At 57.4% G+C, this 115,343-nt stretch carries 100 protein-coding genes and 1 tRNA gene (2 of these 101 cut by a window edge); 43 read left to right on the top strand and 58 right to left on the bottom strand.

Annotated elements, in window-relative coordinates; genetic code table 11:
• From AC5S3R_RS05815 to AC5S3R_RS05800, 4 genes are all read right to left on the bottom strand, one after another.
• A protein-coding gene (locus AC5S3R_RS05815) for a universal stress protein (RefSeq protein WP_494266067.1) crosses the window boundary here: on the bottom strand, positions 1–359 show its 5' end (the start). 757 nt of this gene lie to the left of the window's left edge; the window shows 359 of its 1,116 coding nt (coding positions 1–359); the start codon lies at positions 357–359; its stop codon lies off the left edge, out of view.
• Positions 360–1,733: a sensor histidine kinase gene (locus AC5S3R_RS05810; RefSeq protein WP_494266066.1), complete on the bottom strand. Its 1,374-nt coding sequence runs from the start codon at positions 1,731–1,733 to the stop codon at positions 360–362.
• A gap of 108 nt (positions 1,734–1,841) precedes the next feature.
• Complete coding sequence (locus tag AC5S3R_RS05805) at positions 1,842–2,828, bottom strand: UbiA family prenyltransferase (protein WP_494266065.1); 987 nt, start codon at positions 2,826–2,828, stop codon at positions 1,842–1,844.
• An 83-nt stretch (positions 2,829–2,911) separates the two neighbouring features.
• On the bottom strand, positions 2,912–4,312 hold the full coding sequence (locus tag AC5S3R_RS05800; RefSeq protein ID WP_494266064.1) for a hypothetical protein: 1,401 nt from the start codon (positions 4,310–4,312) through the stop codon (positions 2,912–2,914).
• Between the two features lie 282 nt (positions 4,313–4,594).
• Between AC5S3R_RS05800 and AC5S3R_RS05795 the strand changes: the two genes are divergently transcribed.
• The gene (locus tag AC5S3R_RS05795) at positions 4,595–5,335 is read left to right on the top strand and encodes a polyprenol monophosphomannose synthase (protein ID WP_494266063.1); all 741 of its coding nucleotides are present in this window, start codon (positions 4,595–4,597) and stop codon (positions 5,333–5,335) included.
• Between the two features lie 127 nt (positions 5,336–5,462).
• Here AC5S3R_RS05795 and AC5S3R_RS05790 read toward each other — a convergent pair whose 3' ends face one another.
• From AC5S3R_RS05790 to hpt, 5 genes are all read right to left on the bottom strand, one after another.
• A complete protein-coding gene (locus tag AC5S3R_RS05790) occupies positions 5,463–6,188 on the bottom strand; it encodes a ZIP family metal transporter (RefSeq protein WP_494266062.1) in 726 nt (241 codons plus the stop codon).
• Between the two features lie 97 nt (positions 6,189–6,285).
• Positions 6,286–6,777, bottom strand: coding sequence for a DUF4149 domain-containing protein (locus AC5S3R_RS05785; RefSeq protein ID WP_494266061.1), 492 nt, complete (start codon positions 6,775–6,777; stop codon positions 6,286–6,288).
• Positions 6,778–7,004: 227 nt separating this feature from the next.
• Positions 7,005–8,816 carry a GAF domain-containing protein gene (locus AC5S3R_RS05780; RefSeq protein ID WP_494266060.1) on the bottom strand — a complete coding sequence of 604 codons (1,812 nt, stop codon included), beginning with the start codon at positions 8,814–8,816 and terminating at the stop codon, positions 7,005–7,007.
• Positions 8,816–9,598 (bottom strand): deoxyribose-phosphate aldolase, encoded by a 783-nt coding sequence (gene deoC, locus AC5S3R_RS05775; RefSeq protein WP_494266059.1) that lies wholly within the window; start codon positions 9,596–9,598, stop codon positions 8,816–8,818. The genes AC5S3R_RS05780 and deoC overlap by 1 nt, the downstream gene beginning before the upstream one ends.
• Before the next feature lie 56 nt (positions 9,599–9,654).
• A complete protein-coding gene (gene hpt / locus AC5S3R_RS05770) occupies positions 9,655–10,212 on the bottom strand; it encodes a hypoxanthine phosphoribosyltransferase (protein WP_494266058.1) in 558 nt (185 codons plus the stop codon).
• Between the two features lie 107 nt (positions 10,213–10,319).
• On the opposite strand from hpt, the gene AC5S3R_RS05765 reads away from it, so the two are divergent.
• Positions 10,320–11,096: a prolipoprotein diacylglyceryl transferase gene (locus AC5S3R_RS05765; RefSeq protein WP_494266057.1), complete on the top strand. Its 777-nt coding sequence runs from the start codon at positions 10,320–10,322 to the stop codon at positions 11,094–11,096.
• 61 nt (positions 11,097–11,157) lie between these two features.
• Here the strand turns inward: AC5S3R_RS05765 and AC5S3R_RS05760 are convergent, their stop codons facing one another.
• The 5 genes from AC5S3R_RS05760 to AC5S3R_RS05740 form a co-directional block, all read right to left on the bottom strand.
• Complete coding sequence (locus tag AC5S3R_RS05760; RefSeq protein ID WP_494266056.1) at positions 11,158–11,739, bottom strand: DNA-3-methyladenine glycosylase I; 582 nt, start codon at positions 11,737–11,739, stop codon at positions 11,158–11,160.
• Between the two features lie 22 nt (positions 11,740–11,761).
• Positions 11,762–12,448 (bottom strand): SprT-like domain-containing protein, encoded by a 687-nt coding sequence (locus AC5S3R_RS05755; protein WP_494266055.1) that lies wholly within the window; start codon positions 12,446–12,448, stop codon positions 11,762–11,764.
• A gap of 119 nt (positions 12,449–12,567) precedes the next feature.
• Positions 12,568–13,104: a hypothetical protein gene (locus AC5S3R_RS05750; protein ID WP_494266054.1), complete on the bottom strand. Its 537-nt coding sequence runs from the start codon at positions 13,102–13,104 to the stop codon at positions 12,568–12,570.
• Between the two features lie 135 nt (positions 13,105–13,239).
• Positions 13,240–13,692, bottom strand: coding sequence for a hypothetical protein (locus AC5S3R_RS05745; RefSeq protein ID WP_494266053.1), 453 nt, complete (start codon positions 13,690–13,692; stop codon positions 13,240–13,242).
• A 149-nt stretch (positions 13,693–13,841) separates the two neighbouring features.
• Positions 13,842–15,116 (bottom strand): tetratricopeptide repeat protein, encoded by a 1,275-nt coding sequence (locus tag AC5S3R_RS05740; RefSeq protein WP_494266052.1) that lies wholly within the window; start codon positions 15,114–15,116, stop codon positions 13,842–13,844.
• A gap of 306 nt (positions 15,117–15,422) precedes the next feature.
• On the opposite strand from AC5S3R_RS05740, the gene AC5S3R_RS05735 reads away from it, so the two are divergent.
• Both AC5S3R_RS05735 and uvrA read left to right on the top strand, forming a co-directional pair.
• Positions 15,423–15,677, top strand: coding sequence for a hypothetical protein (locus AC5S3R_RS05735; RefSeq protein ID WP_494266051.1), 255 nt, complete (start codon positions 15,423–15,425; stop codon positions 15,675–15,677).
• Between the two features lie 201 nt (positions 15,678–15,878).
• Positions 15,879–18,782, top strand: coding sequence for an excinuclease ABC subunit UvrA (uvrA, locus tag AC5S3R_RS05730; protein WP_494266144.1), 2,904 nt, complete (start codon positions 15,879–15,881; stop codon positions 18,780–18,782).
• Between the two features lie 41 nt (positions 18,783–18,823).
• Here uvrA and AC5S3R_RS05725 read toward each other — a convergent pair whose 3' ends face one another.
• From AC5S3R_RS05725 to AC5S3R_RS05710, 4 genes are all read right to left on the bottom strand, one after another.
• A complete protein-coding gene (locus tag AC5S3R_RS05725; protein WP_494266050.1) occupies positions 18,824–19,417 on the bottom strand; it encodes a hypothetical protein in 594 nt (197 codons plus the stop codon).
• 9 nt (positions 19,418–19,426) lie between these two features.
• Positions 19,427–21,010: an aldehyde dehydrogenase (NADP(+)) gene (locus tag AC5S3R_RS05720; protein WP_494266049.1), complete on the bottom strand. Its 1,584-nt coding sequence runs from the start codon at positions 21,008–21,010 to the stop codon at positions 19,427–19,429.
• Between the two features lie 31 nt (positions 21,011–21,041).
• Complete coding sequence (locus tag AC5S3R_RS05715; protein ID WP_494266048.1) at positions 21,042–21,689, bottom strand: bifunctional 4-hydroxy-2-oxoglutarate aldolase/2-dehydro-3-deoxy-phosphogluconate aldolase; 648 nt, start codon at positions 21,687–21,689, stop codon at positions 21,042–21,044.
• A 104-nt stretch (positions 21,690–21,793) separates the two neighbouring features.
• Positions 21,794–22,888 (bottom strand): sugar kinase, encoded by a 1,095-nt coding sequence (locus AC5S3R_RS05710; RefSeq protein ID WP_494266047.1) that lies wholly within the window; start codon positions 22,886–22,888, stop codon positions 21,794–21,796.
• A gap of 134 nt (positions 22,889–23,022) precedes the next feature.
• Here AC5S3R_RS05710 and AC5S3R_RS05705 point away from each other — a divergent pair, with 134 nt between their 5' ends.
• The 5 genes from AC5S3R_RS05705 (at position 23,023) to hutH (ending at position 29,113) form a co-directional block, all read left to right on the top strand.
• Positions 23,023–23,799, top strand: a complete 777-nt coding sequence (locus tag AC5S3R_RS05705; RefSeq protein ID WP_494266046.1) for an SDR family NAD(P)-dependent oxidoreductase — start codon at positions 23,023–23,025, stop codon at positions 23,797–23,799.
• Positions 23,800–23,814: 15 nt separating this feature from the next.
• Positions 23,815–25,023, top strand: coding sequence for a D-mannonate dehydratase ManD (gene manD / locus AC5S3R_RS05700; protein WP_494266045.1), 1,209 nt, complete (start codon positions 23,815–23,817; stop codon positions 25,021–25,023).
• Between the two features lie 58 nt (positions 25,024–25,081).
• Positions 25,082–26,227: a Gfo/Idh/MocA family protein gene (locus AC5S3R_RS05695; RefSeq protein ID WP_494266044.1), complete on the top strand. Its 1,146-nt coding sequence runs from the start codon at positions 25,082–25,084 to the stop codon at positions 26,225–26,227.
• A gap of 288 nt (positions 26,228–26,515) precedes the next feature.
• Positions 26,516–27,565, top strand: coding sequence for a sugar phosphate isomerase/epimerase family protein (locus tag AC5S3R_RS05690; protein ID WP_494266043.1), 1,050 nt, complete (start codon positions 26,516–26,518; stop codon positions 27,563–27,565).
• Between the two features lie 21 nt (positions 27,566–27,586).
• The gene (hutH, locus tag AC5S3R_RS05685) at positions 27,587–29,113 is read left to right on the top strand and encodes a histidine ammonia-lyase (protein WP_494266042.1); all 1,527 of its coding nucleotides are present in this window, start codon (positions 27,587–27,589) and stop codon (positions 29,111–29,113) included.
• A gap of 50 nt (positions 29,114–29,163) precedes the next feature.
• Here the strand turns inward: hutH and AC5S3R_RS05680 are convergent, their stop codons facing one another.
• From AC5S3R_RS05680 to AC5S3R_RS05665, 4 genes are all read right to left on the bottom strand, one after another.
• Positions 29,164–30,129: an electron transfer flavoprotein subunit alpha/FixB family protein gene (locus AC5S3R_RS05680; protein WP_494266041.1), complete on the bottom strand. Its 966-nt coding sequence runs from the start codon at positions 30,127–30,129 to the stop codon at positions 29,164–29,166.
• Positions 30,126–30,896 (bottom strand): electron transfer flavoprotein subunit beta/FixA family protein, encoded by a 771-nt coding sequence (locus tag AC5S3R_RS05675; protein WP_494266040.1) that lies wholly within the window; start codon positions 30,894–30,896, stop codon positions 30,126–30,128. The genes AC5S3R_RS05680 and AC5S3R_RS05675 overlap by 4 nt, the downstream gene beginning before the upstream one ends.
• Before the next feature lie 13 nt (positions 30,897–30,909).
• Positions 30,910–32,808, bottom strand: a complete 1,899-nt coding sequence (locus tag AC5S3R_RS05670) for a (Fe-S)-binding protein (protein ID WP_494266039.1) — start codon at positions 32,806–32,808, stop codon at positions 30,910–30,912.
• 127 nt (positions 32,809–32,935) lie between these two features.
• Complete coding sequence (locus AC5S3R_RS05665; RefSeq protein ID WP_494266038.1) at positions 32,936–34,282, bottom strand: nucleotide sugar dehydrogenase; 1,347 nt, start codon at positions 34,280–34,282, stop codon at positions 32,936–32,938.
• Positions 34,283–34,425: 143 nt separating this feature from the next.
• On the opposite strand from AC5S3R_RS05665, the gene AC5S3R_RS05660 reads away from it, so the two are divergent.
• From AC5S3R_RS05660 to AC5S3R_RS05640, 5 genes are all read left to right on the top strand, one after another.
• Positions 34,426–35,373, top strand: coding sequence for an SDR family oxidoreductase (locus AC5S3R_RS05660; protein ID WP_494266037.1), 948 nt, complete (start codon positions 34,426–34,428; stop codon positions 35,371–35,373).
• A gap of 142 nt (positions 35,374–35,515) precedes the next feature.
• Complete coding sequence (locus tag AC5S3R_RS05655; RefSeq protein WP_494266036.1) at positions 35,516–38,044, top strand: polysaccharide biosynthesis/export family protein; 2,529 nt, start codon at positions 35,516–35,518, stop codon at positions 38,042–38,044.
• Between the two features lie 4 nt (positions 38,045–38,048).
• Positions 38,049–39,275, top strand: coding sequence for an O-antigen ligase family protein (locus AC5S3R_RS05650; protein ID WP_494266035.1), 1,227 nt, complete (start codon positions 38,049–38,051; stop codon positions 39,273–39,275).
• 109 nt (positions 39,276–39,384) lie between these two features.
• Complete coding sequence (murJ, locus tag AC5S3R_RS05645; RefSeq protein ID WP_494266034.1) at positions 39,385–40,677, top strand: murein biosynthesis integral membrane protein MurJ; 1,293 nt, start codon at positions 39,385–39,387, stop codon at positions 40,675–40,677.
• 2 nt (positions 40,678–40,679) lie between these two features.
• Positions 40,680–41,456, top strand: coding sequence for a DUF2334 domain-containing protein (locus tag AC5S3R_RS05640; RefSeq protein WP_494266033.1), 777 nt, complete (start codon positions 40,680–40,682; stop codon positions 41,454–41,456).
• A 22-nt stretch (positions 41,457–41,478) separates the two neighbouring features.
• Here the strand turns inward: AC5S3R_RS05640 and AC5S3R_RS05635 are convergent, their stop codons facing one another.
• Both AC5S3R_RS05635 and AC5S3R_RS05630 read right to left on the bottom strand, forming a co-directional pair.
• Positions 41,479–42,600, bottom strand: coding sequence for a glycosyltransferase (locus AC5S3R_RS05635; RefSeq protein WP_494266032.1), 1,122 nt, complete (start codon positions 42,598–42,600; stop codon positions 41,479–41,481).
• Positions 42,597–43,676 carry a glycosyltransferase gene (locus tag AC5S3R_RS05630; protein WP_494266031.1) on the bottom strand — a complete coding sequence of 360 codons (1,080 nt, stop codon included), beginning with the start codon at positions 43,674–43,676 and terminating at the stop codon, positions 42,597–42,599. The genes AC5S3R_RS05635 and AC5S3R_RS05630 overlap by 4 nt, the downstream gene beginning before the upstream one ends.
• A 147-nt stretch (positions 43,677–43,823) precedes the next feature.
• On the opposite strand from AC5S3R_RS05630, the gene AC5S3R_RS05625 reads away from it, so the two are divergent.
• Positions 43,824–45,086: a glycosyltransferase family 4 protein gene (locus tag AC5S3R_RS05625; RefSeq protein ID WP_494266030.1), complete on the top strand. Its 1,263-nt coding sequence runs from the start codon at positions 43,824–43,826 to the stop codon at positions 45,084–45,086.
• Here the strand turns inward: AC5S3R_RS05625 and AC5S3R_RS05620 are convergent.
• From AC5S3R_RS05620 to AC5S3R_RS05550, 15 genes are all read right to left on the bottom strand, one after another.
• A complete protein-coding gene (locus AC5S3R_RS05620) occupies positions 45,080–46,528 on the bottom strand; it encodes an NADH-quinone oxidoreductase subunit N (protein ID WP_494266029.1) in 1,449 nt (482 codons plus the stop codon). The two genes, AC5S3R_RS05625 and AC5S3R_RS05620, sit on opposite strands and share 7 nt — an antisense overlap.
• Positions 46,525–48,057, bottom strand: a complete 1,533-nt coding sequence (locus AC5S3R_RS05615) for a complex I subunit 4 family protein (protein ID WP_494266028.1) — start codon at positions 48,055–48,057, stop codon at positions 46,525–46,527. Before AC5S3R_RS05615 ends, AC5S3R_RS05620 begins: the two co-directional genes overlap by 4 nt.
• A 4-nt stretch (positions 48,058–48,061) precedes the next feature.
• Entirely contained in the window at positions 48,062–49,996 is a 1,935-nt protein-coding gene (gene nuoL, locus AC5S3R_RS05610) for an NADH-quinone oxidoreductase subunit L (protein WP_494266027.1), read from the bottom strand.
• Positions 49,993–50,295: an NADH-quinone oxidoreductase subunit NuoK gene (nuoK, locus tag AC5S3R_RS05605; RefSeq protein ID WP_494266026.1), complete on the bottom strand. Its 303-nt coding sequence runs from the start codon at positions 50,293–50,295 to the stop codon at positions 49,993–49,995. Before nuoK ends, nuoL begins: the two co-directional genes overlap by 4 nt.
• Complete coding sequence (locus AC5S3R_RS05600; protein WP_494266025.1) at positions 50,292–50,804, bottom strand: NADH-quinone oxidoreductase subunit J family protein; 513 nt, start codon at positions 50,802–50,804, stop codon at positions 50,292–50,294. The genes nuoK and AC5S3R_RS05600 overlap by 4 nt, the downstream gene beginning before the upstream one ends.
• 138 nt (positions 50,805–50,942) lie before the next feature.
• Positions 50,943–51,992 (bottom strand): NADH-quinone oxidoreductase subunit NuoH, encoded by a 1,050-nt coding sequence (nuoH, locus tag AC5S3R_RS05595; protein ID WP_494266024.1) that lies wholly within the window; start codon positions 51,990–51,992, stop codon positions 50,943–50,945.
• A 36-nt stretch (positions 51,993–52,028) separates the two neighbouring features.
• Complete coding sequence (nuoG, locus tag AC5S3R_RS05590; RefSeq protein ID WP_494266023.1) at positions 52,029–54,344, bottom strand: NADH-quinone oxidoreductase subunit NuoG; 2,316 nt, start codon at positions 54,342–54,344, stop codon at positions 52,029–52,031.
• A gap of 27 nt (positions 54,345–54,371) precedes the next feature.
• Positions 54,372–55,679 carry an NADH-quinone oxidoreductase subunit NuoF gene (gene nuoF / locus AC5S3R_RS05585; protein WP_494266022.1) on the bottom strand — a complete coding sequence of 436 codons (1,308 nt, stop codon included), beginning with the start codon at positions 55,677–55,679 and terminating at the stop codon, positions 54,372–54,374.
• Entirely contained in the window at positions 55,672–56,184 is a 513-nt protein-coding gene (locus AC5S3R_RS05580) for an NADH-quinone oxidoreductase subunit NuoE family protein (protein ID WP_494266021.1), read from the bottom strand. Before AC5S3R_RS05580 ends, nuoF begins: the two co-directional genes overlap by 8 nt.
• A complete protein-coding gene (locus AC5S3R_RS05575) occupies positions 56,181–56,501 on the bottom strand; it encodes a transcriptional regulator (RefSeq protein WP_494266020.1) in 321 nt (106 codons plus the stop codon). Before AC5S3R_RS05575 ends, AC5S3R_RS05580 begins: the two co-directional genes overlap by 4 nt.
• On the bottom strand, positions 56,501–57,724 hold the full coding sequence (gene nuoD, locus AC5S3R_RS05570) for an NADH dehydrogenase (quinone) subunit D (protein ID WP_494266019.1): 1,224 nt from the start codon (positions 57,722–57,724) through the stop codon (positions 56,501–56,503). Before nuoD ends, AC5S3R_RS05575 begins: the two co-directional genes overlap by 1 nt.
• Positions 57,724–58,215 (bottom strand): NADH-quinone oxidoreductase subunit C, encoded by a 492-nt coding sequence (locus tag AC5S3R_RS05565; protein WP_494266018.1) that lies wholly within the window; start codon positions 58,213–58,215, stop codon positions 57,724–57,726. The genes nuoD and AC5S3R_RS05565 overlap by 1 nt, the downstream gene beginning before the upstream one ends.
• A gap of 13 nt (positions 58,216–58,228) precedes the next feature.
• Positions 58,229–58,630 carry an NADH-quinone oxidoreductase subunit A gene (locus tag AC5S3R_RS05560; RefSeq protein WP_494266017.1) on the bottom strand — a complete coding sequence of 134 codons (402 nt, stop codon included), beginning with the start codon at positions 58,628–58,630 and terminating at the stop codon, positions 58,229–58,231.
• 745 nt (positions 58,631–59,375) lie between these two features.
• On the bottom strand, positions 59,376–60,140 hold the full coding sequence (locus AC5S3R_RS05555; RefSeq protein ID WP_494266016.1) for a cytochrome c oxidase subunit 3: 765 nt from the start codon (positions 60,138–60,140) through the stop codon (positions 59,376–59,378).
• A 107-nt stretch (positions 60,141–60,247) separates the two neighbouring features.
• Positions 60,248–60,727, bottom strand: coding sequence for a DUF6982 domain-containing protein (locus tag AC5S3R_RS05550; RefSeq protein ID WP_494266015.1), 480 nt, complete (start codon positions 60,725–60,727; stop codon positions 60,248–60,250).
• A gap of 23 nt (positions 60,728–60,750) precedes the next feature.
• Here AC5S3R_RS05550 and AC5S3R_RS05545 point away from each other — a divergent pair, with 23 nt between their 5' ends.
• Both AC5S3R_RS05545 and AC5S3R_RS05540 read left to right on the top strand, forming a co-directional pair.
• Positions 60,751–60,915, top strand: coding sequence for a hypothetical protein (locus tag AC5S3R_RS05545; protein ID WP_494266014.1), 165 nt, complete (start codon positions 60,751–60,753; stop codon positions 60,913–60,915).
• A 103-nt stretch (positions 60,916–61,018) separates the two neighbouring features.
• Complete coding sequence (locus tag AC5S3R_RS05540) at positions 61,019–62,959, top strand: tRNA nucleotidyltransferase/poly(A) polymerase family protein (protein ID WP_494266013.1); 1,941 nt, start codon at positions 61,019–61,021, stop codon at positions 62,957–62,959.
• Positions 62,960–63,156: 197 nt separating this feature from the next.
• Here the strand turns inward: AC5S3R_RS05540 and AC5S3R_RS05535 are convergent, their stop codons facing one another.
• Positions 63,157–63,486, bottom strand: a complete 330-nt coding sequence (locus AC5S3R_RS05535; protein ID WP_494266012.1) for a zinc-ribbon domain containing protein — start codon at positions 63,484–63,486, stop codon at positions 63,157–63,159.
• Between the two features lie 71 nt (positions 63,487–63,557).
• Here AC5S3R_RS05535 and AC5S3R_RS05530 point away from each other — a divergent pair, with 71 nt between their 5' ends.
• The gene (locus tag AC5S3R_RS05530; RefSeq protein WP_494266011.1) at positions 63,558–64,673 is read left to right on the top strand and encodes a glycosyltransferase; all 1,116 of its coding nucleotides are present in this window, start codon (positions 63,558–63,560) and stop codon (positions 64,671–64,673) included.
• A gap of 11 nt (positions 64,674–64,684) precedes the next feature.
• Here AC5S3R_RS05530 and AC5S3R_RS05525 read toward each other — a convergent pair whose 3' ends face one another.
• A complete protein-coding gene (locus tag AC5S3R_RS05525; RefSeq protein WP_494266010.1) occupies positions 64,685–65,050 on the bottom strand; it encodes a VOC family protein in 366 nt (121 codons plus the stop codon).
• Positions 65,051–65,505: 455 nt separating this feature from the next.
• Here AC5S3R_RS05525 and AC5S3R_RS05520 point away from each other — a divergent pair, with 455 nt between their 5' ends.
• The 11 genes from AC5S3R_RS05520 (at position 65,506) to hpnE (ending at position 77,732) form a co-directional block, all read left to right on the top strand.
• Entirely contained in the window at positions 65,506–66,534 is a 1,029-nt protein-coding gene (locus AC5S3R_RS05520; protein ID WP_494266009.1) for a 4-hydroxy-3-methylbut-2-enyl diphosphate reductase, read from the top strand.
• A 174-nt stretch (positions 66,535–66,708) separates the two neighbouring features.
• A complete protein-coding gene (shc, locus tag AC5S3R_RS05515; protein ID WP_494266008.1) occupies positions 66,709–68,724 on the top strand; it encodes a squalene--hopene cyclase in 2,016 nt (671 codons plus the stop codon).
• 100 nt (positions 68,725–68,824) lie between these two features.
• Complete coding sequence (hpnH, locus tag AC5S3R_RS05510; RefSeq protein WP_494266007.1) at positions 68,825–69,940, top strand: adenosyl-hopene transferase HpnH; 1,116 nt, start codon at positions 68,825–68,827, stop codon at positions 69,938–69,940.
• On the top strand, positions 69,937–70,365 hold the full coding sequence (locus AC5S3R_RS05505) for a hypothetical protein (protein WP_494266006.1): 429 nt from the start codon (positions 69,937–69,939) through the stop codon (positions 70,363–70,365). The genes hpnH and AC5S3R_RS05505 overlap by 4 nt, the downstream gene beginning before the upstream one ends.
• 132 nt (positions 70,366–70,497) lie before the next feature.
• Complete coding sequence (hpnA, locus tag AC5S3R_RS05500; RefSeq protein ID WP_494266005.1) at positions 70,498–71,514, top strand: hopanoid-associated sugar epimerase; 1,017 nt, start codon at positions 70,498–70,500, stop codon at positions 71,512–71,514.
• On the top strand, positions 71,511–72,203 hold the full coding sequence (locus AC5S3R_RS05495; RefSeq protein WP_494266004.1) for a phosphorylase family protein: 693 nt from the start codon (positions 71,511–71,513) through the stop codon (positions 72,201–72,203). The genes hpnA and AC5S3R_RS05495 overlap by 4 nt, the downstream gene beginning before the upstream one ends.
• A gap of 4 nt (positions 72,204–72,207) precedes the next feature.
• Positions 72,208–73,338, top strand: a complete 1,131-nt coding sequence (locus AC5S3R_RS05490) for a zinc-dependent dehydrogenase (protein WP_494266143.1) — start codon at positions 72,208–72,210, stop codon at positions 73,336–73,338.
• Positions 73,339–73,341: 3 nt separating this feature from the next.
• Positions 73,342–74,385 carry a zinc-dependent alcohol dehydrogenase gene (locus AC5S3R_RS05485; protein ID WP_494266003.1) on the top strand — a complete coding sequence of 348 codons (1,044 nt, stop codon included), beginning with the start codon at positions 73,342–73,344 and terminating at the stop codon, positions 74,383–74,385.
• Positions 74,386–74,394: 9 nt separating this feature from the next.
• Positions 74,395–75,372 (top strand): squalene synthase HpnC, encoded by a 978-nt coding sequence (gene hpnC / locus AC5S3R_RS05480; RefSeq protein WP_494266002.1) that lies wholly within the window; start codon positions 74,395–74,397, stop codon positions 75,370–75,372.
• 8 nt (positions 75,373–75,380) lie between these two features.
• On the top strand, positions 75,381–76,295 hold the full coding sequence (locus AC5S3R_RS05475; protein ID WP_494266001.1) for a phytoene/squalene synthase family protein: 915 nt from the start codon (positions 75,381–75,383) through the stop codon (positions 76,293–76,295).
• 3 nt (positions 76,296–76,298) lie between these two features.
• Complete coding sequence (gene hpnE / locus AC5S3R_RS05470) at positions 76,299–77,732, top strand: hydroxysqualene dehydroxylase HpnE (RefSeq protein ID WP_494266000.1); 1,434 nt, start codon at positions 76,299–76,301, stop codon at positions 77,730–77,732.
• Between the two features lie 17 nt (positions 77,733–77,749).
• On the opposite strand, the gene AC5S3R_RS05465 is transcribed toward hpnE, so the two are convergent.
• The 6 genes from AC5S3R_RS05465 to AC5S3R_RS05440 all read right to left on the bottom strand — a co-directional run bounded on the left by AC5S3R_RS05465 (position 77,750) and on the right by AC5S3R_RS05440 (position 83,805).
• A complete protein-coding gene (locus AC5S3R_RS05465) occupies positions 77,750–78,160 on the bottom strand; it encodes an EamA family transporter (protein ID WP_494265999.1) in 411 nt (136 codons plus the stop codon).
• Entirely contained in the window at positions 78,157–78,603 is a 447-nt protein-coding gene (locus AC5S3R_RS05460; protein ID WP_494265998.1) for an EamA family transporter, read from the bottom strand. Before AC5S3R_RS05460 ends, AC5S3R_RS05465 begins: the two co-directional genes overlap by 4 nt.
• Positions 78,604–78,711: 108 nt before the next feature.
• A complete protein-coding gene (hpnJ, locus tag AC5S3R_RS05455) occupies positions 78,712–80,190 on the bottom strand; it encodes a hopanoid biosynthesis associated radical SAM protein HpnJ (protein WP_494265997.1) in 1,479 nt (492 codons plus the stop codon).
• 74 nt (positions 80,191–80,264) lie between these two features.
• Positions 80,265–81,593: a TolC family protein gene (locus AC5S3R_RS05450; protein WP_494265996.1), complete on the bottom strand. Its 1,329-nt coding sequence runs from the start codon at positions 81,591–81,593 to the stop codon at positions 80,265–80,267.
• Between the two features lie 11 nt (positions 81,594–81,604).
• The gene (locus AC5S3R_RS05445; protein WP_494265995.1) at positions 81,605–82,570 is read right to left on the bottom strand and encodes a tetratricopeptide repeat protein; all 966 of its coding nucleotides are present in this window, start codon (positions 82,568–82,570) and stop codon (positions 81,605–81,607) included.
• Positions 82,567–83,805, bottom strand: coding sequence for an efflux RND transporter periplasmic adaptor subunit (locus tag AC5S3R_RS05440; protein WP_494265994.1), 1,239 nt, complete (start codon positions 83,803–83,805; stop codon positions 82,567–82,569). The genes AC5S3R_RS05445 and AC5S3R_RS05440 overlap by 4 nt, the downstream gene beginning before the upstream one ends.
• Positions 83,806–83,928: 123 nt before the next feature.
• On the opposite strand from AC5S3R_RS05440, the gene queF reads away from it, so the two are divergent.
• The 6 genes from queF (at position 83,929) to AC5S3R_RS05410 (ending at position 91,352) form a co-directional block, all read left to right on the top strand.
• Positions 83,929–84,321 (top strand): preQ(1) synthase, encoded by a 393-nt coding sequence (gene queF / locus AC5S3R_RS05435; protein WP_494265993.1) that lies wholly within the window; start codon positions 83,929–83,931, stop codon positions 84,319–84,321.
• Between the two features lie 75 nt (positions 84,322–84,396).
• Positions 84,397–85,455 (top strand): NAD(P)-dependent alcohol dehydrogenase, encoded by a 1,059-nt coding sequence (locus AC5S3R_RS05430; RefSeq protein ID WP_494265992.1) that lies wholly within the window; start codon positions 84,397–84,399, stop codon positions 85,453–85,455.
• A 136-nt stretch (positions 85,456–85,591) separates the two neighbouring features.
• Complete coding sequence (locus AC5S3R_RS05425; protein WP_494265990.1) at positions 85,592–86,635, top strand: AraC family transcriptional regulator; 1,044 nt, start codon at positions 85,592–85,594, stop codon at positions 86,633–86,635.
• A 118-nt stretch (positions 86,636–86,753) separates the two neighbouring features.
• A complete protein-coding gene (locus tag AC5S3R_RS05420; RefSeq protein ID WP_494265987.1) occupies positions 86,754–87,812 on the top strand; it encodes an NAD(P)-dependent alcohol dehydrogenase in 1,059 nt (352 codons plus the stop codon).
• Between the two features lie 173 nt (positions 87,813–87,985).
• On the top strand, positions 87,986–90,100 hold the full coding sequence (locus tag AC5S3R_RS05415; RefSeq protein ID WP_494265982.1) for a beta-N-acetylhexosaminidase: 2,115 nt from the start codon (positions 87,986–87,988) through the stop codon (positions 90,098–90,100).
• A gap of 7 nt (positions 90,101–90,107) precedes the next feature.
• Complete coding sequence (locus tag AC5S3R_RS05410; RefSeq protein ID WP_494265978.1) at positions 90,108–91,352, top strand: spinster family MFS transporter; 1,245 nt, start codon at positions 90,108–90,110, stop codon at positions 91,350–91,352.
• A 35-nt stretch (positions 91,353–91,387) separates the two neighbouring features.
• Here AC5S3R_RS05410 and AC5S3R_RS05405 read toward each other — a convergent pair whose 3' ends face one another.
• Both AC5S3R_RS05405 and ispG read right to left on the bottom strand, forming a co-directional pair.
• Positions 91,388–91,900, bottom strand: coding sequence for a hypothetical protein (locus AC5S3R_RS05405; protein WP_494265976.1), 513 nt, complete (start codon positions 91,898–91,900; stop codon positions 91,388–91,390).
• A gap of 121 nt (positions 91,901–92,021) precedes the next feature.
• Complete coding sequence (ispG, locus tag AC5S3R_RS05400) at positions 92,022–93,266, bottom strand: flavodoxin-dependent (E)-4-hydroxy-3-methylbut-2-enyl-diphosphate synthase (protein ID WP_494265974.1); 1,245 nt, start codon at positions 93,264–93,266, stop codon at positions 92,022–92,024.
• 93 nt (positions 93,267–93,359) lie between these two features.
• Between ispG and AC5S3R_RS05395 the strand changes: the two genes are divergently transcribed.
• The 6 genes from AC5S3R_RS05395 (at position 93,360) to AC5S3R_RS05370 (ending at position 101,408) form a co-directional block, all read left to right on the top strand.
• Complete coding sequence (locus tag AC5S3R_RS05395; RefSeq protein WP_494265972.1) at positions 93,360–93,635, top strand: MoaD/ThiS family protein; 276 nt, start codon at positions 93,360–93,362, stop codon at positions 93,633–93,635.
• Positions 93,636–93,664: 29 nt separating this feature from the next.
• Positions 93,665–93,741: transfer RNA gene (locus tag AC5S3R_RS05390), tRNA-Arg, on the top strand.
• Positions 93,742–93,838: 97 nt separating this feature from the next.
• The gene (locus tag AC5S3R_RS05385; protein ID WP_494265970.1) at positions 93,839–96,325 is read left to right on the top strand and encodes a TonB-dependent receptor; all 2,487 of its coding nucleotides are present in this window, start codon (positions 93,839–93,841) and stop codon (positions 96,323–96,325) included.
• Positions 96,326–96,686: 361 nt separating this feature from the next.
• The gene (locus tag AC5S3R_RS05380) at positions 96,687–97,163 is read left to right on the top strand and encodes a carboxypeptidase-like regulatory domain-containing protein (RefSeq protein ID WP_494265966.1); all 477 of its coding nucleotides are present in this window, start codon (positions 96,687–96,689) and stop codon (positions 97,161–97,163) included.
• Positions 97,164–97,277: 114 nt separating this feature from the next.
• Positions 97,278–100,898, top strand: a complete 3,621-nt coding sequence (locus tag AC5S3R_RS05375) for an outer membrane beta-barrel protein (protein ID WP_494265964.1) — start codon at positions 97,278–97,280, stop codon at positions 100,896–100,898.
• A 285-nt stretch (positions 100,899–101,183) separates the two neighbouring features.
• A complete protein-coding gene (locus AC5S3R_RS05370; RefSeq protein WP_494265962.1) occupies positions 101,184–101,408 on the top strand; it encodes a hypothetical protein in 225 nt (74 codons plus the stop codon).
• A 170-nt stretch (positions 101,409–101,578) separates the two neighbouring features.
• Here the strand turns inward: AC5S3R_RS05370 and groL are convergent, their stop codons facing one another.
• Positions 101,579–103,249, bottom strand: coding sequence for a chaperonin GroEL (groL, locus tag AC5S3R_RS05365; RefSeq protein WP_494265960.1), 1,671 nt, complete (start codon positions 103,247–103,249; stop codon positions 101,579–101,581).
• A 117-nt stretch (positions 103,250–103,366) separates the two neighbouring features.
• Entirely contained in the window at positions 103,367–103,675 is a 309-nt protein-coding gene (gene groES, locus AC5S3R_RS05360) for a co-chaperone GroES (protein WP_494265958.1), read from the bottom strand.
• An 859-nt stretch (positions 103,676–104,534) separates the two neighbouring features.
• On the opposite strand from groES, the gene AC5S3R_RS05355 reads away from it, so the two are divergent.
• Positions 104,535–105,014 (top strand): carboxypeptidase-like regulatory domain-containing protein, encoded by a 480-nt coding sequence (locus AC5S3R_RS05355; RefSeq protein WP_494265956.1) that lies wholly within the window; start codon positions 104,535–104,537, stop codon positions 105,012–105,014.
• Positions 105,015–105,222: 208 nt separating this feature from the next.
• Complete coding sequence (locus tag AC5S3R_RS05350) at positions 105,223–105,951, top strand: SDR family NAD(P)-dependent oxidoreductase (protein WP_494265954.1); 729 nt, start codon at positions 105,223–105,225, stop codon at positions 105,949–105,951.
• A 176-nt stretch (positions 105,952–106,127) separates the two neighbouring features.
• Here AC5S3R_RS05350 and AC5S3R_RS05345 read toward each other — a convergent pair whose 3' ends face one another.
• The 7 genes from AC5S3R_RS05345 to AC5S3R_RS05315 all read right to left on the bottom strand — a co-directional run.
• A complete protein-coding gene (locus AC5S3R_RS05345) occupies positions 106,128–107,042 on the bottom strand; it encodes a DsbA family protein (RefSeq protein ID WP_494265952.1) in 915 nt (304 codons plus the stop codon).
• A 52-nt stretch (positions 107,043–107,094) separates the two neighbouring features.
• Positions 107,095–107,790 carry a phosphoribosylformylglycinamidine synthase subunit PurQ gene (purQ, locus tag AC5S3R_RS05340; RefSeq protein ID WP_494265950.1) on the bottom strand — a complete coding sequence of 232 codons (696 nt, stop codon included), beginning with the start codon at positions 107,788–107,790 and terminating at the stop codon, positions 107,095–107,097.
• 12 nt (positions 107,791–107,802) lie between these two features.
• Positions 107,803–109,227, bottom strand: a complete 1,425-nt coding sequence (locus tag AC5S3R_RS05335) for an APC family permease (RefSeq protein ID WP_494265948.1) — start codon at positions 109,225–109,227, stop codon at positions 107,803–107,805.
• 39 nt (positions 109,228–109,266) lie between these two features.
• Positions 109,267–110,859 carry a phytoene desaturase family protein gene (locus tag AC5S3R_RS05330; RefSeq protein ID WP_494265945.1) on the bottom strand — a complete coding sequence of 531 codons (1,593 nt, stop codon included), beginning with the start codon at positions 110,857–110,859 and terminating at the stop codon, positions 109,267–109,269.
• Between the two features lie 47 nt (positions 110,860–110,906).
• Positions 110,907–112,613 carry an alpha/beta hydrolase gene (locus AC5S3R_RS05325; RefSeq protein WP_494265941.1) on the bottom strand — a complete coding sequence of 569 codons (1,707 nt, stop codon included), beginning with the start codon at positions 112,611–112,613 and terminating at the stop codon, positions 110,907–110,909.
• Between the two features lie 68 nt (positions 112,614–112,681).
• A complete protein-coding gene (locus tag AC5S3R_RS05320) occupies positions 112,682–114,292 on the bottom strand; it encodes a S10 family peptidase (RefSeq protein ID WP_494265939.1) in 1,611 nt (536 codons plus the stop codon).
• Between the two features lie 95 nt (positions 114,293–114,387).
• Positions 114,388–115,343, bottom strand: partial view of a dipeptidase gene (locus AC5S3R_RS05315; protein ID WP_494265937.1) — the 3' portion only. 391 nt of this gene lie beyond the right edge of the window; only the last 956 of its 1,347 coding nucleotides appear in the window; its start codon lies beyond the right edge, outside the window; the stop codon is at positions 114,388–114,390.

Genomic DNA, 115,343 nt, shown 5'->3' with positions numbered 1-115,343 from the left:
TCGACAACATCTTCGTAGCGCTTGCGGTTTTTGCTGCCGGGAACGTTGGTATGGGCCAGCTCGTCTACGACGACGGTGTGCGGATGGCGGGCGAGGATGGCTTCTACATCCATCTCCTCGAGGTTGACGCCGCGGTAGGGGATGACTTTACGCGGGATGATTTCGAGGTCGCGGATGCGCTCGATAGTTTCCGGGCGGCCATGGGGCTCGACGAGGCCGATGATTACGTCTGTGCCTTGCTGCTTGAGCTGCCAGGCGTCACCGAGCATGTCGTAGGTTTTGCCTACGCCGGGCGCTGCGCCGACATAGATGCGGAGCTTGCCCTGCTCGGGCTTGCGTTCGAGTTGGATTTCGCCCATTTAGCCTACCTCGACGGGATGACGAACAGCTTCTACGGCGGCGATGGGCAGGGTGAAGCGGAAGGTGGTGCCTTGCCCAAGGCGGCTTTCGACGGCGATTTGCCCGCCGAGGGATTGAACGAGGCGGCGGACGAGCGCAAGGCCCATGCCGGTTCCGCCTTCGGAGGATGCGTTGAAGCGGTCGAAGATGTTGGCGAGGCGTTCGGCTTCAATGCCACGGCCTGAGTCGCGCACAGCGAACTGCACGAAGTTCTTGCGCTCTTCTGCGGTGAGGAGGATTTCGCCTTCAGCCGGCGTGAAGCGCAGGGCATTGGTGAGCAGGTTGTCGAAGATGGAGCGCACGGCGCGGCGGTCGGCGTGGATGAAGGAGAGGTCGGCGTAGGCCTGGATTTCGATGCGGACGTGCTTTTGCGTGGCCTGATCGGAGTAGCGGTCTTCGGCTTCCTGCAGGAGCGCGATGGGGCGCAGGTTTTCGAGCTTCATTTCGCGCTTGCCGCTGTCGATTTCGGCTACTTCGATGAGGTCGCCCATGAGGTCGTCGAGAATCTGGGCTTCATGGCTGGATGAGGAGACTAGTTCCGATTGCAGGTTGTTGAGGTCGCCGGCGAAGCCCTGGCCGAGGGCGTAGAGGCCGCGGCGGAGCTGCAGGAGCGGGTCACGGAGCTTGCGGCTGGCGATGGCGATGAACTGCGATTTGAAGCGGTCGGTGTTTTGCACGCTGGTCACGTCTTCGAGCGTGGTGACTGCGCCGAGGAGATGGCCTTCGGAGTCGCGCATGGGGGTGGTGCGGAGGCGGTAGCTGCGGTCGTGCTGGCCGATGCGCATGGGGAGAACGGCGGCTTCGCCTTCGGCGGCGACGGGCTTCTGCATGGCTACGGCGTCGCGGATGGCGGAGAGGATTTTGTCGCCGCCGGGGGTGTTGACGAGCGCCATGCGGTCTGTCGAAGAGGGGCCGAGGAGTTCGGTTGCGGCCTGGTTGACTTTGAGGAGGTGGCCTTTGGCGTCGGTGACGATAATGGGCTCGAAGATGGATTGGAGGACAGCGTCGGAGAGCTGGAAGTCCATCTGCTTGCGGCCAGCTTCGGAGTCGCGGAGGTCGCGGATGCGGGCGGCGAGGCGGTTGAGCTCGGCGGCGATGACGCCGGAGCTGTCGCGGGCTATCCATGTAGAGCGGTGGTCGAGATTGCCGCCGGAGATTTTGCGGGCGTCGCGGGCAAGGGCTTTGAGGGGCGCGAGGACGAAGAAGACGGTTGCGACCGCGATAATGATGACCGCAATTGCCGCAAGCAGATTTTGCGCCGCGATAGCGGTCCAGAGCGCGAGCCCGGCAAGTGCGGCGCAGCCGAGGATTAGCCGTTGTGTGAGGTTGAGCATGGTGCGTCCCGGTCCAGAACAACTGGCGGTAGAAATTGCAATCAACCTATTTTGGACGATTGCCCCGGTTGGCGCAAAACAGGAATGGGACGCGGGTGCGTGGCGAGGCTAGGAGTGTGATTTTGGGAACCAGTCGTGCAGCCATGGGAGGTTTACGAAGAGCAGTGCTACGAAGGTGGCGATGCAGAGGAGAAGGACGAGCATGAGCTGTGGTTCACGGTAGAGTTTTTCGGGGTTTTGCACGGAGCTTTCGTGGCGGAAGGAGAGGCCGAAGTAGATGGCCATGAGCCAGGCGACGATGGGGAAGGTGAGGATGAGCTCCATGCGGTAGCGCATGATGAATGCGCCGAAGAAGAGCATGGCGGTAGAGGCGTAGAAGACGACGGAGTTGAGAAGGGATTCCGGCGTGTAGAAGCGGAAGGAGAGGCGGTAGTTGCCGGCGATGGTGCAGTCGTTGATCTGGCGGTATTCGCTGAAACGCTTGAGGGCCATGAAGTAGGCGCCGAGCATCCAGTAGGAGAAGAGGAGCGAAAGCGGCGGCGCGAGTGTAGATACCATGTACCAGCCGAGGAGGAAGCGCAGCGGGTTGTTGACGGATTCGCTGAGCACGTCAATGTAGGGAAGGTCTTTGGAGCGTATGGGCGGGATGTTATAGATGCAGCCCATGAACCAGAGGCCGAGAGCGCCGAAGAGGAAGTCGCGGGAGATGGTGGTGCCGATGGCGAGGCCGGCGAGCATGAGGGCTATCCACTGCGCGTAGCCGAGGCCGGGGTGGACGAATCCGCGGGCGGCGGGGCGCTTGCACTTGGTGGGGTGCATGCGGTCGTAGGGCGCGTCCAGCATTTCATTGAGCACGTAGTTGCTGCTGGAGATGAGCGTGGCGGCGATCATGCCGAGGAAGATGTGCGAGAGAAGAGGCAGGTCTATGCGGAGTTGTCCGAGGGCGATGCCGAGGATTACTCCGGGGAGGATGAATGCTTGCTTGATGCAGTGGTCGAGGCGGAGGATGCGGACGTGCGCACGCAATCGCTGCGCTAGAGGGAGCTTGACGGTGAGGATGCTTGCGGGCTGGGGGACGATTACGGGAATTGCCATATATGTTTGTTGGACGAGCAATTGCTCTTACTGCTATAGAGGGGGCTTCGTACTGTTTTCTACCTTTAGAAAAGATAAGTTCGTTAAGGGATCTGGCAGACTGAGAGCATATTGTTATGCCACTTGCAACTGAGTCCTGTGGCTTGCTTGTTCTGTACTAATATCCAGTTCACGCCGAACTCTACCTTTAGACGCTCAAAATCTGCAAGCTTAAAGTTTTGCCAATCCAATGTGGCGCTGACTTGCCTGGCCCATGCGGGGCCTAACTCCGGAGACTTGGTGACGATGGCGGTGTCTTTTATGTTGTCGGCGAGGACGCTGCGCTCGGCGAGGGCGCGGAAGCTGTGATTGTCATTGCCGGGGGCGTGCATGTAGTCCGGGTCGATGGCGAAGTAGGCGTTTTGCGGGGTGTTCTGGCTGATCCACTCAAATGCCTGTACCCAGGGGTTGTCCGAGGGTACGCTGGGGAGTTCGATATGTTCAGTAGCGGGGAAGATTTCGCGCTGTGCATAGGCCATGCCTCCGTTTGTCAGGAGGAGAAATGCAGTCCAGCGCCATAGGGTTGTATTGAGAAGATATTTGCCGATGTATGCGCCGAAGATGAGCACGAGGAAGACGTAGACGAGTTGCAGGTAGCGCATGGGCTCAAGCGTGGAGAAGGCGATGAGCTGCTTGGGGCCGAGAATGATGGTGGAGATGAGCTGGTGCGCAATTCCGTAGATGAGGACGGCGGTGGTGAAGAGCGCGAGGGACTGATTGCCCTGTTTACGGGCGATGCGTATGACGAGCCAGAGGATGGCGAGCGGGCCAAGGACGCCTAGCCATTCGTACCAGGTCCACTCAAAGAGAAAATAGCTGTGGCTTGTGCGTAGCGCATCCATATAGAAGGGCATGGGCTTTTTGAACAGCCATGCGAAGGGGAAGAATGCGGCTACGGGTGTTGCTACTTCTTCAGCTTGCGAGGTGAGGCGCGCGCGCAAGGACTGGAGCTGCGTACGGACGGCCTCAGAGAGCGTGAGGGCGAGCACGAAGCAGAAGGATGCGCCTAGTGCCGCCATGAGCGGGTGCAGCAGGAAGGCGAAGAGCAGAAGAGGGATGGCCTGCCAGCGGCGGCCTGCCTGGATTCTGGCGACGGCGAAGAGAATGAGCGCGGTGGCGGGGTTGCGCGGGTGCAGGTACTGGTCGGCGATGTAGAGGGCGGTGCCGGATACCGGGAGGGTGAGCATGGAGGCGAAGAATGCCACGCCACCCCAGCGCGCGGAACGCTCCGGGAAGAGCTGGGAGACGATTATCCAGCATGCCCAGACCATGAAGAAGACGGAGAGGAACTGGAGGGCGAACTCGGCGGTAGCTACAGAAACGCCGGTTGCGTGGACGAAGTGGGCCATCCAGTTATCGAAGACGCTGGTGCGCATCTGCAATTGGAAGAAGGAGGCGTCATGCGGATAGAGGGCGGGATTCAGGTCTGCCTTGATTGCGGACAAGTATACGGCGTCGTCTTCCGCACCGGGGTGGTATCCCATTGTGCAAAAGCCGATAACCGAAAAAAGCAGGGCAGGTAACAGGCCGGACCGCAAAACAACCCTATGCAAAACGCGTAAACTCCAATTTCTAAATATCGTCAGGACTGTATGCAGTCTATACGCATAGACGCAGGTGCAAAGAAGAAGTTTAAAGTGAGAAAGCTTAGGGTAGATACCTAGGGATTGGGTGTCTTTATGAGTAGATGGAAAGCTTGAGGAAAACCAGGTAGATTGTGAGTGTCAATGGTAAACAAAATTGCAGTGGTTATACCAGCCTTGCGCGAGGCGCAAAACCTTCGTTTTATGCTACCTCGGCTGGTTGTTGCACTTGATTCCTGCGGTGTTGCGTACGAGATCCTTGTCGTGGATGATGACAGCCGCGACGGGACGGCGGATGTGGTACGGAAGGCTGCTGGGAAGGACGCCCGTATCCGGTATTTGCTGCGCGAGGACGAACGAGGGCTTGCGGGGGCGATTTTGCATGGCTGGCAGCATACGGATGCGGAGATTCTTGGGGTGATGGATGCGGATTTGCAGCATCCGCCGGAGCTGCTGCCGAAGCTGATTGCCGAGATGCTGAAGGGGAATGATGTGGCGCTGGGCAGCCGTTATGTGAAGGGCGGCGATGTGGGCTTTTGGAATCCGCTGCGGAGGCTGTTTTCCGGGGCTGCGGTGTGGGCGACATGGCCGCTGCAGCGCGGGGAACTGCGTGTGCATGATCCTATGTCGGGTTATTTTCTTGTGCGGCGCAGGTGCGTGGAGCGGGTGATGTTTCAGCAGAGGGGCTTTAAGCTGCTGCTTGAGATTCTTGTGCGGGGGCATGTCGATTCGGTTTGCGAGGTTCCGTTTGCCTTTGGACGGCGCTGGGCGGGGGCAAGCAAGGCGGGGATGAAGGTGGCGTGGGAGTATCTGCAATTGCTTGTGCGGCTGTATGCGTTTCGATGGAGCGAGAAGCGAGCTGTGGAGATTGCGGCGGGGGATTAAGGGGTGTTTGATTGGTCTTAGCAGGCAGTAAAAAGCATCCCTCAGGGGCTGAAGCCCCACCCCAATTCGACTGGCAATTATGTACGGGCTAAAGCCCTTACCCTTCTACAACTTGTCAGACTATTGTCTAGAGGGCGGGCAGCAGGAGCCTGAGAAGCAGGAAGCCTGCTACGCCGAGGAAAAATACCAGTGCCATGCGGATGCCGGGTTCGCGGTTGACTTCCGGGACTAGGTCGCTTGCGCCTACATAAAGCGCTACGCCTGCAGAGACGGGCAGACCGTAGGGGAGCCATGTTGGTATCAACTCGATGACAAGAACACCCATCAACGTGGCGATGGCGAGGCCTACGGCGGCGTAGAAGGCCGCGGAGCGGCTGCGGCCACTGGCCAGCATGATGGAGGCCATGGTGAAGCCTTCCGGCATTTTGTGGAGCAGGATGGCGAGGAAGATGAGCCAGCCGAGCCAGTTGCTGACTACGAAGCCGGAGCCGATGGCTACTCCATCAAAGAGCGCGTGCACACTGAGGCCAGCGAGTACCGAGTAGCTGGTGTGCGTGGAGACGAACTCGTGTTCGTGAGTCTCTTCGCCGTAGTGGAAGTGGGCGTTGATGGTGTGTTCCAGCAGGTGCATCATGCAGTAGCCGGCCATGATGAGCACGGGACCCATTGTGGGGCTGAGATGCAGGCTTTCGGGCGTCATCTCGATGACGGCGGTTGCCATGAGGAAGCCCGCGCCGAGTGCGACGAAGTAACGCAGGTAGCGCTCGATGCCTTTTGCGCGTACGAGTACGAGGCCGCCAGCCACATCGGCGAGCGCGGCAAGCAGGCCGAGCAGTATGGAGGTTCTTAACATCTTTAAGAGGCAAGGAGCCTCTTCGATGATACCTGAGTGGGTGCGGGAGAACGGGAATATGCGGGTATCCGCACCTGGATAAGTGCGGTGAGTTGGGTTAGGCTCTTGTGGTTTCTGCGCGGGCGATGAGGACAACCGTGATGACGCCGAGGAGAAGGACGAACTCTTCCACGTATGTGCTGCGGTTGTGCAGCTTGTTGAAGTGGACGGTCTGCGGGCTGGTCTTGTCGTTGGTGTCGATGGCTCCGCCGGCGGCGATGCGGTCGCGCTCCATGGAGGGGATGATGCCGAATTGCGAGTAGGCTGTGCCGGCGATCATGAGCACGAGGAGAACCATGGGGGCGAGAACGGACTTCGACTTAAAGATGCCCCATGTGGGAGCGATGGCGAGAAGCAACAGGGCTACGCAGCCGGAGACCAGGCCTATGGAATGCAGGATGCGCAGCAACTGGCCGACGATAGAGCCGGCGATGTGCGTGTCCGGCTGGAGCGTGGTGAAGGTGACTGCGGCGATAACGGGGAAGAAGACCTCGGCGCCAAGCCATACGATGAGCGCGAGAGAAAGCAGGGTGCGGAGCAATGTCTTCATGAGGGACAGGATACATGGAAAGGCAGGGAACGAGGGAACAGGGAACGGGGGAACAAGTTTTTAGATAAAGGGCGAAAGCTGTAAAAGACAAAGGCTATAAAAGCTATCAATATCCCACCCGCGCGGCAAAAAACGCGGCGCGAATGGGGCACCCAATATCATCGGGACTGCATCGCAGCTTTGTCCCTTTGTCCCTTTGTCCCTTTGTCCCTTTGTCCCTGCTTTTATCACCTGACTCGCAGGACGATGATGGTTTCGTCGTCGAAGCGGTCGTGGCCGTCCTGGAAGCGGGTTACGTCGGCGAGGATGGCTTCTGCGATGGCTGCGGCGGAGCGCTTGCGCTGGGCGCAGAGAAGTGCACCGAGGCGTTCTTCGCCGTACATTTCGCCCTTGGCGTTTTCGGCGTCGGTGATGCCGTCGGAGACGAAGAGAAGCACGTCGCCGGGTTGCGTGGAGATGGTGAATTCTTCGTAGGTGACTGAGGGAAACATGCCGAGCGGGAAGCCTTCGGCGCGCACCTTGGATAGTTTTCCGCTGCGGCAGAAGAAGGGCTGCGTTGCGCCGGAGTTGGATACCTGGAGGGTGCGGTTTTCGTCGTTCCAGAGAGCGAAGAGCATGACGACGTACTGGGATTCGAGCTTGCGTTCCTGCAGGGCGTCGTTGAGCGTGGCGAGCATGTGGGCGGGGTCGGGCTGCAGGGAGGCTTCGGAGCGCATGATGCCGCTGACGAGCGCGGAGAAGAGCGCTGCGGGGGCAGCTTTGCCGCTTACGTCGCCGAGGATGATGGCGCTTTGGTCGGGGCTGTATTCGAGGAAGTCGTAGAGGTCTCCGCCGATGGTGCGGGCGGGGAGGAACTTTACGGCGATGTCGGCGTTGGCATGTGTGGGTGGCCTGGGCGGCAGGAGGCGGAGCTGGACTTCGCGGGCCATGCGGATGTCGCGTTCGAGTTGCTGCTCCTGGCGGCGCACGGCCTGGTAGAGGCGCGCGTTTTCAATGGCGATAGCGATTTGCGCGGCGAGCGTGGTGAGGATGCGCTCGTGCTCTTCATGGAAGAAGCCGGTGCGGGTGTGTTCGAGGTCGAGTACACCGATTACGCGGCCTTTGTGGAAGAGCGGGACGATCAGCTCGGCGCGCGTTTCGGGGTTCATTTCGAGATAGCGCGGGTCTTTGCGGACGTCTCGCACGTTGACTACGCGCCACTCGCGCACGGCTGCGCCGACGAGGCCGCTGGTGACGGGGATGCGGCGGTGTGGGGCTTCGACGGTTCCGAAGCGCCAGGCGTAACGCGTGATGAGGACTTCTCCTTTGTCGTCGAGCAGCATGATGCTGAACATCTGATAGTCGATGAGGCGGCGGAGAAGCTGGCCGATGCGCTCGAAGAGCGGGTCGATGTCGAGGATAGAGGTTAGCTCGGCGGCGATTTCATTGAGCACAGAAAGCTGTTGCGCCTGGCGCGAGACGCGGGTGTAGAGGCGGGCGTTTTCGATGGCCTGCGCGATGCGCGAGGCGGTGAGCACGAGGAGGTGCAGGTGCTCGTCACGGAAGTAGTTTGGCTGCGTGCTTTCGAGGTCGAGCACTCCGATGAGGCGATTTTTGGCGATGAGTGGGACGGCCACTTCGGAGCGCACGTCGGGATTGGCGCTGATGTACTCCGGCATGGTGGCGACGTCATTGAGCAGGATGGGCTTGCGGGTGAGCGCGACTTGTCCGGCTACGCCTTTGCCTATGGGGAAGCGCATGCGTTCGACTTCGGGTGTGTGGCCGATCTGGAAGCGGATGCGCAGATCCTGCGTGCGGTCGTTGAGCAGCAGGATGGCGAAGATGCGATAGGGGATGATGGTTCGCACCATTTCTGCGGTGCGTTCGAGGAGTGTTTGCAGGTCGAGCGTGGTGTTAAGGGCGTCTGCTAACTGGACTAAGTAGGCGAAATCCGTTGGCTCCACGCGAACATTCAAGGGGTCGATCGGCGTGGACTCCGCAGGGCGGTAGTCGCCTTCAAATTCGTGCATGGGTGCAGAGTGCTTGCGGGGTTCGTCCATCAGTATCCAGAGGATGATACCTGATTTTTATCTCCGGCAAGTTCGCGGACGATGGCTACGCTGGCGGAGGCTCCGATGCGGTTGGCTCCGGCTTCGAGCATGGCGCGCGCGTCGGCCAGTGTGCGGATGCCTCCGGAGGCTTTTACGCCGCTGCGGGAGCCGGCTACGCCGCGAAGCATGGCTACGTCGGCTACGGTGGCTCCGCCGGTGGAGAAGCCGGTGGAGGTCTTGAGGAAGTCTGCACCGGACTGGATGGCGATTTCGGCGGCGCGGAGTTTTTCTTCCACTGTGAGCAGGCTGGTTTCGAGGATGACTTTGAGGATGGCTCCGTTGTGGTGCGTGGCGGTGGCGATGGAGCGGATGGCGTGCTCGACGGCGGCGTGGTTGCCGCTTTTGAGTTGGCCGATGGGGAGCACCATGTCTAGCTCTTTGGCTCCCATGCGCGTGAGAGATGCGACTTCCTGGAGAAGCGTGGAGACGAGGGATGCGCCGAGAGGGAAGCCGATGACTACGCCGAGTGGGGTGCCGGTTCCGGCGAGTACGGACGTGGCGACGCCGGCCCAGATGGGGTTAATCATGGCGCAGGCGAAGCCGTATTCGACGGCTTCTTTGCAGGTTTTTTCTACCTGGTCGCGTGTGGCCTCGGGCTTGAGCAGCGTGTGGTCAATGACGGCGGCGAGTGCGCGCGGGTTGGAGAGAGCTTGCGCAGCGAATGCGGCGGAGTCAAAGGTGCCGTGATCGAACTCGATATCGCTGGGGGAAATGGAAGTGCCTGCTGCCATGTGGGTGCTCCTTTCGCGGGCTTATGCGCTCTGTGTGTGTTGCGATTATTCCGAGGTTATTCCGGATGGTCCGCGGTCATGAGGCGAATGTCGGGCAGATTGCGGTAGCGCTCTGCGTAATCCATACCGTAGCCGATGACGAAGAGGTTGGGGATGGAGAAGCCTACGTAATCGGCTTCGATTTTTTCGATGCGGCGCGAAGGCTTGTCGAGCAGGGCGGCGATGCGCAGGGTTTTGGGATGATGCTGCAGCATGAGCTTGCGCAGGTAAGAGAGCGTGAGGCCGGTGTCGAGGATGTCTTCCACGATGAGGACGTTTTTGCCTTCGATAGGATGGTCGAGGTCTTTGATGAGCTTGACGGCACCGGAGGAACGCTGGCCTTTGCCGTAGCTGGAGACGGCGATGAAGTCAAAGGTTACGTCGGCTTCGACGGCGCGGGCGAGGTCCGCGAGGAACGGCGCTGCGCCTTTGAGCACTCCGACCATGATGAGCTGCTCGCCGCCGAGGTCGCGGGTGATCTGCGCGCCGAGCTCGGTAACTCGGTCTGCGATTTGCTGGCGGGAGTAGAGAATTTCTGTACCTTCCTGTGGGTGTCCGGTGGCGGCGGTCGTCATAATCTCAGTATTGCGCGAAGGATGGGGAGCAGGGAAGTGGGAAGCGAAAAATGGTTTGGCGGGAGATGCAGCCGGAAGAAGCGCCGGCGCGTCTATACTGGTAACAGATGTTGCCTTTTCTCCATCTTGGACCGTTGAATGTGCCTACGTTTGGGCTGATGCTGTGGCTGGCCGCCGTAGTTGGCGGGCTGGTGCTGCAGCGCAACTTCAGCCGCTGGCTTATTCAGAGCGATGCCATTGGCATGGTGATGATTACCGTGGTCGCAGGCATTGTGGGCGCGAAGCTGTGGCATGTAGTGGATACGCCCTCGGAGTTTAGCGAGCAGGGTTGGCGCGTGTTGTATGACACGGCGGGCTTTGCGTGGTTTGGCGGACTCGTGGCCGGAATTCTGGCGCTGGTTGGGCAGGGAATCTGGGCTCGGATTGGCGCACTGCGCATGCTGGACCTGGCTGCTCCGGCGGCGGCGTTTGGATATGGCGTTGGACGCATAGGGTGTTTTCTTTCCGGCGACGGCTGTTATGGGTTGCCTACCAAGCTGCCGTGGGGCATGGCGTTTCCCAAGGGGATTGAGCCGGTGTTTGTGCCGGTGCATCCTACGCCGCTGTATGAGTTTGGCGACTCGGTGCTGATTGGCACGTGGTTGTGGTTCCGGGGAAAGAAGCAGCGGCCTACGGGAGCGATTCTTGGCGAGTACCTGATTTTGAGTGGTGCGGCGCGGTTCCTGGTGGAGTTTGTTCGGCGGAATCCCAAGGTGCTTTGGGGATTGTCGAATGCGCAACTGGCTAGCGCGGGCTGTGTGGCGGCGGGTGCGTTGTTGCTGGTTTGGGCTTATACACGGCGGCCTGTGCAGGAATCTGCGGCTACGGTTGAGAATCCGGCGTAGAAGCATGCCTCAGGGGCTAAAGCCCGTACCTTCCCAGATGATTTGTTTGCTAAGGCAGGGCTTAAAGCCCTGCCTTAGCTTTTTGTACGGCTTTGCGGCGGAAACAATCCGGGGTGTGGTCGTTGACCACGCCGATGGCCTGCATCCATGCGTAGACGATGGTTGGGCCGACGAATTTGAAGCCGCGCTTCTTTAGATCCTTGGAGATTTTTTCGGAGAGCGGCGATTGCGATGGCAGCGGGCCGGTGTTCTGGATGGGCTTTCCATCGACAAAACTCCAGACATATTGGGAGAAGTCTTCGTCGGCGGCCTGCATGGCGAGATAGATTTTTGCGCCCTGGATGGTGGCTTCAATCTTGGCGCGGGCGCGGACGATGCCGGGGTCGGCAAGCAGGCGTTCGATGTCGGCTTCGGTGAAGCGGGCTACTTTGGCGGGGTCGAAGTTTTTGAAGGCTTTGCGGAAGGATTCGCGCTTGCGGAGAATGACGATCCACGCGAGGCCGGCTTGAAAGCCTTCGAGCATGAGCGTTTCCCAGAGTGCGCGGCTGTCGTATTCGGGCACGCCCCATTCTTCATCGTGGTAAGCGAGGTAGAGCGGGTCGGAGCCGGGCCATTTGCAGCGGGTGAGTTCTTTGGGTGGCATGCGATTGTTCCTGATTTTGAATTTATAGCCGTTTGAGGAAGGCGAGGGCTTCTTTTAACTGGGGGAACTGGCGCTCGTCGGCTTTGAAGGCGGCGGAGTGGACGCAGCGGCGTGTGCCGTTCATTTTTACCGGGTGCTTGAGGTGCAGCATCTCGTGGTAGAGCAGGTATTCGATGGCGTAACGCGGGCTGCTGGGGCGGTCGAAGACGCGACTGACGACGATGGTGTTGTGCGCGGGGTCGTAGTGGCCGAGGAGACGCTTGGCCATGTTCTCGCTCCATGTGAGCTGGGGACGACCCATGAGGCCATGGAAGAAACGTTCGTTGAGGGAGTCGAAGACCTCTTCGAGGTTGTAGTAGTGGCCCTGCGGGCCGAGGTAGCGCTTGCTGCCACGGCTGCCGCGAATCAGTTCGGTCTGCTTCATGACCGCTGACGAGGTGGCGAAACGTTTGTAGCGGTGGTTTTGCGCGGCATCGATGGGCTTTTTGTAGAGCTTGGCCAGCAGGATGTGCGCGATGGCGTGCAGGACCGATTCCGGCGCGCCTTCGAGCAGGTCAGAGAGGCTGACGTGAATCTGGCCTTCACGGAGGCGGATGGTGGTGTTGAGGGAAACGAATTTGCGGAAACGGATGGTAAAGGGCGGCATCGGCGCGCGGGGACGCAGCGCGCGGTATTCCTGCTGGAAGATGGGGATTAAATCGGATGCCACCAATTTTAAGGCTAGCAGAGAAAGGCAGGGAGTAGGGAATAGAAGGCAACTGCAAAAGCCGAACCATTCGCGCTGAATAGCCTTTCAGTACTTTTGTTTTCTACTCCCTGAGCCCTGTTTTATTTCGGTTCTGCGCGCTGCTGGCCTTTGTCGTCTTTGTGCGTGAGGAAGTAGGCGGTTTGTTCGGTGAACAGGCGCTTGGCGTCGTCGGTCAGGTCTTCGCTGCTTTCGATGGCCTCTTTGCGGGAGATGTCGAAGGTGGGTTCGCCGGGGAGGGCCATCAGGATGGTGTGCCATTTGGGGCAGGCTTCGTTTAGATCCTTGAGTGACTTGCGCATGTCGGCTTTGCGCTCACTGTACTGGTCGAGGTTGGAGCCTAGCTCGTCCATTAGGGCTGTGAAGTCCTGCAACTCGTCGTCGATGCGCTTGGCGCGGGCTGTGGACTTGCCGCGGTTGGTCAGGCCCTTGATGATTTCGGCGCGCTCGTTGAGGAACCTGGTGTAGAGCGCGATGCGCTGGTCGGGGTCAATGCCGGCTTCGCGGATTTGCTCGATCTGGTTTTCGTTGAGTGGCTCGCGCTTGTCTTTTTGCGCGATAACGGGAGCGGCGCAGAGTGCGGCGATGAGCAGGCTTGAGAAGAAACGCGGGCGAGGCATACGCAAAACCTCCGACGCGGTTCATTATGTCAAAAGCAGCTATTAGCCGTTAGCTTTTAGCTCTTAGCTGGTTCGTTGCGGCAACAAGGATTTGTACTCAACGCCAACGTTTACTGCTGTGCAGTGGGCCAAAAGCTATTTTTTGAAGACGGCCAGCATGGTTTCGTTTTGTGCGGCGTTGAGCTGGGCCAGCGTTGCTGTCATCAGCGGCTTGTCTTCTTCATTGGAGGCGTGGATCAGCTCGTTGAGGCGGTAGGCTGTGTGGCGTAGGAGGATTTGCGCGTCCTTGAGCTTTTTGTCGTTTATGGCAACGGCGCTGTTAATTTTGTGCGTGAACTGCTCTGCCTGCTTGAGGAGCGCTGTGGCTTTCACGATTTCTCCGCCGGTGTATTGCCTGGCGCTGAACTCGACGAGCTCGTGCACGAGCTGCGCGTAGAGGAAGCACTGCTCGCGGGGCGAGGCCTGCGAGGCACGGGCTTCCAGCGCGTCGATGGATTGCTGGTCTATGGGCTTGTCGTCCGGCGACGCGGTGTAGGCTGGAAGCGAGACGGCAGTCAGCAGAATGAAAACGGCTGGGATCTTACGCATGACGAACCTCCGCGGGGGATTGCGGTATTCGATTCAAGTTTCCAACCTTGCCGGAACGGTTCCGGCAAAAAACTATCCTTGGCACGGACTATAGGCCGAATTGCACAAATGTGCAAGGTTCTATTTGTAACTTAATTGTCGTCTGCCAGCTACTTCTTTTCCAGCAATTGAAGGCGCTGGCGTGCCTGCCATTCCTGATCGGGGAAGCTGCCTTTGGCTGCGTCGAGAAAACGATGGTAGTAAGAAGCCGCGTTTGCGCGATCGTGCATTGCATCGTACGAGGTGGCCCACAGGAAATAGGTCGATGGGTTGTCGGGGACGAATTTTGCGCGGGCGGTAAGCGCTTGAATAACGACCGAGGGGCGGTTGGTTTTGGATGCGGCGAAGGCGAGGCCGCTCCATGCGTCGGGATTGGTTGGAGCGAGCTGGGTGGCTTTTGAGAAGGCCTGGAAGGCTTCGGCGTAGTGAAGCTGGCGGATGAGGTTCTGGCCGTGGCCGATGAGCAGGTCGGGGTCGCTGGGATTGGCGGCGATGAGCTGGGTGTAGAGCTGGTCAGAGTTTGCAATATCTCCCGCTTCGGAGAGGACTTCGGCAAGCATGCGCGTGATGGCCGTGTTGTCAGGGTGCGCGGTGTGGAGCTTCTGGAGAAGGGGAACGGCTTCGGCTTTGTTTTCGGCGGCTAGGACGGTGGCTAGCTGCGCGGTCAGCGTTGGGTCGTCCGGGGAGCTTTGCAGGGCGGTGCGGAGGAAGGTTTCCGCGTCGGTATATTTCTTTTGCGCGATGAGGGCGTGTGCCATGCCGGAGTTAGCTTCGGCGGATTTGGGGTCTTTGGCAAGCAAGCGCTTGTAGGCGGCTGTGGCGGAGTCGAAGTCGCCGGTCTGCTCGGCTAGTTCGGCGGCAAGGAGTGTGTCGTCAGTGGTTTCGGGGCTTATCTTCAAGGCTTCGATTAAGTCGTTGGAAGCGGCAGACGGGTCGGTGGTGCGGTCGATTTGTGCGAGGGCTCGCCAGGCGCGGGCTTTGAGTGTGGGTCCGGCCTCGCCGGGATCTAACTTAGTGGCGGCGGTGAGTTCGGTACGGGCTTCGTCGGACTTGTTCTGGCGGGCGAGCAGCAGGCCTAGCGAGAGATGCGCTTCAAAGGATGTGTTGTTCGCGTCTACGGCGCGGCGGTAGAGCGCGGCGGCTTCGTCGAGGTGATTCTGCGCATCGGCGGCGTAGCCTGCGTCGAAGAGGGCGCGTGCATCGTTGGGATGGGCGGTGAGATAGGCACTGAGCTTGTCGGAGGCTGCTTTCCAGTTGGATTGCGAGATGGCTGCTTCGGCGTCCTGCACTTCTGGAGCGAGCGTGTTGCCGGCGCTTGCGGGTTGTTGCGCGAGAAAGAGAGCAGGGGAAGCAAAAAGGACGAGCAGAGACGCGAAACGATGCACGAAATACCTCACCTATAAGTGTAAGCCGTTGTTCTGTTTTTGGACGTTTTGCAGAGGCGGGAGGGGAGTGCCAAAGAGGATCGAACTACAAAAAGATAACCATTAAGTGGTTACCTTACTGTAACGTTTGGCATGCAAAGCGCACAATTCTATAGCAGTTGCGCGGATTGTCGCAAGGATGGACAGACTAAAGGCATGTGGAGTTAAGCAACTTTGGCCTATATGCTCGCATCCATCTATATAGCAGCTAATCTGAGGAATTTAACTTTGGCTGTTTGTGTACAAGCCTAAAGAAGCAGGTGAACTATGCTTTCACTCATTATGAATAAACGCCACGATTATGACGAGCAGGAGTCGTATACGCTTTGTAGCGATCCGGTTCATATTCCGTTAGCGAATGCTTATTTGTGCCAGGACTGCAATAGCGTGGGCAATTGCTCCACGCAGTGCCCGGCTTGCGCATCGACTGTGCTGATGAATCTGTCTTCGGTTCTCAACCGCGAAGTGGATGCAGTTGTGAGCGAGATTGAGTACGAGTACATTCCTGAATTGGTCGCTTAAGGTTCTTTCGCGGATATCGTAAAGTTGGGGCGTGGCCCATGCGGGCTGCAAGAGAATGCGCCGGATTGGTTCCGGCGCTTCTTGTTTCCTGACGCGAATTTCGCACAATGTGCGGCGCTCTTATAATAAGAATGGGCCGTTCTGCACATTTGCTTGCGAGACGCACAGTGAGCGTACGGCCGATTTTTGGGCTGGTGCTTACTGTTGACCTCTGCGAATGAAGCAATCATAATCCGCGGCGCGCGGACGCATAATCTCAAGAACATCTCTTGCGAGATTCCGCATGGCAAGCTAACGGTGCTGAGCGGTGTGTCGGGCTCCGGCAAATCGTCGCTTGCCTTTGACACGATTTACGCGGAAGGGCAGCGGCGTTATGTGGAGTCGCTGTCGGCGTATGCGCGGCAGTTTCTGGAGCGCATCGAGAAGCCCGACGTGGACGAGATTGACGGGCTTGCTCCGGCGATTGCGATTAAGCAGAAAAATACTACGCGGAACCCGCGGTCTACGGTGGCTACGGCTACTGAGATCTATGACTACCTGCGCTTGTTGTATGCGCGCTGCGGGACGGTGCATTGCATTCACTGCGATGGACTGGTGCGGCGCGACAGCGTGGATGAGATTGCCGATGCGGTGATGGCGCTGGGTGAGGGAACGCGGCTGCAGGCGCTGTTTCCGGTGAAGACGGTTTCGATTGAGAAGGCGGAGGCTCCGCCTGCAAAGAAGACAAGAGCGAGTGCGAAAGCTGCGGCGAAGGCTGCTGAAGATGGTCCGCTGAATGATGGCATGAAGGCGCGGCTGATGGAGCTGCGCAGCGGCGGATTCAACCGGCTGTATCAGCTTGGGCGCATCTTTGAGTTCTCTACGCCGGAGTCGTTGCTGGAGATTGATTTTTCTCTGCCGGTGTTTGTGCTGGTGGACCGCATTGTTGTGGATGATGAGAATCGTGCGCGCATTGTGGATGCTGTCGAGATTGCATATCGCGAAGCTGGCGAGGTGATCTTTGAGACTGTTCCGCGTGAAGAGGGTGCGGAGCGGAAGCATTCTCGCTACTCTTCTGCATTTGAGTGTGTGGATTGCCACAGGCCGGGGCGTGAGCCGGAGCCGAGGCTGTTCAGCTTTAACAATCCCTTTGGCGCTTGCCCGCGATGCCAGGGATTTGGGAACACTGTCGATTTCGATTTGAATTTGATTGTTCCGGATAAGTCGCTGAGCCTGAATGATGGCGCGATTGATCCGTGGAACAGGCCGAAGTATCGTCCGTGGTTTACGGATTTCAAGAAGCATGCGCCGACGCTGGGAGTTCCGCTGAATGTGGCGTGGCGCGAGCTGACGGATGCGCAGCGCGAGGTGATTTTGCGCGGCAAGGGAAGCTATGCGGGTGTGTATGGCTTCTTTGCGCAGTTGGAAAAGAAGAAGTACAAGCTGCATGTTCGCGTGATGCTAAGCAAGTATCGCGGATATGCGGAGTGCCCGGAGTGCCGTGGGCAGCGGCTGCGGGCCGAAGCGCGCGCGGTGCGGTTGAATGGGCTGAATATCTGCCAGGCGGCAGCGCTGACGATTGCGAAGGCGAAGGATTTTTTTGCGGGGTTGAAGCTGACGCCGATGCAGGAAGAGATTGCCGGGTCGGTGCTGGGAGAGGTTCAGCAGCGGCTGCTGTTTTTGTATGCGGTGGGACTGGATTATCTGACGCTGGACAGGTTGGCATCAACCCTTTCTGGCGGTGAGGCGCAACGGATTCAGCTTGCTACTTCCTTGGGCTCACAGCTTGTGGGGGCGCTCTATGTGCTGGACGAGCCTTCGATTGGTTTGCATACGCGGGATACGGCGCGGTTGATTTCGATCCTGGAGAAGCTGCGCGACCTGGGCAACACGATTGTTGTGGTGGAGCATGATCCCGATGTGTTGCGTGCCGCGGACTACTTGCTGGACCTTGGTCCGGGTGCGGGCGAGTTTGGCGGCAAGCTGCTGGCGGAAGGGAATCTGGCGGAGATTGAGGCGAATCCGAATTCGCTGACGGGCAAGTATCTTTCGGGGCAGATTGCGATTCCTGTACCGACGCGGCGGCGTTTGCCGGGGCGCGAGAAGCTGGTGCTGCGCGGGGCGAATGCGAACAATCTGCGCAATGTGGATGTGGAGATTCCGCTGGGGATGCTGGTGGCGATTACGGGCGTTTCCGGATCGGGGAAATCGACGCTGGTGCATCATGTGCTGGCTCGCGCTGTTGCGCATGCGCTGGGGCAGACGGATTCCGGCGATCCTACGGGGTCGTATAAATCGTTGACAGGTGTGGAGCGGCTGAATGATGTGGTTCTGGTGGACCAGACGCCGATTGGCCGCACGCCGCGTTCGAATCCGGTGACGTACATCAAGGCGTTCGATTTGATTCGCGAGCTGTTTGCTTCACAGCCGGATGCGAAGCGTAAGGGACTTACGCCGGGGCATTTTTCGTTTAACGTGCCGGGCGGGCGGTGCAATACCTGCGAGGGCGATGGCACGGTTACGGTTGAGATGCAGTTTCTGGCGGACGTGGAACTGCCTTGTGAGGATTGCGGTGGCACGCGTTACCAGGCGCGCATTCTTGAGGTGCAGTACAAGGGTAAGAATATTCATGAAGTGCTGCAGATGACGGTGAAGGAGGCGCTGCGCTTCTTTACCGGGTTGAACAAGCTGCAGGAGAAGCTGACGGTTCTGGATGAGGTGGGGTTGGGGTATCTGCGGCTGGGGCAGTCGGCTACTACGCTCTCTGGTGGCGAGGCGCAGCGTGTGAAGCTGGCGGCGCATCTGGCGCAGGTTCGTTCGGCGAATGCGAATGCCAAGCCTTCGCAGGCCAGCCGGGTGCTTTACATCCTGGATGAGCCTACGACGGGGCTGCACTTTGATGATGTGTCGAAGCTGCTGACGGCGTTTAAGAAGCTGATTGACGGTGGCGGCTCGCTGGTGGTGATTGAGCACAATCTGGACATTATCAAGAGCGCCGATTGGGTGATTGATATGGGGCCGGAAGGCGGCGATGGTGGCGGACAGGTGGTTGCTGTGGGCACGCCGGAAGAGATTGCCGCAAATCTGCATTCTCATACGGGGAAGTGGCTGGGGAAAGTCCTGTGAAAAATTTAGAGGCGCAGGGTAAGTTACTTTTCTAAACCTGTTTACATGCTAAGTTTAGCGAATGTCTGTATCAGGTCTGTTTTGATTTCAGCAATAGGGCGTCCGCAATTCATATAATCCACGTCGAGCTCTTCGTTGAGGAAAAGGAGCGCATAGAGATCCTCAACTTCATGTTTCCAATCCCAATCGGTAATTTTGTCAAGTGCGAATGATGCTGCCCAAACATTTCGCTTCCCAGCAATTACTTCACGCGCAACTTGTCTGGTAACTGCTTCGCGCGCATTCTTTAGCGAGATTGGGTAATGCACTGACAGCTCATTGAATGTGCGGCTCACAAGCTTTTCAATGTCGTGGCGGCTGTGAACATTGATTTCACCAGCAAGACGTCTGAGCGAAGGCGAATCAAAGCCGTTGGTCAAAAGGTCCGCAGCTAGCGACGGCATATCTTCTGGTAGCAATAAGCCGCATGTCCATTGTGCAGCCAGCAGATATGGAGATAACGGTGCGTCTGGTACAGGAATATCGGGAAACTCCGCTGCATATGATTCCGGTGGCTCTTCATGCAAATGAGCCAATTCCTCCTGATTACGCGGAGGTCTATTCTCTTTGAAGCGGTCTAACAAGAGCTTCGACATAGGAATCAATTATGCATCGGAGCGTTCAGGCTTTCCATCGACAAGCCGTGTAATGCCGAGCGGATTGCTCGCCTGCAGTTCTGCGGGGAGCAGTGCGTCTGGGAAGTTCTGGAAGCAGACCGGCTTGGCAAAGCGGTAGATGGCTTGCGTGCCGACGGATGTGAAGCGCGGGTCGGAGGTGGAGGGGTATGGGCCGCCGTGGACCATGGCGTGGGTGACTTCTACGCCGGTGGGGAAGCCGTTGATGAGGATGCGGCCTGCTTTCTGTTCGAGAATCTGGACTAGCTCGTGGTGGGCTATGAGGTCGTCTTCGTCGCCGAGGATGGTGGCGGTGAGGTGGCCGTCGAGGGAGCGGGCGGCGCGGAAATAGTCCGTGGTGGAGTCGCAGGAGACGAGCAGCGTGTCGGGGCCGAAGATTTCTTCGGCGAGGTGGGGTTGCGCGAGAAGGGCGTCGAGGCCGACGGTGAAGAGCTTGGATTCGGCCTGATGGGCGGCTTCGGCGACGGTGCCTGAGGCGGCGAGGGGGATTTGGCCGGAGCGGATGAGGGTGGCGCGTCCGTATTCGCGGGCGATTCCGGCGGTGAGCAGTGTGTAGGGCTGCGATTGCTCGACTAATGCTTTGAGTTCGACCAGAAATTCGGTGCCTTCCGGTGTGTCGGGCATGAGGACGATGCCGGGCTTGGTGCAGAACTGGCCCGCGCCGAGGGTGAAGCTGCCGAAGAGGCTTTTGGCGAGCTCGATGGGGCCTTTGCGGAGGGCGCTGGGGAGGACGAAGACCGGGTTGCCGCTGGACATTTCTGTAAAGCAGGGGATGGGCTGCGGGCGGGCGGCGGCGAGGTCCATGAGGGCGCGGCCTGCGCGGAGCGAGCCGGTGAAGGCTATGGCTTTGATTTCAGGATGCTGGACGAGGGCTGTGCCGATTTGGATGCCGGAGTCGAAGAGCAGGGTGAAGACGCCGGGGTGGAGGGATTCGGCGGCTGCGGCCTCTGTGATGATGGCTGCGGCCAGCTCGCTGGCTCCGGGGTGGGCAGGATGCGCCTTGACGACTACCGGGCAGCCTGCGGCGAGGGCGGAGGCGGTGTCTCCGCCGGCGACGGAGAAGGCGAAGGGGAAGTTGCTGGCTCCGAAGACGGCAACGGGACCTAGCGGGCGCAGCATGGAGCGCAGGTCAGGGCGCGGCAGGGGCTTGCGGTCGGGCAGCGCAGGGTCGATGCGGGCGTTGACCCAGGAGCCTTCTTCTACGACGGAGGCGAAGAGGCGCAACTGGCCGGAGGTGCGAGCGACTTCTCCCAGCAGGCGCGGCGTGACGGGGAGCGCGGTTTCGAGGTTGGCACGTTCGGCGAGGGATTGGGCGTGCTTATCGAAGCCGTCGGCGATGCGGCGCAGGAAGGCGGCTTTGGCCTTGCCGGGGAGCTGGCTATAGCTGGGGAAGGCTTCGGCGGCTAGTTCTACGGCTGCGTTTAGCTCGGCTGTGGTTGCTGAGTGGTAAACGGGCGGAATAGCGGTGCCGGTTTGCGGGTTGACCGCTTCAAATGTCGAGTTGGCGTGCGAGCCGCGATGTGCGCCGAGAAAGGAAAGGCCTTTGAGTTCCATGACTAGGCCATTCTGACACACAGCGCGGCTGCTATGCTTTGCTGCGCGCTTTCGCCAGGACTTGCAGGTAGGCTTCCGCCGCGCCGGTAATGATTTCGGGTTTGCCTTCATCGATGGCGGCTAGGTTGACGAGGTCGCTGCCTACGCCGAGGGCTTTGGCTCCGGCTTCGAGGAAGCTGGCTGCTGTGTGCAGTGTTACGCCGCCGGTGGGGATTAGCTTGAGGAACGGGAATGGCGCGAGCAGGGACTTGAGATAGGGTGCGCCGCCCATCGCGGAGCAGGGGAAGATTTTTACGTAGTCCGCGCCGGCGCGGTAGGCGGTGAGGACTTCGGTTGGCGTGAGCGCGCCAGGGACGGAGAGCTTGCCGAGTGCCTTGGTGGCGACGATGACCTCTGTGTGCAGGCTGGGGCTTACGATGAATTCGGCTCCTGCGGCGATGGTGTCTTCGACCTCCTGCGCGGTGGTGACGGTGCCTGCGCCGAGGAGAACCGTGTCGCCGTACTCCTGCTTGAGGGTTTTGAGGAGATCGACTGCGCCGGGGACGGTCATGGTGACTTCTACGACTTTGACGCCGCCTTTCATCATGGCTTGTACGACGGCGTGGGCTTGTTTTTCGCTTTTGGCGCGGAGGACGGGGATGAGGCCTGCGGATTCGAGGAGCTCTGCGGTGGTGGACATTGCGCTTTCCCTCAGGGGCTAAAGCCCCTGTTATTGGTTAATGTGCTTTCTGTGCGGGCTAAAGCCCGTACCCTTCTGAACGAATCAGGCGTGCGCTCTTTTCTTTATCTCGCGATGCGGGCGCTGCCGCCTTTCATGGCGCGCTCGACTTCGGATAGGGTGGCCATGCTGGTGTCGCCGGGGGTAGTCATGGCGAGTGCTCCGTGGGCTACGCCGCATGCGACCGCCCACTCGGCTCCTTTACCTGCGAGGAGGCCGTAGAGCAGGCCTGAGGCAAAGCTGTCGCCGCCGCCTACGCGGTCGTAGATTTCGATATCGCGCTGGGGGACGTGGATGATTTTGTCTTCATAGAGTGCGATGGCTCCCCATGCGTTGACGGTGGCTGTTTTTGCGGTTCGTAGGGTGCTGGCTATGAGCTTCAGGTTGGGGTAGAGGCTGGCTACTTCGCGCAGCATCTCTTCGTAGGAGTGGACGGGGAGTTCGGCGAAGTCTTCGGAGACACCTTTGAGATGCACGCCGAGCATGGCGGAGAAGTCTTCTTCGTTACCGAGCAGGATGTCTACTTTTTTTACAAGATCTCGGTTCACTTCCTGTGCCTTGGCTTTGCCGCCGATGGCCTTCCAGAGGGAGTCGCGGTAGTTGAGATCGAAGGAGACGATGGTTCCGGCGGCCTGTGCCGCGGTCATGGCTTCGGCTGCGACCTCTGCCGTGGAGGCCGAGAGGGCGGCGAAGATTCCGCCGGTGTGAAAGGCGCGTGCGCCGTTTTCGGAGCCGAAGATTGTGGGCCAGTCGAAGTCTCCTGACTTGACCTGGCTGATGGCGGTGTGGCCGCGATCGGATGTTCCGGCGGCGGCGCGGATGCCGAAGCCGCGTTCGGTGAAGTTGAGGCCGTTGCGGACGGCGCGGCCTACGCCGTCGTAGGGGGTCCATTTGAGCAGGGAGGCATCGACGCCGCCTTGGAGGATAAAGTCTTCGACGAGGCGGCCTACGGAGTTTTCCGCGAGAGCGGTGGCGATGGCGGTGCGCAGTCCGAAGCAGCGGCGAAGGCCACGGGCTACGTTGTATTCGCCGCCGCCTTCCCAGGCTGTGAACTGGCGCGCGGTGTGCACGCGGACGGGGCCGGGGTCGAGGCGGAGCATGACTTCACCGAGGGAGAGTGCGTCCCAGCGGCGCTGGGCGGGGATTTGAATGGGGTCCATAAGAAAAGCCTTTTAGTGGTACGGGAACAATGTAACGCAGCGAGCGGCGGAACGTATACGACTTGAGACCTAGAGGAACGAGACCGCGGTGGGGCCTATCTTGTAAAGTTGCGGGTTAGAGGATGCGAGGCGCAATGACGAAGAGCCTGTTCGATTTGAGTGGCAGAACGGCTGTGGTGATTGGCGGAACGACCGGGTTGGGCTATGCGATTGCGATTGGGCTGGCAGAGGCCGGCGCGGACGTGGTGGCGACTTCGCGGCGCGCGGAGCAGGCGGCGCAGGTTACGGCCGAGATTGAGGCGCTGGGAAGGAAGACGCTGCCTGTTACGAGCGATGTGATGGACCGTGCGTCGCTTGTTGCGCTGCATGATGCGGTGATTGCGGCATTTGGCAAGGTGGATGTTTTGGTCAATGCGCAGGGCGTGACGCACAAGTCTCCTACGCTGGAGGAGAGCGAGGCGGAGTGGGCGCGTGTGATGGAAACGAATCTGACGGGTACGCTGCGGAGTTGCCAGGTGTTTGCGCCGGGCATGGTGAAGGCCGGCTATGGGCGGATTATCAATATTGCTTCGCTGAGTACGTTTGCGGGATTCAAGGAAGTGGCCGCTTATAGCGCGAGCAAGGCGGGGATTGGTTCGCTGACGCAGGTGCTGGCGATTGAACTGGCGAAGAGCGGCGTGAATGTGAATGCGATTGCTCCGGGGGGTTTTCCTACTCCGCTGAATAAGGCGATTGTGGAAGGTACAGCGCGAGGTGCGGAGCTGAAGATGCGTACGCCGATGGGGCGGTTTGGCGAGGCGCATGAGGTGGCGGGAACTGCGGTGTATCTTGCTTCCGATGCGGCTTCGTTTGTGACGGGGGAGATTATTGCGGTGGATGGCGGGTTTCTGGCTAGCGCTGTTAATCAGTAGTCAAGGATTCAACCGATGAAGATTACAAATGCGTATGTAAACATCACGTCGCCGGGGCGGAATTTTGTCACGCTTAAGGTGGAGACCGATGAGGGCATCTATGGGTTGGGCGATGGCACGCTCAACGGGCGTGAGTTGGCTGTGGCGAGTTATCTTACCGACCACGTGATTCCTTGCATCCTTGGGCGTGATCCGTTTCAGACGGAAGATATCTGGCAGTATCTCTATCGCGGGCCGTACTGGCGGCGCGGGCTGGTCACCATGTCGGCGATTGCGGCTGTGGATGTGGCGCTGTGGGATATCAAGGGTAAGGCGCTGAATACCCCGGTCTACAACCTGCTTGGCGGCAAGAGCCGCGATGGTGTGATGGTTTACTGTCATGCTTTTGGCAAGGATGTGGAGGCTGCGCTCGACGATGTTGCGAAGCACCAGGAGCAGGGATACAAGGCGATCCGCGTGCAGAGCGGTGTTGCGGGGCTGAAGAGCACGTATGGCGTGTCGAAAGGTGGAGGCCGCTATGAGCCTGCAGAGCGTGGTTTGCCTTCGGAGTATGAATGGGCTACGGAGCCTTATCTGCGCTCTACGCCGAAGCTCTTTGAAAAGGTGAGAGAGAAGTTTGGTGAGGAGTTGCACCTGTTGCATGATTGCCATCATCGCTTGACGCCGATTGAAGCGGCGCGGCTGGGCAAGGAGTTGGAGCCTTATCATCTTTTCTGGATGGAAGACCCTACGCCTGCGGAGTTGCAGGAGGGGTTCAAGGTGATTCGCGAGCACACGACCACTCCGATTGCTGTGGGTGAGGTTTTTAGCTCGTTGTGGGATGCGCATGACCTTATCCGCAACCAGTGGATTGATTACATTCGCGCAACGGTGGTGCATGCGGGCGGGCTGACGCATTTGAAGAAGCTTGCGGATTTTGCGGAGTTGTATCACGTGCGTACAGGGTGTCATGGGGCAACGGATCTTTCGCCTGTGACGATGGCGGCGGCACTGCATTTTGGGGTAGCGGTGCATAACTTCGGCATTCAGGAACACATGCCGCATTCGGAAGAGATGGAGTCGGTGTTTCCGCATGCGTATGCGTATGCGGATGGATACATGCACCCAGGGGAGAAGCCGGGTCTTGGTGTTGATCTTGATGAAGCGCTTGCGGCGAAGTATCCGTATCAGCGTGCATATCTGCCGGTGAATCGCAAATTGGATGGGACTTTAACGGACTGGTAAGGATTGGCCGTACATGCGGCGTTTAGAACAAACTTTCAGATAGTACGTGGAGAATGGAATGACTCAATCGCGCAAATTGCGTTATGCACTTATCGGGGGCGGTGCTGGTGCTTTTATCGGTCCTGTTCACAGAATTGCAGCGGAGCTTGATAGCCGCGCGGAAATTGTTGCCGGAGCTTTTTCGTCTTCGCCGGAGAAATCGCGTGCGGCTGCTGTTAGCTACAAGATCGATCCGGCACGCGCCTATGCGACGTGGCAGGAGCTTATTGCTGCGGAAAAGCAGAGGCCTGATGGTATTGACTTCCTTATTATTGCGACGCCGAACCATCTGCATTTGCCTGTTGCGAAAGCCGCGCTTGAAGCGGGGATTCCTGTTGTCAGCGATAAGCCTGCTACTGCTACTTATGACGAAGCGTTGGAACTTGAAAAGGTTGTTGCCAATGCGGGCTTGCCTTATGCGCTAACGCATACGTACGCAGGGTATGCGCTTATCCGCGAGGCGCGCGCTATTTGTGCTTCTGGTGTTCTCGGCAACATTCGCAAGGTTGCTGTTGATTATCTGCAGGGGTGGCTCAGCGGGGAGACCGAAGCGACCGGCAACAAGCAGGCCGAGTGGCGCGTGGATCCTGCAAAGAACGGTCCTGGTGGGTCGATTGGCGACATTGGAACACATGCTTTTCATCTTGTTGAATATGTCACTGGGCTTGAGTTCACGGCGCTGAATGCTACGCTGCGCAGCGTTATTCCTACGCGCAAGGTGGATGATGATTGCACGGCGCTCTTTAAGCTCAACAATGGGGCGCAGGGAACTCTTCTTGTTTCGCAGATTGCCACAGGGGAAGGTAATAATCCACGTTTGCGCGTCTATGGCGATAAGGCTAGCTTGCATTGGGAGCAGGAAGACCCAAACAACCTTATTCTTCGCACGCCGGGCCGGCCTGTGCAGACTTATCGTGCTTCTGAGGGGTATCTAAGTTCTGATGCTCTTGCTGCGGCTCGTACGCCTAGCGGGCATCCTGAAGGGTATCTTGAAGCCTTTGCGGTGTTGTATCGCGAGTTTGCTGACTGGTTGGAAGCGTGGAAGCTGGACAAGTCTGTGCAGTCTCCGCCTACTCTGCCGGGTATCAAGGCAGGCGTGCGTGGAATGCGATTTATTGAGCGGTGCATCACCAGCAATGCTAGCGGGACGTGGGTTGAGTTTTAAATTGCAGCGTTGGATTCGGACGGCATGAAATTCTCGAACATCTTGCGCCCATCTCTAGGTGTGATTGCCGTGCTGCTCACTTTTTGTTGTTGCGATGCGTTCATCGGTGTGTGGCTTACCCCTAAGGGGTGGTCCCACAGCTCAGTGACACGAGATTTGGTGTTTAATGTTGCCGTAGATATAGTGTGCATTGTTGCTGGAATAAGCTGCGTACGTCTTGCTAAAAGGTGCTTTGTCAGAAGAGATTCCAGCAAAGCACTTTAATAAGTTTTGTGGGAGATTTCTAGTATGAAGACGATTAAGGGGCCGGGAATTTTTCTTGCGCAGTTTGCTGGGGATGCTGCACCGTTCAATACGCTTGCTGATATCTCCACATGGGCTGCGAAGCTTGGCTTTGTTGGGGTGCAGATTCCTACGTGGGACAAGCGCTTTATCGACTTGCAGCGTGCCGCTGAAAGGCAGGACTATGCCGATGAGATTCTTGGCACGGTTCGTTCGGCAGGGCTGGAAGTTACGGAGCTATCGACGCATCTGCAAGGGCAGCTTGTGGCAACGCATCCGGCTTATGACACCATGTATGCGGACTTCGCTCCTGCGGGGCTCGATGCAAAGAGTCGCCAGTCATGGGCCGTGCAGCAGTTGCACTGGGCAGCCAAAGCCAGCTGGCGCATGGGGCTTACGGCGCATGCTACATTTTCCGGCGCGTTGGCTTGGCCGTTTTTTTATCCGTGGCCACAGCGGCCTGCTGGACTGGTAGAAGAGGCCTTTGCAGAACTGGGCCGCCGCTGGTTGCCGATTCTCAATGCGTTTGATGAAGTGGGTGTGGATGCCTGCTTTGAGCTGCATCCGGGGGAAGACCTGCATGATGGTGCTACGTTTGAGCGCTTTCTGGAAGAAGTGGAAGGACACAAGCGCGCGAATATTCTCTACGACCCTAGCCATTATGTGCTGCAGCAGGCGGATTATCTGGGATTCATCGATCTGTATCACGAGCGCATTCGTGCCTTCCATGTGAAGGACGCGGAGTATAACGCTACAGCGAAGTCGGGTGTTTATGGCAGCTATCTTCCGTGGATCAACAGACCGGGACGCTTTCGTTCACTGGGCGACGGGCAGGTTGATTTTGGCGGAATCTTTTCTAAGATGGCGCAGTATGACTATCCCGGCTGGGCGGTGATGGAGTGGGAGTGTGCGATCAAGCATCCTGAGCAGGGAGCTGCGGAAGGTGCGCCGTTTATCAAGAGGCACATTCTTCGCGTGACGGAGAAGGCCTTTGACGATTTTGTTGGCGCGGGCACTGACAGGGAAAGGAACCGCCGCATTCTCGGGCTCGATTGAAGAATTTAGAATTGAACCAATATGAACATTTTGCAGTTGGATGGTCAGCCGCTGAGTCTGGCGGAGATTGAAGAAGTTGCATCGGCTAACCGGCGTGTGGCAGTTGCAGATGCGGCGTTGGGGCGAATGAAAGCGGGCCGTGCACAGATTGAGCAGATTCTGGCAACGGGGCAGACGGTCTATGGCGTGAACACCGGCTTTGGCAAGCTGGCGGATGTACGCGTTGCGCCGGATAAGCTGGCGCAACTGCAAACGAACCTTGTGCGCAGCCATGCGGGTGGGGTGGGGAAGCCGCTGTCTGAGGCTGAGGTACGCGCTATGCTGCTGCTGCGTGCCAATGTGCTTGCGAAGGGGTTCAGTGGTAATAGGCCGGAAGTGGTGGAGCTGCTTGTCGGCATGCTGAATGCTGGCGTGCATCCGGTGGTGCCGGAACGCGGCTCTGTGGGCGCAAGTGGCGATCTGGCTCCGCTAGCGCATTTGGCGTTGGTTGTGATTGGTGAGGGCGAGGCTTTCTATCAATGCGAGCGGATTGCCGGCGCGGATGCAATGCAGCGTGCGGGGTTGAAGCCGATTGCGCTTGCGGCAAAAGAAGGTTTGGCCGTGCTGAATGGCACGCAGGCGATGACGGCTGTGGGTGCGCTGGCAGTGGCGCGTGCGCAGCGGTTGGTTCGGCTGGCGGATGTTGCTGGAGCGTTGTCACTGGAAGCGTTGATGGGAACTCCTGCGGCGTTTGATCCACGGATTCATGCGGCTCGCCCGCATGCGGGTCAGATTGCTTCAGCGAAGCATTTGCTGCAACTGCTGGAGGGGTCGGAAATTCGCGAATCGCATCGCGTGGGGGATACTCGCGTGCAGGATGCGTATTGTCTGCGCTGTATGCCGCAGGTGCATGGCGCGGTGCGTGGGGTGCTGGATCATGTTTCTGGAGTGCTGGAAACTGAGGCTGGTTCTGCAACTGACAATCCGTTGATTTTTCCGGATGGTTCGTCGCTGGAAGAGAGCATCATTTCTGGTGGCAACTTTCATGGTGCTCCGCTTTCGTATGCGTTTGATTATGCGGCGGCGGCGATTACGGATCTGGCGAGCATTACGGAGCGGCGCATTGACCGCTTGTTGAATCCGGATATCAATGAAGGCTTGCCTGCATTTCTTGCGCAGGACCCCGGTATCTCTTCCGGCTTTATGATGGCTCAGATTGTTTCCGCTGCGTTGATTAACGAGTGCCAGGTGCTTGCAGCGCCTTCGTCTACGGGAAGTATTCCGACGGATGGCGGCAAGGAAGACCATGTTTCGATGGGCATGACGGGTGCGCTGAAGCTGCGGCGCATTGTGGAGAATGCTGAGCGCGTGATTGGCGTTGAGTTGATGTGCGGTGCGCAGGCGCTTGAGTTCCGCAGGCCGCTTAAGTCCAGCGCGCCTGTGGAGGGTGCGTATGCGGCAGTGCGCGCTGTGGTGACGAGCCTGAAGGAAGACCGCGTGCTGTCTGGCGATATGGAAGCGATGGCGCTGGCTGTGCGCAATGGCGCGTTTGCGGAGTGGTCTGAGTAGATGTGCTCGTAAATTGAACGCCCCGCACCCAATCGAGATGCGGGGCGTTTTTATTTTGCGGCTTTGACTGCTTCGATGAGTGCGGGGACAACTTCAAATAAATCGCCGACGATGCCGTAGTCCGCGACTTCAAAGATAGGTGCGTCGGGGTCTTTGTTGATGGCTACGATGCACTGTGAGCCTTTCATTCCGACAAGGTGCTGGATGGCTCCGGAGATGCCGACGGCGAGGTAAAGCTTTGGTGCAACGGTCTGACCGCTTGAGCCAACCTGGCGCTCCATGGGAAGCCAGCCGTTGTCGCAGATGGGGCGTGAAGCTGCCAACTCTGCGCCGAGTGCTTGTGCCAGCTCTTCAACGATGGGCAGATTATCTGCTTCTTTGATGCCTCGGCCTACGCTGACGATGAGGGGAGCGGAGGACAGGTCTATTGTTTGTTCGGCGGCGCGAAAGGGTGTGCCGGGTTTGGTGCGGATTTGTGCAGCGTCAATGGTTGGCGTGAATGTGGTGACTTGTGCTGCACCGGATTCGAGGGCATCGGCACGGAAAGCGCCTGCCTGTACGGAGAGGAAGCATGGGCCTGAGCTGGTGTGCTTGTAGATGCCATTCAAGCGGCCCTGCATAAGTTGGCGAGTAAACGTGGGGCCATCGCTGATTGCTGTTACATCGCCGATGAGGACTTGATTCATGCGTGCGGCGAGTGCGGGGGCGTAGTCACGCACTTGATAGGTGTGCGGGAAGATGACGTATGCAGGCTGCTGCGAAGTTAGAAACTGGTGTAATGCAATCGTCCAGCCGTCTGGTGTGTATTGCGCCAGCAAGGGGTGCTCGATGCGTGTGGCGGCGACGACGGACTTTGTCGCTGCTTCGAAGGCAAGTGCTTCTGTTGCTGCTCCGAGCACAACTGCGTGTATGGTCAGCGAGGTTTGTGTGGCGAGCGAGTGCGCTGCGGCAAGTGCTTCCCGGCTTGCTCTGCTTATGTGAGTGTTGCTCTCTTCGAGGATTACAAAAATACTCATATCACTCGCACCTCGAATTTGAGTTTTTCTACGAGGGCTGCTGCGGCTTCTTGTGCGTTACCGGGCAGGATTTGTGTGGATCGTTGTTTGCTGGGTAATGCGATTTGTTCGAGCGTGACTGTTGGGGATGCAGCGGGTGCAAGCTCGGTGGCGTTGAGTACGCGCATCTCCCTGGTCTTGGCTTTTTTGATGCCCATGAGTGTGGCGTAGCGAAGTTTGTTGCCGCCGGATTGGATGGTGAGGACGGCGGGTATGGGTAGTTCGATTTCCTGGAACCAGCCAGATTCCAGTTCGCGTTTTACCTTGAGGCCCGCATCGGTTTTTTCTACGTGCAGGATGAGCGACGCATGCGGAAGGTTGAGCAGTTCGGCGAGGATTACGCCGGTTTGTCCGAGGCCAAGGTCTTCTGATTGCAGGCCAGTGAGGATGAGGTCGGGTGACTCGGGCTTGAGGGCTTCGGCGATGAGTCTGGCCACGCCGAGGGCATCGCGTTCTCCGAGGTTGTCGGCTGTGATGTGGATGGCACGGTCTGCGCCTTTGGCGAGCGCTTCGCGAATTGTGGTTCCGACGCGCTCAGGGCCAGCAGAGAGTACGATGACTTCGCCGCCATGAGATTCTTTCAGGCGCAGAGCTTCTTCCAGCGCATAGGCGTCGGGTTCGTTCATCGTCCACTGCAGATCGGATTCATCTATCCACTTGCCTGCGGCATCGATGTGCACGGGAGCATCGCGGTCTGGTACTTGTTTGATGGCCACTACGATCTTCATGCGGTATGGTTCCTCATGGATTATTTTGAACCGGCAGGGCGCGTGCGACTAACTGCGCTATGTCGAGTAATTGAGGGGAAGGTGCTTCGCTGGCGGCTAGCGCGTCGCGGAACATGGTGTTACAGAAGGGGCAGGCTGTGCCTACGGTTGTTGCGCCGGTGGCGACAAGTTCCTGTGCACGGATATGGCTGACACGTTCGCCGGATTCTTCTCCGAGAAAGGCGAGGCCGCCACCGGCTCCGCAGCAGAAGCTGCGCTCCTTGTGGCGTGGGGCTTCGAGTAGTGTGCCTGTTATCTGTACAAGCTGGCGTGGTTCGTCGTAGACGTTGCGATAGCGGCCCAGATAGCAGGGATCATGATAGACGATCTTCTCTTTGTCTTGAGCTTGCGGTAGCTTGTCTGCGAAACGGGACATAAACTCGCTGTGATGTTCCACTTCAGGGGGCGTGCCGTATGCGGCCCAGTCTGACTGAATGGTGCGGACACAGTGCGGGCAGATGGCAACGATTTTTTTGACTTTGTTCTGGGCCAGGGTTTCCAGGTTGGTTTCAGCCAGTTGTTGAAAGACGAGGTCGTTGCCTAGGCGGCGAACTGGGTCACCGGTGCACTTTTCCTTTTTCAGTACACCGTAGCTTGTACCCAGATGATTCATGACCTGGGCGAAGGCTGCGATGATTTCGCGGCCTTTGGGATCATAGCCGCCCATGCAGCCAAGCCACAGGCAGTATTCCTGCGTGCCGTCGAAGATGGGGAAGGCTTCTTTTTGAATGAACTTGTCGCGTTCCAGTGCGGAGATGCCAAGTACGTTGCTGCCACGCTCAAGCTGGTTGAAGAGCTTGCTGCCGTAATCGTCTTCCCATGTGCCGGTGTTGACTGCGCCGCGGCGCAGGCCGACGATGATGGGCAGATGTTCGATGCCGACGGGGCATTGGAACTCGCATGCGCCGCAGGTGGTGCATTGAAAGATGGCTTCCTGCGAGTTGTATTTGCCTAGCAGTGGTTCTTCTGTTGCGGGGCCGATTGCGTTGAGATAGGAACGTAATCCGAGAATGACTTCTTTGGGGTTGAGAGCTTTGCCGGTGTTTGCAGCGGGGCAGTGCTCGGTGCAGCGGCCACACTCTACGCAGGAGTACGCTTGCAGGCTGACGATTTGTGTGAGGTCCTGCCCGGCGACGAGGCCGAAGTCTTCGTCATCTGCAAGCGGAGGAATGTCACTGAAGTTGCCGCGAGAGAGAAAGACGGTTACGGGGCTCAGCAGCAGGTGCAGATGCTTGGTATGCGGAATGAGCGGGAGAAAGATGAGCAGAGCGAGGGTGTGAAGCCACCAGACAGTGTGTGCTGCGAAGGACTCCTCTGTCGTGAAGAAGGCGGCTAGATAAGTCACCATCAGCGCGAAGATCAGGAATGCGATGAAGCCGGATTCGTAAGAAAGCTTTTTGCCGAGCCACTGCGGGCGGATAAGAAAGCGCCGTATGAAGAGTCCTGCGATGCTGACTGCGCATGTGAGCGCGAATGCTGCTGCGAGATAGAAATAGAGGCGTCCGAACCAGCCTTCCGGATCGAGGAAACCAACGCCAAGGCCTACGGCGCAGTGATTCAGTGTGACGAGTGCGAAGGCGAGGAAGCTCCAGAAGACAAAGGCATGCGCTAGGCCGGGGAGCGGGCGCTGTGCAATGACTTTTGATTGGCAGAGAACTTCTGAGAAGAACTCCCATATGCGTTTGCCGATGGGCGCAAGGTGGAAGCTGGGGTCCTTCTTTGATTGCCAGATTTTTCTTGCGATGGGGCCAAAGCTCTGCCAGAAAAATGCGCAACTGGTCAGAGCGAACGCAAGAAAGAGGAGCTTTTCATGGAGCGAAAACTGTTGCGGCTCGGCCAGAGTGGCGTGGAAGGAGACCATAAGCGTTCGCAACCACGATACAAGAAAGAACAGGGAGTAGGGAATAGGGGGTAGGGAGTAGGAAACAGCAGATGAGGAGGGGCTGGGGTTGAGAGATTTTCCCCACATCCCCCAACGGCGGGGGATGTGGGAGGTGGAGTTAGCTGCGCACGATTTTGGGCGAGTCGATGCCCTTGGTTGCGTTGCGCGTGTCAACTACCAGCCTGGACTGCTCCACGATGGATTTGTAGTCGTAGTTGGTGTGGTCTGTCACGATTAGCACCGCGTCGTATTGGTCGAGGTTTTCCAGCGGCGTGTTGGTCATGTCGAGGGCGTAATGCCGGCCATGGCCAACGGTGGGGAAGTACGGATCGTTATACGAAACGATGGCGCCTTTTTCCCGTAGCAGTTCGATGATGGTGAGCGAAGGGGATTCGCGAAGGTCATCGATGTCGCGCTTGTAAGCCAGTCCGAGAACGAGAATCTTTGAGCCCTTGATGGACTTGCTGTGCTCGTTGAGCGCGTTGGCGGTCTGCTCGATGACGAAGTACGGCATGTTGGTGTTGACTTCGCCGGCCAGCTCAATGAAGCGTGTGCGGAAGTCGTATTCCTTTGCCTTCCATGAGAGATAGAAGGGGTCAATCGGAATGCAGTGTCCGCCGAGCCCGGGGCCCGGATAAAAGGCCTGGAAGCCAAACGGCTTGGTCTTGGCCGCATCAATCACTTCATGAATATCAATCCCCATGCGCATGCAGAGCTGCTTGAGCTCGTTTACCAGCGCGATGTTTACGCAGCGATAGATGTTTTCGAGCAGCTTGGTCATCTCTGCCGCGGCGGGGCTTGAAACCGGAACTACGCGGCGGAAGATGGTGCCATAGAGGGCGGAGGCCAGCTCAACCGCAGCGGGGCCGCAGCCGCCAACTACCTTGGGAATATCATGACGGGCGACCGCGGTGTTGCCGGGGTCCTCACGCTCGGGAGAAAACGCAACATGCACGCCGGAGTTGCCTTCGGCACAGGCCACCTTCAGGCCAAGCGGATTGCCCTTTTCAAGTAGCGGCACCATGACGTCTTCTGTCGTGCCGGGATAGGTGGTGCTTTCCAGGATAATCAACTGGTTTTCGTGAATGTAGGGCGCGATGGACTCGACTGTGCCTGTCACATAGCTCAGGTCGGGCTCGTGATACTCATTCAGCGGCGTGGGAACGCAGATGATGATGGCGTCCATCTCGGCTATCTGCGAGTAATCCGATGTGGCGTGGAAGCCGGACTTCTGCGCTTCCTGAATCTCTGCCGGGAGAATGCGGACAATGTAGGAGCCGCCGGCGTTAAGTTTTTCGACCTTATCGGCGGCAATGTCGAAGCCGGTTACGCGAAAGCGCTCGCCGCTGAAGAGCAGCGCCAGCGGCAATCCCACATAGCCCATTCCTACAATTCCCACGCGGGCTTCGCGGGATTGAATGCGTTGTTTTACGTCTGCCAAAGTGCTTGCAACTGCTGTAGCCATATCTACTTTGATTCTAAAACCCTGGGCAAAGGTGCATATAAGGGAAAGATAGAGAAGCGAAAGATGCTCCAGTAAAATAGAGATATTCTCCACCCAAGCAAAATTGCGGTGGCAGCCCCGGTGAAGGAGGGGGAAGTAGAGCCTTGGCTAAATATCTGGTAACGGGTGCTGCAGGATTTATTGGACGTTCCATTGCGGCTGCGCTGCTGGCGCGCGGTGAAACGGTGCGCGGGGTGGACAGCTTTATTACGGGTAAGCGTTCGAACCTTGTCGGCCTTGAAAAGATGGAATTCATCGAAGGCGACCTGACCGATCCGGCTGTGTGCGTAAAGGCCACGCAGGGCGTGGAGATTGTCTTTCATGAGGCTGCACTGGCATCCGTGCCGCGCTCGGTGGCGGACCCTGTTTCTACCAATCAGAATTGCGTGGACGCTACGCTGAATGTGCTGGTTGCGGCTAAGGACGCGGGGGTTCGGCGCGTGGTCTATGCCGGGTCTTCTTCGGCCTATGGCGATACTCCCACTTTGCCGAAGCATGAGCGGATGATTCCTGACCCGATTTCACCGTATGCCGTGGCCAAGCTCGCCGGTGAGCACTATATGCGCTCATTCAGCAGGGTTTATGGGCTGGAAACGGTGGTGCTTCGCTACTTCAATGTTTTTGGTCCGCACCAGGACCCTACTTCGCACTACTCCGGCGTGCTGGCGATATTTTGCCGCAGAATGCTGGCTGGTGAGCAGCCGACGATCTTCGGTGACGGCGAGCAGAGCCGCGATTTTACCTATATCGATAACGTGGTCCACGCCAACCTGTTGGCTGCCGCGGCACCGGCTGAAAAAGTTTCTGGCCAGGTAATGAACACAGCGACGGGTTCTCGTATTACTCTGAATGCAACCTTCCGTATTTTGCAAGAACTGACCGGCTATGCCGGAGAAGTGGCCTATGCCGCGCCGCGAGCAGGGGATATCCGCGACTCGCTGGCCGACATTTCGCTTGCAGAAGAACGGTTGGGCTACAAGCCGCAGGTGGATTTTCGCGAAGGACTGCGGCGGACGGTGGAGTGGTACAAGGCCGGCGGCGGAAACGAGTAAGCCTGTTACGCCAGCCGGATGGCGCTGATGAGTGCGGTGAAGCTCACGGTGAGGAACTTGAGTTGCAGCTGTAGCCGCACTGGCGGTTGCGGATATTTTTCCCAGTCTGCTGAAGAACTCATTGGCTTGAGGTTTTTCAGCGTTGCCCGAATTCTCTCATCCGCAGGATGCGCCGGAGCATCACGCGCAGCATGGAGCCTTGCCGACAGGCGCTTCTGCCGGTTCGTTCACTTCGTTTGCCTCTCTATGGCAGACGCTGCGAGCGCGGCGGTGGTTTGTTCTTGGCGTGATTGGCGGCTTGCTGCTGCTGTGCCTGCTGTATTGCCTGATTGCTCCCAATCAATATGAGGCAAAGGCGCGGGTGGTTCTGCGCATTATGCAGGGGCCTTCGATGGGGCTCGATGGTGGCTCGAGTAGTATTCCTTCCGGTTCCGGCGGGGCGATTCTGGGCCTTGCGGAGATTGAGACAATTGCGAATGTGTTTCGCAGCGATCGTCTTGCATGGCATGTAATTCTTGACCATAAACTCTATAGCAATCCTGATTTCAATGGTTCCTTTGTGCGCCGCTTTCCGGAGTTCAAGCCGGAAGCTCCCAATCCGGCTGCGCAGGAATATCTATTGAAGCGCTTTGCCTGGCGTTTGCATGTCAGTACCGTTCCGCGCACGCTGCTGGTGGAAATTCGCTTTCGCACAAAGAATGCCGCGCTTTCTGCCGAAGTGGTAAATGCACTCATTCAGGGCTTTAACCAGGACGAGTCTTCCATGCGCGTAAATGAGACGCGTGCGGCAACGGAATATCTCAATGGGCAACTTGTGCTTTTGAAAGCACAGGCCGAGGCAAAAGAGCGCGAGATGGAAGCTTTCAAGCGCGAGAATGGCGTGATGGTTGCTCCGGGAGCGCGGGCTGGCGGGCAGGCGCAGGGGCTTCCGCAACTTGTGGAAGCGGATGAGATTGCGCGTGAGCTTGCTGTTGCCGCTGCCGAGCGTGTTTTGCGTGAGGCGCGTTATAAGGCTGCCGGTGAGGGGAATCCTGAACTGGTGCTTGACTCAGACTCGCCCATGCTGGCAGATGACGGAAGCATGGAGATTGCGGTATTCAAGCAGATCCAGGCAAAGCGGGGGGATCTGCAGCAGGAGCTTGCGCAACTGACGCTGGAGCACGGGCCAAACTATAGCCGTGTTGTGGAAGTTCGCAGGCAGTTGCAAGACCTGGATGGGCAACTGAAATCGGAGCGCGGGAACCTGCTTGAAATGATGCGCCGCAGTGTGGAAACGTCCCGCGAGCGCGAGACAATGCTGCGCGCAAGACTGGATGAGAAGACAAGCGAAGGTGAGAAAGCAACGGATGCAGCGGGGCGTTATGAGGCTATGGCCTTAGAGGCTGGTGCTCTGCAGGAGATGTACATCCGTATTCAAGGCAAGCTGCGGGAAGCGGGCCTTGATGCCAACATTCATCCGCCTGATATATGGGTTGTGGACCCGCCGATTGTTCCGTCCAAGCCTGCTGCGCCGGACCCGCTGCTCTATATGGCCATCACGCTCTTTGTCGCCATATGGGTGGCGTTGGGAGGTGCGCTGATGATGGAGTCTATCCATCCGCGTGCGCTGCGTAATGTGGCAGTGGTGATGCTCTTATCGTTAGCGGTTGTGGCTGCACACGCACAAGCGCCAATTCCAAATACACAGGGGCTTCCAACCGGCGTTACAAAGGTGGTTACGCCGGAGCAGCAAAGAAATGTTCCCGATCCGCGAACCTCGCCGCAAGTGTGGAGTGGCGCAGGCCCTCTTGCCGCGGGCTTGCAGGATTCGGGTGTTGGAGTAGCGATGCCGCCTGCGCAGCTTTCGTCCGGCGATCTTTTGGACGTGAGTGAGTTTCACGCTCCGGAGTTTCATTCCTCGGTGCGCGTCTCGGAGGCCGGAACAGTAGTGCTGCCGATGATTGGCGAAATCAAGCTTGCTGGGTTGGATGAGGCTGGAGCTTCGCGAGCCATTGCGTCGGCACTGGTGGAGAAGGGATTTTTGCTGCACCCGCAGGTTTTCGTACTTGTTACGCAAGCCGTTGGGCAGGACGTAAGCGTGCTCGGCGAAGTGGCTCGTCCTGGCGTCTATCCATTCACGGTGCATCATAGGCTGCTTGACCTGATTGCAGTGGCTTCTGGAACCAGTCCGACTGCGGGTGGAGTGGTAGGCATCTTTCATCGCGAGGATCCCAAAACTCCGCATATTGTTTCTCTGCATGCAGATGCTAGTGGTGCAGAGGATGACCATAATCCGGAACTCGAGCCGGGCGATATTGTGCAGGTGAATCGCGCAGGATTTATCTATGTTGTTGGCGGAGTGATGCGCCCCGGCGGCTTTGCCATGGACCCGCAACAGAAGCTCACCGTTCTGCAGGCACTTTCTCTTGCATGGGGGCCGTCGCAGAGTGCGGCTACGCAGAAAGCTGTGTTGATTCGCGAACAGCAGGGCGGCGCGCGGCTTGTCACAGCGCTTAATCTTAAACGCATGCTTCACGGAGAGGACCCGGATCAACCACTGCGTGAGCGCGACATCCTATTTGTGCCTGACTCCCTGGCCAAGAGTATCTGGAATCACTCCCTTGAGGCGGCGATTCAATCGGCTGCAGGCGTAAGCCTCTACGCAGGTATGGTCTACTCGGAGAGGTTCTAGCGCAATGCGAAAACTGGCGAGGGCAATGCTTGTTCTGCTGGTTTTCACTATCCCGTGGGAGGGGTCGCTGGATTTTGGCGAGCCTGTAGGGACAATCGCACGCATTGTTGGTGTTCTTCTGCTTCTGCTTACAATTCCAGCTGTGCTGCAAGCGGGCAGCATGCGCACGCCGGGAGCTTTGCAAATCCTTGTCACGGTCTATTACTCATGGATTTGCTGCTCGCTGTTCTGGAGCATTGATAGCGGTGCTACGCTTGACCGCATGCGCGGCAGTTTCCAGGTCATCATGATCGTCTGGCTGCTATGGGAACTGGCCGAAACTCCGCAAGACCTGCGTAATTTGTTGCGAGCTTATGTCGCAGGCGCGTGGGTGCTATGCGCTCTGACTATCGCCAACTTTTCTTCGGCAACGTCCACGCTGGCGGCTGTAGATCAAGCGCGTTTTGTTGCGGAAGGCCAGGACCCGAATGATGTGGCGCGCTTCCTTGATCTCGGATTGCCTCTGGCTGGGCTTCTTTACGATGGCGAGGCAACATGGTGGGGAAAATTGCTTACTCTTGGCTATCTTCCTATAGGAATGCTCAGCGTACTTCTTACGGCTTCACGCGGTGGATTTGCCGGAGCATTCCTGGCGCTTGGTGGTGTTGCGCTCATGCTCCTGCGCCGTAATCCTATAAGGCAAAGGATTGCTACAGTATGTGTGCCTGTTGTGGTTGCGGCGTTTGTCACTCTTGTTCCAATGGAAACACTGCAGCGGCTGGCTACGCTTTCTCAACAGCTTCAGGGGGGGGACTTAAATCAACGCGTGAATATCTGGATTGCTGCGTGGCATACTTTGCCGCAGCGTCCGTTCTTCGGTGCCGGCGCCGGTGCATTCGTTTCTGCGGCTGGGCTATCGCACATCGATACCGCGCACAACACCATGCTTTCGCTGGTGATTGAGGGGGGCATCATTGCGCTCCTGATTGCCGGAATGATTGTGGCTACCAGCATGCGCAATATCTTTTACATGCAGGGACCGCTGCGCATTGGTCTTGGAACCGCACTGCTTACATTGCTTGTTTCTACGCTCGATGCAACGGTAGAAGGGAATCGCAGTACATGGTTCCTGTTTGCCTTGATAGCCTTCGCCTCGCGTCTTGCATCCGTCCAGCCAGTGGCTCTTGCACAATGTTTTCCTGCGCCCGTTGCTTTTGCACGCCACAACCTTTTGCCGGAGACAGCGAACTGATCCCATGACAGCAAGGCTGGCATTTTGGAGACAGGCATCCGAGCACAGCCGCGTAGCTCGTGCGATGACAAGCGTGGCTATGGCTGGGGGTGTTGTAAAGCTCATCGCTGTGCTTAAGGAGTTTGTAGCTGCTGGTATTTACGGACGTTCCGATGCAATGGATGCTTTTCTTGTTGCGTTCCTGATCCCGAACCTGCTTATCAACTTGTTTGCGGAGTCCATGAACCAGGCTTTGATTCCGACGCTGGTTAGGGTACGTCTTCACGAAGGCATGGAACGCGCCAATCAGCTTTTTGCTGGATCGATGCAGCGTCTTTCTGTGCTGCTGTTTCTATCCATGATTACAATGGCAGCGCTTGCGCCTGCTGTTTTTCCGCTGCTCGCATCCAACTTTGCGGGGCCAAAGCTCTCATATGCTATTCATCTATTCTTAGCTCTCTTGCCTGTTGTACTTCTCGTGGGATTGGCGAGCAACTGTGCAGCGGTGCTCAACACCGTGCAGCATTTCACCATGCCTGCGTTGGCAAACGCGCTTATCCCTTTCGCTACTATTGTGTGTGCGCTGCTTTTGCATAGATGGCTCGGCATCTGGGCGATGGTCTTCGGCACGCTGCTTGGTGCGGTGGCACAGGCTATGCTGATGGCATGGATGCTGCGTCGCGCAGGCTATTCTTTTTGCCTGCAAAGAGGCAAAGCAACAGATGCTTCACACGAGGTTACTCGACAATACGGGCCTATTCTTCTCAGTTCGGTTGTAGCTTCCGGTGGCCTGTTTGCCGACCAGGCAATGGCCGCCATGCTGCCTACTGGAAGCGTATCCGCACTCGTGTATGCAGGGCGTTTTGTCAGCGTCGTTGTTACTCTCTTTGCCGGGGCGCTATCCTCCGCACTTACTCCGCATTTCGCAACGTTGGTAGCAAGGCAGGACTTCGCTGGTTGCCGCAGCAGTCTGCGATATTGGGCGCTCATCACGGCCATTCTCTCGATCCCGATCGCGTTGATACTTATTGCCGGGGCACCTTTGCTCGTACGTTTGACACTGCAACATGGTGCATTCACGCAACACGATACAGCTATTGTTGCTCCCGTGCTGGCAATGTACGCGCTGCAGATTCCATTCTTTGCGGTGAGTCGCGTGCATTACCGATTCATCCTCGCAATGCGCCGTACAGACCTGATCTTCTACTGTGGTCTGCTCAATCTTGCGCTTGATATTGTGCTTAATTTTGCATTGATGCACTGGATGGGGCTTAAAGGCATTGCCCTTGCCACTTCTCTCTGGACAATCTCTACGCTTATTTTTCTTTGGTTCTGGTCGAAGAGGATTCTTGATACAGCTACGAGTGGAAACGTAGAGGAAGTGATTCGCGTGTATGCAGTAGAGGCGCAGGAGAATCCGTGAGAATGAGAAAGCTGACGCGACCCGCACAATACCTGCTTCGCATTGATGATGTGTGCCCAACAGTCCATCGCGAAAGCTGGATGCAGCTAGTGTCGCTTATTCAAGAACTGGGCATTCAGCCGATTCTTGCTGTTGTGCCGCGAAATGAAGATCCGCAGCTAAGGCATTCTCCGGATGATCCGCATGTGTGGGAGGAATTGCGCGTCATGCAAGCTGCTGGCGCAGCGATAGGCCTGCACGGATTGAATCACATCTGCTCAAACAGGGGAAGAAATTTGATTCCCCTGCATCACGAAGTCGAGTTTTCCGGGCGCTCTCTTGAACAACAACGAACCCGCTTGCGCACTGGAGTTAAAATCCTACGCGGCAAAGGTTTGGAACCACAATTATGGGTTGCGCCGCGCCATGGCTTCGATCGCAATACATTAAAGGCGCTTAAAGCGGAGGGAATCGAATGGCTTTCTGATGGCATGGCGCGAGTTCCGTTTGTGCGCGGAGGCGTGCGATGGATTCCGCAGCAACTATGGAGCCCGATGAGTAAAGATGCGGGTGTGTGGACGATCTGTCTGCATCCGGGGCCGGCATTACTTGACCAGTTAAAGGAGATTCGAGCTTTTCTTGTCGAAAATTGTGCGCAGTTCACATCTTTCGACCGCATCCGCAACGAGTTCCGTGTTGCAAGGCTCGATGCAGGGGAGTGGCTTTATGAAGCGATAGCTATGTCGCGCTTGCGTCTGCATCACGCTTGGAAGCGTCGCTTCCCGTTGCTTCGTACCTAGTCGCGCTAACGGAATTGTTTTTCTACGCGGGTGCTTGTTGCTTTTGCAAAAGCTCGTTGTAAAGATCCTCCCACTGATCCAGAACTGCTGTGAGACTGAAATTCTCTTTTATGTGTTGTCGCGATTCCAACCCAATATGTTCTCTCGCTGTAATGGGTAATTGCATCACTGAAAGCATGGCATTCTGCAGGGAATGAAAATCTCCAACATCTGCCAGAGCATTTGTACGATACGGCGGCAGAATCTCCGCAGCGCCTGCAACGGCAGTAGAGACAACAGGCAAAGCGCAGGCACATGCTTCAAGCAAGCTCATCGGTAGCCCTTCCCAACGTGACGACAGCACAAACGCATCTGCAGCCTGCATCCAGAGAATCATCTCCTCTACATAGCCCGGCATATGTACATGGTCTGCAATGCTAAGCGACTTAGCAAGTGACTCAAGCTCTATTTGCTGCGAGCCTTCTCCGGCAATCACGAGCCTTGCATGAACGGGCAGGCCCGCGAAGGCGCGCAGCAGTGTGGGAAAGTCTTTTACTTCTTCCAATCTTCCTGCAGCCAGCCAAAGAAATTCATCATGCAGACCAAGCCGTTTACGCATTGCGGCACGCGCGGCGGAATCTGGCTGCCAGTATTGTGCATCTATTCCGTTGGGAAGAACAATGAGCTTGTGGTGTGGAATTATCCCTGCATTCCTCCACGCATCTGCAGCGCGGTGGCTCACCACAGTAATTTTGTTTGTGAGCCAGTTACTTGCAAGATAGCCAATCTTACGCCCCAGTGTTCCTGTTCCCGCAGTGTGAACCGTATCAACAACTACGCATGCAGGAGCAAAGACACGCGACCATCGGGCCATCCACGTTGCATGAGGTAAATGTGCATGCAATATGGATGGCCTGTTGCTATGTAGCCATCGGTTCAGTGCGATCCATCCTCGCGGGTCGGCAAGCCCTTTTCGCATATGCAGGCTGAAGAAGCTTATGCTGTTCTCGCGGAGAGTGGATGCCTGTTCCTTGCCTGTTCCGGAGAGTGCGATTACTGTGACTTGCCAGCCGCGCTTCACCAATCCTTGTGCGAGCAGGAGCACCTGCCGCTCTGCTCCGCCGATGCGGTCGAGCGTGGGAATCAGCAGGGCTACATGGCTCATGTAGTTGCTCCCGCAAGCACTTCATCGATGAGTCTTTCATATCTTGCAAGCGCATTTGGGGCACGGAAGGGCTCTATCCACGCATGATGAAAGCGCTCTTGTGGCTGAAGCGAAGCCAGCGCTGTGCGCAATTCCTGTGCCAGCGCATCCGCGGAGATTTCTTGTGCAACCCATGTGCCGGACTGGCCTTGCAAGAGTGCAGCGATTCCGCCATAAGCCGGTGTCGCAATAATAGGCAAGCCTTCTATCGCTGCTTCCAGCATGGCATTCGGCATGCCTTCATGCCGCGACGCAAGAACAAAGGCACTGGCTTTTGTGAACCATCGACTGGGATGCTCAACGTAACCCGCGAAGTGAACCTGCACATCTATGCCCAACTCCCGGCTAAGCTGTTCCAGCTTCTTTTTTTCAGGGCCCTGGCCCAGAATTGCCAGGTCCGCCTTGGGAAAATGCACGAGCACTTGCTTGAAAGCCTTCAAAAGAATGTCGAATCCTTTCGCTGGGACAAGCCTTCCGACGGCAAGCAAATGCGGCCCTACGCCTTCCCATGGTGAGTCTAGGGCCTTCGACGCGGCGGCGCTTACAGCAACAGGATTTGGCAGAATGTGCAGTCTCCGCGTGGTGCCAAGCAGCGAACGCAGTTCTTCTGCCATGGTTTCACTCTGGCAAACGACTGCTGCTGCGTGAGGATAAAGAAGCCGGTACATCGTTCGTGTAATTGCACTGGTTTCGGCTGCATTCGACGTTAAACCATTTTGTCGAACAATGCAGCGTGTGCCGGCAGGGAACAGGGGGTGTAGCAGCAGCACTAGAAAGTTCAGATGAAAGATGCCCGAGAAGATGAGGTCCGGCTTTAACCGCCAGATGAGTTGAAGGAGCGGCACAATGGCTGCACGAACACGGCTGGCTCCCAGCGCGTGAACCGTAACGAATGCGGGCAGGGAGTTTGCAGGATGCGACCTTTGGGTTATGAGTCCAAGGTGTACATCATACTTAGAGGCAGAAAGCCCTTCGGCAAGGTGCGCAATTACGTGCTCGGCACCTCCTCCGCCAAGATGCGGAATGAGAAAAAGCACTCTCTTCCTGATTGTCATGGTATGCTGTTTCCAAAATACGAAAAAATAACCATGTTGCAAAGCGAATTCTGCTCTGAAGTCTGGGAGTAGCTTGCGTGTGCGAATTATTTTCCCTTGGATGTGCGCAATCGAATTGCGTGAGGACTCATGGAAATCGGCACGACGGGCTCTGCTGGTACAGAGGCAGGTGGTACTGTTCGCCAGCCCCTTGTGGTACTTGGAATTACGAATTCTCAAACTTGCCTTATACTCTCAGGCCGCATCCGTGCGCTTCGCGAAGCTGGCTTTCGCGTTGTCTTGATTTGTAGTCCCGGAAAACTGCTTATGCGTATTTCGGCGCAGGAGGGGATTGAGACCATTGCTATCCCGATGGCGCGCGCGCTCTCTCCTTTTCAGGACTGTGTTGCTCTTTTCCGGCTATGGCGTACGCTCCGGCAGTTGCGCCCGGATTTAGCCGAGTTCAGCACGCCTAAGGCTGGATTGCTGGGAAGCATTGCGGCATTTCTTTGCCATGTTCCAACGCGTGTCTATTTGCTTCGTGGGTTGAGACTGGAAACTGCACGCGGATGGAAGCGCCAGTTGCTTTGCGCTGCGGAGAAGGTGGCTGCAGCATGTTCTCACCAGGTAATTTGCAATAGCCGTAGCCTGATGATAGGCGCGCTTGAGTTGGGACTGGTGCCGGAACACAAGCTACGACTGCTGGGGGAGGGGAGCAGCCATGGCGTGGATGTGGAGCACTTTGCTCCGGGGCCTTTGGAGGCCAACGACGAGCTGCGTGCCGAATGTAACTTCCCTCTGGATGCTCCTGTCATCGGCTTTGTAGGCCGTTTGACTCGTGATAAGGGCGTTCCTGAGCTTATACAGGCTTTCGATGCGTTGTTGAAAGAAGTTCCGTATGCGAAGTTGTTGCTTGTAGGATGGTTCGATTCTTCAGAGGATGCGCTTGAGCCACGCATGCGGCATTACATTGAGATGCACCCATCCATTCTGCGCACAGGATTTGTGCCGGACACAGCGCCGTGGTATCGCATCATGGACATAATGGTGCTTCCTACCTGGCGGGAGGGATTTCCAAATGTGGTGCTCGAGGCATCGGCATCAGCTGTGCCGGTGATTACAACACTGGCCACAGGCTCGCGTGATGCTGTGATTCCAGAAGTGACGGGCTTGCTGGTACCGCCGGGGTATCCCGAGGCAATTTGCGAAGCGATGCTTCAACTACTGCGCAACGAAGAGCGGCGCTGGAGCATGGGGCGCGCGGCCCGTCAGTGGGTGACGGAGAATTTTACAGAGAAACATGTGCTTGCGCACACAGTATCCCTTTATCGTGGATTGTTGTGTCAGGAAGAGGAAGAAACCTCTGCCGTGCTGGCACATGATGCCGTAACGGCAGAGGTGGAACGCTACTGAAGTGAGTGAGCTGCGTTTTCGGCTGCACGCAGGATTGGGGCTGGGGCAATACCAAGCCACAGCGTGGCTCCCACCGTGAAGATGAGGGCGGCGATTACCGCCACGCCAATCTGCGGAACAGGGAAGTGACGGTTTGGATTGTCCTCGCCCTTCTGCGCTGCTGCAAAGGCGAGCCGTAGGTAGTACGCTGCTGCAACACCGGAGTTCAGCAGGCCGATAATCGCGAGAATCACTGCGCCGCCGCTGACAGCCGCAGAGAACGAGTAGAACTTGCCGAAGAATCCACCCGTAAATGGAATACCCACGAGCGAGACCAAGAAGAAGATCAGCAGTGAGCCAAGCAGCGGAGAGCGGTGTAGCAGCCCCTTGAAGTCTTCCACCAGCGGCAGATGCTCGTCATATCCACTGATGAGCGTGACCACAGCGAAGACGCCGACATTCATTGCCGCATAGGCTGCCGTGTAGAAAGCTGCCGCTGCAATGCCAGTCTGCGAGAAGCTGGCAAACGCCGCCAGCAGATAACCGGCATGGGCAATCGACGAGTAGGCCAGCATGCGCTTTACATTCTGTTGGCGCAGGGCAGCCAGATTGCCAATTGTCATGGACGCAGCTGCAACCACCCATAGTAATGGCGACCACACCGAACGCAAGCTCGGCAGCATCTCATACAGCACACGCAGCAGCAGCGCAAAGGCCGCGGCCTTGGGAGCCGTAGAGAGTAGCGCTACGACAGGTGAAGGCGCACCCTCATACACGTCCGGAGTCCACACATGGAACGGCGCTGCGGAAACCTTGAAGAGGATTCCGACGAGCATCAAAATCAGCGCCAGTACGACAAAGGTGTGGTTCTGTGCGCTGGAGACCTTGTGCGCAATTTCGTAAATCTGCGTGGTGCCGGTTGCGCCAAACAGCAGGGCAATGCCATAGAGCAAGAAGCCCGTAGCAAAGGAGCCAAGCAGGAAGTACTTAATCGCCGCTTCTGGTCCCTTACCCGTGTGCTTGCGATATCCGGCAAGAATGTACGTCGAGATGGAAGAGATTTCCAGCGCGATAAAGACAACCAGCAGTTCCACCGCTCCGGTCAGCAGGCACATGCCCGAAGCGCCAAAGAGCGTGAGAGCGAAGAACTCGCCGAGATGATGGCTATCCCGGGGCAGTGTATCGAGCGCAATGAGAATTGCAACCAGTACGATGCCACAGATGAGCACATGGAAGAAGACCGTAAACGGACTGCTTTCGACGGTGCCGAAGTAGGCAGTTCCGGGTTCAATTCGCAGTTGAATCAGGCTGGCCCACAGGGCAACTGTTGTGCCCAGAGCGGCCACCCATCCAAGCGGGCGGCGAGCTGCCTTGACCGGCAGAGCGGCATCTACCAGCATCACCAGGATGCCGGCAACCACAAGAACTACTTCAGGGAGTATGCGCAGCAAGTCGGTGTTCATCGTGCAACCTCCTGTTGCGCTGCCGCAGCCGCGGGAATGATGTGTGATGTTGCGGACGTCTGCTGAATTTGTGCAGGCTTCATAGCATTTTCAATCGTCGGCATCCAGAATCCAGGTGCAAGGCCCATTACCAGCATCAGTACTGCGAGAGGAACCAAGGCAATCCACTCGTTGATGCTAAGGTCGCGAACTTCCCTCTGTGCCGTCAGAGGACTTTCCGGACCATAAAAGACGCGCTGCGCGAACCACAGCGTATAAGCCGCGCCGAGAATTACGCTGACCGTTGCCGCAATCGCCCAGCCTTTGCTCACGCCGGTAAATGTGCTGGAAAGGATCAGGAATTCGCCGATAAAGCCATTCAGCATCGGCAACCCGATCATGGCCAGCGAGGTAATTACGAAGAACGTTGCGGTACGCGGCAGCTTGCTGGCTACGCCGCCAAAGGCTGCAATCTGGCTCGATTCGTAGCGCGAGTACAGAATGCCGAGCAGTGTGAACAGTGCCGCTTCCATCACGCTCTGGTTCAGCGTCTGGTAAACCGCGCCATCCTTGCCTGTGAGTGTAAGCCCGTAGATGCCGAGCACGATAATGCTGAAGTGTCCTACCGTGCCAAAGGCAATCAGTCGCCAGAAGTCGCGTTGTACCAGCGCCAGGCATGCGCCATACAGGATGCCAATCACAGATAGTGCGATTACTACTGGGGCGACATACTTTGCTTGCTCAGGGAAGAGAGCAACATGGAAGCGCAGCATGGAGTAAAGCCCAAGCTTGCCGGCGATCACCATTGCCAGAGCTACGGGAGCCTCGCTGAACGCATCTGCCAGCCAGCCATGCAGAGGGAAGATCGGCACCTTCACCGCAAAGGCGAAGAGGAACGCCAGCCCAACCCAGAATAGACCGCAGCTTGAAAGTGTTCCGCCTGCAATGGTCTGCTGCAACTCTACGAAGTTGAAGGTTCCCGTTTTCGCATAGAGCCAGAGGATCGCCACCAGTAGCGGAGCTGAGGGAATAAACGTAAACAGGAAAAATTTCAGTGCGGCTTTGTGCCCCTCTTTGCGTCCGTACATGGCAATCAGAACCGCCATCGGTACAAGCGAAAGTTCCCAGAAACCGTAGTAGACCATCAGGTCCAGCGCTACAAACACGCCGAACATTGCTGTCTGCTGCACCAGGAAGAGCGAGTAGTAAACCTTGGTGCGTTCCGTGATTGTGTTCCAGCTTGCGAGCACGCCGATGGGCGCAAGAAGCCCGACCAGTACGACAAGCCAGAGGCTCAGCCCATCCACACCAACGTGATAGGCAATTGCGGGGCTCTCAATCCACGGTACGTTTACTTCAAACTGGAATCCCGGTACGCCCTGCTGAAAGTGCGCGGGCAAATGCAGCGTAAGTCCAAGGCTCACCAGCGCTGTCAGTAGAGCAATCCAGCGAGGGAGTTTACCTGCCTCCGGCAATAGCGCAATCAACAACGCACCTGCCAGCGGCACGATCAGAATGAGCGAGAGAATCAAGTGGTTAATATCGTTCATCGCCTCACCGTCCCGCCCAATTGAGATGAATGCCAAAGTTTGCCAGCACGTTCGTCCACGGCACCAGCGCAAAGAGCAGCAGCACCGCGGCGCCTGCTGCAAGCCACGCTGCATAAGAGCGCAGATTGCCCGATTGCCACTTCTGCAGAATTGCTCCGGTCAGCGTTGCAATCCCCGCCAACAGCCATGCCAGACCGCCAAGAATTGCGAACTCCACAACCCATTCGAGGATGAAGCGGGAAAGCATCATCAGCGGCTTCACAATTACTGTGTTGTAGAGCTCATCAATCCAGTATTTGTTCAGCAGCAGTGTGTATGGACCGGAGAGGGAAGTCGCCAAGGCTGCGGGCTTGTCATTCTGTTTGGAATAAAGCACGTGCGCGATAACCAGGCCGATGATTGCCACTGCTACGGCAATTCCACTGAAGGCCAACTCCGGGATGCCGCTTGTGTTCACGACGGGGTGCTCGCCAATTACGGGAGCAAGCCATGCGCTGAACTTTTCAATTCCGATCCAGCCGCCAACAAACGACAGGATGGCGAGAATCGAAAGCGGTCCGAGCATGGACCAGGGGCTTTCATGCGGATGCAGCGACTTGTCCCGTTGTTCGCCGAAGAAGGCCAGGTACCACAAGCGGAACATGTAGAACGAGGTGAGCAGGGCAGTGAAGACGCCGACAGCCCAGAAGATTTTTCCGTTCACGCCCTGCTGGAAGGCAGCATAGAGAATCGCATCTTTCGAGAAGAAGCCAGCCAGCGGCGGGAAACCTGCAATCGCAAAAACCGCCACCGTCATCGTCACGAAAGTGACAGGCAGCTTCTTCCGGAGCCCGCCCATTTTGCGCAGGTCTTGCTCGCCGCCCAGTCCATGAATCACCGAGCCAGCCGCAAGGAAGAGCAGCGCCTTGAAGAAGGCATGCGTCATGAGGTGGAAGACGGCGGCCGAGTAAGCCGAAACGCCCACGCCCAGCACCATGTAACCAAGCTGCGAAACCGTCGAGTAGGCCAGTACACGCTTGATATCGGTCTGCACCAGGCCAATCGTTGCTGCAAACAGTGCCGTAGCCGCGCCGACAATTGCAACCACCGTCAGCGCCAGAGGCGAGCGGTCAAAGATGGCGTGCGAACGGGCCATCATGTACACGCCGGCAGTTACCATCGTTGCAGCGTGAATGAGAGCGGAAACCGGCGTGGGGCCTTCCATCGCGTCCGGCAACCAGACGTAGAGAGGAAGCTGCGCAGACTTGCCGGTTGCGCCGACAAAGAGGCTCAGCGCGATGCAGGTCAGCACGCCACCCGTCCATCCGGGATTCAGCGCGAGCTTTGCGGCGATTTCGCTGAAGCTCAGCGTGCCGAAGTTGGCCAGCAGCAGGAACATGCCGATAAGGAAGCCGAAGTCGCCAATGCGGTTGACGATGAAGGCCTTCTTGCCGGCGTCCGCAGCGGAGGTCTTCTTGAAGTAGAAGCCAATGAGCAGGTACGACGCGAGACCGACACCTTCCCAGCCGACAAACATCAGCAGGGCATTGCCGCCAAGCACCAGAACCGTCATGAAGAAGAGGAAGAGGTTCAGGTAGCTGAAGTAGCGCCAGTAGCCTTCCTCGTGCGCCATGTATCCGGTCGAGTAAAGATGGATCAGGAAGCCGACGCCCGTGATAATCAGCAGCATTGTTAGCGAAAGCTGATCGAGCACGAAGCTGAAATCAACATGCAGAGCGCCTGCGTTAATCCACGAGCCGAAGGTCTCGGTGTAAGGAAGCGTGCCGCCTGTGTATACGTAGTAGGCCGCGCTTGCAACCACGCCAAAGGAAGCCAGCGGAGCCAGCAGCGCAATTGCCGAGACAAGCGCTTTGGGCAATCGCGAGCCAAAGATTCCGTTCAGCAGAAATCCTGCAAACGGCAACAGCGGAATCAGCCAGAGATGTAGGGATCCGTTCATAGTTTCATCAGGTCGATTCGGTCGACGGCCAGCGTTGCACGTGCGCGGAAGATGGAGATGATGATTGCAAGGCCTACGGCTGCTTCCGCCGCGGCCACCACCATCACAAAGAAGACAAAGATCTGCCCTTTCACCAGGTGCCATTGATGCGCAAAGGTGACAAAGGAGAGATTCACGCCGTTGAGCATCAGCTCAATCGACATAAAAATCGTGATGAGGTTGCGGCGAACAAGGAACCCGCAAATCCCCAAAGAGAACAGCGCTGCGCTCAGCAGCAGATACCACGAAGTAGGAATCACTGGCTTTCCTCCTGATCTCCGTGGCCTTTGCGCGCAAGCGCCACAGCGCCAAGAATCGCAATCAGAATCAGCACCGACGTAACTTCAAACGGCAGCAGCAACTCATGAAAGAGCACGCGGCTCAGGTCTTCCGTAGAGGTCACGCCATCGCTCAGCGAAATTCCGCCAAGCCCCTGTGCCTTGATGAGCACGGTTGCGATGACGGCAAGGATTGCGGCCACGGCAGGGAAGCCGAGTGCGATTGCCGCTTTGCTCCCCAGCGTGCGCTCTTCGCGCCCCGCGTTCAGCAACATGATGACGAAGGTGAACAGCACCATAATGGCGCCGGCGTAGACGATAATCTGCGCAGCAGCCAGGAACTCCGCCCCAAGCAGCAGGTACAGCACTGCCAGCGAAGTCATCACCACAATCAGCGACAGCGCGCTGTTAATGGGATGCTTTTGCAGCAGGAGATTTAAAGCTCCCGCGAGGCACAGCCCGGCAAAGACGATAAAGAGAATGAGGTGCATCGTTCCTTCGCGTCGGTTGAAACCAGCTCACCAGAGCCGGTCGATGAAGGAGAGGGAGAAAAGCAGTTTCGCTTTCGAGAAAATCCTCTCCGATTGTAAATCAGCCTTGCATGCGAAATTGCTTTCGCGAGCGCAATGCTACGACTTGAACGCAAGCCAGAGGCTTGTCCCTACAATGTTGAGAATTGCGAGCGGCAACAGCCAACGCCACCCGAAGTTCATCAGTTGGTCATAGCGGAAGCGAGGCAGCGTGCCGCGCACCCAGATGTAAACAAACAGGAAGAAGAACACCTTTGCGACAAACCAGAAGATGGGCAAGATTACGCCAACCACCGGCATCGATTCCAGTCCAAGCAGATTGCCGAACGGGCTTGTCCAGCCGCCGAGGAAGAGTAGAGTCGCCACACAGCTAACGGTAATCATGTTCGCGTACTCGGCCATGAAGAAGGTTGCGAACTTCATCGAGCTGTACTCGGTGTGATATCCCGCGGTCAGTTCGCTTTCTGCTTCCGGCAAATCGAACGGTGCGCGATTCGTTTCCGCATAAGCAGCGGTGAGATAGATAAAGAACCCAACAAGCTGGAATCCACCGAGGACGTTCCACGAGAGAATTCCGTGTCCCGCCTGGCTCTCCACAATCTCGCGGAGGTTCAGCGAGCCAGCACGCAGCACCACGCCGATCAGTGACAAGCCAAGCGCGAGTTCGTAGCTGATGAGCTGTGCCGAAGAGCGCAGCGAACCCAGCAGGGAATACTTGTTGTTCGACGACCATCCCGCCAGCGCAATGCCGTACACGCCAATCGAAGTGATGCCCAGGACGACCAGCAGGCCGATGTTTACGTCTGAAATCTGGAAGACGTGGAAGCCTTCAGGAGCAAAGCCCGGATTGCCAAACGGCACCACTGCAATCGAAACCAGCGCGCAACCCAGCGCCAGGATTGGGGCCAGCAGGTACAGTGGCTTGTACACATTGGTCGGCGTCAGGTCTTCCTTTAGAAAGAGCTTCGCGCCATCGACCAACGGCTGCAACAAACCGAACGGCCCCACGCGGCTGGGTCCCCAGCGGTTCTGGATGCGGCCGACGACCTTGCGCTCCAGCAGCACCGTGTAGGCCACGGCCATCAACAGGATCACCGTGACTACCAGTACTTTCAGCAGGCTCCATAGAACAAACTGCAAAATCGTCACTTGACTCTAGCCTTTCGTCCTCAAAAAAACTTCGTTTCAGTCCGCAGCGGTCTCAGTCAGCTCGCGCGATTCATATTTCTGCAAGTCATTCAGGTACGTGCTGTAACGCGACAGCTCGCCTGAAGTGAACAACCCATCATGAGCAGGGGCCACAAGGTCCGTTGCCGAAGCGATGGCTGATACCGGAACAAATCCCGGCTCCGTCTGCACATCGTTTCCTGCAAACAGATTCAGCCGATCCAGCTTGTAGCTCGGCACCAGGCGCTCAATCTCGTCCAGCACAGCCAGCGGATCGAACGGGCTTACCTTCGGTTCCAGCCCATGCGCCGTCAACCACACTGCATGGCGATCAGCCTCGCCCGCCTGCGCACCGCGTGACTGGCCAAAGTCGCCAATCGTGCCCTGGCCAAACGGAACCAGCGTCTTCACGTCCACGCCCATGCTTCCGGCAAGGCGAACAAGAATCTCGAACTCCGGCTTCGTGCCCGCGTGATCCGCAGCCTTCTTCACAAGCTGCACATCGCCAAAGGTGTTTGTTACTGTGCCAGTCTTTTCGTAGAGGCTGGCCGCAGGCAATACCACATCCGCCATTGCTGCCGTCTCTGTCAGGAACATATCCAGCGCAATGACAAATGCGCCGTTCAGATTTGCGGGATCAACGCCGGGATTCTTTGCCGGATTTGCACCCACAACCAGCAGCGCACCAAGCTTGCCCTGACGAGCAGCATCGAAAATCTCCGGCTGCGTCTTGCCCGGCTTGGTGGGAAGCCCCGGATACTCCTGCGCAAACGCGCCCGGCTCGCTCACCGGAATATAGCCCGGCAGCAGGTCAGGGAAGAGACCCATATCCGCCGCGCCCTTCGAGTTCGCGTGATCGCCCAGGTAAGCAAACCGCACGTTGCCACGGTTCAAGCCCCACGCAACGAGCGACTTCAACTGTGCTCCGCGGAACTCCTGCCCGAAGATAACGAGCAGCGACTCCTCCGCCATGACAGCCTTGGCAAACTCCGTGCCCTGCTGGTCAAGCAGTGTTGTCAGATCCTTATAGCCATTCGGCGGAACGCCCTGTGAAGCCTTTGCCTGACGCTCCAGCTTGATCGGCTCGTGATTCACGATATAGAGGCGACCGTTGTTCAAGCGAACATTTGTGCGCAGGTTCCAGGCCAGCAGAGGATGCTCTTCCGTGGGATTGCCGCCAATCAGCAGTACAGCCGGAGCCGTCAGCGTCTCCTTCATGCTTGCAATCTTGTGCTCGTGGCCGGCAAGCGCCTGCGCAAAGCTGATGTAATCCGCGCTGCGTTCGTGGTCAATATTGTTGGTGCCAAGAATCGTGCGGGCAAACTTCTGCAGCAGGTAATTCTCTTCGTTCGTCGTGCGATTGGAGCCGATAACGCCAATCGCATCGCAGCCCTTGCTGTCGCGCACTTCCTTGAGCTTCGCAGCAGCTACGCGTAGCGCTTGTTCCCAGGTCGCCGGCTCCAGCTTGCCTTGTGCATTGCGAACCAACGGCTTCCTCAAGCGCGCTTCGCTCTCGACAAAATCAAATCCAAAGCGGCCCTTCGCGCAGAGGAAATCATCATTGATGCCGCTTTTGTCGCGATTATCTGCACGCACAATTTCTGTGCCGTCATTCGATTGCCGAACGCCAAGCGTAACCTTGCAGCCGTCCGCGCAATGCGTGCAAACGGTGGAGACGTGGTTCATTTCCCACGGACGAGTCTTGTAGCGATAAGAACCGGAAGTGAGCGCGCCAACAGGGCAGATATCGATGCACATGCCGCACTGTTCGCAATCAAGATGCTCTCCGCCATTCGGAGCAATCACGGCGCTGGCACCGCGGTTCTGAATGCCGAGCGCGTACACATCCATGCCTTCGCCGCAAACACGCACGCAGCGATAGCAGAGGATGCAGCGCGGACGATCATAAAAGACCGCCGGCGACCACTGCTGTTCCTCGCGATGACGCTTCGCATCGACCATCAGGCTTGTGCCCGCGCCGTACTTGAAGGTCATGTCCTGCAATTCGCACTCGCCGCCCGCATCGCAAACAGGGCAGTCCAGCGGATGGTTCCCAAGCAGCAGCTCAATCGTCGCCTTGCGCGCCTGCGCAATCTCCGGCGACTCGGTTGTAAACACCTGCCCCTCAGCCACGGGAGTGGTGCAAGCTGTCTGCAGTTTGGGCACCTTTTCCTGCCGAACCACGCACATGCGGCACGCCGCCTGCAAACTCAACCCAGGGTAGTAGCAAAAAGCCGGAATATCGATACCGGCCTTGCGGCAGGCATCAATCAGCAGCGTCCCTGCCGGAGCCGTCAGCTTCTTTCCATCGACTGTGAAAGTTACGTCAGCCACATTCTCTCCAAATCGTCGTGCGAGCCGCTAAACAACGGCCAGTTCCATGTGCTTTGTATGCTGGCAGGGCTTGCCGTCCAGATGATCCTCAAACTCTTTGCGGAACTTCTTCACGAACGCTGCCGTCGGCATTGCCGCCGCGTCGCCAAGCGGACAGAAGGTGCGGCCCAGCATGTTTTGCGCCAGGTACGCAATGTTGTCTATATCCTTCTCCGTGCCAAAGCCATTGTGGAAGCGCGTCAGCGACTTCTTCAGCCAGTCCGTTCCTTCGCGGCAGGGGATGCACCACCCGCAGCTCTCATGCTGATAGAAGTTGATTGTCCGCAGCGCAAACTCCACCATGCAGGTCGTGTCGTCAATCACCACCACACCGCCCGACCCAAGCATCGACCCAGCCTTACCTACCTGGTCGAAGTCCATGCCGATATCAATTTCTTCCGGCAGCAGAACCGGCGTAGAAGAACCACCCGGCACCACGGCCTTCAGAGCGCGTCCGCCTTTTACGCCGCCGCCAACCTCGTAAATCATCTTCTTGAGGTTGTAGCCCATCGGCAGTTCATAAACTCCAGGCCGCTCCACATGGCCACTCAGGCCAAACAAACGCGTGCCACCGTTGCGCTCCGAGCCAACCGCTGCATAAGCCGGTCCACCCATCGCAATCACGTGCGGAACGGTCGCAATCGTCTCCGCGTTATTGATAACCGTAGGCCCGCCGTACAAACCAACCACAGCAGGGAAGGGAGGCTTGATGCGCGGCACGCCGCGCTTACCTTCCAGCGATTCCATCAGTGCCGATTCTTCGCCCACTTCGTAAGCGCCAGCACCACTCTGCGTAATGACGTTGAACTCGAAGTCCGAACCGAGAACGTTCTTGCCGAGTACGCCCTTTTCGTAGGCTTCGGCAACGGCCTTCTCCATGATTTCCAGCAGATAGCGATACTCGCCGCGCAGATAGATGAAACCCGTCTTCGCGCCAATCGCCAAACCGGCAATCATCGTGCCTTCGATAATCGAATGCGGATCATGCAGGAAAATCAGGTGGTCTTTGCAGGTGGCCGGTTCGCTCTCATCGCCGTTGACAAGAACATACTTCGGCTTGGCCGACTGCTTCGGCACAAACGACCACTTTAAGCCCGTAGGGAATCCAGCGCCGCCGCGTCCACGCAAACCGCTGGCCTTCATCTCATTGATGATCCAGTCCGGCCCCTCGGCAATGCACTTCTTCAGCGACTCATAGCCGCCCAGTTCCATGTACTTATCGATGCTTGCAGCGCCCATCCCAAAGCGCTTCGTAACAATCTTCACTTCATCGGGATGCGAGACCAGTCTAGGCATTCTTCACGCTCCCGTTTGCCTTAGCCTTATATTCTTCAATGATCTTCGGCACATCATTCGGAGTCAGCTCGTCGTGGAAGGCGTAGTTGACCTGCAGAGCCGGAGCCCAGCAGCAGGCACCGATGCACTCCACCTCTTCGAGCGAGAAGACACCGTCCGGCGTAACACCCTTGTGCCCAATGTGCAGTTCGTCCTGGAAGCGCTCATACACCTCATAAGCGCCGCGCAGCATGCAACTGATGTTCGTGCAAACCTGGATATTGAATTTACCCGCAGGCTTAAACCGCAGCATGGAGTAGTATGTTGCCACGTTGCGTACGTCCAACTCCGTAATGCCGATGCGCTCCGCGACTTCGGCAATCACAGCGTCGGAAAGGTAACCAATCTCGTCCTGCGCGTAGAGCAGCATCGGAACCAGCGCCGAACGCTTCACGGGGTACTTGGCGACCAGTGCGTCAAACCGCGCCGAGAGCTGCGGCGAAAAGATGGACATCGTTTCACTCATTGCATTAACTCCCGTGCCCATGCCTCTGCAACCAAATCCATCTCTTCCTCACCCGCCGGACTCTGTAACTTTCCGGCCTCGGTTAATTCGAGCGTTCCCGCTGTCCCGTCCTCGCGTGTCCAATGCACGTTTGAACTGTTGCGCAACAAGTTCAGCCACCTGTCTCCGTGCCGAACCGTAATCCGTTCCTCGCCTAACTCCACCGTTGCCTGACGGTTTCCGTTCAAGCCATGCGCCGCGGTGTAACTGCGAAGCAGGGAAGCAAGCGATACCCAAAGTTCCACGTACAACTGCGCGCTGGAATCACTGACCGCCATTAGCGGTCAATCTCCCCCAGCACAATATCAATCGAACCAATCACGGCAACCACGTCCGCCAGCAACCGCCCCTTGCACATTGTTTCGAGGGCCTGAAGGGAAGCAAATCCCGGATACCGCATGTGCACGCGATAAGGCTTCGCCGTGCCGTCCGAGACAACGTAATAGCCCATCGACCCGTGCCCCGACTCAATCTGCTGGTAAACCTCACCTGCCGGAACCGCAAAGCCTTCGGTCACAATCTTGAAATGATGGATCAGCGATTCCATCTGCGTCTTCATGTCCTCGCGGTCCGGTAGAACAATCTTCGGCGCATCCGCCTTGAAGTGCCCTTCCGGCATTCCATCGAGAGCCTGGTTGATAATCCGCACGCTCTGCCGCATCTCTTCGAGGCGCACAACGTAGCGAGCCCATACATCGCAGCCATCCGAAACCGGAACGTCAAACTGAAACTTCTCGTAGCTTGAGTACGGCATATCGCGCCGCAGGTCGAAGTCGAGTCCCGAAGCGCGCGCCACCGGCCCCGTTACCGCAAGAGCAATCGCCTCTTCTTTCGACAAGTGCCCAACGTTCTTCAGACGGTTCACAAAAATCGGATTGCCCGTCAACAGGTTCGAATATTCATCAATCTTTTCTGGGAAGGTCTTAATGAACTCGCGAATGCGTTCCATCATTCCCATCGGCGGCTCCATCGAAAGCCCACCAATGCGGAAGTAGCTGGTCATCATGCGCTGACCCGCCACCATCTCAAAGATTTTCAGAATCTCTTCGCGCTCGCGGAAGGTATAGAGGAAGACGGTGAGCGCGCCAATATCCATTGCGTGCGTGCCCAGCCAGATGAGGTGAGAATTGATGCGCGTAAGCTCGGTCAGCAACACGCGAATCCACTGCGCCTTCTCGGGAATTTCAAGGTCCAGCAGCTTCTCAACAGCCAAACAATAACAAAGATTGTTCGCCATCGGCCCCAGGTAATCCACGCGGTCCGTCATCGGAACAACCTGCTGATAGAACTTGGCCTCGCAGGTCTTCTCAATACCCGTATGCAGATACCCAATCTCGGGATAAAGCCTTACAACAATCTCGCCGTCAATTTCGAGAACAAGCCGCAGAACGCCGTGCGTCGAAGGATGCTGCGGGCCCATGTTCAGAACCATGTGCTGATCGCGCGCGCCTTCCGCAACAGGAGCTTCCAGTATCGGAGTGCCCAGATCTAATTCCGCCATTACCGATACCCCTCCACCGGATAGTCCTTGCGCAGCGGATGCCCAACCCACTCATCCGGCATCATGATACGCCGCAAATTCGGATGTCCTTCAAAACGAATCCCAAATAAATCGAAAACTTCGCGCTCGTAGTAATTCGCGCCTTCCCAGACATGCGTAATCGACTCAACAGTCGCGTCAGCCTCGTCTACCACTACGCGCACGCGCAGCAATTCCTTCAACGAGTGCGACTGAATGTGATAGCTCAACTGAAACCGTGGTTCAGAAGGGAACCAGTCCACCGCAGTCATATCCTGGAATGCGTTATACCCTGCAGCTTTCACTGCTTTTACCGCAGCAACAAGATTTTCTTTTGCTACAGTCAGCGTCACTTCGCCGCGGTCAAACTTTGCATCGGTAATCAGCTCGCCCAGAGCCTTCACCGCCGGATGCTCCGGGAGTCCTTCGAGAACGGCCGCTTTGCCTAGCAGCGTCGTCTTTCCATCAGCCATTACAAATCCGCCTTTACAGATCCGCTTTGTCAGCGCTCCAGTCGAGAATGCCCTTGCGCACAATGTAGAACAGTCCCACGGCCACAAAGCCGAGGTAAACAATCATTTCCCAGAACCCAAACATGTGCGAGCCGGTAATCGACGGCAGCTTCCGGTAAATCACTGCCCACGGCATCATGAACACTGCTTCAACATCGAACAGGATGAACAGCATTGCGACCATGTAGAAGCGCACACTAAAGCGTCCGCGGGCGTCGCCCACTGCTTCTACGCCGCACTCATACGAATCCAGCTTGACCTTCAGGTTGCGATGCCGGCCAATGAACCGCGAGCCGATAATCATGCTCAGGCCCATGCCGAACGCGACCACAATCTGCATCAACAACGGCAAATATTGCCAGTGGTAGGGAATCATCTTATCCGCCCGGAAAATGTTGGCTGAAAAAGGGTTTGGCACAAGTCCACAATCATCGAAACCTGTGCAAGATGCCTCTCCTTGAGATTAGGTTTCAATGCTTGCATCCGTCAAGGTTGCTTCACGCATTTGTGATGAAGCTCACGCATATATTTCGTTTCGCGTTCCACACTTCGCGACGCGCCTTCTATTTCCTTGCTGCACTTATCTCGCAAAGTACTTCCGTCATGTGAAGCAATTCATTTCAGAGCCGAAAAACGAAATGGAGGAGGTGTCCCATCGCTTTGACCACTACATCCAGCTTTGTTCTGCAAGACTCAACGCCGGCCGTTGTGGCTAATCGTATGCCTTCACCCAGGCGGAGGCGCGTTACACCACAGGCGGGCCGTGCGCTCGAAATCCTGGGCCATGCTATCGAGTATCTTGCCGACGAATTCGTTCATCACGGCGGTCAGTTACAAGAAGGGGAAGCTTACATAGAAGCTATGAGCATTCTCATGGAAGCGAATCGCCAAATCTACGCTGACTGCCCGGAAATTCCTACCTTCGGTGAGCGCTGTACCGCTATGTTGAAACGTCTCAGGAACTGAAAAAGACAAGGAATAGGGAACAGGGAGTAGGGAATAGAAAGCAACTGCAAAAGCAAATACGTCCTCGGCAAAGGATTTAGGGTTCTTGCATATATGCGCCGAGGAAAGATGGAGTACTTAGCCGCATCAGAGTAGTTTTCTACTCCTTACTCCCTTTATTGTCCCGCCGCCAATACTGCCAGCAATAGCAGCCATGCCAGCCCCAGCGTATGCCAGTACCATGCCGTAGCATCCACGGCAATCTGCCTTGACTGCACCTGCTTCAGCCAACTCAGCGCCACCAGACAAAACAGCAAAAATGCCACACCTGCCACCAGGTGCAGTGCATGCAGCCCCGTCACAACATAAAAGAAATAACTCGCCGGGGTAGAGAACTGGTCAAATGCAAATCCTTGCGCCGTGAGCTGTTGCCATGCCATCACCTGTCCGGTAACAAACAGCGCGCCAAGTACCAATGTCGCCGCCACCCATGGCCTCGCCCGCCTTACCGCAGGCTTGCCCAGCCCGAACCACTCTTCCAGCACGTCAATTTCGCGAAAGATTCCTCGCCGGGCAATCTCCATCGTCAGGCTGCTCAACAGCAGCACGGCGGTATTGAGATAAACAATCGGCGGAAGCTGGATGGGGTGCCAGTCACCGATCATCTCGTGGGTGTGCGGGTCCATCCGCATGCCGGCTTGCCGCGCAAAAAACAGCACCACGAGCACGGCAAAAACCATCATGTCGCCCGCGAGGCCGAAAAACACAAAGAACCGGAAGCGCTGCAGCCTATCGCGAGCTCCGCCACGCGGTCCGCGCCAATCATCATCCCCGCCGCTGTCGCCACCACCCGTCGGACGCCGGGAAACAGGAGGCTTGCCGCCAATCCCCGGCTCTTTCCGTTCAATTTCCGCAGGTATGCGAGTAATAGTGACAGGCATGGCATTGCCTCAGCGCGGAGAACAGCCGCACATATTTGGACGCATGAAGTGTCGCACGAGTCGGACTTTTTTACCACCCTCTACATTTAGGCAGCCAGCTGAGGCCCCTATGTCCCTCGTGCATCATCCGGAAACAGCTCCGGCATGGGCTCGGAAGGCCTCCGCTTCCCAAATCCAATCAGGCTCACCACTTCCAACGACCGGACAGCCGCCCGGGGCACATAAATCCGCTGGGTATTTGATCGCTGGTCCGGCGGTGTCAGTAGCAGTCCCGCTCCGTCAATTAACGAGCGGTCATTTGCGGCCAGCCCCTCCAGTTCCTCGCCGTCTTCCAGTGTCATCCGCAGCCATATCCCCTTCAGCCGGGGCCGTACTGTAAACCGCTTGTGTAGCAGACGTTCCGGGTTCGCCTCTCCTGGTACGGCGGTTGACAAGTCCCGCACATAGCAGACCCACTTCACCGTCTCCCACGCAAACCGCAGCACCTTGCCGCTCTGGTCCAGAATCTCCAACTCTGCAGACTTACCGGGCAGGGAAGCCGGCGCATACCCCGCGAACCAATCGCGGGCGAACCTGCGTACAATCACGGGTTTGCGCTGGGAGGACACGAATGAATCTTCGCACGAACCTGCTGTTTTGGGGATATTTGCTTAGGTTCCGCGCGAAGATTCAAGAGCAAATGACGAGTGACGAAGGGCGAGCGAAGCTGCCGCAGTCTCCCATTCGTCCTCCGTCACTCATCATTCGCCCCTACTTTAGTGCAATTCCCATCTAGCCATTCCTTGTAAGTTGTGTTAATGTACACCTTTGCAAGCCGTGCCGGGTGTCGCGTAAGCGTAAGACCTTAAGGCACTTGGAGCGGAAGCAGGTACCCCTCAATGCCCGATTACGTCTACCTCTTGGAAAACCGGCTTTCTGCCGATCAGCAAAACGCCCTGCACATCCTTCGCGAGGCCGCCCGCGATGCGGAACTCCTCCTTTTTCTCACCGGCGATGCCGTCCGTGACCTGACCAGCGGTCATGCCGTTCGCGACCTGGAAGTGGCACTTCAGGGAAATGCTCTCAAGTTGAAGAAAAAGCTTGAGAAGGCCGGCGCCAAGGTCTGGGGCGAAGACGAAACTTCTCGTACGCTCTATCTCGCATTTCCGGGTACGATCCGCGTCGATCTCGTCAGTACGCACCGCGTTGACTACCCCAAGCCTGGCCAGCTGGTCTATCACTTCGCCACTATTCAGGACGACCTGCGCCGCCGCGATTTTACGGCCAACGCCATGGCCATCTCTCTGAATGAAGGCTCTTACGGCCTGCTCATGGACCCCCTCAACGGAGCCGCCGACATCGAGGCCCGAACCCTCCGCCTCGTCTCCAATTACGGATTTATTGAGGACCCCTCGCTTCTTATCCGCGCTACCCGTTTTAAGGTGCGCCTCGGCTGGGAACTCGATCCCCGCTCACAGCAGCGCTATGAGAACGCTAAAGCCGACGACACCATCGACTATCTGAATAAGGTGGCCCGCAGCCGCGAGCTTGAACAGATCGGCCACGAGGACGACAGCCTGAGAATTCTCGAAGCCTATGAGGCCGAAGGCTGGATGAAGTATCTCTTTCCGGCCTGGACACACGCCAAAGCCGACGTGGCCAAGCTCAACACCCTCCACGACCTTCGTGTTGAGCTGCTGCTGCAAGGCGTTCACGCGGATATGTCGGCGGCTCAGATGCAGTTGCTCACCGCCAAACTGCAGCCGAAAGATGTCGCAGCGCTTAAAAAGGCCCTCCTGCGTCCCGGCTTCGTCGAAGAGTGGAACGGTCTTGATGCTGCTGCGGCTGGCTTCTCCAAGGTGCTACTCGCCAAGGAAAACCAGCAGCCGTCCAAGCTCTATAAGCTTTTCACCACCTATGATCCCGAGGCTGTTCTCTGGCTCGGCTTTACGGCGAAGGAATCCGCAGTCAAGAATCGCTACGAAAAGTTCCTCAAGGAATGGCCGCAGATCAAGCAGCAGATTCCCTATGCCCTGATGCTCGAAATGCGCATCAAGCCGGAGCTGCCGATCTACAACGAACTCGTGCACTCCATCTTCCTTGAGTTGATTGATGGCAAGCTCACCACGACGGAGGAGATGAAGGCGTTCCTTGAACCACATTCTCCGCCGCCGCCCCCGCCGCCGCCCACCATCAAGCGTCAGCGTGGTCGGCGTGCCGCAGAAACTCGCGTTAAGGATTACGACGAGGATGAAGAGGAGTCCGCAGGCTCTTCATCGGACGAAGACCTCGACGACATGGGCGGGGAAGACGATATTGGTCTCGGCATGTCCAAGGCTGATCTGGACGAAGATGAAGAAGCCGACGACTTGGAAGACGCTGACGAGGAAGAAGACATTCCCGCGCCCCCCAAGGCCAGGAAGCCCGCTCCCGAACCTGCACCGAAGCCCGCCAAGTCAGCGCCGAAGCCAGCCCCGGTAAAAGCTGCTGCACATGCACCAGCCAAGCCCGCGCCCGTTGCGGCCAAGGTTGCGGAGCCTGCTCCGAAGAAAACGGCAGCCCCTGCAAAGGCCGTCAAGCACGCGCCAGCCAAGGCTCCGGCTAAGAAAGCTGTTGCTCCGGTAAAGGCCAAGCCCGCGCCGGCAAAGAAGGCTGCCAAGCCAGCTCCCAAGCCGGTAGTGAAAAAGGCTGCGCCCAAGGCTCCGGCCAAGAAAGCTCCGGTCAAGAAGGCGACTTCCAAGGTTGTTCCGCATAAACCTAAAAAGGTGATGCCGGCAAAGACCAAACCGAAGCCGCACGCGCCTTCCAAGCCTGCCAAAAAGCACGCAAAGAAGCGCTAATAAAGAACAGCGAAAAGCAAAAAGCCTCCAATCATTCAACATGGTTGGAGGCTTTTACTTTTTCCGCTCAAATCTCGCAGCGTCGTGCTATCGTCAGGTCAATCTCTCTCAAAATTTATTGGCACACGCAGACGCACCTCCGCGCATGCCGATACAGACAGGCTCATGCAATGCTGCTTGAGAAAATGCCGGTAAGGTTAGTAGCGCTCTCGGCGTCCGCCGCCGCCACCCGAACCCTTGCGGGCCGTGTAGCAGTCGCGGCAGAAAACCGGACGGTCGCCACGCGGCTCAAACGGAACCGTTGTGGGCTGGCCGCATCCCGAGCAAATAACCGGGGTTCCATGCGACGGCGCCGACGAACGGTATCCGCTGCTGTCTCCACCCTGGCTGTTCTTCTTGGCCATACGGCAGGGTTTGCAGCGTTTAGGAGTCGAGTAACCGCGTTCCTGAAAGAACGCCTGATCGGCAGCGGTGAAGGTGAACTCCTGCCCACAATCGCTGCAAGTAAGTTGGATATCGCCGGACATGGTGACCTCGTGCAGATGTATTGCCAACTGTACCACTGTTTTTCTACTTTTTGCGTAATTTTAGGGTTTTAATGAGAATCGCCTATCTGCTTACCTCACTCGGCGTTGGCGGCGCGGAACGGCAGGTCATTGGTCTGGCCCGCCGCATGGCTCAGCGTGGTCATACGGTTAAGCTCTTTATTCTGTTGCCGCACGGAGAGCACGACTGGTTTGTGAGTTCTAATTCGCAGTTTGAAATTGTGCATCTGAACGTTTGCAAGCGGCCTCTCAATATATTTCAAGCGCTTGCAAAAGCGCTAGAAGAACTCCGCGCCTTTCGCCCCCACCTCATCCATAGCCATAACTTCCACGGCAATCTCGCCGCCCGCATTCTGCGGCCATTTCTTTCGCAAACGCCTGTGCTTTCCACCATTCACAATGTTTATGAAGGAGCATGGCCGCGCATGCTCGCATATCGACTGACGGACCCATTGAGCCAGCGCACTATTGCCGTGAGCGAAGCCGCCCGCGAGCGTTACATAAGACTCCGCGCTGTTCCCGCAGTCAAAATCAGCGTCATCTCCAACGGCATAGAAGTGTCAGCGTTCACTCCGAACTCTGAATGCCGCGCCGCAACCCGCACAGCGCTCAAGCTGCGGGATGAATTTCTCTGGATAGCCACTGGCCGCCTTACATCTGCCAAAGACTACCCGGTGCTCCTACGCGCTTTTGCTGAGATTCGCGCCACAACGCCCACGGCAAAACTCGCCATCGCTGGAGCCGGAGACCCAGCTTACGCCGAACACCTGCGAAGCCTGGCCAATTCTCTCGGACTCAACAGTGCAGTTGATTGGCTCGGAATCCGCAAGGATATCCCCGCGTTACTTGATGCTGCCGACGCATTTGTTCTCTCTTCCGCGTGGGAGGGAATGCCTCTGGCTCTCGGCGAAGCCATGTGTATGCAGAAGCCCGTTGTTGCTACGAATGTAGGCGGGGTCAAGGAACTGGCTGGGGCCGCTGCCAAACTCGTCCCAGCGCAAAACTCCGAAGCCCTTGCCGCGGCCATGCTCCAAACCATGCAACTCACCGCGCAGCACCGCGAAGCAATTGGCCGCGCCGCCCGCAATCGAATCCTTGAGAGCTTCAACATGGACACGCAATCTCTTCTGTGGGAACAGGTCTATGAATCCATGTCGCACAAGCGGTAGCGTGCCTGCTTTCACCGGCTGGAAAAGACAAAGATATTGCCATCCGGGTCTTTGAATTTTGCCATCGTGCCCCATATTTCCTTGCGTGGCTCTTCTTCCAACTCCACGCCATTTGTTTTCAAAATTGCCGATGTTGCAAAAACGTCATCGCACCAAAAGGTCATTGGTTGAAATCCACCAATGCGGCCCTCATGTCCCGGCGGAGTAAACAGCGCAAGGTTCACAGGCGAGCCCGGAATCGACAGCTCTATCCAGCGCTGTCCCGGCCCCATTTGTTGGTCGGTAGCTACTCGAAAGCCAAGTTTTTCCGTATAAAACCTGAGCGAAACGTCCTGGTTGCTTACTGGAATGCTGACAATTTTAAGTCCGCGAATCATAGGTCCTCCCGAACTAATCGGACAATAGCCTGCAACTTTCGCGAACGCAATCGGGTAGCAATTGCTATAGCATCTATTGGTACAGCAATGACAGATCTCGATGATTATGTGACGAATGTGCTTATGCGCGACCTGATCGGGCATGACAAGCGCCCAGTCGTGTTCGTCGTCTATCTATAGCTGACTGCGGAAGAGCAGCGCCGCAGCGGCTCGGTGCAAATCAGCTATCAGGATCTGGCGGAATCTGTCGGTATCTCCCGCAGTTCCGCGCAAGCAGCAGTGAACTGGCTCCTTCGGCGTAAATTGTTGGAAGCCACTCGCACAAGCATCACGGCAACCCCAACATACCGGGTGCAGACACCCTGGAGGAAAGGGAAATAAGTTCGTTCTGCGCAGCAAGCGCCTGAACCATCCCGCAAACTATCGAATTGCCTAAATGTTGGTATACTAGTAACGTGACTTCAACTGTGCTCGATACCATCGCAACCGGCCCCGAAAACGGTTCTTCCGCAGCCCAGAAGCGAGTTCTCCTTCTCAAGCCCCGCGGTTTCTGCGCCGGCGTTGTCCGCGCTATTGACATTGTCAAGATTGCCCTGGAAACCTTCGGTGCGCCTATCTATGTTCGCCGTGAAATCGTCCACAACCGCTACGTAGTCAATGAATTAGCGGAAAAAGGCGCGATTTTTGTTCATGAAATCGACGACGTTCCCGATGGCCAGCGCGTGATCTATTCCGCGCACGGTGTATCGCCTGCCGTCCGCGAGCGCAGCAAGGGCCGCAATCTTAAAGTGATTGACGCCACCTGCCCGCTCGTCACCAAGGTTCACATCGAGGCCGTCAAGTTCGCTAAACAGGGCTACTCGCTGGTTCTCGTCGGCCATCGCGACCACGATGAAATCGAAGGCACCTTCGGCGAAGCGCCGGACGTAACGCAGATCGTATCCAGCCCGGAAGAAGTGGCCACGCTTGAGGTTCCCGATCCGAACCGTGTTGCGTATCTCACGCAGACCACGCTTTCGCTCGACGAAGCCCGCGACATTATTCAGGCGCTCAAGATCAAGTTTCCGAATATCGCTGGTCCGCACTCGCAGGACATTTGTTACGCCACGGAGAACCGCCAGACTGCGGTTCGCAACGTCGCGCACCAGGCAGACCTGGTTCTCGTCGTCGGTTCGACCAACAGCTCCAACTCCAACCGCCTTGTTGAGGTTTCGCGCAACCTTGGCACCCATGGTTACCTGATTGATAACTCCGCAGCTATTGATCCAAAGTGGCTGCAAGATGTCAATAATGTTGCAGTTACGGCTGGCGCGTCCGCTCCGGAAATCCTCGTGGAAGACGTTGTAAATTATTTGCGTCTAAACGGCTTCGGAAGCGTCGAAGAAGTAGAGGTTATGCCGGAAAATGTGCGTTTTGGTCTGCCGCCTGAGATTGTTCAAGCTATCGGCAGTGCAGGCGGGGGACAGTCCGTTCCGGTGCAGTAATTGTAGAGAAGACGGCTGTGAGAACATTTGGGGGCTCATGCCGTTAGGAATCAGTGGAAATATTTGACGCGCCGCTCAAGAATATTCCGGCGCGTCTTTCCGTTAGGTTGCGGTTAAGCAGGTTTTGTTCTGGTTTTAGACCGCGTCTCCCCCAGAGAGGGTATTGAAGACCGCATGAGCATACAGCAAGGCAATCAGCAGTCCGTCGCATCCCCTGTTGTTCCTAAATTCGGACGTCTCGACGCGGACCTGGCTGACGTAGATGCGGCAATAGGCCGCTCGGCAAACTATCTTCTCTCCAAGCAACATCCTGATGGCTACTGGTGCGGGGAACTCGAAGCCGACTCCATGCTGGAAGCCGACTACATCTTCCTTCATGTGTTGCTCGAATCCGGTGATCCCGGCCGCCTCAAGCGCGCCTACACCGAGATGATGCGTTACCAGAACGAAGATGGAAGCTGGAGCATCTATCCCGGTGGGCCGGGCAACATTTCTCTCTCCGTGAAGTGCTACTTCTCCGCCAAGCTCATGGGCCTTACTGCGGATGCGCCGGAACTGGTCAAAGCGCGGGAATGGATTCTCGCGAACGGCGGCGTCATCGAGTGCAACACCTTCACCAAGATGTATCTCTGCGCGCTCGGCCAGTACGACTACGACGCCGTGCCTGCCATTCCGCCGGAGATTGTTCTCTTTCCCAACTGGTTCTACTTCAACATCTACGAAATCTCTTCGTGGTCGCGGTCGATTCTGGTGCCGCTGGCCATTATGTATGCGAAGAAACCGTTCAAGAAGATTCCGCCAGAGCAGGGGATTAACGAACTCTTCGTTGGGGGCCGCGAGAATGCGATTTTGCACCTGCGCATGGATCGCAAGAAGCCTATCTCGTGGCGGAATTTCTTCCTGGTTCTCGATCGCCTGATGCACTGGTCGGAGCGGGTGCATATTCGTCCGCTGCGCTCGCTGGCGATCAGGCGCGCGGAGAAGTGGATGCTGGAGCGGCTGGAGATGACGGATGGACTTGGCGCTATCTATCCGGCCATGATGAACGCGATTATTGCGCTGCGCTGCCTGGGCTATTCGGAAGATGATCCGCAGGTCATTCGCGCTCGCGATGAGTTTGAAAAGCTTGGCATTGAAGAGCCGGCCAACGAGCATATCGCGGAGACCTTCCGCATGCAGCCTTGCATGTCGCCAGTCTGGGATACGGCGCAGGCGGTTACTGCACTTGGTGATGCCGGTATTTCGCGTACCGATCCCCGCCTGCTCAAAGCCGTGGACTGGATGTTGTCGAAGGAAGTTCGGCATAAGGGCGACTGGGCGGTTAAGGTTCGCAACACGGAGCCGGGCGGCTGGTACTTCGAGTACAACAACGAGTTTTATCCGGACACGGACGATACGGCGCAGGTGCTGCTGGCGCTGAGCAAGGTGGACAATCCGCGCGAGCGTTATCAGCATGACGTTGCGCAGCGCGCCATTGATTGGGAGTTCGCCATGCAGTGCAGGAATGGCGGCTGGGCCAGCTTCGACAAAGACAACACGAAGATGATCTTCCAGTACATTCCCTTTGCGGACCACAACGCGATGCTCGATCCGCCGACGGTGGACATCACTGGCCGCATGCTGGAGATGCTGGCGACCTATGGCTACACGCGCGACGATAAGCGTGTGCAGAAGGCCATCAATTTCATCTTCAAGGAGCAGGAACCGGACGGAAGCTGGTTTGGGCGCTGGGGCGTCAACTATCTTTACGGGACGTTCCTGGTTCTGCGCGGGCTTGATGCGATTGGCATGGATCACAACGAGCCGCAGATTCAGCAGGCTGCCGAGTGGATTCGCATGGTGCAGAACTCCGATGGTGGATGGGGCGAAACCTGCGGCAGCTACGACGATCCCAACCTGCGCGGCACCGGCACCAGCACGCCTTCGCAAACGGCTTGGGCTCTGCTGGGCCTGTTGGCTGCGGGCGATGATCGCTCGGACTCAATTGCCAAGGGTGTTCGCTGGCTGTTAACTCGTCAGGAACAGGATGGCGGCTGGGACGAATCGATGGGTGAAGGCAAGATTCGGCAGGCTATCATTACCGGAACGGGCTTCCCCAGAGTCTTTTATCTGGCGTATCACATGTACCGCCAATACTTCCCGCTGATGGCGCTGACGGCCTACAAGCGGGCGATGGAACGCACCAACTAGCGTTGCTGGTTGTGCATGAGTTTTGTAAGGGCACGACTTTGGTCGTGCCGAAAGAGCCGGAAATTTCGCGGGGCTTTAGCCCCTGAGGGATAAACAAACGATGGCAGTTCCTATCTCCCAGATGTGGACGGTAGCAAGCTACGTAGTCAAGCAGCATCTCAAGGGCAACAAGCGTTATCCGCTGGTGCTGATGCTCGAACCGCTCTTTCGCTGCAACCTGGCCTGCGCCGGTTGCGGCAAAGTGCAGTATCCGCCGCACATTTTGAAAAAGCAGCTCACGCCGGAAGAGTGTTTCCACGCGGTGGAAGAATGCGGTGCGCCGATGGTGTCCATTCCCGGCGGTGAGCCGTTGCTGCATCCGCAGATCGTCGAGATTGTGAATGGGCTCATTGCGCGCAAGAAGTACATCTATCTGTGCACCAATGCGCTTGAGCTGAAGCGCCGTCTGCACGAGTTCACGCCGTCGAAGTACCTCACGTTCTCCGTGCATCTTGATGGACAGCGTGAGCATCATGATTTCTCCGTTTGCCGTGAAGGCGGCTGGGACCTTGCTGTTGAAGGCATCAAGGAAGCGGTGAAGCGCGGCTTCCGCGTTACTACCAACGCGACATTCTTTGATGGCACCGACCCCAACTCTGTGCGCGCCTTCTTTGATGAAGTGATGGACATGGGCGTTGAAGGCATCGTGCTTTCGCCGGGCTACAGCTACGAGATGGCCCCCGATCAGCACCGCTTCCTCGGCCGCGCCCGCGTGCGCCGCATGTTCCGCGCCATCTTGTCGAACCGCAAGAAAAGCTGGAAGTTCAATATGTCGCCCTTGTTCCTGGAATTCCTCATGGGCGACCGCAAGTACGAGTGCTCTCCGTGGGGCAATCCTGCGTACAACATCTTTGGCTGGCAGAAGCCGTGCTACCTGTTGCAGGATGGCTACGCAGAAACCTTCCAGGAGCTGATGGAGACCACGAAGTTTGAAGAGTACGGCGTGGCCAGCGGTAATCCCAAATGCGCCAACTGCATGGTGAGCTGTGGCTACGAGCCCACTGCAGTCACGGAAGGCTTTACCACTCTCAAGGGCTTCTTCGGCATGGTGAAGGGAACCTTCTCCAGCTACAAGGACGAGCACGCCGCCAAGCTGCTTGCCGACTGGAAGAGCGAATCGCACACGCCTCTCGTGCAGATTGAGTCCGCACGCGCATTAGAGGAGACCAACGCATGAGCGCCGAAGTCCTGAAATACACCATGGACCAGATCGAGTCCATGGAAGTCGCACCCGGCACCGAGCACGAAAAGCTCGAAGGCTGGATTCCCGAGATGGCCACGGATGAAGAAGTGCGCAACGCGCTTGAAAAGGCCTTCGACTATCGCGGCGATGTGAGCATCACGCTCAAGTCCGGCGAAAAGCTCGACGCCTTCATCTTCAACCGCCAGACCGGCAACACGCTGTCTGATTCCTGGGTTCAGTATTTCATCCCCACGGCTCCGGAAAAGCGCAAGGTAAGCTATGCCGAAATTGCGCGTCTTGAGTTCAGCGGCAAAGACCGCGCCGCAGGCAAGCACTGGGAAGACTGGGTCAAGGCGTACAACGAACGCAAGGCCGCAGGCGAAAAGAACATTGCACTGCATCCCGAAAAGCTGGATTAACAAGTAGAGATCAAAGATCAGCGGTCAGAGATCAGAGGATTTCTGGCCGCTTTTTCACGGTTCCAAACACTCAATAGTTTGTATGCAGATTTAGAATTGGCTTCGGCTTAGAAAACGGATTTCTGACCTCTTATGAAAGTTTTTATTACCGGCGCGACAGGCTTTGTTGGTCACCATGTGGCGAAGGCTCTAGCCGCACAGGGCGCTGAACTCCGTTTCCTCGTTCGCAAATCCAGCAATCTTGCAAACCTCGAAGGCATCTCCGGCGAAACCGTAGTAGGCGACCTCCTCAATGCTTCTACCTACACGCCAGCGCTGCAAGGCTGCGATGCGGTAATGCACGTAGCCGCCGATTATCGCCTCTGGATTCGCGACCCCGAAACCATGTACCGCGCCAACGTGGACGGCACGCGTGATCTTCTCCGTGCTGCTCGCGAAGCCAATGTCCGCCGGGTCGTCTACACATCCAGCGTAGCCACCATGCACTTCCGCACCGACGGCGTTACCGTCAACGAAGACACGCCCGTCTCGCTCGCAGACATGGTAGGTCATTACAAACGTTCCAAGTTCCTCGCCGAGCAGCAAGCCATCGCCGCAGCGCAGGACGGCCAGCAAGTCATCATTCTGAACCCGACCACGCCCATCGGTCCCAACGACTCCAAGCCCACGCCCACAGGCCGCATCTTCGTGGACTTCCTCAATGGCAAATTCCCGGCCTACATGGACACCGGCCTCAACCTCGTGGATGTCGCCGAAGTCGCCAAGACCCACGTAGACGCGCTCACAGTAGGCACGCCGGGCCGCCGCTACATTCTCGGCGGAGAAAACCTCACGCTCAAGCAAATCCTCGACAAGATGTCCGCCATCACCGGCATCCCATCGCCCAAAGTAGAAATCCCCTTCGCCGTAGCTGCCACCTACGCCTTCTTTGAAGAAATCATCACCGGCCGCATCCGCAATAAGGAGCCTCGCGCCACGCTCGAAGAAGTCCGTATGGGCCGCAAAAAAATGTTTGCCTCCAGCGCGAGAGCCCAGCAGGAGCTAGGCTTCCGCATCGCTCCCGTCTATCCCGCCATGCGTGCCGCCATCGAATGGTTCCGCGCCAACGGTTACGTGACAAAGGAAACAGCCAGGCAGGTCCAACCATGACCCGCGTAGCCATCATCAGCGCCTTTCCCGGCGAGCTCAAGCCGTTTGTCAACGGCTGGCCGCACAGCACCCGCGACGGTATTCACTTCTGGGCGCAGCGCAATGAAGAAGAGGAATGGATTGCCGCCTGCGCTGGAGCAGGCCAGCAAGCTGCCACGCGCGCTTTCGCAGCCCTCGAAGACGGTGGCCCCATCGACCTCGTCTTCTCCATCGGCTGGGCCGGAGCGCTCCGCGCTAACATTCCCGCAGGCTCCGCACATAACGTAGCCGGAGTCATCGACATCCTTACCGGCCAGCGTTTCCGCTGCGACGCCGAAGCCGGCAACCTCTGGCTCGCCACATCCGACCGCGTAGCCGACGAGCCTGAAAAGCTCCACATCGCCTCCACCTACAACGCCGCACTCGTAGACATGGAAGCCGCTGCCATTGGCCGCCTCGCCGCCGCGCGCGGCATCCCGTTCTATGCCATCAAGGGCGTCAGCGACCCGCTCCACGCCAAACTCCCAGACTTCAACGCCTTCCTGACGTCCTCAGGCCAGCTCCAGACCACTAAATTGATTCTCCATATCCTCCCGCGCCCCTGGCACTGGCCTGCACTCATACAAATGGGCGAAAATAGTAACAAGGCGGCCCGCAACATCGCGCAAACCCTGGGTGAATTTCTTACTGCGCAGGACGCCGCTAACTAACGCCATGGCTACACAAACCGTTACTTCGCAATCGAGCGCCGCAAGCGCCATCCCCGACACCATGCGCGCCGTCGTCTATCGCGGCATCAATGACCTGCGCCTTGAAACCGTTCCCGTGCCTGAAATCGGCCCCGGCGAGCTGCTCGTCAAAATCGCCACCTGCGGCATCTGCGGCACTGACCTCAAAAAAATTCATCTCGGCTCGCACTCCGCCCCGCGCATCTTCGGCCATGAGATGGCAGGCACCATCGTAGCCGCTGGAGAAGGCGTCACCAGATTCGTCGTAGGCCAGCGCGTCATGGTCTACCACCACGTCCCCTGCGGCAAGTGCTTCTACTGCCGCAAAGGCACGCCCGCGCAATGCCCGCTCTACAAGAAGACCGGCGCAACCGCGGGCTTTGAGCCCTCCGGCGGAGGCTTCGCTGAATACATCCGTGTCATGGACTGGATCGTCGAAGGCGGCGGAGTAGTCGCCATCCCCGACGGCATTCCTTTCGAGCAGGCTGCCTTCATCGAACCGCTCAACACCGTCTACAAAGGCGTCAAGCTTCTCAATCTCGAATCCGACGACACAGTGCTGGTAATCGGCCAGGGCCCCATCGGTCTCATGCACGCCGTCCTTGCCAGCCACACCGGAGCACGCGTTCTCACTTCCGACCTCTATCCCGAGCGTCACGCCATCGCCGAAAAATTCGGCCTCAAAAATTACATTGACGCCGGTAAGGGAAACGTAGTTGAGCGCGTCAAAGCAGAAACGGAAGGCCGAGGCGCAGACGCTGTAATCCTCGCCGTCGGCGGCAACGCCCTCATCCAGCAGGCCATGGACGCCTGCCGCATGGGCGGCAAGGTCATGCTCTTTGCGCAAACGCAGCACAGCCAGGCAGCATTTGACCCGGCGGAAGTCTGCATGAACGAAAAGACACTGATGGGTTCCTATTCGTCTTCGTTCGATATCGCCGATGAAGTCGCGGATCTTGTATTTAACGGATACCGTAATGGCTTGGATTTAACGCAGCTGATTTCACACCGCTTTGCTCTCGAAGACGCCATTCAAGGCGTAGACATAGCCTCGCACCCCAAGGCAGACTCCATGAAAATCATGGTGGAGACAGCGCCAGGGGCAGGAAGGGAGTAAGTCATGGCATCCACCATGCAAGCCGCCGTCCTTCACGGGCGCGAAGACATACGCATTGAGCAGGTTCCCGTACCAAGCGCGGCCTCCGGGGAGCTAATCGTGCGTGTGGGCGCGGCGCTCACCTGCGGCACGGACCTGAAAGTCTTCCGCCGCGGCTACCACGCTCGCATGATTGTTCCTCCCGCACTCTTCGGCCACGAGCTCGCAGGAACCGTAGTGGAAGCAGGCGAAGGCGTAACAGGATTCCAGGCAGGTGACCGCGTAGTCGCGCTTAACTCTGCTCCGTGCGGCCAGTGCTACTTCTGCCAGCGCAATCAGGAGAACCTCTGCGACGACCTGCTCTTCAACAATGGAGCCTACGCCGAATACATTCGCGTTCCTGCGCGCATCGTCGCCAAAAACACGCTGCATGTTCCCGCTCATGTTGCTTTCGAGCATGCTGCCCTCACCGAGCCCTTAGCCTGTGCCGTCCACGGCTTTGTGGACTCGCACGCAAGCCCCGGCGACACTGTAGCCATCATCGGCGGCGGTCCGCTCGGTCTCATGATTCTGCATGTAGCTGCGCTCGCCGGCTGCGAAGCTATCGCGCTCGTTCGTCACGATGGACAGGCCGAAGCAGCCAAACAACTCGGCGCTGCACATGTCGTGCAAACCCGCAGCATCTCTGACGCAATCAAGCAGACCCGGGCACTCACGCCCAACAATCGTGGCGTTGACATCGCAATTGAAGCCACCGGACATCCTGACGGCTGGCATGAAGCCGTCGAACTCGTTCGCAAAGGTGGCACCGTCAACTTCTTCGGCGGCCCGGCTGCCGGAACGCAAGTCAAGCTCGACACCAATCTGCTCCATTACAACGACATCACATTGCGCGCCACCTTCCATCACACGCCGGCCATCTGCCGCCAGGCGCTCGAACTCATATCAGGTGGCCGCTTTCAAGCTGGCGCATTCATTACCGGCCATGCGCATCTCTACGAGCTAAACCGCGTCTTTGAAAAGCTCATGAACCGCAACAGTGAAATCAAAACGGTAATCGTTCCCTAGAAGGCTCTCATGACTGCGGCAACTGAAACATCGAATCAAGCGCTAATCGAGCAGGGCTGGGCCGCGCTTCCCGCGTCCTATCGCATTCCGGACGTTGCGCCCACGCTCGCCGAAGCGCAGGCCTATTGCAAAGTCCTCTCTGAGTCGCACTACGAAAACTTCCATGTAGCCTCATGGTTTCTGCCCAAAGCTCTGCGCCCGCATTTTCATTCCATCTATGCGTACTGCCGCATCTCGGACGATCTAGGCGATGAAGTTCCCGAATCCGCGCAAGCCCTCGCGCTTCTCGACCTCTGGGGCCGTGAACTCGATGCTTGTTATGAAGGCCGTGCCCGCCATCCTGTATTCGTCGCACTCGCGGAAACCATCCGCCAGTGCAGTATTCCCAAAGAACCTTTTGCGGATTTGCTCGTTGCTTTTCGTCAGGACCAGACCGTCAAGCGCTTCGCCACTATGGACGACGTGCTTGCTTACTGCCGCTACTCCGCAAATCCCGTTGGCCGTCTCGTCCTCTATGCCTGCGGTGAAGTAAAGCCTGAAGCGCAGCAAGAGTTCTTCCGCCTCTCGGATGCAACCTGTTCTGCGCTGCAGCTTGCAAACTTCTGGCAGGACGTAAGTGTCGATTGGCAAAAGAACCGCGTCTACATTCCGCAGGTAGACATGCAGCGCTTTGGAGTGACCGACGCAACCATCGAGCAGGGAACTGCCACGCCCGAATTCCGCGCTCTGCTCAAGCACGAAGTCGATTACGCCCGCAGCCTCTTCACACAAGGCCTTCCGCTCATCGGCAAGGTGAATCGCGATCTCGCACTAGACCTCGATCTCTTCAGCCGTGGAGGCCTTGAAATCCTTCGCGCCATTGAACGTCAGAACTACGATGTTCTCAGCGCGCGTCCTGCCATTACAAAGAGCACCAAGCTGCAACTCGCGCTCCGCGCCGTCAGCAGCAAACTATTTCCATTCGTGCGTCTGGGGAAGGCAGCTTGACCGCAACCATGACAACTTCAGCGCTCACACTTACGAGCGCCTATGCGATCTGCCGCGATATCGCCAAGCGCGAAGCGAAGAATTTTTATTACTCCTTCGTTGCTCTGCCCGCACCGCGCCGTGACGCCATCTGCGCCATCTATGCCTTCATGCGCAAGGCCGACGATCTCGCAGACGACGAGTCCCTCCCGCGCGAAACCCGCCGCAAGAATATCGACACATGGCTTGCCGATTGGCACAATGCCGCCAGCGGCGCGCCAACAACTGACCCCGTTTTCTTCGCCACCTGCGATACCATCCAGCGCTTCAACATCCCTCTAAGCCTGCTCGATGAACTCGTAGCAGGCACAACAATGGATTTAGAAAATGCTGCAAGCGATGCCCCTGACACCTATGCAACATTCAACGACCTTTATCGCTACTGCTATCTCGTAGCCTCGGTCGTAGGCCTCGTCTGCATCCGTATCTTCGGTTACACCGACCCTCGTGCAGAAAAATTTGCGGAAGAAACAGGCATCGCATTCCAGTTAACGAATATACTTCGCGACGTGCAGGAAGACGCCGAGCGCAATCGCGTCTATCTTCCTCTTGAAGACCTCGCAAAGCACAATGTACCGCTCGAAGCGTTCTTGCGTCGTAAGCCGCAAACACCTCCAAACACGAATGAACGTGCCCTGCTGGCGGAAATTGCGCAACGAGCCGAAAGCTACTACAAATCCGCGCTGCAACTCATGCCGCTCATCAACAAAGAGAGCCGCCCCGCGCTATGGGTGTTAGTCAACATCTACCATAGCCTGCTCAAGCGCATTCGCAGCGCAAACTACGACGTATTCTCTGAGCGAGCCAGCGTACCGACGGCGCAAAAGCTAGCCACACTTGCCATTGGCATGATCCGTATGGGCATTGCGAGGCTCGGTCTCTAGCGCATGAGCACAGCCCCACAAGCCAACGCAAAAACTGTCGCAGTCATTGGCGGCGGTGTAGCAGGCATGAGCGCAGCCTGCGCTCTTGCCGAAGCAGGTTTTCGTGTTCAACTCATCGAGCGCAGAGGCTATCTAGGTGGCCGCGCTTCCTCGTACCTGCATCCCGGCGTCAATGAAGTTATTGATAACTGTCAGCACGTTCTCTTCGGCTGCTGTACCAATCTCATCGGCTTCTACAAGCGCATCGGCGTAGCAGACAAGATTCACTGGACCAGCGAGATGACGATGATCGCGCCCGGCGGCCAGCGCTCGCGTCTCGCGCCAAGCTCGTTGCCCCCTCCGCTGCATGGCCTCCCGGCATTGCTCAATGCCCAGGCCTTCACCGCTGCAGACAAGTTCGCAATCATTCGCGCCTTCAACGCCATGATGCGCATTGGCACAATTGAAGAAAGCAAAGAATCGCTTCTCGAATGGCTTCATCGCTACAAGCAGCCTGAAAATGCCATCAACCGCTTCTGGCGTCTAGTCATCGCCAGTGCATTGAATGCCGAGCTCGATCGCATCAGCGTCTCCTACGCCGCCAAGGTCGTGCGCGAACTCTTCCTGAACTCCGCCGAAGCCGGCAGCATGGGCATGAGCACCGTGCCTCTCAGTGAACTCTACAAAAACGCCGAGCAGTTCCTCACCGCGCGCGGCTCCAGCGTCCTCTACAACACCAACGTAGAAGCACTCAGCTATAGCGAAGAATCTCACTGGGCCATCAAAACCCGCACCGGGCCCGTTAAAGCCGATTACGTAATCCTCGCATTGCCCTTTGAAGCACTCGGCAAGCTATTGCCGAACATGCCGCAAGCCGAAGGTGTTGATAAGCTCGCTAAGCAGATTGCCCAGCACGAACACTGGCCCATCTGCAGCGTGCATCTATGGTTTGACCGCGAAATCACAGAACTAGATCACGCCGTTCTGCTGGACCGGGAACTTCACTGGCTCTACAACAAGAGCAAACTGCAGCCGTGGCGCAAAGTGCAGGGAAGTTATGTAGAACTGGTCGTCAGCACATCGCGCAGCTTCGCTGCATTGGAACGCCAAGAAGCAATCGACCTCGCCATAAGGGAACTGGAAGAATTTTTCCCCGCTACCCGCGAAGCGAAGCTCGAAAAGGTAGCGCTCATCAAGGAAGTCCGTGCGACTTTCGGTGTGCATCCCGGCATTGACTCTGCACGCCCCAACTCAATCTCGCCGTGGCCTCATCTTGCGCTCGCAGGAGACTGGGTAGCCACAGGCTGGCCATCCACAATGGAGAGTGCTGCACGGTCTGGACATCTAGCTGCGGGAGTCGTATGGGATTTTGAAAAACTCTGGACGAAGTATCTTGAGATCGATCTCAAACCCAAAGGCCTGATGCCCATAATCTATAAGCTGGTAGCTAAGAGCTAGAAGCTTATAGCTGCTTCTCAATGCACCAGAAAATAAACCCCAATACAGATCAGCACAGCCGCCGTCCATCTTCGCTTATCCACGTTCTCATGCAGAAAGAACTTCGCGGCAATCGCATTGGTGACCACCGTAAGGGAAGCCGAAGCCGGCGCAACCAACCCCAGGCTCAGATGATTCAGAGCAAACAGCAGTGAGAAGAACCCCAGCGCCAGAAATCCAACCCCGGCAAAGAATAACGGGCACGTCAACACAGCGCGAATCGCACCCTTCATTCCCGAGCGCTCGCGGATCACATCAAGGTCGCCAATCGACTTCATCGCAGCCGCGGTCAGCACTTCGCCAGCCGTGGAAGCCACAATAATCGCTGCAATCATCGCAGCGCTAAGCCAGGGATGCGCGGAGACAGCGGAAGGGGAGAGAATCGTCATCGTGCTTTCTCCTCTTCCATCGAAGTAGCGGCAGCCACACTCTCACCGGGCAACTCCGTACGTGCTGGCCCCTGCGCCACAAAGCCCACGCCCACTGTAATCAGTAGCACGCCAAGCCAGCGCTCCAGCGAAACCTCTTCCTTGATCCAGAACTTCGCCAGCAACTCCACAATCATGTTGCCGAACGCGGTAGCAGGCAAAACAAAGGTAAGGTCAGCCCATGAAAGCGCAGTCAGGTAGCTGGCAAAGAAGCAGATCAGCAACGCAATTCCACCCGCAATCCACGGCGTAAAAACAGCCGCAATCAGGGATTGTGGATGTGTCAGGCTGATTTGCGGAATAGCGCTCATGCCGCGAAACAGGCAAGCATCTCCCAGCGGCGCACAGATGGCTACCAGTCCGAGTATTACCCATTGTCCGAAAGAAAGTTTCGCCTGCCCCATCCCCAAACTGCCAACCCCTCAACTGCACTTCAATGAATTTCCAAACCAAATACGAAAGGAGGGCCGCCGCAATGGGTGGCCCTCCTGAATAGATGCACGACAAAGCGATTAGACACTGGCTCCTGCTGGAGATGTTGGCTCGGCCTGCTTACTGCGAGCATCTTTCACCATCTTGTTGCGCTGTGCGCGCAGCTTGAGGAATGCCTTGGCCTCGACATACAGGCGCGGCACATCGCGATTGATAATCGCCTTCCAGATAACGCGGAACGCCGCCTTGGGACGGAAGTAGTACTCGTCATAGAAACGATGCACCATCTCCATCACGTAATCAACGGGCAGGCCGGGGTATTCAATGTGTGCCATCTGGTGGCCGCCCCCGTCTTCCATACGCTCATTCGTGATAAAGCCGTTGCTCTTCGCGAAGTCGTAGAACTCCGTTCCGGGATAGGCGTGTGCAATCGAAACCTGGATTGTTTCGCAATCAAGCGTCTTCGCAAAGTTGATCGTGTTGCGAATCGACTCCTTCGTCTCACCCGGAAGGCCAAGAATAAAGTCGCCGTGAATCACAAGGCCAAGATCATTGCAGTCCTTCGCAAACGCCCGAGCGCGCTCAACCGTAGCGCCCTTCTTGATGTTTTTGAGAATCTGCGGATCGCCCGACTCAAAGCCCACGATAAGCAAGCGGCATCCCGCTTCCTTCATCGCCTTCAGTGTCTCGCGGTCGGTCGTTACGCGGGAAGTGCAACTCCACGTCAGGCCCAGTGGCTTCAGCTTGGCGCAAAGCTCGATCGTGCGTGCCTTCTGAATGTTGAAGGTGTCATCGTCAAAGAAGAACTCCTTAACCTCAGGGAAGTTCTCCTTTGCCCACTTCATTTCAGCGGCCACGTCGTCAGTAGAACGACGGCGCCACGCGTGTCCACTCAGCGTCTGCGGCCACAGGCAGAACGTACACTGTGCCGGGCATCCACGCGAAGAGTAGAGCGAAATATACGGGTGCAGCAGGAACGGCACGTTATAGCGCGTCACGTCCAGGTCACGCTTGTAAATCTGCGTAGCCCAAGGCATCTTGCTGAGCTGATCCTCATCCACTTGCGGGCGGTCAGGATTGTGCAGAATCTTGCCATCCTGCTTGTAGCTGATGCCAAGAATTTCATTGAGAGGCTTGCCGTTGGCATACTCCACAATGGAAAAGTCAAACTCGCGGCGGCAGATGAAGTCCAGTACCGCGCACTCATTCAGCGCGCGCTCAGGGTCCGTCGTTACCGGCGGTCCAACAAACGCAATGCGAATCGAAGGATTCGCAGCCTTGATCGCCTCGGCAAGACGCTGGTCGCCCTCCCAACCCACGGTCGAAGTGAAGAGCACCAGGAACTCGTAGCTCTTGCAAATCTCAATCGTTTCCTGCGCGGAGATATGGTGCGGCGGCGCATCCAGCAGGCGCGAGCCCTCAAGCAATCCCGCAGGGTAAGCAAGCCAAACCGGGTACCAATACGACTCAATCTCGCGCGTTGCCGGCCAACGCGAGCTGGCGCCACCATCGAAATTCTCGAAAGACGGCGGGTTCAAAAATAGTGTCTTCAAAGGCATAGGCATCTCTCTTATTTTACCATTCAGTAACTTTTTCAGCTTGAATGGCGCGGCCATTTTCGGCCATGGTGCAGTTACTTTGCATGGACCTCGTTGAGCCAGTCTTCGATATGTCCTAGAGCCCGCAGCAGTTCCAGCCGGGCCTTGGAAAGCTCGAAGCCAGCTTCCAGCGAGTCAGTAAATTTCTGCCGCTCATCAATCCGGGCCAACTGCCCGGTCTTGGGAGCAGTCTGGGGCTGGTTTGGCCCCCCACTAGCGTTTTCCAGTTGCACGTTCACAGTCTTCAACTGGTCCGCGGCAATCTGTTGCTTCAGGTTTGCAACCTCTTCCATCGCATCCAACTCGCGCAGTGTTCCCGTCAGTTGGGCAATGGCTACATCGTTTTGATGTTCCGCCTGCTCTGCTTCAACTCGCGCCCTCAGCGCATCCGCTGCGGATTCACGGCCTTTTGCACGATGAACCATATCGAACAGCGGCACGGAGATGTTAACCCCGGAAGCAAAGTTATCGGCAGGCAGGCCACCTACGAAGTAATTGTTCACATTATTCAGAAGCTGTGTATCGCGGTTGTACTGCGCAAAGAAACTTAGCTGGGGGAAGAAATTTGTATCCCTGTCTCCGTGAGCCAGTTGCTCCCGCGAATCCGCATTCAACCGCGCAGCTTCAATCCCCGGCAGCGTGCGTGCTGCAAGCTCTCCATGCACAGCCGGAATCTCCGGAATGCTCCCATGGTCTGGCGTAATCGAGCCCACAGGCAGCGCAGTCAGCACCGCAAGCTGCTTGGCAAGAGTTCCCGCACGAGTCTCCAGGTGCAGCCGTGCCAGCTTAATCTGCGCAGTCGTCAGCTTTGCCTGCAGCAGCTCACTCAGAGGATCAACGCCAGCCTCCGCGCGTTCCTGCTCAATCTCGACCAGCCGTTCGGCAAGCGCCTGCTCCTGCTTAGCCGCTACAATCTGCTGGTTCACAGAATCAAGCTCGATGTACGCAGTCGAAGCATCCAGCGCCGATTGCTCAAGAGCATCCTTGAGACGCACATTGGCGGCTTTCAAACCCGTGCGGGCCGCATCGATGTAATGCTTTTGCGGAATACTGAATACCAATGATTGAACAGTCACGCTGAAAATAGATGGCGGCTGTCCGGTAAAGCCAATCTCAGGAAATGTCGGAATGCCGGTAGCAAACTGAACCGACGGAATCACAACATCCTTGCTCTCGGCCAGCGCAGCTCTTGCCTTATCCACATCCGTAAGGGCCAATTTCACGGTGCTTGAATTCCGCTGCGCCAAATCCACCACGGTCCTGAGCGAAACCTGCGCCCCACCCAGGACAGGGAAGAGCAACACCCCCGCGGCAAGCAGGGAAGCAGCCAATACCGGACGAATTGAATCTTTCTTTACTCGCATTCTTCCGGCCATTAGAACTTCAAATCTCTCGCAGGTTTATAAGTGCTTGCCATCGCCAGCGCCGCATCGCGTTCACGCTTGGCTGTATCTTTGTCGCCGGTCTGCAGCGCAACCTTTGCCCGCGCCACATGCGCCACAAATGCAGGCGCTTCTTCCGTCTTCAGCGAGCCAGCCAGATAGGTATCCAGCAGCTTCGCCGCCAGGTCTGCATTCCGCCCTGCGCGAATCAGCACCGTCGCGCCGTTATAAAGCGCCACTGCAGCCGTGTGATCTCGCTGAGCCAACGCAAAACCGCGCTGAATGGCTTGTTCCATCGCATCCCACTGCTGCCGCCTGCGCAGGTAGCTTCCCAGCGTCATCCACTGAAACGCCGGATGCGCGCTGGCAGCAATCGCTGCCCGAAACTCGCGCTCCGCAGCCGCATAATCCTTGTTGCCTTCCGCAATACGTGCCCGCAGTTCATGCGCTCGCGCCTGGTCTACCTTGTCCAGTTGCGCCGCAACGCCGTTGGCCTTATCCATGCCGCCGCCTACCACACCTGGAGCCGAGCTATAAAACTCGCCCAGGTCCGCCAGTGCCTCTGCATTGCGTGGATTCAACTGCACCGACTGCTCAAACTCCGCACGCGTGCGCTTCGCCAATCCATACGCGCTCATGAAGGAAGCCTTCCCAGCCTTTTCACCCAGCGCGCGCCCCAGCCACATATGCTCGTTGGAGTTCTGCCCATCCAACTGCGTCGCCTGCTCGCACTCCCTCAAGGCGGAGTCAAACTGCTCCAGCGTAAAGTAAACGCGGCACCGCAGATTATGCGCATCCGCACTGGCAGCATCATTCGCAGGCAGGGAAGACAGCAACGAAAGCGCCTGGTCTGCCTCACCCGCCTGTAGCGCGGCATTCACAGCGGCAATCCCGCTCTTCTGCGCCTGCGCGGCAAGGCTCAGCACGGCAGCCAGCGCCAATGGAAGCATCCGCCTCACTGCACTTCCTTAATCGGAACGCCCTGCTGCAAAGGCTGTCCGTTCGCAGTGCCGATAGCCACCACATCTCCCGCGTTCACGCCAGAAAGAATCGCCACCTGCGTCAGGGTAATCGTCCCCGTCGTCACCGGCGTCCGCTTCAGTTGGTTGTTCACTACGCGATAGACAAACTTCTGGCCACCCTCCACGTGCAGCGCCTCGCGCGGCACGCCCAGCGTGTTGGATTCGCTCGAAATCGTAACCTTCACCGTCACGTTAGTGTCCGGCAGTAGCTGGCCGTCCACGTCATCAAGCCCAATCAGAACTTCGCCCACGTTGCGCGTGTTGTAGTTCGTCACCGTGGAAGGCACGCGGTCAATGTGCCCCTTCCAGACCTGTCCCGGACGCGCATCCCACCCTACTTCAACTTTTTGTCCTACGGCCAGTTTGCCCAGGTCAGGCTCATCAAAGTAAGCCCGCACGCGAATGTGATGCAGGTCCGCAATCTGCATCAGCATCTTGCCGCCTTCTACAAACGCCGTAGGAAGCACGTCCATGCTGTACACCGTGCCCGATATGGGCGCCTTAATAGCCAGCTTGGCCGCCGTAGACTGCGCCGCCGCGAGATTCGCCTGCGCATCCACCAGCGCCGCCCGCGCACGCTCCACCTCGGCAGGGGAGTAGCGGTTATGCGCAATCGACTGCGACGAATCCAGCGATGCCTGCGCCGAAACCAGCCGTTGCCGTGCCGCTGCCACCTCGCTCGCGGAAGCCGCGCCCGTACCATTCAACTTTGTCAGCGTATCCAGGTCCCGTTGTGCCGAATCGCGATCCAGCCGCGCCCGCATGATATCCGCCGCCGCGCCCTGCTGCTGCTCCAGCGTGCCATTGTGCGCAACCGCATCCAGGGACGCCTGCGCGGACTTCACACCGCTCTCAGCCGATGCCACTCGTGCCCGTGCTTCCACATCGTCCAGCATCGCCAGCACTTTACCGGCGGCAACAACGTCTCCGGGATGCACATACACAGCCTTCACCGTGGTAGCCAGCGGGCTATGCAGTTCGTAATTGGTCTCCGGCTCCACGCGGCCATTGGTGCTTAAAAGGCTCACCAGCTCTTGCCGCGAGACCTGCACCACGCGCACTTGTAGCCTGTCGCGCGTCAACTCCCGGACCGCAAAAAAAAGACCGACCAGAAGGACAGCGGCGAGGGCCCAAATCCAGCGCCATTTCAGTTGCTTTCTTTCCTGTGCCATGCACCTAACCTGAGTCAGTATATCTGACTCCATGTAAAGGCAAAGGATGCGGAAAAATCGTTGAAGCGAATCAACTTGCCGCTATCGCTTTATTCCCATTGCAACCGCCCGTACAATAGGGATATGTCTGCAAATCCCCGTTACACTGACGATCACGCGCAAGCCGGCCTCGATTTCAAATTTCCTGCCATCGAAACATGGAAGAACCAGTTTCCCGGCTATGAAATCGAAATCGACGACCCTGAGCTTACCAGCGTCTGCCCCAAGACCGGCCTGCCCGACTTCGGCATCCTGACCATCCGTTACATGCCCCGCGAGCGCTGCCTCGAGCTCAAGTCGCTCAAGGAATACCTCTTCTGCTATCGCAACCTCGGCATTTTCCAGGAAAACATCGTCAACCAGGTCCTCGAAGACATCGTGAAGGCCACCGACCCCGTTTGGGCCGTAGTCAAAGGCGTTTTCCGCCCCCGCGGTGGCATTGGCACCACGGTAGAAGCCCGCTGGCCACGCCCGTAAGCGCGCGGCGTAATCTGCATAAAGATTGGCGTATTCTGCATATCGTACGATGCGGGATACGCCTACAGTAAGCTCATGTACAACGCGAGAGCTTATTCTGCAGCCAGTGCGACATCGCCGCTAGCCTCCACCACGATCGCGCGGCGCGATCTAACCGAACACGACGTACAAATCGAAATCCTCTTCTGTGGTGTCTGTCACTCGGATCTCCACCAGGTACGTAACGAGTGGAGCGGAGTCATGCCCACCGTCTATCCCTGCGTTCCCGGACATGAAATCGTAGGCCGCGTCACCAGCGTTGGCTCCCACGTAACCAAACTCAAAGTCGGCGACCTCGCCGCTGTCGGGTGTCTCGTAGACTCCGACGGTACCTGTCCCGAATGCAAAGCGGGCCTCGAACAGTTCTGCTCCAACCCCACCCTCACCTACAACTTCCCGGACAAGCACCTGGGCGGTGTCACCTACGGCGGCTACTCCGATAGCATCGTGGTCACCGAGCGCTTCGCCCTCCAGGTTCCCGGCAACCTGGACCTTGCCGGAGCCGCGCCGCTACTCTGCGCTGGCATCACCACTTACTCGCCGCTGCGCCACTGGGGCGTAACGAAGGGCAAAAAGGTTGGCATTGTCGGTCTCGGCGGCCTCGGTCACATGGGCGTCAAGTTCGCTCATGCTTTCGGAGCACACACTGTCGTCTTCACCACTTCGCCCAGCAAGGTGGAAGACGCTCTGCGTCTCGGCGCGGATGAAGTCATCATCTCCAAAGACGCCAACCAGATGGCCAAACACGCAGGCAGCTTCGACTTCATCCTCGACGCTGTCTCCGCTGACCACGACATCAACGCTTACCTGCAGCTTCTCGGTCGCGACGGCAACATTACCCTCGTCGGTGCGCCGGAAAAACCCCTGCAGGTCGCCGCTTTCGGCCTGCTCTTTGGCCGCAAGAGCCTTTCCGGCTCCCCCATTGGCGGTCTTGCAGAAACACAGGAAATGCTAGACTTCTGCGGCCAGCACAACATCACTGCCGATGTCGAAGTCATTCCGATGCAGAAAATCAATGAAGCCTACGAGCGTCTCCTGAAGTCCGACGTAAAGTACCGCTTCTCCATCGACATGGCCTCGCTCAAGAATGAGTAGCTTGCAGAGACACTGTTCGCATCACGCCTAACCACGGCAGGCCGGGAGCACATCCCCGGCCTGCCATGTACAATTCAGCCAAACTGCGGTCTTCCGCCTTTACCATTTTGTTTGTAACCACATTTCCTGAAGCACAATGAGCAAGCACTTCCGCATCCCCGGCCGCTACATGGTCCGCCTTAAAGAACTCGGCATTTCCATTCCCGCAGTTCTTCGCCACGCCGGACTTCCGCTCGATCTCTTCGACCAGTCCCGCATACTTGTTACCACGGAAGAGCTTTTCGCTTTCTGGAACAGCGTTGGGGCAACCAGCACGGACCCCGCCATCGGCCTTTATCTAGGCCAGGAAACCAAAACCGAAAATTTTGACGTAATCGCTCTCGCCGCCCTTTCCATGGAAACTCTCGGCCAGGCCGTGAACCAGGCCGCGCGCTACAAGCAGATCTGCAGCCCGGAAGAAATCCGCCACACAATCGAAGGCGAGGAGTGGAGCATCCAGTTTCGTTGGCTCCTGGCCGAGGGAGCCGAGCCGGAGGCTCTCATCGATCTCTGTTTCTCATGGGTGCTGACCATCGCCCGCCACGGCACCGGAACCCGCCTCGCTCCACTGCGTCTTGAGCTAATGCGTCCGCGATCTTACGCCAAAACCATCGAGCGTCACTTTGGATGCTCCATTGTCTTTGGAAGCTCGCGCAACGCCATCATCTTCCGCGCCTCGGACGCGCAGCGTCCCTTCATCACTCGCAACGACGAGCTTTTTTCCATGCTTGCTCCGCAGCTTGATGAAGAACTGCAGGCAAATGCCGGAGAAGCCTCTTTTCTGGAACGTGTTCGTGCCGTCATTCAGCACAGGCTTGCCGGAAGCCGTCCACGCATGGAGGAAATAGCCCGCGAACTTCACCTCAGTCCGCGCACCCTTCAGCGCCGCCTGCAGGATTCCGGCCAGAACTTCCAGCAGGTTCTGGAAGAAGCCCGTCGCCAACTCGCCCGCCACTATCTTTCCAACTCTGTTCTTGAGCTGAATGAGACCGCATGGCTGCTTGGCTATGAAGATGCCAACTCCTTCGTCCGCGCCTTCCGTTCCTGGGAAGGGATTCCACCCGCCCGCTGGAGAGAGACGCAGCGCCATCGCAGTAGCCAGACCTCTGAGCCGCTTGTCTGCGATTCCGTTCACGCCTGACCGGAAGCCGCCTTCATCGCGCTCGAACTTGAGTTTTCCTCAACTTTCTTTCAATTCGAGCGCACTGTAAGCCGTTTATTTTTTGCATTTTTAGCATTTTCGACGGCATTCTAAAGGCATGTACAACGCGAAAGCTTATTCTGCTGCCAGTGCGACATCGCCGCTAGTCTCCACAACGATCGCGCGGCGCGATCTAACCGAACTCGATGTTCAAATTGAAATCCTCTTCTGTGGCGTCTGTCATTCCGATCTGCATCAGATCCGCGACGAGTGGCACGAAGGCAATCCCACTGTTTATCCCTGCGTTCCCGGTCACGAAATCATTGGTCGCGTTACCGCTGTTGGCTCCAAGGTAGCCAAGTTCAAGGTCGGCGATATCGCAGGCGTCGGTTGTCTCGTGGACTCCGACGGAACCTGTCCTGCGTGCCAAGCTGACATGGAGCAGTTCTGCCCCAACGCCTCTTTCACTTACAACTCGCCCGACAAGCACACCGGCCTCCGCACCTACGGCGGTTACTCGGACAGCATAGTTGTCACCGAGCGTTTTGCCCTCAAGGTTCCCGCGCACCTCGACCTCGCCGGAGCCGCACCGCTGCTCTGCGCAGGCATCACCACCTACTCTCCGCTGCGCCACTGGGGCGTCACCAAGGGTAAGAAAGTTGGCATCGTAGGCCTGGGCGGTCTCGGCCACATGGGCGTCAAGTTCGCACACGCCCTCGGCGCGCACACCGTCGTCTTCACCACCTCGGAGAGCAAGCGCGAAGACGCCATGCACCTCGGAGCCGATGAAGTTGTCATCTCCAAGGATGCCGCGCAGATGGCCAGGCATGCCTTCAGCTTCGACTTCATCCTCGACTGCGTTTCCGCCGAGCACGACATCAATGCCTATCTCCAACTGCTCCGCGCCGATGGCAACATCACCCTTGTTGGCGCACCGGAAAAGCCGCTCCCGGTAGCAGCCTTCGGCCTCATCTTCGGACGCAAGAGCCTGTCAGGCTCGCTCATCGGCGGCATCGCGGAAACACAGGAGATGCTCGACTTCTGCGGCGACCACAACATCACCGCTGACGTTGAAGTCATTCCCATCCAGAAGATCAACGAAGCCTACGAGCGCATGCTCAAATCCGATGTGAAGTATCGCTTCTCCATCGACATGGCTTCGCTGAAGTCGGAATAATTCTTAACTGCGTTAAGAGTGCGGATTGCCGCTGTGCGGACGCTAAAGACGTTTGCACAGCGGCAATTCTGTTTGTGGGATTGTTCCCGTCTCGTCCCGGTGGGTGACATGAGCGAACTTGCCCGGCTATTCTGTCGCAAGTCCATTCATTTCCCGTATAAGAGGCTTCCCTGATGGGTAGAATTCCGGTTTTATGTGCCGTAGCGCTTGGGTTTGGCATGGTTGCGTATTCGCAGAGCGCGAATGAGGTTTCCCTGATGCCGCTGCCGCAGAAGTTGAGCGTGGGGCAGGGCTCGCTGGTGGTGGGGAAGAGCTTCCGCGTAGTGGTAGAGGCTCCGGCGGGCGATGAAGTTTCGCGGTCGGCGTCAGAGCGGCTGGGGAAATCGCTGGAGCGCGCAGCGGGCCATGCTGTAGCGGTCACGGGCACGGCCGGCGGCAAGGGCGAACTGGTGGTTGCGGTTGGGAAAGCGGCGACGGCGCAGATTGGCGGCAATGAGAGTTACACGCTGACGATTGGGCCGGATGGAGCGCGGCTGGAGGCAGCGACGAGCCTGGGCGCGGTGCGCGGGTTGGCGACGGTGCGGCAGTTAATTGCAGGGCATGGCGCGGCGACGGCACTGCCGTCTGTGACGATTGCGGACGCGCCGTTGTATGCGTGGCGAGGCGTGATGGTGGACACCGCGCGGCACTTTGTTCCTATCGACGCGCTGGAGCGGACGCTCGACGCGATGGAACTGGTGAAGCTGAATGTACTGCATCTGCACTTGTCAGACAACGAGGGCTTTCGCGTGGAGTCGAAGGCGTTTTCCAGGCTGCAGCAGATGGGCTCGGACGGCGAGTTTTATACGCAGGCAGAGTTGAAGGGGCTGATTCGCGATGCGGCGCTTCGCGGGATTGTGATTGTGCCGGAGTTTGACATGCCTTCGCACGCGCAGAGCTGGTTTGCCGGTTACCCGGAGCTTTCGAGCTCGGAGGGGCCGTTTAAGCCAGGCGAGTTGAAGATAGAGGGGATCGGTAAGGATGCGACGCTGACGGAGATTATGAAGGTGATGACGACGGCGAAGACGCCGGCATTTGATCCGAGCCGCGAGACGACGTATGAATTTCTGGATCGATTTATCGGAGAGATGGCGGAGTTGTTTCCGGCGCCATATTTTCACATTGGCGCGGACGAGAACAACGGCGCGGTATGGCTGGCGAATCCGTCGATTGTTGCGTTTATGAAGGCGCACGGGATTGCCGATGCGCCGGCGCTGCAGGCGTATTTTGTGAGCCGCGTGAATGAGCTGGTGGCGAAGCATGGGCGGACGATGGTGGCGTGGGAAGAGGCCTATGCGCCGGAGTCGAAGGCGGGAGGCGTATATCAGGTGTGGTCGCCGCTGGCGAAGGTGGATTTGTTGAAGACGCCTCTGGCGGCGAAGGACAGGCTGCTGGTTTCCAAGGGATTTTATCTAGACCTGTTTTATCCGGCGTATGTGCACTACGCGAATGATGCGTTGCCGGCGGAGGAGGGGAGCGGCAAGGCGTTGATGGGCGGCGAGGGCGCGCTGTGGACGGAGATGGCGGACCGCGACAACGTGGAGGCGCGGATGTGGCCGCGGCAGGGCGCCATTGCGGAGCGGTTATGGACCGAGGGGCGCGCGGCGGAGCCGGATGCGCTGTATGCAAGGCTGTTCCGGCTGAGCGCGGTGCTGGACCGGGAGGGCGTACACAACCTGGAGGACTACCGGCGCGGCGTGGAACGGCTGGCGGCTGGTGGCGATGTGGAGGCTGTGCGGACGCTGCTTGATGTGCTGACACCGATTAAGGGATATAAGCGGCTGATGTCGAGTGCACTGCACGCGAGAATGGAGGGCGAAACGCTGAAGCTGGACCAGGTGGCCGATGTGGCGCTTGTGGATTCGGAGGCGAAGTATCGGTTTCGCGCGGCGGTGAAGTCGTTTCTGGTGAAGAGGGATGCGGTGTCGGAGGCGGAGATTCGCAAGACGCTGGAGACTTGGGTGGCCAATGATGCCCGATTTGCGGCAGCCAGTGCGAAGCTTGAAAAGCTGGAGGCGGTGAAGGGGCATTCCGCGAGGCTGGCGGAATTGGCAAAGTTTACGTCGGGTGTGATGGTGAAGTTGGAGAAAGGGAAGCGGCTTGAAGGCGCGGAGCTGGCACGTGCGGATGAACTGCTGAAGGCCGCGCAGGCAGTGGATGGGCAGGTGGAGCTTGGCGTAACGCCAGAGTTTGCATCTCTTCTGCATGGCGAGCTGACTCCGGAACCGACTGCTTACCCGTTGTTCTAGGAACGATATGACTGCGATGGAACAGCCTGCACGTTTGAAGATCAGCGCAGGCTTTGTCACGCTGCTTCTGCTCATCGCGCTCAACCTGCTCAACTTCATCGACCGCTACATCCTGCCCGGCGCACAATCCCTTATCCAGAAGGAATACGGCTGGAACGATCAGCAGATGGGCGCGCTGACCACGGGCTTCTTCTTCACCTACATGCTTATCGCGCCGCTCACCGGCTGGCTCGGCGACCGCCTCCCGCGCAAGCCGCTCATCATTGCCGGCGCAGTCCTGTGGTCGCTCGCCACACTCGGCACAGCATGGGTTCACGGCTACTGGACGCTCTTCCTCCGTCACGCCGTCGTCGGCATCGGGGAAGCAACCTTCACCATCTTCGCCCCCGCAGTCCTCGCAGACTTCTATCCCGAGCGTGATCGCAACCGCATCCTGTCAGCTTTCTACCTGGCCATCCCCGTAGGCGCAGCATTGGGCTATTTAGCCGGTGGCACACTCGGCTCCGCATACGGCTGGCGCGCCCCATTCTTCCTCTGCGCATTTCCCGGTCTTCTTGTGGCAGCACTCTACTGGCTCCTCGGCAGGGAACCGCAACGCGGAGCCTCAGACCACATCCAGCCTGACCTCAACCGCGCAACCTTCTTAGGTCTTTTCCGCAACGGAGCCTTCCTCACCGCAACCCTCGGCCTCGCCATGCTGACCTTCGCGATGGGCGGTATCTCCACCTGGGTCCCGACATTCCTGCACCGCCAGCTTAGCTACCCCGTAAGCAAAGCCAGCTTTATCGTCTCAGCCATCACAGCCATAGACGGCATCGCCGGAACCATCTTTGGCGGCTGGCTCGCGCAGCGCTGGCTCCGCACCAACGACCGCGCCCTCTATCTCTTCTCGGCTCTCAGCGTAGCCCTCACGCTCCCATTCGGAGCCTTAGTCTTCTTCGGCCCTAAATCCACCGCCGTCCCTGCCCTTGTACTGGCCGAATTCTTCCTCTTCCTCAACACTGGCCCGCTCAACACCGCTATCGTAAACTCAGTTTCCGCCCCCGTCCGAGCTACGGCAATCTCCGTAAACCTCTTCTTCATCCACTTTCTCGGAGACACCTTCTCCCCACAAATCATCGGCGCCATCTCCGACCGCACCAACCTCTCACTGGCCTTAGGCGTAACCCTGATCTTCCTGATAATTTCCGCCACCATCCTCCAGCTAGGCTCCCGCTTCGCCCCAAAACTGGAAGCACCTCAGGAGGGTTAGCAAGGGCAACTTTTTCGTCCCTCCGTCCTTCGTCCTTACTTCCTCGTCTCCATCACCCGTTCATTCATAAACGCCCTCCGCCCTCCATGCCTCTGTAAATTAGGGTCCCGCACCGGCGGCTTCTCCGTGTCTCCCGTAAACCCGCGCGCCAGCCGCGGATTCGGCCTGAACTTCGGCGGCCCTCCATAAAACTGCCGCACATGGCTCAGCGTAATCCCTGCCCGCCCATTCATTGCCCGCACCACCCCGCGAATCTCCACATTCGCATCGCGCAGCTTTTCTAAATCCCCAACCGTATCGCGGTCCTCCCGCAAGCTGAGAATCGTAAACCGGCACCGCTCATCCGGCGTCTCCGGCGTACAAACATCCAGAAACCGCGTCCCATCCGGCAGCTCCACCACGTCATAAACATGAGCCGCCACGCAAATGTCCTTGTTCACGTTCTGCCCAGCCTCATCGGTAGAAACACACGCCTTAGGCTTACCCGCATAAGCCAGCGTCGAAACCAAGGCACAGCAAACCGCAAAGACAGCAAGGCGAATCCGCACAGCAGCCTCCGGAAAAATCAGAAAAGGGAATTTGCAGCCATCCTATCGCGAAGCGGCCAAAAGAGAAAGGGCCGCGGAACCAAAGTTCCGCAGCCCTTATTTTTCAGAAATCAGCAGAAGCTTATTTCGCTCCCACCAGTTCTTCATCCTTTGCCCCGTAGTGGCTCTCCACGTACTTGTCGAGAATCTCCTTGAACTCCGCCACAATCGTGTCGCCCTTCAGCGTCGTATAGAGCTTCCCATCCACATACACCGGAGCCTTCGGCTCTTCAAACGTACCCGGCAAGCTGATGCCAAGATTCGCATGCTTCGACTCGCCAGGGCCATTCACCACGCAGCCCATCACAGCCAGCTTCAGCTCTTCCACGCCCGGATACTTCTTCCGCCACTCTGGCATAGAAGTCCGCAAGTAGCCCTGAATCTGCTCTGCTAGTTCCTGGAAATAAGTGCTCGTGGTACGTCCACACCCAGGGCAACTCGTAACCTGCGGCATAAAGCTGCGAATCGAAAGCGACTGCAAAATCTGCTGCGCCGCCTGAACTTCTTCCGTGCGGTCGCCACCCGGCTTCGGTGTCAAGCTCACGCGAATCGTATCGCCAATACCTGCCAGCAGCAGCGGAGCAAGCCCCGCAGCCGAAGCAATCAGTCCTTTCGCGCCCATGCCTGCTTCGGTTAATCCGAGGTGCAGCGCATAATCGCACCGTGCCGCAAGATTCGTATAAACATCAATCAAATCGCGAACGCCGCTAACCTTGGCCGAAAGAATAATCTGGTCTTCGCGCAATCCATATTGCTGAGCAGCCTTCGCCGAATCCAGCGCGCTCACCACCATCGCTTCCATCATCACGTCGCGAGCGGGCAGGGGACTGGCGCTCTTGGAATTCGCATCCATCATCCGCGTCAGCAGCGCCTGGTCCAGCGAACCCCAGTTCACGCCAATGCGCACCGGCTTCTGGTTCTCGACAGCACACTCCACCATCGTGCGGAAATTGTCATCATCCTTGCGCCCAATCGAAACATTGCCGGGATTGATACGATACTTCGCCAGCGCCTTCGCCGTCTCGGGAAACTTCTTCAGCAGCAGGTGTCCGTTGTAGTGAAAATCACCCACAATCGGCACGCGAATCCCGCGCTTCTCCAGCCCCTCCACAATCGCTGGAACAGCCGCGGCCGCCTCGTCGTTGTTCACCGTCACGCGGACCAGCTCCGACCCCGCCAGCGCCAGCGCCGCAACCTGCTCAATCGTGCTCGCCGCGTCAGCGGTATCTGTGTTGGTCATCGACTGAACGACAACCGGGACTTCCCACCCCACGCGAACATTGCCAATCTTTACCGTGGGTGTCTTCCTGCGCCGAATTTCTGCCATAAAATCCTCAACTCTAGTTTACTAGGAATCGGCAACCGCCGCCCAAGCCTGCATCTTTTGGATTATCCTGCCGTCAAGAGGAATCAACGTTTTATGACCATCTTCATTCCCACGCCGCTGCGCCAGTTCACCGGCGGCAAAGACACGGTAGAAGTCCCCGGAGCCACCGTCACCGAAGTCCTCGACGCCCTGACCACGGCCCACCCAGACCTCCGCAAGCACCTCTTCACGCCGGAAGGCAAACTCCGCGCCTTCGTCAATCTCTACCTCAACGACGAAGACGTCCGTTACCTCCCTGACAAGGAAGCCACCGCCATTAAGCCCGCGGATACGCTCTCCATCATCCCCTCCATCGCCGGCGGCTGTTAAAGGCACTCTCAAGGTAAAATGAAGAAAATGGCCCCGTAGCTCAGATGGATAGAGCGATGGTTTCCTAAACCACAGGTCGGCTGTTCGAATCAGCCCGGGGTCACCACAGTTTTTGCTGGCTCTACCAATACACTTTGGGTGCCCCACATCCCTGCAGCCGGGGATGTGGGATAGCGACACTACCCACAGCTACGTCTCTCCTTATGCAAAAATTTCTAAAAACCACGAGAGCACTCTCCTTTCTGCCACTTCTCGCAGTCTTTTTTGCCGCCATATCCGCGCAAGCCGCATCCGTCCGTGGCACCGTCACAGACGCAAGCGGAGCCAAAGTCTCCGGCGCAACCGTAGTTCTCCTCCAGGGCAGCAAAGTGGCCGCTTCCACCGTCTCCCGTAACGACGGCAGCTACGAAATCAACACCGGAACCACCGGACGCTTCTTCCTCGTCGTCTCGGCAAAATCCTTCCGCCAGCTTGAAACCCCTGTCTTCTACGCTGGCCGCTTCGACAGCATCGAGCGCAGCATCGTTCTCGAACCCGAGTGGGTCCGCCAGTCCATCGTCGTCACGGCGACAGGCACACCAACCCCGCAGCCCCAAACCAGCGCCGCCACCAGCGTGCTCAACGCGCCCGACTTCGCCCAGCGCACCGACTTCGTCAGCGCCCTCCGTCTCATGCCCGGCACCTTCGCCGTGCAGGCAGGCCAGCGCGGCGCGCAAGCCTCGCTTTTTGTCCGCGGCGGCGACTCCACAGGAACCAAGGTCCTCATCGACGGCATCGACTCCGGCCAGGTCGGCAATATTTTCGATCTTGGCGACTTCAGCACCACAGCCATCGAGCGCGCCGAAGTCTACCGCGGCACCAACTCCGACCTCTACGGAGCCAACGCCGACAGCGGGCTCGTCAGCTTCACCACCCCGCGCGGCACTACAAATTTTCCATCCATCATGGCGCAAGCCGATCTCGGTAACTTCAACACCTCACGCGAAGAAGCCCAGCTAGCCGGCGCGCACAACAAGCTCGACTATCTCGCCGCCTACAGCTGGTTCCAAACGTCGAACGCCCTGCCCAACGATGAAACGCATTTAGGTTCGCTAGCCGGAAACTTCGGCTACCAGCTCAACGGCTCCACGCAGCTTCGCGGAACCGTGCACTACAACATAGCCGCCACCGGCTCGCCCAACGCATGGGACTTCTACCACGTAGCCGACAACGCCACGCAAAAGAATCAAGACCTCTACATCAGCGCCGCCATCGATAACCAGACCACTCCCAATTTTCACAACATGGTTCGGTATGGTGCTACCCGCAAGCGCGAGCAATATTCCCTCTGGCAAATGAGCGGCTGCGGCGACTACGACGCCTACGGCGACAGCCTCGGCTGCAACGTCACCATCACCGGAGCCAACGGCTACTCTGTCACCGGCCAGGCCGTCCTCGATTACGCCGAGCAGTACCCCTTTCAATACTCGCTGGTCTCCAACCGCGACCAGCTTCTCTATCAAGGCGACTTCCGCTTCACCCCGCACCTGCAGGGTCTCATCGGCTTCCACTATGAAGACGAACGCGGCTCGGAAGTCATCCCTTCGTACGCGGAAAATGAGAGCATCCAGCCCACCAACTACGATTACCTCGCCAGCGTTCACGGCGACTTCAAAAACCGCTTTTACTACTACCTCGGCGGCAGCCTGCTCCACTACGCGCTCTTCGGTACCTACACCACGCCCCGCGCCGGCTTCAGTCTCTACGCTCTCAAACCCCGCCCCGGTATCTTCTCCGGCACGCGCATCCTCTTCAACTACGGCGACGCCATCGAAGAGCCAAGCCTCGGTGACGAATTCAACTCGCTCTATACCTTCCTGAATACCAACAGCTACGCTGACGTAGCGCAGCAGCTTCACATTGGCCCGCTAGCTCCGCCCTCTGCCCGCACCTATGAAGGTGGCGTGGAGCAAGCCTTCCTCAGCCAGCACATTCTCTTTCGCGTCAGCTACTTCCACAATGAGTTTGGTCGCCAGCTTGAATCCGTAGGCGGCCACCTGCTGCCCGACATCCTCGGCTTCACCGGAGCCGACCGCCAGAATCTCATCAACGCCCTCGGCTACTACTACACCGACGACTACGGCCTCTACGTCAACACCGGAGCATCCCGCGCCCAGGGCATTGAAGCCACCGTAGAAGGTGGCATTGGCCGCAGCATCTTCCTCCGCGGCGGCTATACCTACCTCGACGCTGTAGTCCAGCACTCTTTCGACAGCGACAACGAAGCCCTCACCGAAGGCTACGCGCCCACCTACAACGGCATCCCCATCGGAGCACTCACTCCGTTAGTAGGCGCGCGTCCCTTCCGCCGCCCGCCACACACCGGCTTCTTCACCGCCACGTACTCCAATCGAAGACTCTCTGCAGCCCTCACCGGAGCTTTCGCCAGTCGCAGCGACGACTCAACCTATCTCGAATACTCCGACGCCAACGGCGGCAACAGCCTTCTTCTGCCCAACCGCAACCTCGACCATGGCTACGCCAGGCTCGACGCTGCTGGCAGCTACCAGTTCCTCGCCTGGCTAAGCATCTACGCACAGTTGGAAAACCTCACCAGCAGCCAGCACATCGCCCCCATCGGTTACCCCAGCCTGCCCTTCAATTTCCGCACAGGCCTCCGTTTCCAGTGGGGCAGGGAATCAAAGCACTAGGCTCCACATCCCTCATCCCTGCCGTTTCCGGCCGCAGGGATGAGGAAATCCCCCTGTTTTCCACCGTTTAAGCCCGAAAAACGCCTCATCTTTTGCAATTTCTTCATGTAACTTCATAACTTCGCTATTTAGCATCAAAGAGTTAGAGCCGTACCAGACCGGGTTTCTACTGGAAATTCGGCAGGCTATTCGTAAGTACAAAACCCTTCTCTCTGCGCATCCTGTAACACATTCACGCCGCGTGGCACGTCCGCGCAGCGTAGCGCTCGCATATTTCCAAATAAGGGCCATCAAAACTCCCGGCGAGCGTACCCGTACGTTGCAAGTTGCGAAAGTCAATCAAATTTTGGTGAGGCAAATTATGAAGCGTTGTTTTCAGGTTCGCTTGGCCGTGCTGTGTTCGTTGCTCTTGACAGTACTGGCCTGTTCCTCTCCCCTCTCTGCCCAGCAAACGCTGGGTTCCATCAACGGCACCGTGCTCGATCCCTCCGGCGCAGCCATTCCCAAAGCCACCGTCACCGTTTCTGACGACTCCATCGGCGTCACCCGCACCACCACCACCCAGGGCAACGGCTTCTTCCAGATCTTCAACCTGCCCATCGGCACCTACGCTGTTAAAGTCGAGCAGTCCGGCTTTCAGACCACCAATGTAACGGGTGTAGCCGTCCGTGAAGCCCAGGCCTCCACCGTCCCCGTCGTCCTCAAAGTCGGCCAGACTGCGGAATCCGTAGAAGTCACCGCGAACCCGCTTCTCAACGCCACCGACGCCACCAACGGCTACACCATGGATTCCGAGCAAATCGCCATCCAGCCGCTCGCCACCGGCAGCTTCACGTAGCTCGCCGTACTCTCTCCCGGCGTCAATGCCGAACTCCTCAGCGGCCTCAATGCCAACGCCGGCCTCGGCAACCAGAACATCTTCGCCAACGGACAGCGCGCCACTTCCAACACCATGCAGGTCAACGGCGCCGACGTTTCCAACCTCTTCAACGGCATGACCGCCTCCGGCCTCACCTCGCAACGCTACAACTTCAACATCGGCGGCGGCAGCACCTCGGCTACCTCCTCTGCAGGCGCAGCCACCATCGCCGGAGCCAACAGCACCGGCACCTCCGTCTACGGCTCTGTCGGTAACGCGCTTCCTTCGCCTCCGCCTGACTTCCTCGACGAACTCCGCGTCAACACCTCCATGTATGACGCCCAGCAGGGCGCAACCGCAGGCGCGCAGATTGACGTCAGCACCAAGACCGGCACCAACAACTGGCACGGCTCCGCCTACGGCACCTTCGCCAACAACGAGCTCAACGCCGACCCCTACTTCTTCAATCAGCAGTACCAGCTTGCACAGAACGGTGTAGGAGCTTTCCCGCGGGAGCTTCAAAACCCCTTCCTGCAGCGCTGGACAGCCGGTGTAACCATCGGCGGCCCTATCCACAAGAACAAAATCTTCTTCTTCCTCGCCTACCAGCACCTCGGATCGTCCGACACCTCCACGGCCCTCTCGCAACTCACTGTGCCCAGTGGCCTCACCGACGACCGCAGCGACTCCGGCATCATGAATGCCCTCACAAGCTGGAACGGCGGTACTCCCGTCGCTACCTCCGGTAAAAACTCATTCACCGGCATCGACCCCATCGCAAGGGCTTTGATGAACGCCAAGCTGCCTGACGGTAGCTTCCTCATCCCCTCCGCACAAACCAGCGCGCAATACCAGTACGGAATCCCCAACGTCACGCTCATCGGCCACTCCATCATGACCGGCAACCAGGCCACAGCCTCCGTTGACTATCAGATCAACGAGAAGGACCGCCTTGGAGCCAAGTACTACTACCAGAACGACCCCGTCACCACGCCCTATAGCTTCTCGTCCGTCGGCGGATTCCCTGTATCGCAGCACAACGGCGCGCAGGTCGGCACCATCGACAACACCATCGCCCTCAGCAGCCACCTCAACTGGGAACAGCGTCTCGGCTTCGTCCGCATGTCCGCCTATAGCGGCTATGACCAGACGCTCACCAACGGCTCAGGCGACCCCAACTTCGGCATCGGCGACGGGATGACCGGCAACACCGGCACACTCTCAGCCGGACTCCCCGGCCTGCTCCTCAAGGCCTTCGCCTACAACCAGAACGATTCCCCGGCAGCGAAGGTCGGCCCATACAGCTCCTTTGCCAACACCGGCTTCTATCAGAATCGCCTCAACCCCTCCACGAACCTCATCTGGGTCGTAGGCAACCACACCATCGACGTGGGCGGCGGCTACAGCTATACGCAACTCAACATCACCAACAACCGTCAGGGCATCGCGCAAATCACAGCCAAGAACTTTGAAACCTTCCTCGAAGGTCAGTCTCAGGCTGCCAACGTCCTCGAAACCACTGACCCTGTAGCAGGCCGCAACACCGCCGACCGCTACTATCGCAATAACGAAATTGCGGCCTACTTGCAAGACAAGTGGCAGATGCGTCCCAACCTCAGCATCACCCTCGGCGTTCGCTATGATCTCCATGGCGGCCTTACCGAACGGTACGGCAACATGTTCAACTTTGAGCCGTCGCTGTACGACGTTTCGGGTAACACCACCGACGGCTTCACCGTGAACAACGCAGGCTTTGTCGTCGCGGGCAACAACAAGTACCACCCCACCTCAGGCGTCTCGGACTCCACGCTCACCGGTCGCCAATGGGGAATCTCGCCGCGCCTCGGCTTTGCATGGTCGCCCTCATCGGCACACAACACCATCGTCTTCCGTGGCTCCGTCGGTCTCTACTACGACCGTGGCGAAAACTTCCAGTACCTCTCGCAGCCCGCGGGCAGCGGCAACGGTGGCCCCTTCGGTGTTACTGAATCCTCACCGCTCGCCAGCTACGTCGTAGGCAATGGCAAAACCCTCTCCAATCCCATGGGAACCGCTCTGAACACTCCCAAGGCCACTCCTCCCGGAACCTACATCGTTCCCAGCGCGGACCCCGGCGTCATCACGCAGGCTCTCCAGCTTACGCTTGACCAGCTTGTCAGCGCGCACGGCTACGTCAGCCAATATGGCAAGTATTGCGGTGCTCAGGACAATCAAGAGGGCTATACCGATTGTCCGCAGGTGCTGAACTTCGGTTCCTATGCCCGCAACAACGTTCTGCCATACACCATTAACTACTCGTTCGATATGCAGTGGCAGCCGCGCGGTGATCTCCTCTTTACCCTCGGCTACGTAGGCAACCGCGGTCGTCACGCCGTCATGCCTATTCCCTTCAACGCTCCGGAAGAAGCCACTTCGACCAACCCCATCTGGGGTGAAACCGCCAGCTACGGCTTCCAGGTTCTCAACCAGAACACTTGCCTCAAGAATGAATACGGCGATTGCGATTATGCCTCCATCGCTGGCGAACCCTGGAACACCGAAGACGGCGGCAACACCGATATGCGTACCAAGTACATCGGCTTCAGCCCCAACGCCGCACTCTTCAAGACTGTAGGCAACTCCGCTTATGACGCCCTGCAGACCCAGTTGCAGAAGCGCCTCACCCACGGCCTCCAGTTCGGTGCAAGCTACACATGGAGCCATGCCCTCGACGAGCAGAGCGATCTCGGTCTCTTCTTCACGGGCAATGATCCCTCGAACCTTCGCAATTCATGGGCCTCGTCGGACTTCGACCGCACCCACGTCTTCTCCGCCAACTTTGACTACAAGATTCCCAGCGCCGCCCGGGAAAGCTCGGCACTCGCCCTGCTTACCAACGACTGGGAAGTCTCCGGCATCGGAATCATGCAGAGCGGCGAACCCTTCTCTCTCTATGAGTTCTACGGCGCCGCCGGCAGCATCAAATTCGGCGACTATCCGACCCTCATGAACCCGGTCCTCGGCATCAAGAACCCGAGCAACCCCAAGTCGGCTCTCACCGGCAATACCGGCAACCAGCGTACCTCCGGTGGCGCTTACATTCCGGCTATCGACCCATCGCAAATCAATATCACCTACCTGCAGCCCGGCACCCACGGCATCCCGGTCTCCACCGGCGATGACCCGCAGGACATATACGAAACCGACTTCGCTCCGCCGCAGCGCAACATCTTCCGGCAGCCTTCGCAGAAGCGCCTCGACCTCTCCTTCCGCAAGACCTTCAACATCAAGGAGAAGTTCCGCCTCCGCTACGACTTCAACGTCTACAACCTCACCAACACGCCCAGCTTTGATGTGCCGATGAACCAGGCCCAGATTCGCCAGAACAATGCCTGCTCCAACTCGGCCATCGCAGCCGGCAACAACTGCGACCCCGCCTACTTCTACGTCAACTACGGCCAGATCGCCACCAGTAATACGTCAGAAGATCAGCAATCTGCCAAGGCGAACCTCGACCTGCTGCCCTACGCAACCGGCACAGGCCGCGACACGCAGCTCCAGACCACAATTCCCGAGGGAGCGCGTTCCTCGTGCCTCGCCGGTTCTTCCAACCTGATCCCCGGTCAGAATGGCGGTGCGGGCTACTGCCCCAACAACGCAGCGAACTTCGGCTCCATCTACAACACAATCGGCAGCAACCGCATGGTTACCATGGGACTGCATCTCACCTTCTAATCGCCACATAAACCCAAAAACGGGGCTCCGTCAGGAGCCCCGTTTTTCTTTGCCAACCCTTCTGGAATCGCTAAAATAGTTTCCAATAGATAAAAAGGCTGTTAAGCCTCTAAGTTTTCGTAACTTTTTTAGACTTCCTCTCATGTTTTCCCATTGATTGCCGACTAGGAAAGACATTAGTGTGGATAACTCCACCCTAATTTGTCTGTGTTGCAAACGGAAACGCTTCTGTCCGAGGTGTGTACAGTGATTTGTCCTAAGTGCAATTCTGATTCCTGCGTTACCATGCCGGCAGAGATTCGCCTCTACCGTAACGGCCCCCGCACGCTCAGTCATCCGCCAGTCTCCCCTTCGCCAGACATCCACGTCTGTACCGACTGCGGCTGGAGCGAGTTCACCATTCCCACCACCTGGATTGCGGCCTGGATCAAGCCGCAGGCCAAGCGTGTCGAACCGCAGCCCCTTGTAGCCCCCAAGCAATCGCTGCGCCCCATCCCCGTAGCCGTGTAGCCTTCCTAGCCCGCCCGGCAAAGGCCCAGCAGCAGAGCAGGGAACCAGTGCGCCCCCTCGCACTCCAAAGCATTTCCCCCGAAGCAACAAACGCAAAAAGGCCCCCGGATTCTCCCCCGGGGGCCTTTGTCTTTGGCGCGCAAAGCGCGCAGTTCGCTGGACGCGAAGTCCTAGTACATGCCGTCCATGCCGCCGCCGTGACCGCCAGCCGGGGCAGCAGCCTTCGGCTCGGGCAGCTCGACAACGAGCGCTTCGGTGGTCAGCAGCAATCCGGCAATCGAAGCCGCATTCTGCAGAGCCGTACGAGTCACCTTGGTCGGGTCGATAACGCCGGCCTTCACCAGGTCCTCAAACGTGCCGGTAGCAGCGTTGTAGCCAAAGGTCTTGTCCTTCGACTCCAGCACCTTCGACACAACCACCGCGCCCTCTTCACCAGCATTGGCAACAATCTGGCGCAGGGGCTCTTCGAGCGAACGAAGCACAATCTGGGCGCCGATCTTCTCGTCGCCTTCCAGCTTCTTCACTAGCTCCTGCACTGCCGGAACCGCACGAACCAGGGCCACACCGCCGCCCGGAACAATGCCTTCCTCGACAGCCGCACGGGTCGCGTGCAGAGCATCCTCAACGCGAGCCTTCTTCTCCTTCAGCTCGGTCTCAGTTGCCGCACCCACCTTGATGATGGCCACGCCGCCAACCAGCTTCGCAAGACGCTCCTGCAGCTTCTCGCGATCGTAGTCAGAGGAGGTCTTCTCGATCTGGCCGCGAATCTCCTTCACGCGTCCGTCGATCTCGGTTGCCTTGCCGGCGCCGTCAACAATGGTCGTGTTGTCCTTGTCGATGGTCACGCGCTTCGCGCTGCCCAGATCCTCAAGCTTCACGCTCTCCAGCTTGATGCCGAGGTCTTCCGTGATCGCCTTGCCGCCCGTGAGGATAGCAATGTCGCCCAGAATGGCCTTGCGGCGGTCGCCGAAGCCAGGAGCCTTCACAGCCGAAACATTCAGCGTGCCGCGCAGCTTGTTGACCACGAGAGTCGCCAGCGCTTCGCCTTCCACGTCCTCAGCAATGATGAGGAGCGGCTTGCCGCTGCGAGCAACCTGCTCCAGAAGGGGAAGCAGATCCTTCATCGCCGAAATCTTCTTCTCGTAGATCAGGATGTACGGATCATCCAGAACCGCCTCAAGGCGCTCCGCATCCGTCACAAAGTAAGGCGAAAGGTAGCCGCGGTCAAACTGCATGCCATCCACGGTCTCGAGGCCAGTGTGCATCGTCTTCGACTCTTCAATCGTGATGACGCCATCCTTGCCCACAACCTTCACAGCCTCGGCAATGATTCCGCCAATCTCGGCATCGCCGTTCGCGGAAATCGTGCCCACCTGCGCCACCGAGCCCTCGTCAACAGGCTTCGAAAGCTGACCAAGCGCACCGCCTTCGCTGTAAACGCCATTCGCATCGCGCTTGCCGATAACAGTCACAACGGCCTTGTCGATGCCGCGCTTCAGAGCCGTAGGGTTCGCACCGGCAGCAACCGTCTTCACGCCTTCGCGATAAATCGCCTGCGCCAGAACGGTAGCAGTCGTCGTGCCGTCGCCGGCCACGTCGCTGGTCTTGGAAGCAACTTCCTTCACCAACTGCGCGCCCACGTTTTCGAGCGGGTCCTTGATCTCGATTTCCTTGGCAACGGTCACGCCGTCCTTGGTAATCGTCGGCGAACCGAACTTCTTCTCAATCACAACGTTGCGGCCCTTGGGGCCGAGCGTCGCCTTCACCGCATTTGCAAGGGTGTTTACACCCCGCAGAATAGCCTGACGGGACTCTTCACCGTGCAGAATCTGCTTTGCCATTTCAATCTCCTAACAGTAGTTAGTTATCAGTGGTCAGTTGTCAGGTACGCCTAAATACCAGCCAGTGTCTTTTCTGATCACTGACCACTGACAACTGAAAACTCGCGCGAAGCGCGTTTACTTCTTCACGATTCCCAGAACTTCTTCTTCGCGCATAATCAGGAACTCTTCACCGTCAATCTTGATCTCGGTGCCAGAGTACTTGCCGAAGAGAACGCGGTCGCCAGCCTTCACATCCAGCGGGAAAACCTTGCCCTCGTCGTTCGACTTACCCTTGCCAACTGCGATGACCTCGCCCTCCTGGGGCTTTTCCTTCGCGCTGTCGGGAATGATGATGCCGCCACGAACGGTCTCCGTCTCTTCAAGACGGCGAACCAGGATGCGATCGTGGAGCGGAGTAAAGGTCGTTACAGATGTTGCTGCCATTGCTTCCTTCTCCTTCAACACACAAGGCGGGCGCAGCCCGGCTTGTGTCATTATGTTTAGGTTTTGAAACAGGTACGGCTAAATCTTTGGCCGGTGAAGTGGCACCCGGAATAAGCAATCTGCTCCCAGCGGTGCTAGCACTCTAACCTTCCAACTGCTAAATTAGAAAGCCGCACCGGAAGTTGTCAAGCGGCAATCTGTAAAACTTGAGTGAATTGCACTCATATCGATCCGCACCTCCTACCAATATCCCAGGCACTGTCATCCTGAGCGACCGCAGGGAATCGAAGGATCTGCAGTTGCTCTTAGCCAGTTCCTTACCTGATTTTCAACTGAGTTAAGAAGTGTCAGGGCACGACTACTGGTAGGGCGAGGATTTATCTCCGGCCGAAACGCCCTGGGCTTTAGCCCCTGAGGTTTTGCTTTCGCAGCCGGTCTACGTAGTTACCAAAGTCCGCCACCCCATCGTTCCAACTTTTCCACCGAATCATTTGCGTACAATTAACTCCTTCTATGCCACACTAAAAATGCACAAAAAAACGGCCCAATTGCCAACGCAATCGGGCCGTAGCATTTTCCGGGGCAGAATAAGCTACCCTCCCCCTACCTAAGAATCTGTGCTTCTGTAATTTTGTAAGCCCGGAGGGTCCCCCCCTCCCCCCCCACGGACATCCCATTTTTAGACACTTAACTAGCATATTTTTCTGTTATATATGTAAAAACAATAAGGGCAAAAAATCCCTATTTTCTGCACACTTCTAAGTGCAAACAGGAAAAACTACCACCTGCAACCTGTGTCCACGACCCCTTTTGCTCCCTCATCCCCACACCATCCGTCCAACCAGATAAAATGAAGCTCATGATTCGCCGTAAGTCAGTTCGCGCCTTTGCCATCCTTGCCGCTCTCGTGCTCTCGCTCACCGCTATCAGCCTCCACGCGCAGGAAGTAAAGCGTGGCCGCAAGTACAAGGCCCCGCCGCCAACCTCGCGCATCAACATCACGGTCCTCCGTGACTCCAGCGGCAAGCCCATCGAGAACGCCTCGGTAATCTTCCATGAGCTAACCGCGGAAGGCCACGACAACGGCAACATGGAGCTGAAGACCGACGAAGACGGAAAGACCCTCATCGACGTCATCGAAACCGGCTCTACGCTCCGCGTGCAGGTCATCGCCAAGGGCTTCCAGACCTTCGGCAAGGACTACAAGGTAGACCAGTCCGAAATGGGCGTAGAAATCCGCATGAAGCGCCCCGGTGAGCAGTACAGCATCTACAAGGACCACCCCGAAGAAAAAAAGCCCGACGCTCCCCAGCCGGACCAGCAAAAGCCCCAGCAGTAATATGCCGCCGCAGTAATCAGTGGGAATGGAGCTTTGTATCAGGGCACGACTTCAGTCGTGCCGAAAAGCTCCTTAAGAAACAGGATGGCCTTTATCCCCCGCTTGATCGAATCACTGGGTGCCTCATTCTTACAACTTTTCCTGTCGCAAGGGTGGAATAGCGATATCCTCAACGCAGCACAAACCGCTAACCTGCTGACTCGCTGACTTGCTACCTCTGAATGGCCAATCCGCCCTGATAACCGGCGCAGCCAAGCGCCTCGGCCGAGCCATCGCGTTAAAACTAGCCGAAGCCGGCGCTGACATCACCATCACCTACAACACCAGCAAAAACGAAGCCGAACAAACCGTAGCCGACATACAAGCATTAGGCCGCAAAGCAAACGCAATCCGCTGCAACGTCCGCCACGAGCAGGAAATCAAGCAGGCAGTCTCAGAAACCCTGAAGCACCACGGCCACCTGAACATCCTCGTCAACAACGCCGCCAACTACGAGACCGCCGATCTGGCCACCATGCCCACCGCGCAATGGGACGCCATCTTCGAGACCAACACCCGCGCCCCCTTCATCTTTTCGCGCGAATGCCTCCCATACCTCCGCGTCACAAAGGGAAGAATCATCCAGATGGGCTCCTTAGGCGGCCTGCACCCATGGCCCACGCACGCCCACTACTGCTCGTCAAAAGCCGCCGTCCACATGCTGGTCAAAACAATGGCCAAATCCTTCGGCCCCGAAGTATCAGTCAACGCAGTAGCCCCCGGCTGGATCGACATGGACCCCGAGCCAACAGAAACCACGCAGCGCATCATCGCCAAAACCCCCTTGCAGCGTAGCGGCACCCCAAACGATATAGCCGAAGCCGTCCTCTACTTCGCCACATCAGCCAGCTTCATCACCGGCCAAATCCTCCCAGTAGACGGCGGCTTAGGCCTCTAATAGAAGATCAGATTTCGTAAGGTAGGGCAGGGCTAAAGCCCTGCCAATCAATCTGCCCGCACCCCAAAAGAAGTGTCATCCTGAGCGTAGCCGCTTTTCAGGCGCAGTGAAGGATCTGCGGTTGTTTTTGCAGTTGCTCTTGTAGTTGCAAGGCAGGCTTTAGGTATTCAATCGGATTATTTAGCTGTCCCGGTGGTTTTCTGCACGCCAGTCTCGCGCAACGCCCGATCGATCACCGTCCACACATCACTCTCATTCGTAAGCCCGTGAATTTCCTCACCGTTCACAAACAACGCAGGAGTAAAGTTCAGCCTCAGCCGAGCCGCTTCTTTCATGGATTGCAGCACTGGTGCTTCGTCCTGCGTCTTCAAGCAGGCTACTAACTGATTTTCATTCACGTTCGCCTTAGAGCCTTGCTCCGCAGCAATTTTATCTAGTGTCGAATAGCTCTTCACCGCATCAAACGGTTCTCCCGTCACTTCCTGCCCGTGCGTGTGAACATAGTCAACATAGCTCCAGTAAGCAACAGCACTCTGGTTCGCAAGGCAATGCGCATTCACCGCCGCGTGCAAAGCCCACGGATGAATATTGGTCAGCGGGTTGTCCTTATAAATAAACCGCACTCGGTCACCATAACGGTTGAACGCTTCCGGAAAGAGAATCGAGTGCATCCTGCCGCAAACCGGACATTCAAGATCGTCATAGCTAACAACCGTGACCGGAGCATCAGGATTTCCGCGAACCGGCCTGTCCTGCATATCTATCGACAAAGCAGGATTTTCGTTCAGGTCATATTTATCAAGCCGCGCAAGCGTCTTGTTATCGGAAGAAATCAAAAAATCCGCATCCACATTGTCGCGACCGTTGATGACAGATAAGTGAAGCGTGTCATATCCAGGAATAGAACTAGGCGTACGCGATGTGATTTTGATCTCGCAACTCGATGGAATACTAAACTGAGAACGAACCATGAGCTCTATCTTGCGGTCCAGAGGGATTGCAGAAGAAGACTGGGGGTTTTGCGCAGCAATCTGCAATCCAAAGTAGGCAATCACGAATGCGCAAACCAGGATTGGCAATTGAATTTTCATTGCGAAGAAATGCCTCTTCTTTGTCCCGAGAAACATCAAGTCGAAAGCTGTCTTACTTCGCCGCCAACGCCGCAATCATCGACTCAAAAATCTTCCATCCATCTGCCGATCCAAGCAGCTTCTCGCTTGACCGATCCGGATGCGGCATCATGCCGAGCACATTGCGCCCTTCGCTAAGCACACCAGCAATATTCGACAACGAACCATTAGGATTCGCCTCAGCCGTCACATCCCCATCAGCTGTCGCATAGCGAAACGCAATCCTGTCCTCAGCCTCAAGCCGGGCCAGTTCTTCTGGCGTGCAGAAGTAGTTGCCCTCCGCATGCCCAATCGGAATCTCCAGCACCTCGCCCTTCTTGAGCAAATTAGTAAACGCAGAATTAGCCGTCTCCGTCCGCAGATGCACCTGCTTGCAGATGTACTTCAGCCCCGCATTGCGCATCAGCGCGCCGGGCAGCAGGCCAGACTCGGTAAGAATCTGAAACCCATTGCAAATGCCCAGCACCATTCCGCCGCCCGCGGCAAATTTCTTCACCGCACCCATCACCGGAGAAAACCGCGCAATCGCTCCCGTCCGCAGATAATCGCCATAAGCAAACCCGCCCGGAACCAGCACCGCATCCACGCCCTTCAGATCCTCGGAGTCATGCCAGAGGAACTCAACAGGCTGATGCGCAATCTCCGCAATCACGTTGTAGGTGTCATGGTCGCAGTTGGAGCCAGGGAAGACAATCACGCCGAATTTCATACTCTAAGGTTATCAGCTTTCGAGCCGGGCTTTTTTCGTAGCAGTCCCGCGCCGAACCCAGAACACAACCACGCCAGCCGCCACCAGCACCGCCGCACCGCCCACAATCTTCACCACCGCCAGCGTCTTGTTCGGATCATCATCCGGCGGAAACATCGAAAGCACAATCGTAGCCACCGTACTCGCAATTCCAATCCACGCCAGCGCAATCGCAACAGGCTTCCCACCCGGAACACGCCGAACCCCCGGCCCAACCACCCGATCCTGCACCCGAATCATCGCCCCAAACAGCGCAAGGTACGGCAGAAAAAACGCAATCAACCCCATCGCAACCAGCACGTCATAAGCCCCGCGCACCGTAGTCCCCGCCTGGCTCAAAACGGCAACAACAATCCCCGCAACCCCATACACGCCGATCGCAATCCAGGGCGTCCGAAACTTCGGATGAATCTCTCCAAACGCCGATGGCAGATAGCGGTCAATCCCCGCCACAAATGGCAGCCGCGAAGTGGAAGAAAGATAAGCAGCAGCACCGCCCACCGCATTCAGCGCCACCAGCAATGCCACCGGAGCCACAAACCAGCCCACATGCAGCTTCTCACTCAGCAGAGCAATCCCATGAATAAACCCATCTGGCCCGCCAACCGCATCACTCGGCAGCGCCACCAGAAGCGCCGTCGTCCCGGCAATATATCCAACCGTCAGCAACACACCGCCCGCCACAATCGCCAGCGGAATCGTCCGCCGCGGGGTCACAATCTCATCCCCCATCGCCGAACCCGACTCTAACCCCGAAAATGCAAAGAAGACCGTAGACCAGAACACCGCATTCCCCAGCGACCAATGCGGAACCATCGCAGCCGAATCAAACCGTGTCACCGACCCAAACCGCCACCAGCACACCGCACCAAACATCAGCAGCGCCGCCAGCGGAACCAGTGTAGCCAAAGCGCCAAGATTATTTAGCCATTTGCCGGCATTCACGCCAAGAATGTTGAGCACCGTAATCAAAGCCAGCGCTACAACCGAGAAAAGCAAGTAGTAAACCGGACTGGCACTCAGTCCCTGCGCGGATTTCCCAAAAGCAAACAGCGCAGAAGCCGCCCCAAAGTAGAGCACGCCCGCAAAATAAGGCAGGTTGCTCATCCAGTAGGTCCACCCAGTCAGAAACGCAACAAAATCCCCAAACCCTTCGCGCGCCCAGACATAAATGCCACCCTCCTGCGGATACCGCGACGACAACTCCATCACGCATCCCGCAAGCGGCAAAAAGAACCCCACCAGCGCCGCAACCCAGATAACAAGGATGCTTGGCCCAGCCGCCGCCGCACTTGCAATCCAGCGAATACTCAAGCAGCTAATGACATAAAACAATGCTAGGTCGCAAAACCCAATGCCACGCTTCAGTTTAGTTTTCAGGCCGGAACTCTCACTCATGCCTCGCGCAGCATACCAGAGCGTTCTTTGCGAACAAATCTAGACCGCATGAAGATCCGCAAGCACCGCCATCGCCGCATTGCGCCCATTCACGCCAATCACGCTCCCGCCCGGATGCGTAGCCGCCCCGCACAGATAAAACCCCCTCATAGGAGTCCGCGTCGTCAACCGCTTGTGCCACATGTAAGCCGGCAAGCACTCACCCTGGAAGATATGTCCACCCGTCAAGCCAACCTTCTCTTCAATATCCGGCGGCCCCAACACCTGCGCATCAATCACAGCAGAATCAATATTCGAGCAAAACCGCGAAAGGGAACCAAGAGCAAGCCTCCGCACCTCATCCCTCCGCGTCGTCCAATCACCCGAAGCAAACGCATACGGCACATACTGCGCAAACACGCTCATCGTATGCGTCCCCTCTGGCGCAACCGAAGCATCATGCACACTTTGAAAGTAAAGCTCGCACCACAAATGCTCCGGCAACGAGCCTTGCCGCGCCACGGCAAACCCAGCCTTCCATTCCTCTTTCGTCAGCGGAGCATTGATCTGCCCATAGTGATGCGCCTCATTCACTCCCGGCCGCGCCGTGAAGTTGGGCAGCTCGCGCAAATGCACATTCAGCTTCACCGTGCACCCCGTAATCGGCACATCCTCAATCCGCTCGCGCCACGCCGCATCCGCATTCGCGCCGAGCATCTTCAACGTCCGCACAGGATCAGCATTCGACACAACGACCCGGGCAGCAATCCACTCACCGCCCTCCAGCCGCACGCCTTCACCGGGCACAATCTCCGCCACACTCACACCGGAAACGACAGTAGCGCCAGCTTCCATCGCCGCATCGCAAAAGTAGAACGACACCATCCCCATGCCGCCCTTTACATAGCCCCACATCCCCGGCATTCCGCCCAACCGTCCCGACGAATGATGAAACCGAATCGAAGCCGTGCCTTTATCAAACGGGCTGGCATTCGTCCCAATCACGCCCTGCCCGAGATACGCCACCTGCAACCGCTCGTCCTGGATATATCGCTCTAGGAATTCCGCCATCGACCAGTCGAATAGCATCCCGCAAGCTTCCTCATCTGCACCCAGCCGCTCCTCAATCTCTTCCCGCGTTACCGCGCCATTCAGCCACAAATCTCCATCCCCCGTAGGCCGCAGCGCATCCCGTGTCCGGCGAATCACCTCGTTCATCGCCTTCCATCCATCCACATCGCCCGGAGCCAGCGCCCGCACTTCCGCCTCGCAGCGCGCATCATCATCCCAAAGCTGAATACTCGACCCATCGAGGAAGGGAACAAACAAACCATTTATAGCTGGAGTCCAATCAAACCCTCGCCGCGCCAGTTCCAGCTCTTCCACTACTCGCGGATGCAGCAATCCTGCCAGGTAAGCACACGGCGACATCTTCACACCCGGAAATGCTTCCTCAATCGTGCAAGCCCCGCCCACACGTCGTCGAGCTTCAAGCACCAGCACACGCTTCCCGGCCTTCGCTAGATAAGCCGCGCAAGCCAGCCCGTTGTGTCCCGCGCCAACAACAATCGCGTCCCACGCACGCGCCGCCAGCTCACGTACCGCAACCGTCAGTCCAATCTCCCCAAGTACTGCAGCCGTTGGCGAACTCATGCCTCTCCCAATCGAAAATCAGAAATCTATGCCTGTGCACAAGCCATTCAATACCGCCAACTCTTCAAATCCGCTCCCGGAGGAGCCGTCTTTTCAATCTGCTCCAGAATCTTCGGCAGATACATCGTGTTGTAGTGCAGCCGCGAATATGCATTCGGCAGCGTCGGATCGCCATTCCAGCAGTGTTCCGCTCGCGGCCCATACGTCACCTCGCCGCCATAAGGAGGATTCTTCGTCGTCTTCAAAAAGTCCTCCATCCGGTAAACCGCGTTATTCAAAAAGTACGTATCATCCGAGCCCACATAAATGTGAATCTTGTCAGCAAGCTCCGGCCCAAGCTTCGTCCACTCCCGCTCCAGCTTCGCTTCAAGGTCGTAGTGCTCGCGCCAATACTCCGCAACCTTGTGGTCAATCTCGCCAGTCTTCTTATCAAAAATCGGTTGCGGATAACCATCCTCACCAACAGGCCCAAACACCGCCTGCCAGATATCAAATTGCTCACCGCTGCGCCCATGGTCACCAAGCGCCAGCTCGTAAGCATTGTTATCCTCGGTCGTAATCAGCGTATGCCCCAGGTAATCGCGCATCGCAGGCTGCGGCACACGCTTGTGCGCGCCCTCCCAATAAAACGCATTCTTGTCCTCGTAGAGATTGATATTTGTGTACTCATGAAAATCAATCGGGTCCGGGCAAGCCGCAAACGCGCCGTTGTAGTGTGTCGGATAGAAAACCTGCACCGCCAGCGCTTCCCATCCGCCCGTCGAACCGCCATAAGTAAACCGCGCCCATCCCTGTCCAATGCCGCGAAACTTCTTCTCAATCGCAGGAATCAACTCATCTTCAATCGCATCGCCATACGGCCCCACATTCGCCGAGTTCACTGCATACGAATCGTCATAAAACGGATTCGCATGCTGAATCTTCACAATCAGAAAACGCGGGAACCCCGGCGAAATCCACTTCTGATAAAACTTGTAAGCCTCTTCCTGTTGAATCCGGTTGTACCCAGCAAGGTGAAACCGCTCGCTGTAATCCGGCTTCAGATTCGGATCAGGCGGAGTAGTACGAAAGTCGCTGAACTCCGCCACAAAATGGTCATGAAAGATCATCAGCGGAAAATGTGCTTCCGTGTGCTCATCAAATCCCTCCGGCACCAGTACAATCGCGCTAACAAACATGGGACGGCCCCAAAACTTCGTCAGCACCTCACTCTGGATACGAATATGCCGTACATATTTCGTATCCTCTGGTGCAGGGATCGGCGGAATCACCTCACTCAATTCAACGGAAATCGGCGCTTCCCCCGGCCCAACATGCACCTTCACCGGCTTCGAGTAAAGATTCCCCGGCGAAATATCCCAGTGCTGTCCCTCGCCCTGGTCCATGTGCATCTTCACCGTCTTTCCATCGCTGCGGTGAAAGGTCTCGTACTTATTCAGCACAGCCTGCACAATGTAGTCGCCGGGCGGCACATCTTTCAGGCTCCGCACCGGATAACCCCACGCGCTCGCATCCACCGTCGCAGCCCCGCCCGGTTTCCATCCATCCACCGTTAATCCAAAGACCATCTGCGAGCGCGGCGAATCGTTAATCTGAAACCTCGGCTCCTGTTTCGGGTCATTAGAAAGCAGCAGCAACAACCGCCCGTCGAGCGGTTGCGAGCTTACCTGTGTTGGAAACGTCACATGGAACGTCTGAGCTGTGCCGGAAATCGACGTCAGCAGAAACAACAAGGCCGGAATTATCCGTTTCATGTCCGCTACTATACACGGAACAAACGGTAACCCCGGCCCAAATTTTTTCTTGCACTGTATGCAAACGATTACTTGGAATCCGCCACTGTTCGCCGAATAAAATCTGACACGCGATCATGCAGTTGTTTCAGGCTCGCGTCATTTACATACACCATATGCCCAGACTCATACCATGAATACTCAATATTCTTCGCCAACGATTGCGGAATCGGCAGGTGCTTTTCCTCATACTGCGCTGCAAAGAACGGCGTAGCCAAATCGTAATACCCGCCATTCACCATCACCTTCAAACGGGGATTCGTCTTCATCGCCTCTGCCAGATCATTCGACACGTTCACACTGAAGGGAATGCCACCATGCTTGAAATCCCATTGCGAGCCCCCAAATAGCGCCTGCGGCAAGTACGTTTGCCCATCTCCATACTTCAAGTCGCGCCGCACATACTCATTGAACAGCGAAACATAAGCAGAGGAGATAGCAGAACTCTGCGGATCATAATCCGCGCCCTCGCTTAGCGGATTCATATGCGGCCCCGAATAGCGGGAATCTAACCGCCCAGTCGTCAAATTCGCATCGTCCTGCACTGCCTTCTCAAACTCCCCGCCGTTCACGCGCAGATTTGCCTTCAGCCAGTACGCCGTCGGCAATCCCGTGTAGTTGTGCAGCTTCTCTGCAATCGATTGCTTTTCCGTCTCAGAGATATCCGTGCCAAGCGACAGCGCACGCATGTAGTCGCCCATGGCAAAATCTTCCACGTCCTTCAGGAACGGCTCCAGCGCCGCAGGCTGCTGCGGCAGCTTCTTGTGATACCAAGCCGTAGCAGCATAGGTAGGCAATCCCAGCACGTAAGGCAAATCAACTCCGGGATTTGTATTGGGAAGATCAAGAAAACTTGTAAAGTTGAAGATCTGCGACAGCAGAATCACGCCGTTAATATCGAACGAGTGCCCATTCTCCAGAATGTCCACCAGCACAGAGGACCGCGTTGTTCCATAGCTTTCGCCAAAGATAAACTTCGGCGAGTTCCACCGGCCATACTTCGTAATGAACCGCTGAATAAACCGCGCAAACGCATTCCCGTCTTCATCAATTCCCCAGAATGCCTTCTCCGGATATTTTCCCAGCAGCCGCCCAAAGCCTGTTCCCGGCATATCGATAAAAACAAGATCGCTAGTGTCCAGTAGCGAGTTCGGATTATCCACCAGCTTGTACGGCGCCGCAGGCAAGTGCTGATCGCCCGGCGTAGCCACATGCTTCGGCCCCAGTGAACCCATGTGCAGCCACACTGTCGAGCTGCCCGGTCCGCCGTTGTAGAAGAACGTAATCGGCCTCTCTTCAGCCTTTGCGTCCTTCTTGAAATACGCCACATAAAACATCTTTGCCAGCGCCGGCCCGTCTTTCGGTTCCTTTGGAGCATTCAGCGCAAGCTGGCTCCCCGGCTCTGGTTTTCCATCTAAACCAAGCTGTGCATCTTCCGCATCCGTCGCGCCCACCGTGATCGTCCCGGCAACCGCGTTGTAGCTGATAGCCTGCCCGCCGACAGTGACTGAACCCGCTGTCGTCACTTCGGTAGGTAGGGGCTTATCCGCGGGCTTGTCGGCAGGGCTCTTATCTGCCTGTGCATGGCTCGATAACGATGCTGCAAATAGAACAATTGGAAACACGCATGCTATGCGCATAGACAGTCCTCCTAAAGATGCCGGGAATCATAAAACAGGGGGAGGGAAGAGAAAGACAAAGGGCGCGGAGAAGAATCCCGCGCCTTTTCGAGGTGTTACTTCTGAGGTTTTTCAAACGGCTGTTTTTCGCGAATCCTTGGCCTGTCTTCCGCCTGTAGTTGCTTGGCAACTTCTTGCACCTGCTTGAAGACGCGCAGCAGATTGCCGCCAAGGATCTTCCGGCAGTCCTCTGCGGAGTAACCGCGTTTCATCAGCTCCGCCGTAACCTTCGGCAAGTCCGCGGCAGAATCCATACCTTCCGGCAACTGCCCGCTCACGCCGTCATAATCCGAGCCCAGCCCCGTGTGGTCTACGCCGGCAATCTTCGCAACATGATCAATCTGGTCAATAAGCGCGGAAAACGGGGGCCGGGGAATCCGGTCAGCATACTGGCGCTCAACCAGCGAAATATCCTCGTACGTAACTTCCTTGCCTTCTGCCTTAGCCTTGTCCTTAAACTCCTGCACGGCCTTCTTCACCTCCGCAGACTGCGCCTTCTGCGCATCGCGATAAGCCTGCGACACAAACGCCGAGTAGTAGTTCACCTGCACCACGCCGCCATTTACGGCAACAGCCCGCAACATCTCATCGGTCATATTGCGCGGGGCATCGCTCAGAGCACGCGCCGCCGAGTGTGAAGCAATCACCGGAGCCCGCGAAATCACCAGCGTCCGGTAGAAAGTCTTATCAGATACATGCGAAATGTCCACCATCATGCCCAGGCGGTTCATCTCATACACCACGTCCTTGCCAAACTCGCTCAGCCCCTCTTTCGTATGCGGAACGGAAGTATCGGTATCATCGCCCGAGCTATCCGCCCAGCCATTCGAGTTCGACCACGTCAGCGTCATGTACCGCACGCCCAACTCATAGTAGTCCCGCAGCAGCGCCAGCGAGTTCTCAATCGAGTGCCCGCCCTCAATGCCCATCAGCGCTGCAAGCTTATGCTCGCGGTGTGCCTTTTCAATATCTTCGGGAGAGGTCGCCAGCATCATCTCATTCGGATGCTTCG

The sequence above is a fragment of the Occallatibacter sp. FHG110214_02 genome, assembly GCF_059115385.1.
This window is presented reverse-complemented; position numbering and strand designations above follow the sequence as displayed.

Coding starts and splice junctions, on each gene's coding strand:
- AC5S3R_RS05810 (WP_494266066.1), bottom strand. CDS start 1,733: ATGCTCAACCTCACACAACGGCTAATCCTCGGCTGCGCCGCACTTGCC.
- AC5S3R_RS05805 (WP_494266065.1), bottom strand. CDS start 2,828: ATGGCAATTCCCGTAATCGTCCCCCAGCCCGCAAGCATCCTCACCGTC.
- AC5S3R_RS05795 (WP_494266063.1), top strand. CDS start 4,595: ATGGTAAACAAAATTGCAGTGGTTATACCAGCCTTGCGCGAGGCGCAA.
- AC5S3R_RS05790 (WP_494266062.1), bottom strand. CDS start 6,188: ATGTTAAGAACCTCCATACTGCTCGGCCTGCTTGCCGCGCTCGCCGAT.
- AC5S3R_RS05785 (WP_494266061.1), bottom strand. CDS start 6,777: ATGAAGACATTGCTCCGCACCCTGCTTTCTCTCGCGCTCATCGTATGG.
- AC5S3R_RS05780 (WP_494266060.1), bottom strand. CDS start 8,816: ATGGACGAACCCCGCAAGCACTCTGCACCCATGCACGAATTTGAAGGC.
- deoC (WP_494266059.1), bottom strand. CDS start 9,598: ATGGCAGCAGGCACTTCCATTTCCCCCAGCGATATCGAGTTCGATCAC.
- hpt (WP_494266058.1), bottom strand. CDS start 10,212: ATGACGACCGCCGCCACCGGACACCCACAGGAAGGTACAGAAATTCTC.
- AC5S3R_RS05765 (WP_494266057.1), top strand. CDS start 10,320: ATGTTGCCTTTTCTCCATCTTGGACCGTTGAATGTGCCTACGTTTGGG.
- AC5S3R_RS05760 (WP_494266056.1), bottom strand. CDS start 11,739: ATGCCACCCAAAGAACTCACCCGCTGCAAATGGCCCGGCTCCGACCCG.
- AC5S3R_RS05750 (WP_494266054.1), bottom strand. CDS start 13,104: ATGCCTCGCCCGCGTTTCTTCTCAAGCCTGCTCATCGCCGCACTCTGC.
- AC5S3R_RS05745 (WP_494266053.1), bottom strand. CDS start 13,692: ATGCGTAAGATCCCAGCCGTTTTCATTCTGCTGACTGCCGTCTCGCTT.
- AC5S3R_RS05735 (WP_494266051.1), top strand. CDS start 15,423: ATGCTTTCACTCATTATGAATAAACGCCACGATTATGACGAGCAGGAG.
- AC5S3R_RS05725 (WP_494266050.1), bottom strand. CDS start 19,417: ATGTCGAAGCTCTTGTTAGACCGCTTCAAAGAGAATAGACCTCCGCGT.
- AC5S3R_RS05720 (WP_494266049.1), bottom strand. CDS start 21,010: ATGGAACTCAAAGGCCTTTCCTTTCTCGGCGCACATCGCGGCTCGCAC.
- AC5S3R_RS05715 (WP_494266048.1), bottom strand. CDS start 21,689: ATGTCCACCACCGCAGAGCTCCTCGAATCCGCAGGCCTCATCCCCGTC.
- AC5S3R_RS05710 (WP_494266047.1), bottom strand. CDS start 22,888: ATGGACCCCATTCAAATCCCCGCCCAGCGCCGCTGGGACGCACTCTCC.
- AC5S3R_RS05705 (WP_494266046.1), top strand. CDS start 23,023: ATGACGAAGAGCCTGTTCGATTTGAGTGGCAGAACGGCTGTGGTGATT.
- manD (WP_494266045.1), top strand. CDS start 23,815: ATGAAGATTACAAATGCGTATGTAAACATCACGTCGCCGGGGCGGAAT.
- AC5S3R_RS05695 (WP_494266044.1), top strand. CDS start 25,082: ATGACTCAATCGCGCAAATTGCGTTATGCACTTATCGGGGGCGGTGCT.
- AC5S3R_RS05690 (WP_494266043.1), top strand. CDS start 26,516: ATGAAGACGATTAAGGGGCCGGGAATTTTTCTTGCGCAGTTTGCTGGG.
- hutH (WP_494266042.1), top strand. CDS start 27,587: ATGAACATTTTGCAGTTGGATGGTCAGCCGCTGAGTCTGGCGGAGATT.
- AC5S3R_RS05680 (WP_494266041.1), bottom strand. CDS start 30,129: ATGAGTATTTTTGTAATCCTCGAAGAGAGCAACACTCACATAAGCAGA.
- AC5S3R_RS05675 (WP_494266040.1), bottom strand. CDS start 30,896: ATGAAGATCGTAGTGGCCATCAAACAAGTACCAGACCGCGATGCTCCC.
- AC5S3R_RS05665 (WP_494266038.1), bottom strand. CDS start 34,282: ATGGCTACAGCAGTTGCAAGCACTTTGGCAGACGTAAAACAACGCATT.
- AC5S3R_RS05650 (WP_494266035.1), top strand. CDS start 38,049: ATGCGAAAACTGGCGAGGGCAATGCTTGTTCTGCTGGTTTTCACTATC.
- AC5S3R_RS05640 (WP_494266033.1), top strand. CDS start 40,680: ATGAGAAAGCTGACGCGACCCGCACAATACCTGCTTCGCATTGATGAT.
- AC5S3R_RS05635 (WP_494266032.1), bottom strand. CDS start 42,600: ATGAGCCATGTAGCCCTGCTGATTCCCACGCTCGACCGCATCGGCGGA.
- AC5S3R_RS05625 (WP_494266030.1), top strand. CDS start 43,824: ATGGAAATCGGCACGACGGGCTCTGCTGGTACAGAGGCAGGTGGTACT.
- AC5S3R_RS05620 (WP_494266029.1), bottom strand. CDS start 46,528: ATGAACACCGACTTGCTGCGCATACTCCCTGAAGTAGTTCTTGTGGTT.
- AC5S3R_RS05615 (WP_494266028.1), bottom strand. CDS start 48,057: ATGAACGATATTAACCACTTGATTCTCTCGCTCATTCTGATCGTGCCG.
- nuoL (WP_494266027.1), bottom strand. CDS start 49,996: ATGAACGGATCCCTACATCTCTGGCTGATTCCGCTGTTGCCGTTTGCA.
- AC5S3R_RS05600 (WP_494266025.1), bottom strand. CDS start 50,804: ATGCACCTCATTCTCTTTATCGTCTTTGCCGGGCTGTGCCTCGCGGGA.
- nuoF (WP_494266022.1), bottom strand. CDS start 55,679: ATGCCTAGACTGGTCTCGCATCCCGATGAAGTGAAGATTGTTACGAAG.
- AC5S3R_RS05580 (WP_494266021.1), bottom strand. CDS start 56,184: ATGAGTGAAACGATGTCCATCTTTTCGCCGCAGCTCTCGGCGCGGTTT.
- AC5S3R_RS05575 (WP_494266020.1), bottom strand. CDS start 56,501: ATGGCGGTCAGTGATTCCAGCGCGCAGTTGTACGTGGAACTTTGGGTA.
- nuoD (WP_494266019.1), bottom strand. CDS start 57,724: ATGGCGGAATTAGATCTGGGCACTCCGATACTGGAAGCTCCTGTTGCG.
- AC5S3R_RS05565 (WP_494266018.1), bottom strand. CDS start 58,215: ATGGCTGATGGAAAGACGACGCTGCTAGGCAAAGCGGCCGTTCTCGAA.
- AC5S3R_RS05560 (WP_494266017.1), bottom strand. CDS start 58,630: ATGATTCCCTACCACTGGCAATATTTGCCGTTGTTGATGCAGATTGTG.
- AC5S3R_RS05555 (WP_494266016.1), bottom strand. CDS start 60,140: ATGCCTGTCACTATTACTCGCATACCTGCGGAAATTGAACGGAAAGAG.
- AC5S3R_RS05545 (WP_494266014.1), top strand. CDS start 60,751: ATGAATCTTCGCACGAACCTGCTGTTTTGGGGATATTTGCTTAGGTTC.
- AC5S3R_RS05540 (WP_494266013.1), top strand. CDS start 61,019: ATGCCCGATTACGTCTACCTCTTGGAAAACCGGCTTTCTGCCGATCAG.
- AC5S3R_RS05535 (WP_494266012.1), bottom strand. CDS start 63,486: ATGTCCGGCGATATCCAACTTACTTGCAGCGATTGTGGGCAGGAGTTC.
- AC5S3R_RS05530 (WP_494266011.1), top strand. CDS start 63,558: ATGAGAATCGCCTATCTGCTTACCTCACTCGGCGTTGGCGGCGCGGAA.
- AC5S3R_RS05525 (WP_494266010.1), bottom strand. CDS start 65,050: ATGATTCGCGGACTTAAAATTGTCAGCATTCCAGTAAGCAACCAGGAC.
- shc (WP_494266008.1), top strand. CDS start 66,709: ATGAGCATACAGCAAGGCAATCAGCAGTCCGTCGCATCCCCTGTTGTT.
- hpnH (WP_494266007.1), top strand. CDS start 68,825: ATGGCAGTTCCTATCTCCCAGATGTGGACGGTAGCAAGCTACGTAGTC.
- AC5S3R_RS05505 (WP_494266006.1), top strand. CDS start 69,937: ATGAGCGCCGAAGTCCTGAAATACACCATGGACCAGATCGAGTCCATG.
- hpnA (WP_494266005.1), top strand. CDS start 70,498: ATGAAAGTTTTTATTACCGGCGCGACAGGCTTTGTTGGTCACCATGTG.
- AC5S3R_RS05495 (WP_494266004.1), top strand. CDS start 71,511: ATGACCCGCGTAGCCATCATCAGCGCCTTTCCCGGCGAGCTCAAGCCG.
- AC5S3R_RS05490 (WP_494266143.1), top strand. CDS start 72,208: ATGGCTACACAAACCGTTACTTCGCAATCGAGCGCCGCAAGCGCCATC.
- AC5S3R_RS05485 (WP_494266003.1), top strand. CDS start 73,342: ATGGCATCCACCATGCAAGCCGCCGTCCTTCACGGGCGCGAAGACATA.
- hpnC (WP_494266002.1), top strand. CDS start 74,395: ATGACTGCGGCAACTGAAACATCGAATCAAGCGCTAATCGAGCAGGGC.
- AC5S3R_RS05475 (WP_494266001.1), top strand. CDS start 75,381: ATGACAACTTCAGCGCTCACACTTACGAGCGCCTATGCGATCTGCCGC.
- hpnE (WP_494266000.1), top strand. CDS start 76,299: ATGAGCACAGCCCCACAAGCCAACGCAAAAACTGTCGCAGTCATTGGC.
- AC5S3R_RS05465 (WP_494265999.1), bottom strand. CDS start 78,160: ATGACGATTCTCTCCCCTTCCGCTGTCTCCGCGCATCCCTGGCTTAGC.
- AC5S3R_RS05460 (WP_494265998.1), bottom strand. CDS start 78,603: ATGGGGCAGGCGAAACTTTCTTTCGGACAATGGGTAATACTCGGACTG.
- hpnJ (WP_494265997.1), bottom strand. CDS start 80,190: ATGCCTTTGAAGACACTATTTTTGAACCCGCCGTCTTTCGAGAATTTC.
- AC5S3R_RS05450 (WP_494265996.1), bottom strand. CDS start 81,593: ATGCGAGTAAAGAAAGATTCAATTCGTCCGGTATTGGCTGCTTCCCTG.
- AC5S3R_RS05440 (WP_494265994.1), bottom strand. CDS start 83,805: ATGGCACAGGAAAGAAAGCAACTGAAATGGCGCTGGATTTGGGCCCTC.
- queF (WP_494265993.1), top strand. CDS start 83,929: ATGTCTGCAAATCCCCGTTACACTGACGATCACGCGCAAGCCGGCCTC.
- AC5S3R_RS05430 (WP_494265992.1), top strand. CDS start 84,397: ATGTACAACGCGAGAGCTTATTCTGCAGCCAGTGCGACATCGCCGCTA.
- AC5S3R_RS05425 (WP_494265990.1), top strand. CDS start 85,592: ATGAGCAAGCACTTCCGCATCCCCGGCCGCTACATGGTCCGCCTTAAA.
- AC5S3R_RS05420 (WP_494265987.1), top strand. CDS start 86,754: ATGTACAACGCGAAAGCTTATTCTGCTGCCAGTGCGACATCGCCGCTA.
- AC5S3R_RS05415 (WP_494265982.1), top strand. CDS start 87,986: ATGGGTAGAATTCCGGTTTTATGTGCCGTAGCGCTTGGGTTTGGCATG.
- AC5S3R_RS05410 (WP_494265978.1), top strand. CDS start 90,108: ATGACTGCGATGGAACAGCCTGCACGTTTGAAGATCAGCGCAGGCTTT.
- ispG (WP_494265974.1), bottom strand. CDS start 93,266: ATGGCAGAAATTCGGCGCAGGAAGACACCCACGGTAAAGATTGGCAAT.
- AC5S3R_RS05395 (WP_494265972.1), top strand. CDS start 93,360: ATGACCATCTTCATTCCCACGCCGCTGCGCCAGTTCACCGGCGGCAAA.
- AC5S3R_RS05385 (WP_494265970.1), top strand. CDS start 93,839: ATGCAAAAATTTCTAAAAACCACGAGAGCACTCTCCTTTCTGCCACTT.
- AC5S3R_RS05380 (WP_494265966.1), top strand. CDS start 96,687: ATGAAGCGTTGTTTTCAGGTTCGCTTGGCCGTGCTGTGTTCGTTGCTC.
- AC5S3R_RS05375 (WP_494265964.1), top strand. CDS start 97,278: ATGCAGGTCAACGGCGCCGACGTTTCCAACCTCTTCAACGGCATGACC.
- AC5S3R_RS05370 (WP_494265962.1), top strand. CDS start 101,184: ATGCCGGCAGAGATTCGCCTCTACCGTAACGGCCCCCGCACGCTCAGT.
- groL (WP_494265960.1), bottom strand. CDS start 103,249: ATGGCAAAGCAGATTCTGCACGGTGAAGAGTCCCGTCAGGCTATTCTG.
- groES (WP_494265958.1), bottom strand. CDS start 103,675: ATGGCAGCAACATCTGTAACGACCTTTACTCCGCTCCACGATCGCATC.
- AC5S3R_RS05355 (WP_494265956.1), top strand. CDS start 104,535: ATGATTCGCCGTAAGTCAGTTCGCGCCTTTGCCATCCTTGCCGCTCTC.
- AC5S3R_RS05345 (WP_494265952.1), bottom strand. CDS start 107,042: ATGAAAATTCAATTGCCAATCCTGGTTTGCGCATTCGTGATTGCCTAC.
- purQ (WP_494265950.1), bottom strand. CDS start 107,790: ATGAAATTCGGCGTGATTGTCTTCCCTGGCTCCAACTGCGACCATGAC.
- AC5S3R_RS05335 (WP_494265948.1), bottom strand. CDS start 109,227: ATGAGTGAGAGTTCCGGCCTGAAAACTAAACTGAAGCGTGGCATTGGG.
- AC5S3R_RS05330 (WP_494265945.1), bottom strand. CDS start 110,859: ATGAGTTCGCCAACGGCTGCAGTACTTGGGGAGATTGGACTGACGGTT.
- AC5S3R_RS05325 (WP_494265941.1), bottom strand. CDS start 112,613: ATGAAACGGATAATTCCGGCCTTGTTGTTTCTGCTGACGTCGATTTCC.
- AC5S3R_RS05320 (WP_494265939.1), bottom strand. CDS start 114,292: ATGCGCATAGCATGCGTGTTTCCAATTGTTCTATTTGCAGCATCGTTA.